At 50.0% G+C, this 115,343-nt stretch carries 114 protein-coding genes and 2 pseudogenes (2 of these 116 running past the window's edge); 31 read left to right on the top strand and 85 right to left on the bottom strand.

All coding sequences use genetic code 11. The features are described 5' to 3' along the window. The 7 genes from MKX50_RS08590 to MKX50_RS08560 form a co-directional block, all read right to left on the bottom strand. Positions 1 to 708: the 5' portion of a methyl-accepting chemotaxis protein gene (locus tag MKX50_RS08590; RefSeq protein ID WP_213588960.1), read on the bottom strand. The gene continues 486 nt to the left of window position 1, outside the view; only the first 708 of its 1,194 coding nucleotides appear in the window; the start codon lies at positions 706 to 708; its stop codon lies off the left edge, out of view. A 165-nt stretch (positions 709 to 873) separates the two neighbouring features. Further along, entirely contained in the window at positions 874 to 1,557 is a 684-nt protein-coding gene (locus MKX50_RS08585; protein WP_213588961.1) for a Crp/Fnr family transcriptional regulator, read from the bottom strand. After that, the gene (locus MKX50_RS08580; protein WP_339159156.1) at positions 1,554 to 3,419 is read right to left on the bottom strand and encodes a cation-translocating P-type ATPase; all 1,866 of its coding nucleotides are present in this window, start codon (positions 3,417 to 3,419) and stop codon (positions 1,554 to 1,556) included. The genes MKX50_RS08585 and MKX50_RS08580 overlap by 4 nt, the downstream gene beginning before the upstream one ends. A 33-nt stretch (positions 3,420 to 3,452) precedes the next feature. After that, complete coding sequence (locus MKX50_RS08575) at positions 3,453 to 3,668, bottom strand: heavy metal-associated domain-containing protein (protein WP_155609220.1); 216 nt, start codon at positions 3,666 to 3,668, stop codon at positions 3,453 to 3,455. 169 nt (positions 3,669 to 3,837) lie between these two features. Then, positions 3,838 to 4,575 (bottom strand): response regulator transcription factor, encoded by a 738-nt coding sequence (locus MKX50_RS08570; RefSeq protein ID WP_155609221.1) that lies wholly within the window; start codon positions 4,573 to 4,575, stop codon positions 3,838 to 3,840. A gap of 176 nt (positions 4,576 to 4,751) precedes the next feature. Continuing rightward, a complete protein-coding gene (locus tag MKX50_RS08565) occupies positions 4,752 to 6,548 on the bottom strand; it encodes an ATP-binding protein (RefSeq protein ID WP_339159153.1) in 1,797 nt (598 codons plus the stop codon). A 3-nt stretch (positions 6,549 to 6,551) separates the two neighbouring features. Continuing rightward, the gene (locus MKX50_RS08560) at positions 6,552 to 8,093 is read right to left on the bottom strand and encodes a fumarate hydratase (protein ID WP_213588964.1); all 1,542 of its coding nucleotides are present in this window, start codon (positions 8,091 to 8,093) and stop codon (positions 6,552 to 6,554) included. A 165-nt stretch (positions 8,094 to 8,258) separates the two neighbouring features. On the opposite strand from MKX50_RS08560, the gene yfbR reads away from it, so the two are divergent. Next, positions 8,259 to 8,873: a 5'-deoxynucleotidase gene (gene yfbR / locus MKX50_RS08555; RefSeq protein WP_213588965.1), complete on the top strand. Its 615-nt coding sequence runs from the start codon at positions 8,259 to 8,261 to the stop codon at positions 8,871 to 8,873. A gap of 109 nt (positions 8,874 to 8,982) precedes the next feature. Here the strand turns inward: yfbR and MKX50_RS08550 are convergent, their stop codons facing one another. Together MKX50_RS08550 and MKX50_RS08545 are read right to left on the bottom strand one after the other, a co-directional pair. Continuing rightward, positions 8,983 to 9,852, bottom strand: a complete 870-nt coding sequence (locus tag MKX50_RS08550) for an SDR family oxidoreductase (protein WP_155609225.1) — start codon at positions 9,850 to 9,852, stop codon at positions 8,983 to 8,985. 159 nt (positions 9,853 to 10,011) lie between these two features. Then, a complete protein-coding gene (locus MKX50_RS08545) occupies positions 10,012 to 10,890 on the bottom strand; it encodes a glycosyltransferase (RefSeq protein WP_155609226.1) in 879 nt (292 codons plus the stop codon). Between the two features lie 170 nt (positions 10,891 to 11,060). On the opposite strand from MKX50_RS08545, the gene MKX50_RS08540 reads away from it, so the two are divergent. Further along, positions 11,061 to 11,408 carry a helix-turn-helix transcriptional regulator gene (locus MKX50_RS08540; protein ID WP_155609227.1) on the top strand — a complete coding sequence of 116 codons (348 nt, stop codon included), beginning with the start codon at positions 11,061 to 11,063 and terminating at the stop codon, positions 11,406 to 11,408. Positions 11,409 to 11,493: 85 nt separating this feature from the next. Here MKX50_RS08540 and MKX50_RS08535 read toward each other — a convergent pair whose 3' ends face one another. The 4 genes from MKX50_RS08535 to citZ all read right to left on the bottom strand — a co-directional run bounded on the left by MKX50_RS08535 (position 11,494) and on the right by citZ (position 15,546). Beyond that, entirely contained in the window at positions 11,494 to 11,919 is a 426-nt protein-coding gene (locus MKX50_RS08535) for a hypothetical protein (RefSeq protein WP_155609228.1), read from the bottom strand. Between the two features lie 170 nt (positions 11,920 to 12,089). Further along, positions 12,090 to 13,031 (bottom strand): malate dehydrogenase, encoded by a 942-nt coding sequence (mdh, locus tag MKX50_RS08530; RefSeq protein ID WP_213588967.1) that lies wholly within the window; start codon positions 13,029 to 13,031, stop codon positions 12,090 to 12,092. A 20-nt stretch (positions 13,032 to 13,051) separates the two neighbouring features. Further along, positions 13,052 to 14,347 carry an NADP-dependent isocitrate dehydrogenase gene (gene icd, locus MKX50_RS08525; RefSeq protein ID WP_155609230.1) on the bottom strand — a complete coding sequence of 432 codons (1,296 nt, stop codon included), beginning with the start codon at positions 14,345 to 14,347 and terminating at the stop codon, positions 13,052 to 13,054. An 86-nt stretch (positions 14,348 to 14,433) separates the two neighbouring features. Beyond that, positions 14,434 to 15,546, bottom strand: coding sequence for a citrate synthase (gene citZ / locus MKX50_RS08520; RefSeq protein ID WP_155609231.1), 1,113 nt, complete (start codon positions 15,544 to 15,546; stop codon positions 14,434 to 14,436). 335 nt (positions 15,547 to 15,881) lie between these two features. On the opposite strand from citZ, the gene ytvI reads away from it, so the two are divergent. Next, entirely contained in the window at positions 15,882 to 17,000 is a 1,119-nt protein-coding gene (ytvI, locus tag MKX50_RS08515; protein WP_213588968.1) for a sporulation integral membrane protein YtvI, read from the top strand. A gap of 62 nt (positions 17,001 to 17,062) precedes the next feature. On the opposite strand, the gene MKX50_RS08510 is transcribed toward ytvI, so the two are convergent. From MKX50_RS08510 to MKX50_RS08475, 8 genes are all read right to left on the bottom strand, one after another. Then, a complete protein-coding gene (locus MKX50_RS08510; protein ID WP_155609232.1) occupies positions 17,063 to 17,455 on the bottom strand; it encodes an FxsA family protein in 393 nt (130 codons plus the stop codon). Between the two features lie 80 nt (positions 17,456 to 17,535). Further along, the gene (locus MKX50_RS08505; RefSeq protein ID WP_155609233.1) at positions 17,536 to 17,955 is read right to left on the bottom strand and encodes a thioesterase family protein; all 420 of its coding nucleotides are present in this window, start codon (positions 17,953 to 17,955) and stop codon (positions 17,536 to 17,538) included. Between the two features lie 111 nt (positions 17,956 to 18,066). Beyond that, the gene (gene pyk, locus MKX50_RS08500) at positions 18,067 to 19,488 is read right to left on the bottom strand and encodes a pyruvate kinase (protein ID WP_155609234.1); all 1,422 of its coding nucleotides are present in this window, start codon (positions 19,486 to 19,488) and stop codon (positions 18,067 to 18,069) included. A gap of 122 nt (positions 19,489 to 19,610) precedes the next feature. Beyond that, a complete protein-coding gene (locus tag MKX50_RS08495; RefSeq protein WP_213588969.1) occupies positions 19,611 to 20,708 on the bottom strand; it encodes an acetyl-CoA carboxylase carboxyltransferase subunit alpha in 1,098 nt (365 codons plus the stop codon). Then, positions 20,709 to 21,602: an acetyl-CoA carboxylase, carboxyltransferase subunit beta gene (gene accD / locus MKX50_RS08490; RefSeq protein WP_339159148.1), complete on the bottom strand. Its 894-nt coding sequence runs from the start codon at positions 21,600 to 21,602 to the stop codon at positions 20,709 to 20,711. It abuts the gene before it with no gap. Between the two features lie 85 nt (positions 21,603 to 21,687). Then, entirely contained in the window at positions 21,688 to 21,876 is a 189-nt protein-coding gene (locus tag MKX50_RS08485; RefSeq protein ID WP_110933485.1) for a glutamate decarboxylase, read from the bottom strand. 135 nt (positions 21,877 to 22,011) lie between these two features. Then, on the bottom strand, positions 22,012 to 22,503 hold the full coding sequence (locus tag MKX50_RS08480) for a phosphatidylglycerophosphatase A (protein WP_155609235.1): 492 nt from the start codon (positions 22,501 to 22,503) through the stop codon (positions 22,012 to 22,014). 633 nt (positions 22,504 to 23,136) lie between these two features. Beyond that, positions 23,137 to 26,898 (bottom strand): DNA polymerase III subunit alpha, encoded by a 3,762-nt coding sequence (locus tag MKX50_RS08475; RefSeq protein ID WP_155609236.1) that lies wholly within the window; start codon positions 26,896 to 26,898, stop codon positions 23,137 to 23,139. Between the two features lie 201 nt (positions 26,899 to 27,099). Here MKX50_RS08475 and MKX50_RS08470 point away from each other — a divergent pair, with 201 nt between their 5' ends. From MKX50_RS08470 to MKX50_RS08460, 3 genes are all read left to right on the top strand, one after another. Beyond that, entirely contained in the window at positions 27,100 to 27,429 is a 330-nt protein-coding gene (locus tag MKX50_RS08470) for a YtrH family sporulation protein (protein ID WP_155609237.1), read from the top strand. Then, a complete protein-coding gene (locus tag MKX50_RS08465; protein ID WP_155609238.1) occupies positions 27,426 to 27,923 on the top strand; it encodes a hypothetical protein in 498 nt (165 codons plus the stop codon). The genes MKX50_RS08470 and MKX50_RS08465 overlap by 4 nt, the downstream gene beginning before the upstream one ends. A 91-nt stretch (positions 27,924 to 28,014) precedes the next feature. Beyond that, positions 28,015 to 28,326 carry a YtpI family protein gene (locus tag MKX50_RS08460; protein ID WP_155609239.1) on the top strand — a complete coding sequence of 104 codons (312 nt, stop codon included), beginning with the start codon at positions 28,015 to 28,017 and terminating at the stop codon, positions 28,324 to 28,326. 143 nt (positions 28,327 to 28,469) lie between these two features. On the opposite strand, the gene MKX50_RS08455 is transcribed toward MKX50_RS08460, so the two are convergent. The 4 genes from MKX50_RS08455 to MKX50_RS08440 form a co-directional block, all read right to left on the bottom strand. Beyond that, positions 28,470 to 29,807 carry a DRTGG domain-containing protein gene (locus MKX50_RS08455; protein WP_155609240.1) on the bottom strand — a complete coding sequence of 446 codons (1,338 nt, stop codon included), beginning with the start codon at positions 29,805 to 29,807 and terminating at the stop codon, positions 28,470 to 28,472. Between the two features lie 141 nt (positions 29,808 to 29,948). Further along, complete coding sequence (locus tag MKX50_RS08450) at positions 29,949 to 30,266, bottom strand: hypothetical protein (RefSeq protein WP_339159144.1); 318 nt, start codon at positions 30,264 to 30,266, stop codon at positions 29,949 to 29,951. A gap of 117 nt (positions 30,267 to 30,383) precedes the next feature. Next, a complete protein-coding gene (locus MKX50_RS08445) occupies positions 30,384 to 30,731 on the bottom strand; it encodes a YlbF family regulator (RefSeq protein ID WP_155609242.1) in 348 nt (115 codons plus the stop codon). 30 nt (positions 30,732 to 30,761) lie between these two features. Continuing rightward, complete coding sequence (locus MKX50_RS08440) at positions 30,762 to 31,928, bottom strand: DUF445 family protein (RefSeq protein WP_155609243.1); 1,167 nt, start codon at positions 31,926 to 31,928, stop codon at positions 30,762 to 30,764. 179 nt (positions 31,929 to 32,107) lie between these two features. Here MKX50_RS08440 and MKX50_RS08435 point away from each other — a divergent pair, with 179 nt between their 5' ends. The 5 genes from MKX50_RS08435 to MKX50_RS08415 all read left to right on the top strand — a co-directional run bounded on the left by MKX50_RS08435 (position 32,108) and on the right by MKX50_RS08415 (position 38,337). Continuing rightward, complete coding sequence (locus MKX50_RS08435; protein WP_213588971.1) at positions 32,108 to 33,475, top strand: YheC/YheD family protein; 1,368 nt, start codon at positions 32,108 to 32,110, stop codon at positions 33,473 to 33,475. A 15-nt stretch (positions 33,476 to 33,490) separates the two neighbouring features. After that, positions 33,491 to 34,612: a YheC/YheD family protein gene (locus MKX50_RS08430; RefSeq protein WP_213588972.1), complete on the top strand. Its 1,122-nt coding sequence runs from the start codon at positions 33,491 to 33,493 to the stop codon at positions 34,610 to 34,612. Between the two features lie 75 nt (positions 34,613 to 34,687). Beyond that, positions 34,688 to 36,061 (top strand): YheC/YheD family protein, encoded by a 1,374-nt coding sequence (locus tag MKX50_RS08425; RefSeq protein WP_213588973.1) that lies wholly within the window; start codon positions 34,688 to 34,690, stop codon positions 36,059 to 36,061. Continuing rightward, a complete protein-coding gene (locus MKX50_RS08420) occupies positions 36,061 to 37,185 on the top strand; it encodes a YheC/YheD family protein (protein WP_213588974.1) in 1,125 nt (374 codons plus the stop codon). The genes MKX50_RS08425 and MKX50_RS08420 overlap by 1 nt, the downstream gene beginning before the upstream one ends. A 36-nt stretch (positions 37,186 to 37,221) precedes the next feature. Then, positions 37,222 to 38,337, top strand: coding sequence for a YheC/YheD family protein (locus MKX50_RS08415; protein WP_244996326.1), 1,116 nt, complete (start codon positions 37,222 to 37,224; stop codon positions 38,335 to 38,337). 19 nt (positions 38,338 to 38,356) lie between these two features. On the opposite strand, the gene MKX50_RS08410 is transcribed toward MKX50_RS08415, so the two are convergent. Then, entirely contained in the window at positions 38,357 to 39,073 is a 717-nt protein-coding gene (locus MKX50_RS08410) for an HAD family hydrolase (protein ID WP_213588976.1), read from the bottom strand. A gap of 156 nt (positions 39,074 to 39,229) precedes the next feature. On the opposite strand from MKX50_RS08410, the gene MKX50_RS08405 reads away from it, so the two are divergent. The 4 genes from MKX50_RS08405 to MKX50_RS08390 all read left to right on the top strand — a co-directional run bounded on the left by MKX50_RS08405 (position 39,230) and on the right by MKX50_RS08390 (position 42,892). Continuing rightward, complete coding sequence (locus tag MKX50_RS08405; protein WP_213588977.1) at positions 39,230 to 39,505, top strand: hypothetical protein; 276 nt, start codon at positions 39,230 to 39,232, stop codon at positions 39,503 to 39,505. A 48-nt stretch (positions 39,506 to 39,553) separates the two neighbouring features. Continuing rightward, on the top strand, positions 39,554 to 40,210 hold the full coding sequence (locus MKX50_RS08400) for a class F sortase (RefSeq protein ID WP_339159141.1): 657 nt from the start codon (positions 39,554 to 39,556) through the stop codon (positions 40,208 to 40,210). Next, on the top strand, positions 40,191 to 41,318 hold the full coding sequence (locus MKX50_RS08395) for an amidase domain-containing protein (protein WP_339159140.1): 1,128 nt from the start codon (positions 40,191 to 40,193) through the stop codon (positions 41,316 to 41,318). The genes MKX50_RS08400 and MKX50_RS08395 overlap by 20 nt, the downstream gene beginning before the upstream one ends. An 83-nt stretch (positions 41,319 to 41,401) precedes the next feature. Then, positions 41,402 to 42,892 (top strand): oligosaccharide flippase family protein, encoded by a 1,491-nt coding sequence (locus MKX50_RS08390; protein WP_213588979.1) that lies wholly within the window; start codon positions 41,402 to 41,404, stop codon positions 42,890 to 42,892. On the opposite strand, the gene MKX50_RS08385 is transcribed toward MKX50_RS08390, so the two are convergent. The 17 genes from MKX50_RS08385 to MKX50_RS08305 all read right to left on the bottom strand — a co-directional run bounded on the left by MKX50_RS08385 (position 42,881) and on the right by MKX50_RS08305 (position 55,777). Further along, entirely contained in the window at positions 42,881 to 43,477 is a 597-nt protein-coding gene (locus tag MKX50_RS08385) for an SCO family protein (protein ID WP_213588980.1), read from the bottom strand. The two genes, MKX50_RS08390 and MKX50_RS08385, sit on opposite strands and share 12 nt — an antisense overlap. Next, on the bottom strand, positions 43,474 to 43,848 hold the full coding sequence (locus MKX50_RS08380) for a cytochrome c (protein WP_213588981.1): 375 nt from the start codon (positions 43,846 to 43,848) through the stop codon (positions 43,474 to 43,476). Before MKX50_RS08380 ends, MKX50_RS08385 begins: the two co-directional genes overlap by 4 nt. A 23-nt stretch (positions 43,849 to 43,871) precedes the next feature. Continuing rightward, positions 43,872 to 44,333 carry a FixH family protein gene (locus MKX50_RS08375; protein WP_213588982.1) on the bottom strand — a complete coding sequence of 154 codons (462 nt, stop codon included), beginning with the start codon at positions 44,331 to 44,333 and terminating at the stop codon, positions 43,872 to 43,874. A gap of 29 nt (positions 44,334 to 44,362) precedes the next feature. Further along, positions 44,363 to 44,659: a hypothetical protein gene (locus tag MKX50_RS08370; RefSeq protein WP_213588983.1), complete on the bottom strand. Its 297-nt coding sequence runs from the start codon at positions 44,657 to 44,659 to the stop codon at positions 44,363 to 44,365. A gap of 301 nt (positions 44,660 to 44,960) precedes the next feature. Continuing rightward, positions 44,961 to 45,365: a hypothetical protein gene (locus MKX50_RS08365; protein ID WP_339159137.1), complete on the bottom strand. Its 405-nt coding sequence runs from the start codon at positions 45,363 to 45,365 to the stop codon at positions 44,961 to 44,963. Positions 45,366 to 45,514: 149 nt separating this feature from the next. Next, positions 45,515 to 46,348: a histidine kinase gene (locus MKX50_RS08360; protein ID WP_213588985.1), complete on the bottom strand. Its 834-nt coding sequence runs from the start codon at positions 46,346 to 46,348 to the stop codon at positions 45,515 to 45,517. 17 nt (positions 46,349 to 46,365) lie between these two features. Beyond that, on the bottom strand, positions 46,366 to 46,893 hold the full coding sequence (locus tag MKX50_RS08355; RefSeq protein WP_339159135.1) for a redoxin domain-containing protein: 528 nt from the start codon (positions 46,891 to 46,893) through the stop codon (positions 46,366 to 46,368). A 26-nt stretch (positions 46,894 to 46,919) separates the two neighbouring features. Next, positions 46,920 to 47,660: an ABC transporter ATP-binding protein gene (locus MKX50_RS08350; RefSeq protein ID WP_213588987.1), complete on the bottom strand. Its 741-nt coding sequence runs from the start codon at positions 47,658 to 47,660 to the stop codon at positions 46,920 to 46,922. Then, positions 47,653 to 48,474, bottom strand: a complete 822-nt coding sequence (locus MKX50_RS08345) for an ABC transporter permease (RefSeq protein ID WP_213588988.1) — start codon at positions 48,472 to 48,474, stop codon at positions 47,653 to 47,655. The genes MKX50_RS08350 and MKX50_RS08345 overlap by 8 nt, the downstream gene beginning before the upstream one ends. 17 nt (positions 48,475 to 48,491) lie before the next feature. Then, positions 48,492 to 49,079, bottom strand: a complete 588-nt coding sequence (locus MKX50_RS08340) for a nitrous oxide reductase accessory protein NosL (RefSeq protein WP_213588989.1) — start codon at positions 49,077 to 49,079, stop codon at positions 48,492 to 48,494. Continuing rightward, positions 49,076 to 50,482, bottom strand: coding sequence for a NosD domain-containing protein (locus MKX50_RS08335; protein ID WP_213588990.1), 1,407 nt, complete (start codon positions 50,480 to 50,482; stop codon positions 49,076 to 49,078). Before MKX50_RS08335 ends, MKX50_RS08340 begins: the two co-directional genes overlap by 4 nt. A 229-nt stretch (positions 50,483 to 50,711) precedes the next feature. Then, a complete protein-coding gene (locus MKX50_RS08330) occupies positions 50,712 to 51,008 on the bottom strand; it encodes a hypothetical protein (RefSeq protein WP_339159133.1) in 297 nt (98 codons plus the stop codon). A gap of 38 nt (positions 51,009 to 51,046) precedes the next feature. Next, positions 51,047 to 51,763, bottom strand: a complete 717-nt coding sequence (locus MKX50_RS08325; RefSeq protein ID WP_213588992.1) for a GntR family transcriptional regulator — start codon at positions 51,761 to 51,763, stop codon at positions 51,047 to 51,049. A 9-nt stretch (positions 51,764 to 51,772) separates the two neighbouring features. Then, the gene (locus MKX50_RS08320) at positions 51,773 to 52,789 is read right to left on the bottom strand and encodes a sugar kinase (RefSeq protein WP_213588993.1); all 1,017 of its coding nucleotides are present in this window, start codon (positions 52,787 to 52,789) and stop codon (positions 51,773 to 51,775) included. Next, entirely contained in the window at positions 52,782 to 53,537 is a 756-nt protein-coding gene (locus MKX50_RS08315) for a KDGP aldolase family protein (RefSeq protein ID WP_213588994.1), read from the bottom strand. The genes MKX50_RS08320 and MKX50_RS08315 overlap by 8 nt, the downstream gene beginning before the upstream one ends. Before the next feature lies 1 nt (position 53,538). Further along, positions 53,539 to 54,642, bottom strand: a complete 1,104-nt coding sequence (locus MKX50_RS08310; protein WP_213588995.1) for a DgaE family pyridoxal phosphate-dependent ammonia lyase — start codon at positions 54,640 to 54,642, stop codon at positions 53,539 to 53,541. Further along, positions 54,608 to 55,777, bottom strand: a complete 1,170-nt coding sequence (locus MKX50_RS08305) for an amidohydrolase/deacetylase family metallohydrolase (protein WP_213588996.1) — start codon at positions 55,775 to 55,777, stop codon at positions 54,608 to 54,610. The genes MKX50_RS08310 and MKX50_RS08305 overlap by 35 nt, the downstream gene beginning before the upstream one ends. Positions 55,778 to 56,366: 589 nt before the next feature. On the opposite strand from MKX50_RS08305, the gene MKX50_RS08300 reads away from it, so the two are divergent. After that, positions 56,367 to 57,191, top strand: coding sequence for a CAP domain-containing protein (locus MKX50_RS08300; protein ID WP_339159130.1), 825 nt, complete (start codon positions 56,367 to 56,369; stop codon positions 57,189 to 57,191). A gap of 84 nt (positions 57,192 to 57,275) precedes the next feature. After that, positions 57,276 to 57,374 (top strand): nitric oxide synthase oxygenase, encoded by a 99-nt coding sequence (locus MKX50_RS08295; RefSeq protein WP_306422040.1) that lies wholly within the window; start codon positions 57,276 to 57,278, stop codon positions 57,372 to 57,374. 105 nt (positions 57,375 to 57,479) lie between these two features. Here MKX50_RS08295 and MKX50_RS08290 read toward each other — a convergent pair whose 3' ends face one another. The 3 genes from MKX50_RS08290 to MKX50_RS08280 form a co-directional block, all read right to left on the bottom strand. Then, positions 57,480 to 57,806, bottom strand: coding sequence for an antibiotic biosynthesis monooxygenase (locus MKX50_RS08290; protein ID WP_213588998.1), 327 nt, complete (start codon positions 57,804 to 57,806; stop codon positions 57,480 to 57,482). Positions 57,807 to 57,896: 90 nt separating this feature from the next. Beyond that, positions 57,897 to 58,610, bottom strand: a complete 714-nt coding sequence (locus tag MKX50_RS08285) for a PadR family transcriptional regulator (RefSeq protein WP_213588999.1) — start codon at positions 58,608 to 58,610, stop codon at positions 57,897 to 57,899. Between the two features lie 183 nt (positions 58,611 to 58,793). Further along, a complete protein-coding gene (locus tag MKX50_RS08280) occupies positions 58,794 to 59,975 on the bottom strand; it encodes an MFS transporter (RefSeq protein ID WP_339159128.1) in 1,182 nt (393 codons plus the stop codon). 287 nt (positions 59,976 to 60,262) lie between these two features. Between MKX50_RS08280 and MKX50_RS08275 the strand changes: the two genes are divergently transcribed. Continuing rightward, positions 60,263 to 61,054, top strand: coding sequence for a HipA family kinase (locus tag MKX50_RS08275; protein WP_213589001.1), 792 nt, complete (start codon positions 60,263 to 60,265; stop codon positions 61,052 to 61,054). Then, positions 61,051 to 61,647, top strand: a complete 597-nt coding sequence (locus MKX50_RS08270; RefSeq protein ID WP_339159126.1) for a serine/threonine protein kinase — start codon at positions 61,051 to 61,053, stop codon at positions 61,645 to 61,647. The genes MKX50_RS08275 and MKX50_RS08270 overlap by 4 nt, the downstream gene beginning before the upstream one ends. A gap of 46 nt (positions 61,648 to 61,693) precedes the next feature. On the opposite strand, the gene MKX50_RS08265 is transcribed toward MKX50_RS08270, so the two are convergent. The 8 genes and pseudogenes from MKX50_RS08265 to MKX50_RS08230 form a co-directional block, all read right to left on the bottom strand. Next, positions 61,694 to 63,487: a copper amine oxidase N-terminal domain-containing protein gene (locus tag MKX50_RS08265; protein ID WP_339159124.1), complete on the bottom strand. Its 1,794-nt coding sequence runs from the start codon at positions 63,485 to 63,487 to the stop codon at positions 61,694 to 61,696. A gap of 25 nt (positions 63,488 to 63,512) precedes the next feature. After that, positions 63,513 to 63,920 carry a DUF2304 domain-containing protein gene (locus tag MKX50_RS08260; protein WP_213589004.1) on the bottom strand — a complete coding sequence of 136 codons (408 nt, stop codon included), beginning with the start codon at positions 63,918 to 63,920 and terminating at the stop codon, positions 63,513 to 63,515. Further along, positions 63,910 to 64,662, bottom strand: a complete 753-nt coding sequence (locus tag MKX50_RS08255; protein ID WP_213589005.1) for a glycosyltransferase family 2 protein — start codon at positions 64,660 to 64,662, stop codon at positions 63,910 to 63,912. Before MKX50_RS08255 ends, MKX50_RS08260 begins: the two co-directional genes overlap by 11 nt. Continuing rightward, positions 64,628 to 65,917 (bottom strand): glycosyltransferase family 39 protein, encoded by a 1,290-nt coding sequence (locus tag MKX50_RS08250; protein WP_213589006.1) that lies wholly within the window; start codon positions 65,915 to 65,917, stop codon positions 64,628 to 64,630. The genes MKX50_RS08255 and MKX50_RS08250 overlap by 35 nt, the downstream gene beginning before the upstream one ends. A 192-nt stretch (positions 65,918 to 66,109) precedes the next feature. After that, complete coding sequence (locus tag MKX50_RS08245; protein WP_213589007.1) at positions 66,110 to 67,336, bottom strand: HAMP domain-containing sensor histidine kinase; 1,227 nt, start codon at positions 67,334 to 67,336, stop codon at positions 66,110 to 66,112. A gap of 1 nt (position 67,337) precedes the next feature. Further along, complete coding sequence (locus MKX50_RS08240; RefSeq protein ID WP_213589008.1) at positions 67,338 to 68,048, bottom strand: response regulator transcription factor; 711 nt, start codon at positions 68,046 to 68,048, stop codon at positions 67,338 to 67,340. A 387-nt stretch (positions 68,049 to 68,435) separates the two neighbouring features. Next, positions 68,436 to 68,627, bottom strand: coding sequence for a hypothetical protein (locus MKX50_RS08235; RefSeq protein ID WP_339159122.1), 192 nt, complete (start codon positions 68,625 to 68,627; stop codon positions 68,436 to 68,438). Between the two features lie 33 nt (positions 68,628 to 68,660). After that, positions 68,661 to 69,047: pseudogene (locus tag MKX50_RS08230) on the bottom strand (manganese catalase family protein); the annotation flags it as partial. A 584-nt stretch (positions 69,048 to 69,631) separates the two neighbouring features. Between MKX50_RS08230 and MKX50_RS08225 the strand changes: the two are divergent. Together MKX50_RS08225 and MKX50_RS08220 are read left to right on the top strand one after the other, a co-directional pair. Next, positions 69,632 to 70,462, top strand: a complete 831-nt coding sequence (locus MKX50_RS08225) for a hypothetical protein (RefSeq protein WP_213589010.1) — start codon at positions 69,632 to 69,634, stop codon at positions 70,460 to 70,462. Positions 70,463 to 71,300: 838 nt separating this feature from the next. After that, positions 71,301 to 72,325 (top strand): annotated as a pseudogene (locus MKX50_RS08220) (IS3 family transposase); the annotation flags it as partial. Between the two features lie 146 nt (positions 72,326 to 72,471). Here the strand turns inward: MKX50_RS08220 and MKX50_RS08215 are convergent. The 9 genes from MKX50_RS08215 to MKX50_RS08175 all read right to left on the bottom strand — a co-directional run bounded on the left by MKX50_RS08215 (position 72,472) and on the right by MKX50_RS08175 (position 80,211). Then, positions 72,472 to 72,687 (bottom strand): hypothetical protein, encoded by a 216-nt coding sequence (locus MKX50_RS08215; protein ID WP_213589011.1) that lies wholly within the window; start codon positions 72,685 to 72,687, stop codon positions 72,472 to 72,474. A 34-nt stretch (positions 72,688 to 72,721) separates the two neighbouring features. Continuing rightward, positions 72,722 to 73,291, bottom strand: a complete 570-nt coding sequence (locus MKX50_RS08210; protein WP_213589484.1) for a manganese catalase family protein — start codon at positions 73,289 to 73,291, stop codon at positions 72,722 to 72,724. Positions 73,292 to 73,343: 52 nt separating this feature from the next. Then, the gene (locus MKX50_RS08205; protein ID WP_213589012.1) at positions 73,344 to 73,613 is read right to left on the bottom strand and encodes a spore coat protein CotJB; all 270 of its coding nucleotides are present in this window, start codon (positions 73,611 to 73,613) and stop codon (positions 73,344 to 73,346) included. Between the two features lie 4 nt (positions 73,614 to 73,617). Then, positions 73,618 to 73,848 (bottom strand): spore coat associated protein CotJA, encoded by a 231-nt coding sequence (locus MKX50_RS08200; protein WP_213589013.1) that lies wholly within the window; start codon positions 73,846 to 73,848, stop codon positions 73,618 to 73,620. Positions 73,849 to 74,031: 183 nt separating this feature from the next. Further along, positions 74,032 to 75,438: a hemolysin family protein gene (locus tag MKX50_RS08195; protein ID WP_213589014.1), complete on the bottom strand. Its 1,407-nt coding sequence runs from the start codon at positions 75,436 to 75,438 to the stop codon at positions 74,032 to 74,034. 18 nt (positions 75,439 to 75,456) lie between these two features. Continuing rightward, the gene (gene yfkAB, locus MKX50_RS08190) at positions 75,457 to 76,593 is read right to left on the bottom strand and encodes a radical SAM/CxCxxxxC motif protein YfkAB (RefSeq protein WP_339159119.1); all 1,137 of its coding nucleotides are present in this window, start codon (positions 76,591 to 76,593) and stop codon (positions 75,457 to 75,459) included. 110 nt (positions 76,594 to 76,703) lie between these two features. Then, the gene (locus tag MKX50_RS08185) at positions 76,704 to 77,798 is read right to left on the bottom strand and encodes an HD-GYP domain-containing protein (RefSeq protein WP_213589016.1); all 1,095 of its coding nucleotides are present in this window, start codon (positions 77,796 to 77,798) and stop codon (positions 76,704 to 76,706) included. Between the two features lie 95 nt (positions 77,799 to 77,893). Then, positions 77,894 to 78,724, bottom strand: a complete 831-nt coding sequence (locus MKX50_RS08180; protein WP_213589017.1) for an undecaprenyl-diphosphate phosphatase — start codon at positions 78,722 to 78,724, stop codon at positions 77,894 to 77,896. 41 nt (positions 78,725 to 78,765) lie between these two features. Continuing rightward, a complete protein-coding gene (locus MKX50_RS08175) occupies positions 78,766 to 80,211 on the bottom strand; it encodes a bifunctional UDP-sugar hydrolase/5'-nucleotidase (protein ID WP_213589018.1) in 1,446 nt (481 codons plus the stop codon). 144 nt (positions 80,212 to 80,355) lie between these two features. On the opposite strand from MKX50_RS08175, the gene MKX50_RS08170 reads away from it, so the two are divergent. Together MKX50_RS08170 and MKX50_RS08165 are read left to right on the top strand one after the other, a co-directional pair. Further along, the gene (locus MKX50_RS08170; protein WP_213589019.1) at positions 80,356 to 81,096 is read left to right on the top strand and encodes a molybdenum cofactor biosynthesis protein MoaE; all 741 of its coding nucleotides are present in this window, start codon (positions 80,356 to 80,358) and stop codon (positions 81,094 to 81,096) included. An 86-nt stretch (positions 81,097 to 81,182) separates the two neighbouring features. Continuing rightward, positions 81,183 to 82,229, top strand: coding sequence for an HD-GYP domain-containing protein (locus tag MKX50_RS08165; RefSeq protein WP_339159118.1), 1,047 nt, complete (start codon positions 81,183 to 81,185; stop codon positions 82,227 to 82,229). A gap of 68 nt (positions 82,230 to 82,297) precedes the next feature. Here MKX50_RS08165 and MKX50_RS08160 read toward each other — a convergent pair whose 3' ends face one another. The 18 genes from MKX50_RS08160 to MKX50_RS08075 all read right to left on the bottom strand — a co-directional run bounded on the left by MKX50_RS08160 (position 82,298) and on the right by MKX50_RS08075 (position 100,943). Then, a complete protein-coding gene (locus MKX50_RS08160) occupies positions 82,298 to 82,792 on the bottom strand; it encodes a spore coat protein (protein ID WP_213589486.1) in 495 nt (164 codons plus the stop codon). 173 nt (positions 82,793 to 82,965) lie between these two features. Then, positions 82,966 to 84,363 (bottom strand): Fe-S cluster assembly protein SufB, encoded by a 1,398-nt coding sequence (gene sufB, locus MKX50_RS08155; RefSeq protein ID WP_055108885.1) that lies wholly within the window; start codon positions 84,361 to 84,363, stop codon positions 82,966 to 82,968. A gap of 21 nt (positions 84,364 to 84,384) precedes the next feature. Next, a complete protein-coding gene (gene sufU / locus MKX50_RS08150) occupies positions 84,385 to 84,804 on the bottom strand; it encodes a Fe-S cluster assembly sulfur transfer protein SufU (RefSeq protein ID WP_055108886.1) in 420 nt (139 codons plus the stop codon). Beyond that, the gene (locus MKX50_RS08145; protein ID WP_339159115.1) at positions 84,804 to 86,018 is read right to left on the bottom strand and encodes a cysteine desulfurase; all 1,215 of its coding nucleotides are present in this window, start codon (positions 86,016 to 86,018) and stop codon (positions 84,804 to 84,806) included. Before MKX50_RS08145 ends, sufU begins: the two co-directional genes overlap by 1 nt. Continuing rightward, complete coding sequence (gene sufD / locus MKX50_RS08140; protein ID WP_339159113.1) at positions 86,015 to 87,316, bottom strand: Fe-S cluster assembly protein SufD; 1,302 nt, start codon at positions 87,314 to 87,316, stop codon at positions 86,015 to 86,017. Before sufD ends, MKX50_RS08145 begins: the two co-directional genes overlap by 4 nt. A gap of 24 nt (positions 87,317 to 87,340) precedes the next feature. Next, the gene (gene sufC, locus MKX50_RS08135) at positions 87,341 to 88,123 is read right to left on the bottom strand and encodes a Fe-S cluster assembly ATPase SufC (RefSeq protein WP_155609288.1); all 783 of its coding nucleotides are present in this window, start codon (positions 88,121 to 88,123) and stop codon (positions 87,341 to 87,343) included. Between the two features lie 346 nt (positions 88,124 to 88,469). Next, entirely contained in the window at positions 88,470 to 89,726 is a 1,257-nt protein-coding gene (locus tag MKX50_RS08130) for an MFS transporter (RefSeq protein WP_213589023.1), read from the bottom strand. A gap of 13 nt (positions 89,727 to 89,739) precedes the next feature. Further along, the gene (locus MKX50_RS08125) at positions 89,740 to 90,930 is read right to left on the bottom strand and encodes an ATP-grasp domain-containing protein (protein ID WP_339159110.1); all 1,191 of its coding nucleotides are present in this window, start codon (positions 90,928 to 90,930) and stop codon (positions 89,740 to 89,742) included. 24 nt (positions 90,931 to 90,954) lie between these two features. Next, positions 90,955 to 91,623, bottom strand: a complete 669-nt coding sequence (locus tag MKX50_RS08120) for an RraA family protein (protein ID WP_213589025.1) — start codon at positions 91,621 to 91,623, stop codon at positions 90,955 to 90,957. Positions 91,624 to 91,675: 52 nt separating this feature from the next. Then, positions 91,676 to 93,115 (bottom strand): circularly permuted type 2 ATP-grasp protein, encoded by a 1,440-nt coding sequence (locus tag MKX50_RS08115; RefSeq protein WP_339159108.1) that lies wholly within the window; start codon positions 93,113 to 93,115, stop codon positions 91,676 to 91,678. Further along, on the bottom strand, positions 93,096 to 94,046 hold the full coding sequence (ilvE, locus tag MKX50_RS08110; protein WP_339159107.1) for a branched-chain-amino-acid transaminase: 951 nt from the start codon (positions 94,044 to 94,046) through the stop codon (positions 93,096 to 93,098). The genes MKX50_RS08115 and ilvE overlap by 20 nt, the downstream gene beginning before the upstream one ends. Then, positions 94,043 to 95,074: a C45 family peptidase gene (locus tag MKX50_RS08105; protein WP_339160051.1), complete on the bottom strand. Its 1,032-nt coding sequence runs from the start codon at positions 95,072 to 95,074 to the stop codon at positions 94,043 to 94,045. The genes ilvE and MKX50_RS08105 overlap by 4 nt, the downstream gene beginning before the upstream one ends. A 32-nt stretch (positions 95,075 to 95,106) precedes the next feature. Continuing rightward, a complete protein-coding gene (locus MKX50_RS08100) occupies positions 95,107 to 96,126 on the bottom strand; it encodes a hypothetical protein (protein ID WP_213589029.1) in 1,020 nt (339 codons plus the stop codon). A 93-nt stretch (positions 96,127 to 96,219) separates the two neighbouring features. Then, positions 96,220 to 96,960 carry an iron-containing redox enzyme family protein gene (locus tag MKX50_RS08095; protein WP_213589030.1) on the bottom strand — a complete coding sequence of 247 codons (741 nt, stop codon included), beginning with the start codon at positions 96,958 to 96,960 and terminating at the stop codon, positions 96,220 to 96,222. 56 nt (positions 96,961 to 97,016) lie between these two features. Beyond that, positions 97,017 to 97,889, bottom strand: a complete 873-nt coding sequence (locus MKX50_RS08090; RefSeq protein WP_339159104.1) for a RimK family alpha-L-glutamate ligase — start codon at positions 97,887 to 97,889, stop codon at positions 97,017 to 97,019. After that, entirely contained in the window at positions 97,861 to 99,198 is a 1,338-nt protein-coding gene (locus MKX50_RS08085) for a hypothetical protein (protein ID WP_339159102.1), read from the bottom strand. The genes MKX50_RS08090 and MKX50_RS08085 overlap by 29 nt, the downstream gene beginning before the upstream one ends. Before the next feature lie 229 nt (positions 99,199 to 99,427). Continuing rightward, complete coding sequence (locus MKX50_RS08080) at positions 99,428 to 100,270, bottom strand: PhzF family phenazine biosynthesis protein (RefSeq protein ID WP_339159100.1); 843 nt, start codon at positions 100,268 to 100,270, stop codon at positions 99,428 to 99,430. 199 nt (positions 100,271 to 100,469) lie between these two features. Next, positions 100,470 to 100,943, bottom strand: coding sequence for a Dps family protein (locus tag MKX50_RS08075; RefSeq protein WP_213589034.1), 474 nt, complete (start codon positions 100,941 to 100,943; stop codon positions 100,470 to 100,472). Positions 100,944 to 101,229: 286 nt separating this feature from the next. On the opposite strand from MKX50_RS08075, the gene mtnK reads away from it, so the two are divergent. The 3 genes from mtnK to MKX50_RS08060 all read left to right on the top strand — a co-directional run bounded on the left by mtnK (position 101,230) and on the right by MKX50_RS08060 (position 104,403). Beyond that, entirely contained in the window at positions 101,230 to 102,453 is a 1,224-nt protein-coding gene (gene mtnK, locus MKX50_RS08070) for an S-methyl-5-thioribose kinase (RefSeq protein WP_213589035.1), read from the top strand. Continuing rightward, complete coding sequence (gene mtnA, locus MKX50_RS08065; protein ID WP_339159098.1) at positions 102,450 to 103,559, top strand: S-methyl-5-thioribose-1-phosphate isomerase; 1,110 nt, start codon at positions 102,450 to 102,452, stop codon at positions 103,557 to 103,559. The genes mtnK and mtnA overlap by 4 nt, the downstream gene beginning before the upstream one ends. Positions 103,560 to 103,812: 253 nt before the next feature. Beyond that, positions 103,813 to 104,403: a hypothetical protein gene (locus MKX50_RS08060; protein WP_213589037.1), complete on the top strand. Its 591-nt coding sequence runs from the start codon at positions 103,813 to 103,815 to the stop codon at positions 104,401 to 104,403. An 84-nt stretch (positions 104,404 to 104,487) separates the two neighbouring features. Here the strand turns inward: MKX50_RS08060 and MKX50_RS08055 are convergent, their stop codons facing one another. Beyond that, positions 104,488 to 104,877, bottom strand: coding sequence for a DUF423 domain-containing protein (locus tag MKX50_RS08055; protein WP_213589038.1), 390 nt, complete (start codon positions 104,875 to 104,877; stop codon positions 104,488 to 104,490). A gap of 180 nt (positions 104,878 to 105,057) precedes the next feature. On the opposite strand from MKX50_RS08055, the gene MKX50_RS08050 reads away from it, so the two are divergent. The 3 genes from MKX50_RS08050 to MKX50_RS08040 all read left to right on the top strand — a co-directional run bounded on the left by MKX50_RS08050 (position 105,058) and on the right by MKX50_RS08040 (position 107,347). Then, positions 105,058 to 105,465 carry a hypothetical protein gene (locus MKX50_RS08050; protein ID WP_213589039.1) on the top strand — a complete coding sequence of 136 codons (408 nt, stop codon included), beginning with the start codon at positions 105,058 to 105,060 and terminating at the stop codon, positions 105,463 to 105,465. A gap of 131 nt (positions 105,466 to 105,596) precedes the next feature. Continuing rightward, on the top strand, positions 105,597 to 106,466 hold the full coding sequence (locus MKX50_RS08045) for a DegV family protein (protein WP_213589040.1): 870 nt from the start codon (positions 105,597 to 105,599) through the stop codon (positions 106,464 to 106,466). Positions 106,467 to 106,492: 26 nt separating this feature from the next. Continuing rightward, positions 106,493 to 107,347: a DegV family protein gene (locus MKX50_RS08040; RefSeq protein WP_213589041.1), complete on the top strand. Its 855-nt coding sequence runs from the start codon at positions 106,493 to 106,495 to the stop codon at positions 107,345 to 107,347. Positions 107,348 to 107,397: 50 nt separating this feature from the next. Here MKX50_RS08040 and MKX50_RS08035 read toward each other — a convergent pair whose 3' ends face one another. Continuing rightward, entirely contained in the window at positions 107,398 to 111,030 is a 3,633-nt protein-coding gene (locus tag MKX50_RS08035) for a PAS domain S-box protein (RefSeq protein ID WP_339159096.1), read from the bottom strand. Positions 111,031 to 111,250: 220 nt separating this feature from the next. On the opposite strand from MKX50_RS08035, the gene yhbH reads away from it, so the two are divergent. Beyond that, complete coding sequence (yhbH, locus tag MKX50_RS08030) at positions 111,251 to 112,414, top strand: sporulation protein YhbH (RefSeq protein ID WP_213589043.1); 1,164 nt, start codon at positions 111,251 to 111,253, stop codon at positions 112,412 to 112,414. After that, complete coding sequence (locus MKX50_RS08025) at positions 112,411 to 113,844, top strand: SpoVR family protein (RefSeq protein ID WP_280530397.1); 1,434 nt, start codon at positions 112,411 to 112,413, stop codon at positions 113,842 to 113,844. Before yhbH ends, MKX50_RS08025 begins: the two co-directional genes overlap by 4 nt. A 56-nt stretch (positions 113,845 to 113,900) precedes the next feature. Here MKX50_RS08025 and MKX50_RS08020 read toward each other — a convergent pair whose 3' ends face one another. Both MKX50_RS08020 and MKX50_RS08015 read right to left on the bottom strand, forming a co-directional pair. Then, the gene (locus MKX50_RS08020; RefSeq protein WP_213589044.1) at positions 113,901 to 114,920 is read right to left on the bottom strand and encodes a globin-coupled sensor protein; all 1,020 of its coding nucleotides are present in this window, start codon (positions 114,918 to 114,920) and stop codon (positions 113,901 to 113,903) included. Between the two features lie 208 nt (positions 114,921 to 115,128). Continuing rightward, positions 115,129 to 115,343 carry the 3' end of a PrkA family serine protein kinase gene (locus MKX50_RS08015; protein ID WP_213589045.1) on the bottom strand. Its footprint extends 1,681 nt past the window's final position, so the window shows 215 of its 1,896 coding nt (coding positions 1,682-1,896); its start codon lies beyond the right edge, outside the window — the gene reads right to left on this strand; its stop codon occupies positions 115,129 to 115,131.

Genomic DNA, 115,343 nt, shown 5'->3' with positions numbered 1-115,343 from the left:
GAACGAAGCCTGCACCGCCTCAAGTTCGGTTCGCCCAGCCGCTGCCAATCCGCTCATCTCCTCGGTTTGCCTTAGACTGCGCTCTGAGGTGGCGGACACTTCTTTAACAGATCGGTCGATTTCCAGCACTTTCGCATGACTTTCCCTGACGATTTTCTCGCGGATTTGATCCGCTTCACGCTGCAGTTCCCTCGACATCAGCATCAGATCCTGGACGGTCATCACACCTTTGAATTCGCCTTGCTCCGTTAAGATCAAGCTGTCATAGAATACTGCCGACTCCCGATTCAATGCTGCATCGATCAGTTCCCGGGGCGAAGTGGTAATCTCGGTGATCAGGGGCGATTTCTCCGCAAACATCAAAGCCGGCCTTTCGTAGAACAAATCAGCAGCAAAACGCCCTGCCAATCGACGATAGAAAGTGTCCCTCATAAGTAGTCCCAGCGGCCTGTTCGCATAATCGCACACAATGATGCATGGGAGTTTCGCATCGGCCTGGAATCGCTTGAGAACACTCAGGCACGATTCTTCAGGGCCTGTCGTCGGAACGAACCGGCAGTAAGCTTCCGTCCTCACCGTACTGCCCTGTTCACCCAAGTCCTCAGACGGCATTTCTTCCTTGCCTATTTTATCTTGCCTTGCAAAGACTTTAACAGCACTACGGGAAGACAACGAGACATCCCGCTCAACGACGGCCTGATTAACCACTCACACCACTCCTGACCCATACTTTCTCTTCTTTTGCTTATGTCTCTTATGTCTCTCTCTGACTGCATCATAGAAGAATTTTGTTAAGGGAGTGTTAACGGTACTTTGGACCTATGTTAAATGTTTTACAAAACAGCAAATTTAAATCAAGCCATATAGAAGCTGTCACCGCATTAGCGCGGCTAGCCGCTCCAGGTCTGCTATGATAATCTTCCGATGCCCCTTAAGCTGAATTAACTGATCCTCCTGAAAGGATGAGAGCTTCCGGCTTAATGTTTCCTGACTCATGCCCAATTGCGAAGCGAGATCGCCCTTGGTCATTTTTAGCAGCACTTCATGCTTATCATCAGCCATTTCCAGTAAAGCCTGAGCCAGACGCTGCTCCACAGAATGGAGATTAATTTCTTTAATTAATTGCTCGGCCTGCTGCAGCCGCCTGCTCAGCTCTTCCATAATTTTAATAGCAACGGACGGATAAGCTGTTACCAGTTCCTTCAGTTTATCGCCTTGAATCATACACAGAGTGGAAGCCTTAACCGCTTCCGCATAATCCGACCTGGGCACAGAATGAAATAAAGACAACTCCCCCATAAATTGCCCGGGCTCCAATATGCGAATAACCTGTTCTCTTCCAGCGGGGCTAAGCCGAACGATTTTGACCTGCCCGCTGTGGATGATGAACAGCCTATCCCCCGGATCCCCAGCCGAATAGATCATTTCGCCTTTATCATAAAATTTCGCCGTCGTGATAGCGGCAATTCCCCTAAGTTCCTCCCCAGACAAGCCGTTGAAAATGGGGACCTTCTCTACGCAATAACCGACATCCGATAGCTGGCAATGACAACTCATTTAATCTCCTCCAAGCTTGTATTGAAACCTCTTAATCTAATAGCATTGAGAACGACCAGCAGTACGGACACTTCATGAATAAGCATGCCATATGACAAATTCACCGATTTAACAAGCACTCCCCCCAGCAAGAGAATAGCTACCAGAATAGCGAAAGAGATATTCTGCTTCATATTCCTTACCGTAGCCCGGCTCAGATCCAGCCCATAAGCTAACCCGCTGACATTCCCCGACAGGAGTACCACGTCCCCAGTTTCCATAGCTATATCACTTCCCGTCCCTCCTATGGCGATGCCTAAATCAGCAGCAGCCAATGCCGGTGCATCATTAACCCCGTCTCCCACCATTGCTACGCTTCCATATTTGTTCTGCAGTTCCTTCAGGATTCGGACTTTATCCTGAGGCAATAATTCACTATAGGTTTCGTCGATGCCCAATTGGTCTGAAATCGCCTTGGCTGCTCTTGGATTATCTCCGGTCAGCATGACTACACGTTGAATTCCTGAAGATTTTAAGCGTTGGATAACCTGCTTAGCCTCCTTTCGAACCGGATCTGCGATGGAGATCATCCCTAACACCCTTTGTTCATGTCCGATAATTACCGTAGTTTGTCCCAATAACTCCTCCTCGGCCAAATCAGATTCACAGACATCGAGCTGAATATTTCGGGATGCAAGCAGCTTTCGGTTCCCTACAAGAACCAATTTATCCTCAAAAATAAACGATATGCCTTGTCCAGGAATATAGCTAACTTCTGTCGGCTTTTCATCGAACCTGCCAAGTTCCTTATCGGCATAACTGAGAATCGCCCTGGCAAGCGGATGCTCGGAGTAGGCTTCTCCCACAGCCACTATTTTCAAAAGTTCCTCCTTTGGCATACCGTAGGTTAGAATCCGCGTAACCTCAGGCTTGCCTCTGGTCAATGTCCCTGTCTTATCGAAGGCAACCATTTTAACCGAGCTGAACTTCTCTAACATCTCTCCGCCCTTAAAAAGCACGCCCTGCCTGGCCCCATTGCCGATACCGGCTACGATGGATACGGGTGCTGAAATAACCAGTGCACCGGGGCAAGCGATCACGAGAAGCGTTAAAGCCATGACGATATCACGGGTCACCGCAAATAATACAACCGCTAGCAAGATGACGAGCGGAGTATAATATCGGGAAAACTTCTCCAGGAACTTTTGCGTACGGGCTTTTTTATCCTGGGCTTCCTCAACTAACTCCAATATTTTGGCAAATGTCGTGTCTTCTCCTACTTTATCGGCTCGAATCAGAAGATAGCCGGACTCGATGATTGTCCCCGAGTACACGGTATCACTGGCGGCCTTGTGGACTGAAAGCGATTCCCCCGTGATTGCTGACTGATTAATGTAAGCCGAGCCCTCTACAATCGTACCATCTATGGAAATTTTCTCGCCAGGCTTCACGATGACCAATTCTCCCGGGAGCACCTCCTCCGGGTTTATAGTAACTTCCTTACCGGACCTGCGGACGGTTGCTGTATCAGGAGCCAATTTAAGCAGAGCCTGGATCGCGGATTTTGTTCTTTCGATAGTTCTCGATTCTAAATAGTTGCCGATCATAAACAAATAGGTTACGGCTGCTGCTTCCCAATATTCCCCGATGAACCATGCCCCAATGACGGCTATAGTCACCAGGGCGTCGATGCCGACAATCCAGTACCTTATAGCCCTGACTGCATTCACGAAAATGGGAATCCCGGCAATGAGCGTTGAGGCTGCCATCACCATTATGGTTAACCAAGTATATCCTAATGTTTTATTCAATATAAAAGATACCGTTACAAGGATACTTGCCCCAATTATGCGGTGGTTCTGTTTCAATTTGTGCGGTTGCATGACTAACCCCCCTTTTATGAATTAATGTCCTATCTACTTTTCCCCGATGACCTGATATCCTAGCTTTTCGATCAGGTTCTTGATTTCTTGTGATCCTACTTCCTTTTCCTCGAAAGATACGCGTACCCGCGAGCTATTGAACAGTACCTCCGCCGATCGAATCCCTTTTGTTTTCATGAGCATTTTTTCAATTTTAGCAATACAGCTTGGACAGGAGAACGTCTTCAGTTGATATAGTTTCGTCGTCATTCCTATAACCTCCAACTTGGATGGATTAATCTGATTGGCTTCATTATAATTTAGGCGCACCATCAACGCTTTGACCAAGATCAAAAAAAGCACCGTATTCGGTGCTTTCCATAAAAAAAAGACCCCTGATTGATCAGAAGTCACTCTAGCTTTATTTTTTGCCTGTTATTCACTCCGAAATGATTGAAGCCTTTTTCTTGTTCACGACGAGCTTATAACCAACCCCGCGAATAGAATCAATATACACCGATCCGGGATCCAGCTCTAGTTTCTTGCGAAGAGAGCTGACGTGCACATCCACGGTTCTTTGCCCGCCGATATAATCAAATCCCCATACTGCATTCATCAAGTCGTCCCGCGTCATGACTACCCCGGGCTTTCGTGCCAAATACAGCAGCACTTCGAATTCCTTCGGCCGCAGCGTAATCGGCTCGCTCCCTAAAGTTACCTCATATTTCTCCGGGTAAATGACGAGATCGCCTAGCGTAATTTGCGAACTTGTCTCTTGGGGCTGCGGTCTATTCTCCGGCTCTTCAACACCCGAGGATCTTCTTAGCACGGCCGTTACTCGGGCAAGCAGCTCGGCTACGCCGAACGGCTTGGTAATATAATCGTCTGCACCCGATTTCAAGCCTTGAACTACATCTTCCTCCGCATTTTTTGCCGTTAGCATAATAACGGGTGTCTTCACGCCCTCATTTCGAAGCCGGGACATGATCTCAAACCCGTTCATGCCCGGCAGCATCAAATCCAGCAATATTAAATTGAAATCGTTCTTCAATGCCGTGTCCAACCCAGACTGTCCATGCTCTTCAACCACAACTTCATAGCCTTCGCGTGACAAGTTATAAGACAGAAGCCGCGAGAGCGTTGGCTCATCTTCAATTACTAACAGCCGTTGCGTCATAGTACCCCCCATTTTCTTGTCCGGCATAATGGATGTCGACGAAATCATGACAAGCCCAGCATATCATGGCATTGTTAACGTAGTGTAAAATTTTCAGGAAATTTCACATTGGTTTTAAATAATTAATAGCCGCTTTTCATTCTCTGCATACTTCATTCCTTCTGTTAACCAAACCATTATTCTACGGGATGCATCAGCGGCAGTTCCAGAATGAACGATGTCCCTTCACCCACTTTGCTTTCTACCCGGATCGTCCCTCGATGCAAATCCACCAAATGCTTGACGATCGACAGTCCGAGCCCCGTACCGCCCGACCCGCGGGAACGGGCTTTGTCCACTCTATAGAAACGCTCAAAAATGCGCGGCAAATCCTTCTTCGGAATGCCGATCCCTGTATCGTTGACCGTAAAGCGAATTGCCTCATGCTCCCCGCCCTCGTTCAACACTTCAGCAGCAATTCTCACTCTTCCGCCTTCAAGGGTATAACTAATTGCGTTAGAAATGAGATTGAGGAATATCTGCCGCAGCCGATCCTCGTCTCCCTCGATAAATAGATGCTCCGGAACCTCCTGCAAAAGTACGATCGATTTCTTCTTCGCCGCCGGAAGCAGCACCTCGACGACGCTGTCAAGCAATTCCTTCAGATGAATCGGAGCGTATTCTAGAGGAGCGCGCTTGGATTCGATCTTCGACAGTTCCAAAATGTCTCCAATCAGGCGATTCAATCGGTCTGCTTCATCGTAAATGATTTGCAGGAAGGAGCGCATCGTCTCCGTATCCTTGACTCCACCGGCAAGCAGGGTCTCGGCGAAGCCTTTTACGGCTGCAATCGGCGTTTTGAGCTCGTGGGATACATTAGCAACGAATTCACTGCGCATTCTTTCCAGCCTGCGAATATCGGTCACATCCTGAAGCAGGAACAGCATACCCCGATAGCTTTCATCATCTTCACTCATCGGTACGCCATCGAAATGAAGCATTCTCTCCTCCGGATCGTACACGCTGCGTTCCTCCTGCAAATACTCCTTGCGCTGTATGCCCTCCTCCATGAATTTCATGAATTCATAATTCCGCTTCAGGACGGTGAAGGGCTTGCCTAAGAGCTGATCCGCTCTCATATGCAGAATCCGCTCTGCCTCTCGGTTCACCAAGGCGATCTGGCCTCCAGCATCCACCATCACGATTCCCCCGGTCATGTTCGCAAGTACGCTCTGCATCAAATCCTCGTTGTCCCTGATCCACTTGAGCTGTTGCTGCAGGCTATCCGCCATGCCGTTAATCGCAAAACCCAGCTGGCCGATCTCGTCCTTGCGCTCCAGTTTGACTCGGGCGTCATAATCCAGGCGGGATATTCGGTTGGCTACACGCGTAATATGCTCCAGCGGCTTCGTCAGCCCACCGGCGATCCGGTAGCTGAGCAGCCCAGCCGCCAGGAACAGGATGACGAGGCCTCCGGCCATCCAGGTCCAGCCTCGATTCATTCCTTCGTCAATGGCCTTCAGGCTCATCGATAGACGAATATATCCATCGAAGCCTTCGTCCGAGTATACCTTATGAGCGACATAGAGCATGTCTTCATGAAGCGTCTCGCTGTACCGGATTACGCTTCCGAATTCCCCTTGGGAAGCGGAGACGATTTCCTCACGGTTCAGGTGATTGTCCATGTCAGCGGCATTTTTCTCCGAATCTCCAACAACCTGGCCATCCAAGGCGATGAAGGTAACCCTGGAATTGATGCGCTGCTCCAGCTCCTTCGCTTCCCGGGTATAATATTCCATCATCAGCGGACTATTATCAAGCGGGCGAAATGGGAAGGTATACTCGAGCAGACTGATTTCCCGGACCAGATTCTCCTCCAGGGCACGAATATGCGAATCCTTGAATACCCGAACCATGGATAGCCCGGCGGCAAGCATGGAAATACCGATCAAGCTCATCAAAATAAGCGTCAGTCGTGTTCGAAACGTCTTCATGCCTTATTTAAATACTGGCTCTTTGAAAGCCGCCAGCTTCTCTAGCGAAGACTTCTCGACATCCGCATGCAGGCTCTCTCCATGCGAATCCATCGTAACGATCGCCGCAAAGCCATCGACCTCCAGATGCCACATCGCCTCAGGGATGCCAAACTCCATGTAATCCACCCCGTTGACCTTCTTAATGCACTCGGCGTAATACTGCGCCGCGCCGCCAATGGCATTCAGATAAACGCCGCCATGCTCTTTCAGCGCCGCAAGCGTCTTCTGGCCCATGCCGCCCTTGCCGATTACCGCGCGAATGCCGAATTTCTTAATAATATCGCCTTGATAAGGCTCCTCGCGGATGCTTGTGGTCGGCCCGGCAGCCTTTACATGCCAGCCTTCCTCGTCCTTAAGCATAACTGGTCCGCAGTGATAGATAACGGCGCCGTTCAAATCGACTGGAGCATCATGATCCATTAAATATTTATGAAGGGCGTCGCGGCCCGTGTGGATTTCGCCTTTGATAACGACGACATCTCCAACCCGCAGGCTGCGAATCTGCTCCTCCGTAATCGGGGTTTGCAGAACAACCTCCCGGCTAGCCTGCGGAGCTGCATCCGCTTTCACTGAAGCGGCCGGTTCGTTATCCATCGCTACCTCGGATCCCCGCTCGTACAGCCAGTTCTTGATTTCGCCGTTAGCGGGATCTATGGCAACCCCTTGTCGGCGGAAAGCCCAGCAGTTATACGCTACCGATACAAAGAAGCTTGCCGGCAGGCGGTTTGCAGCTCCGACTTTACAGCCAAGCAGCGTCACTTCGCCGCCGAAGCCCATCGTTCCAATCCCCAGCTTGTTCGCATTGTCCATAATATATTCTTCCAGTTGTCTAAGCTCATTTACCGGATTCACATCATCCGCAGAACGGAACAGCTGCTGCTTTGCCAGCTCATACCCTGTCGTCCGGTCACCGCCGATGCCGACGCCTATAAATCCGGCGCTGCAGCCTTGGCCCTGGGCTTGATACACCGCATGCAGGATACACTTGCGAATGCCGTCCAAATCCCGCCCAGCGCGCCCGAGTCCTTCAAGCTCGGCCGGAAGGCTGTACTGGATATTCTTGTTCTCGCACCCGCCGCCTTTGAGTATTAGACGAATATCTATGAAATCCTCTTCCCACTGCTCAAAATGGATCACAGGCGTTCCCGCTCCGAGATTGTCCCCGCTGTTCTCCCCGGTTAACGAATCAACCGAATTAGGCCGCAGCTTGCCTTCCTTGGTCGCGCGCTTGATCGCGGTGAGGATTCCCTTCTTCATTTCAATTTGATTTACGCCTACAGGAGTATGAATGATAAAGGTAGGCATCCCCGTATCCTGGCAAATTGGTGATATTTGATCCTCTGCCATTTTGATATTTGTCGTGATCGTGGAAAGGGCCAGCCCTGCTCTCGTATCCCGATTTTCCGCCAGTGCCCCACGTTTTACAGCCCGGCGCACATCTCCTGGCAAATTCGTTGAAGTCTCCACAATGAGTTCATAAATGCTCTGTTCAAACTGCAGCATAATCCAAGATCCCCTCTCTTGTCTTCGTGTGACTAATGGACATAAAATTGCCGTGAATCTTACTGTTGGATTAACCTGTTCTTTAGTCTTATAATAACATAAACATAGTGACTCGTTGACATATTCTGTTCAAATTTGCCGGTCAAGAAGAGAGGTATCTCACTGATGAACGATCATTTTCATTTTTCTGCCTACATGTACCGCCTGCGCTCTATCAAACGCTGGAGCCTTATGCGCAGCACGGCCACCGAGAATGTTGCCGAGCATTCCTTCCATGTCGCTTTGCTGACCCACCTCCTCTGCGAAATAGGCAACAGCCTGTACGGGCGCAGTCTGAATTCGGATCGCGCGGCGACGCTTGCCCTGTTCCATGATGCAACAGAGGTATTCACCGGCGACATCCCAACCCCCGTAAAGCATCATAACCCTCGCTTGCTTTCAAGCTTTCGAGAGATGGAGGAAATAGCCGCCGAACGTCTTCTCTCCATGGTCCCTCCAGAGCTAAAGCCGACGTATGGAGCATTGTTATCTCCGAATCACCATGCTAACCGGAAGACCGGAGATGACGAGCTACTCAAATATGTCAAAGCTGCCGACAGCCTGGATGCGTACTTGAAATGTGCCTGGGAGCTTACATCGGGCAATCGAGAATTTGCTGTAGCTAAGGAGCAGCTGCTGGATAAACTTCAACGGCTGAGCCTGCCGGAGATCGATTATTTCCTTGAGCATTTGGCGCCAAGCTTTGACATGACGCTTGACGAACTGTCCGAGCAAAGCTGAGTTATCTGTAAAAAAATAAATCGCTCTAAGGATCGGGCTACCCCTCTCCTTAAGAGCGATTATCCATGGGTTGCTTATAAGACGAACCCGTGCCGCTGTATAAGGCCAATTATCCGTTCACGATCTCTCCGCCGTTGATATGCAATACCTGCCCGCTAATGTAGGATGAATCATCCGAGCCTAAGAACACGTAGGCTGGAGCCAGTTCTTCCGGCTGGCCAGGGCGCTGCATCGGTGTATTCGCTCCGAATTGGGCCACTTGTTCCTTATCAAATGTGGATGGTATGAGAGGCGTCCAGATCGGACCGGGTGCAACCGCGTTAACACGGATTCCTTTCTTGCCGACGATGTTCATGGACAGGGCCCGCGTGAAGCTGACGATCGCCCCTTTAGTTGCGGAATAATCAATCAGCTGCGGATTCCCGCGATAGGCTGTTACGGAGGCCGTATTGATGATCGCACTGCCTTTCTTTAGATGAGCCATCGCTGCCTTCGTCACAAAGAACATCGCAAAAATATTCGTCCGGAATGTTCTCTCGAGCTGCTCGGCCGTTATGTCCGTAATGTCCTCCTGCGGATGCTGCTCGGCAGCATTGTTGATCAGGATATCGAGACCGCCCAGTTCGTTGACCGTTTGCTCTACTGCCTGTTTGGCGAACGATTCGTCTCCTAAATCCCCGGAAATAAGCAGGCATTTCCTGCCCTCCTGCTCGACCTCCTGCTTCGTCAGCTTCGCATCCTCATTTTCGTTCAAATATACGATAGCTACGTCGGCGCCCTCTTTGGCATATGCTAAAGCTACGGCTCTTCCGATTCCGCTGTCTCCCCCCGTAATTAGCGCAACTTTGCCCTGGAGCTTGCCCGCTGCTTTATAGTTCCCTTCGTATTTCGGGCGCGGATTCATTTCTTCTTCGATTCCGGGCCGCTGGTTCTGATGCTGCGGAGGCATGGTTTGCTTGGTTTGTCCGCTTCCTGACATGCTGCATTCTCCTTCCTCGCTTGTGTATTTCATTCCCTTCCCTTGTTAGAATAACCTTTGGCAGACGGCTTATGCCGGTATCTGCAAATACGTGCAGCTCAAGGTCGGGTCAATTGGAAATTACCACAACGAGCAAAGGCTTAAACAAGTTGGCTGCATTTACAGCGTAATGTCAAAGCGGTTCGCGAACCAAAGCGGATCATGCTGGCGAAGCCCTAAATACTTCTCCCTTGCTTCTTCAAGTCCTTCCCGGTCAGGAGCTCCAGGCTGCTCCCCATCACAGGCTATAACAAGCTCCCGTATCTTGGCAACGGTCTCCTTCTCGAAATGGATTCGTGTAAAGGCAATGAGATCGCTGCCCCAGTAAGCAAGCCGATGATCCGGCGGATAATTATGCCTAAAAACAATCGTCAGGGTTATATGAGGAACGTAATAACATACCCGTCCAGATAACCAGGTCCTCAGGGAAAACTCAGCAGTCTCAATTTCCTTCGTATAGAATCCGTCCGCAAGCCCCCCCAATTCCTCTAGTGTCTGGCGTCTTATGGCAAAGCAATCCCAAGACAGCCAAGGAATGTCGCCTTCCTCTGTAACGGCCGGATAACTGTAAATCGAAGCGCATAATCCCCCCGGTGGACTGCTGCATTGCGGGATATTTACCGGACGACCCTGTGATGTAAACGAAGGCGTTGAACAATCCGCCCTGCCTTGCTGAATCGGCTCCAGCAGAGCCTCCATCCATCCATCCTCGAAATAAAGCCTCGGACTGCAAAAAATCAAATATTCCCCCAGAGCGTGGGAAGCGCCCAGCTGCCGGGAAGAAATTCCGCGCTGCGCCTTCAATTTGCGAAGCGGCATATCGAATTTGAAGTGCATCAGGAAATCACAACAACCGTCCACGGAACCCTCGTCCACGATAATAATTTCGTAACGGGGAGCGACACGGGATACCTTCATGGACTCCAGTGTTGTCTGTAAATCAATTCCTTCGTTCTGCACCGAAATAATGACGGATACAAGAATAGGTTGAGCAGACATGGTTTCTCTCCTTATAAATGGCAATAATAGAATATTGAATGGAAATATAGAAAAAATTAATCATTGATTACATATTAACCCATTTAATGCTTGGAGTAAATACAAACAAAACTAATAGTATATTATCTTTACCTCTCATACTCACTATGGTTAATTACAGGAGGGGTGTTATGGATTATAGATCATTGGGCAAAAGGCTGCGCCAAGAACGTCATAAGATGCATTTGACCCAGGAAAAGCTTGCCGAGAAGATAGAAGTTTCCGATGCGTACATAGGTCAAATTGAACGAGGCGAAAGGAGCTTATCGTTAGAAACTCTGGTCAAACTAGCGAATCAATTAGGTGTAACCGTCGACTACTTGCTTCACGATTCCATCGAAATCAATGACGACCATTTCCTGAACCAAATCAATCAGATTATGATTCACCGCTCGCCGAAGGAGAAACAGTTAGCTTTGGACACCATCAAGATGATTTTTACTCACTTGGACGATATGCAAAATGACAGCAACCTCTAAAATTCCCCAATACTAATTATTTCGCCACTGCATGAAAAAAACCTCCGCTTTTCGAAATTCGAAAGCGGAGGTTTTTATAGTTCATTCAAATAATCGTCGAAAATACCATCAGGAAGGAAATGAGGATAACGCTGACCGACAGCAGTACGCTTAGTGTGCGAAGCTTGCCGGCTTGGGCCGTAATATTCTTATTTTCGCGAATGCTTCCAATCGCCAGCTTCAGTGGTTTGGCCATAACTCCGCCAAGCGCGCCGATTGCAAGAAACAGGAGGACCACCACAATCATCCATGGTACGGAATAGCCGCCTTGACCGACCAAATATCCCCCGGTCAACAACTGAATCACAAGTCCGAACTGAGCAAAGCGATTTAAAGAATTAACCGCCGAGAGGGTTCCCTCTTGGGCCGCCAGCGAAAGCTTGCCGATAGCTCCGAATACAAACGGCAAAACCAAATAAAAGCCTAGCGCCAGTGCCCCGATAATGTGAAGAAACAGCATAACTTGAAACATACTTAAACCGCCTTCCATTCGTCAATTAGATTGATTACTATATAAAACCTATTATAGCCGTCTATAAAAAGAAGAACAACGTTTATAGTCTCCTTCTCTTCATTTACAGAAAAACAAACCTGCTCCGAAGAGAGGTTTGCTTTTTGATACCCGTCAGCGGGTAATATACTTCAGCCTTGAACGATCTTGATGACATTGCGTACCGAGTCTGCGGATTTATCCAGCGCAGCCTTCTCATCGGCCGTCAGCTCCAGCTCGAAAATTCTCTCGATGCCATTGCCGCCTAGGATGACGGGGACGCCCATGAACAATTGATCGTAGCCATATTCGCCTTCCAGCAAAGCGATAACCGGAAGGACACGTTTCTTGTCCTTCAGGATCGCTTCCGTCATTTGGACAAGCGAAGCTGCGGGTGCATAATAAGCACTGCCGCTGCCGAGCAGGTTAACGATTTCCCCGCCGCCTACGCGGGTCCGCTGAACAATCGCCTCGATGCGCTCTTTGGAAAGCAGCGTATCGATTGGAATGCCTCCAACACTGGAATACCGCACAAGCGGCACCATGTCGTCGCCATGGCCGCCAAGCACGAAGCCGCGGACATCCTCGACGGATACGTTAAGCTCCTGCGCGATAAACGTGCAATAGCGGGCCGTGTCAAGTACGCCGGATTGGCCGATGACGCGGTTCTTAGGGAATCCTAGTGCTTGATAAGCGGCATAAGTCATAGCATCGACCGGGTTGCTCAAAATGATGACAGTCGAGTCCGGGCAATACTTCTTCACGTTCTCGCACACCGTGCGAACGATACCTGCATTTGTGCTTACAAGGTCATCCCTGCTCATTCCCGGCTTGCGGGCGATTCCCGCCGTAATGATCACGATGTCGGAATTCGCGGCATCCTCATAGGAAGAAGTGCCTGTGATGCTGCTGTCGAAGCCCTGCACCGGGCTTGCTTCCAGCATATCGAGCGCCTTCCCCTTTGTTGGATTCTCCAATTGAGGAATATCCAGCAGAACGATATCGCCGAGTTCTTTCTGTGCCAGCATCAGCGCAGTCGTTGCGCCGGTAAATCCGGCGCCGACGACTGTGATTTTCTTACGATGAATGGCCACGATAGTCAAGACCTCCTACATTACATGTTTTTGATGACTTGATCTGCAAACTCAGAGCATTTCACTTCTGTTGCGCCTTCCATCAAACGTGCAAAATCATAGGTAACGGTCTTATTATTAATCGATGCTTCAAGCCCTTTGTAGATGAGGTCAGCTGCTTCCTGCCAGCCCAAATGCTCGAGGAGCATGACGCCAGACAAGATAACAGAACCAGGGTTAACCACGTCCAGATCCGCATATTTTGGAGCCGTACCATGGGTAGCTTCAAAAATCGCGTGTCCTGTCACATAGTTGATGTTCGCGCCTGGCGCAATACCAATGCCGCCTACTTGAGCTGCGAGGGCATCGGACAGATAGTCGCCGTTCAGGTTCAGCGTCGCAATGACGTCGAAATCTGTCGGACGAGTCAAGACCTGCTGCAAAGCGATGTCCGCGATGGCGTCCTTGATAATGATCTTGCCGCTGTCCTGAGCATCCTTCTGCGCCTTGTTGGCAGCTTCCGTGCCGGACTCTTCTTTAATCCGGTCATATTGAGCCCAAGTGAACACCTTATCGCCGAATTCCTCTTCCGCTACTTCATAGCCCCAGTTCTTGAAGGCGCCTTCCGTAAATTTCATGATGTTGCCTTTATGAACTAGGGTTACGCTCTTGCGGCCATGCTTGATCGCATATTCAACCGCAGCGCGAACGAGGCGCTTGGAGCCTTCAGCCGATACCGGCTTGATCCCGATACCGGACGTTTCCGGGAAGCGGATTTTGTTAACGCCCATTTCCTTTTGCAGGAACGCAAGCACCTTCTTCACTTCTTCAGAACCTTCTTTATATTCGATGCCCGCGTAGATGTCTTCTGTGTTCTCACGGAAGATAACCATATCTACCAGTTCAGGATGCTTGACCGGAGACGGCACACCGTCGAAGTAACGTACAGGACGCAGACATACATACAAGTCAAGCTCCTGGCGCAATGCTACGTTCAGGGAACGGATTCCGCCGCCGATTGGCGTCGTAAGCGGGCCTTTGATGGCTACAATATACTCGCGGATCGCCGTCAGCGTATCGGCTGGCAGCCACTCTCCGTATGTATTGTAGGCTTTCTCGCCAGCAAAAACTTCATACCAGGCAATTTTCTTCTCGCCGCCGTATGCTTTCTCAACTGCGGAGTCCAGCACACGCTTGGAAGCTCTCCAGATATCGCGGCCTGTGCCGTCGCCCTCGATGAACGGAATGATCGGATTGTTAGGAACCTGCAGTTTGCCGTCCTGAATTTCAATTTTTTGCCCTTCTGTAGGCAGAGCAAACTTTTCTAATTTCAACATGTTGATGGTTTCCTCCTCAAGTGAATTAGTAATACTTGTCCGGTCTCCATTCTATCATAGATTGAAGACCGGATGCTTCATTCAATTTACCTCATATCGATCGGAATATAACGTTGATTCGTCGGGCCAACATAATCAGCGCGCGGACGAATGATCCGATTGTCATCGAGCTGCTCCAAAATATGAGCCGTCCAGCCCGAGAGGCGGCTGATTGCAAAGATCGGCGTAAAGAGGTCGCTAGGGATGCCAAGCAGCGTGTATACGGACGCCGAATAGAAGTCTACGTTCGGCTTCAATCCCTTTTGTCCGGTAACAAGCTCTTCGACCTTCACGGAAATATCATACAGCGTAGAATCGCCCTTCAGAACGCTAAGCTCGCGGGACATCTTCTGCAGATGCTTGGCGCGCGGATCCCCGTTTTTATAAACGCGGTGGCCGAAGCCCATAATTTTCTCCCGGTTGTTCAGCTTATTCTGAATATATCCTTCCGCCTTATCCAGCGTTCCGATTTCGCTAAGCATGTTCATTACGGCTTCGTTAGCGCCTCCATGCAAAGGCCCTTTCAACGTCCCAATAGCCGAGGTAATCCCGGAATAAATATCAGACAGCGTAGCAATGGTTACGCGTGCCGAGAACGTCGAAGCATTCAGCTCATGATCGGCATGCAGGACAAGAGCCTGGTCCAAGGCGCGAACCGCAACCTCATCCGGTTTCTCGCCGGACAGCATATAAAGGAAATTGTAAGCAAGAGATACATCCTTTAATGGCGCAATCGGCTCCTTGCCGTCGCGGATGCGCGCATAAGCGGCGATCAGCGTCGGCAGCTGGGCTTGCAGCTTGATCGCCTTCAGCTGATTGCTCTCCCGGGAGATATCATTTGCATTCTCATCATACAAAGCAAGAGCCGACACGCCGGTCCGCAGCACGGCCATTGTATTGGCATCCTTTGGATAAAGCTTCATTTGCTCCAGTACCGCTTGAGGTACTGCTGCGTATTCGCTGAGCTGCTGCTGCAGGGTCAACAATTGGGATTTCGTAGGCAATTTGCCGTACCAAAGTAAATAAGCGGTCTCTTCGTAACTTGCACGTTCTGCCAGTTCGTCGATATTGATCCCGCGGTAAGCGAGGACGCCGTCATGAATGGAGCTAATCGAGGATGTAGCTGCGACAATACCTTCGAGGCCTTTAGTAGCTGTCATAGTGTATCTCTCCTTTGTAACGAATTATGATAAAACTAGCGGATGAAAACATTTACATTTTAAAAGATTAAAATTTTCAAAATATGGCCGGAGGACGCCATTTATGATACAGCACTACTCTAAAATGCCTCCTAAATCATCATACTGGATTTACGGAAGCAAGGGAACAATCTGAGAGAAACACGTTTATCAAAATGTTTTATTACAGTGATAAAAGTTTTTTTGTAAACGATTACAGATTGCAATGACATTGATCACAAGGAGTGAAATTTTACAGACATACTCATACTCGTCCATACGCATTAATAGATTTATCTTAGGAAGGAGGAGAACGTGTGAACAACGTATTTGTCAAACGCGTGCTGCGGGGCGCCTGGGTGTGCTCATTGCTTGTGGCCCTGCTGCTGCTTGCTTACTGGCTGATTCCTCTGCTGTACCCCTTCCTGATCGCCTGGTTTGTTGCCTATATGATGAATCCATTTGTTTCATGGCTTGATCGGCATTTCCGCCTTCCTCGCTGGTTATCCGTCATCCTGGCGCTGCTGGTCTATTTCGGGAGCGCAATCATCGTCTTCTCTGCCGCAGTAACCCGGCTCGTCAAAGAATTAATCCATGTTACAGAGTCTCTGGACCTAAGCATCGAGAAATGGAAAAACGCCTTCTTGGAGTGGAGCCAGAACGAAAAGCTTCAAAACATTCTTAACGAGATCAACCGCTTTATCGCAAGCCATCCCGGTTATTCCAACACCCTGCATAAGAACTTTGATTCCACAGCCGTGAACATCAGCAGCGCCATTTCCCGTGCGGTAGCAAGCCTATTAAACGGTGTCGTCAATTTACTGACCTCCCTTCCCAGCCTTGGCATTATCGTGCTCGTTATTTTGCTTGCCGCGTTCTTTATGAGCAAAAACTGGAATCAAAATTTGCAGCTGCTCACCCGTTTCATCCCGGAGCCTTTTCAGCAAACAGCCCGGGAGATTTGGAACGACCTGCAAAAAGCCTTATTCGGTTACCTGCAGACTCAGTTTATTATGATTTCAATTACAGCTGTAATCGTATTGATCGGACTATTGATTCTAGGGGTCGAGTCGGCCTTTACCTACGCCCTTTTAATCGGTTTCGTAGACCTTCTGCCCTATCTTGGCGTCGGGACAATCATGATCCCCTGGCTCGTTTATGCTTACGTAAGCGGCGACCTGTCGCTTGGCATTGGATTGTCAATTCTGTACGGCCTGCTTCTCGTCTCGCGCCAGCTTATCGAGCCCAAGGTGCTAGCCACTAGCGTAGGGCTTGAACCATTGCCCGTATTAATCGCCACGTTTGCCGGATTGAAATTATTCGGCGTGCTTGGCTTGATTATCGGCCCTGTATCTCTGGTCATCATCGGAGCAATCATTCGTGCAGGAGTGGTTCGTGACCTCCGAAATTATATCGTCAGCGGGCGGCTCCGCTAAAATTTAAATATCTCCTCATTAACAGAAAGAGCCGGACTCTCGGGAGTCCGGCTGCGTACGGTTTAACGGCGAAAAAATGTAATTTTTCCTTCCTTGATCTTCTTTCCGATCCATTTCATGAGCAGCAGGCGATAAAGCGGTCTGGTCAACGGAAATACCATGGTAAAACCGATGAGATCCGTAATAAAGCCCGGGGCAAGCAGCATGATGCCTCCGGCGAACACGCAAATGCCATCCAGCATCATTCGGCCGGGAACCTGTCCTCCGGTCATTTGCGCCTTTGCGTCAGCCATGACCTTACGTCCTTCGAACTGCATCATCAATCCCCCGATGATCGAGGTAGCTAGGGTAAGAAATATCGTTTTGCCAACTCCGAGCCGCTCACCCACTTCGACGTAAGCCCAAAACTCAGCGACAAACGCCAGAGCAATAATGACAGCGATCCATTTGCGCATGTAAAAACTCCTTTACAATAAAACATCCGGTGGGATGAGAATAGTCAATAAGAGTATTTTACCGCTTCATGCCCGCTTTTTCAAAGTTTGCTTGCCCGGTCAAATGCCGCATACCATTCTGGAAATACCTTTTTAAAGGCTACCGGCTTGAAATCCTCACGTCTCACGACATAATGCGAAGACTTTCCTTCAACGCACAACGTCCCTTCCCCGTTGAAGAGCTCGTAGCCGTAAACCGTCTTGACGCCCCCGTTATCCAAAATCCGGGTCTGAAGGATGACCTCATCTCCATACGTAATGCCCTTATGATATTTCACATTCATCTCGTGAACCGGAGAAATATAGCCTGCCCGCTCCATATCGATATATTTGAATCCCAGATCCTCGCACAGCTTGGTTCGCCCAAGCTCAAACCATCCCAAATAATGGGCGTGATAAATAATGCCCATCATATCGAATTCAAAATATTTCGGAACAATCACCTGCTCGCTGACATACATATGCCTTCTCCTCCTTCTGGTCAGGAAACAAAAAGCAATGGTATCCGGTGTAACTCCGGATGCCCATTGCCTTTGTCCATTTATCCTTAATCGTATATAAGCTATCGCAAACTATTTGCGAACTTGGCCGATTTTAACCAGGTTCGTGGAACCGGAACGTCCTAGCGGTACTCCTGCCGTAATTACGACAAGATCGCCTTCTTTGACTACTCCGCTGTCCAGTCCGCCCTTCATTGCATTATCGAACATCTCATCCGTGGAAGAAGCCACGTCGCCTTTAACAGGCGTCACTCCCCAGTTCAAAGCGAGACGGCGCATGGTGTTGTCCTGTGTCGTCACCGCGATGATCGGAGCTTTCGGACGATATTTGGACACCATACGGGCCGTATAACCGGTTTCCGTCGAAGTGATGATCGCCTTGGCGTTCAACTCAAGCGCAGAGTTGGCAACAGCCTGGCTGATCGCTTCTGTAACCGTGGTTTGCTGCGCATTGCTCTGTTTAATGAAAATTTCGCGATACTCCAGCGCAGATTCCGCTTTCTCCGCGATGCGGGACATCGTCAAGACAGACTCAACCGGGTATTTACCTGCCGCAGTCTCGCCAGACAGCATGATTGCATCGGTACCGTCGAAAATAGCATTCGCAACGTCACTAGCTTCCGCGCGTGTCGGTCTTGGGTTGCGCTGCATGGAATCCAGCATTTGCGTGGCTGTAATAACCGGCTTGCCTACCCGGTTACATTTCTCGATCATTTTCTTCTGAGCAAGAGGTACGTCCTCCGCTGGAATTTCAACCCCAAGGTCTCCGCGGGCAACCATCAAGCCGTCCGAAACCTCCAAAATTTCATCCAAATTGTCGATCCCTTGCTGGTTCTCAATTTTGGAGATGATTTGAATGTGGGATGCATTGTGACGCTCAAGCAATTGACGGATCTCAAGAACGTCGCTAGCTTTACGTACGAAGGATGCGGCAATGAAATCGATGCCCTGTTCAATCCCGAATAGAATATCGTTAGCGTCTTTCTCTGTGATGCCCGGAAGGGAAATGTCAACTCCAGGAACGTTAACGCCTTTCTTGCTCTTGATCGGACCGCCGTTGATTACGCGGCACTTGATTTCCGTACCTTGGATATCAACTACGGTTAGGCCAATCAATCCGTCATCGATTAGAATGGTCGAACCAACTTCCACGTCATGCGGAAGATTTTGATAAGTGATCGAGATGCGGTCCTTGTCACCGAGGATCTCCTCTGTCGTCAAGGTAATGAACTCATCCTGAACAAGCTCAATCGGTTCTTCCTTCAGTTTGCCGGTGCGGATTTCCGGACCTTTCGTATCTAGCAGTATGGCGACTGATTTCCCCAGCTCTTCGCTCGCTTGGCGAATCACTTTAATCCGATTGCCATGCTCCTCAAAATCTCCATGGGAGAAGTTCAGGCGAGCGACATTCATTCCGGCCATGATCAATTTCTTGGTGTTCTCTAACGATTCGCTTGAAGGACCGATAGTACATACGATTTTTGTTTTGCGCATTTGGGTTTCCTCCGTTTTGTTTTGTTCTCTCTATATCGTCTTTTCCAACATCTAAATTTACTACAGTTTTCCCATTTTGTATAGGAAGTTTGTCATATCGTCAAGATCTGAAGCATTTTATACTACTCCTTACCCACTGTTGCAGCGTCTGCTACGGCGCTCTTTTCTGCGTCTTTTTCGCTTTCAGCTGCAGATTCGGGGGCGGTGTCGCCTGCGTGTGGACGGTCATCCGCTGCAGAATCTGCCGTAGGCTTGTCGGATTTGCGCGCCTCGGCAAAACGGCCGATCTTACGGAATTTACGGTACCGGTCCTCCAGAAGCTCGTCCGCATTCAACACAGACAATTCCTCAAGCTGGCGCACGAGAGCATTCTTGATCGATTCCGCCGTAGACTCGTAATCCCGATGGGCTCCCCCGCGGGGCTCCGGCACGATTTCTTCAATGACCTCCATCGACAGCAGGTCCTGTGCCGTAATTTTCATCGCTTCTGCGGCCTGATCCGCTTTGGAGGCGTCTTTCCACAAGATGGAGGCTGCTCCGTTCGGAGAAATAACGGAGTAGATCGCGTTCTCCAGCATGACGACCCGGTTTCCGACGCCCAACGCCAGAGCGCCTCCGCTGCCGCCTTCGCCAATGACTACGCATACAACGGGCACGCGCAGCATCGCCATATCGCGAAGATTGCGGGCAATCGCTTCGGATTGGCCACGCTCCTCAGCAGTAATGCCAGGGTAAGCTCCCTTCGTATCGATGAACGTAATGATCGGGCGTTTGAACTTGTCCGCCTGCTGCATTAATCGCAGCGCCTTGCGGAACCCTTCCGGATGCGGACTCCCGAAGAAACGGGCTATGTTATCCTTCGTGTCCTTGCCCCGCTGCTGCCCGATGACCGTTACCGGCATACCGTTCAATTTGGCCAGTCCGCCAACAATGGCCAGATCATCGCCAAATACGCGGTCACCATGCAATTCGATGAAATCGGTAAAGATGAGATTTATCAAATCAAGCGACGTAGGGCGCTGATGATGACGCGCCAAATGCATCTTCTGGGAAGGTGAAATATTGCTGTAAATCTCGTCCTCAAGCTGCTTGTAGCGTTCCTCCAGTCTGGCGATTTCTTCTGTGAAATCAATTCCCTTCTCATTTCCAAACTGCTCAAGCTCCTGAATCTTCTCGCGAAGCTTCACCAGGGACGTTTCAAAAGGCAATTCTCCAGCCACTTAAACTCCTCCCTTCACGCCGTGCAGGTCAAGCAGTTTGCATAGCGTCGCTTTGATCTCTTTGCGATGGACGACCATGTCCAGCTGCCCATGCTGCAAATTAAATTCCGCAGTTTGGAAATCGTCCGGCAGCTTCTGGCGAATCGTCTGCTCAATGACGATCCGGCCTGCAAAGCCAAAGACCGCTCCCGGCTCAGCGATAATAATATCTCCAAGCATGGCAAAACTAGCCGATACGCCCCCTGTGGTCGGGTCCGTAATGACCGAAATGTAAAGTCCGCCTTGTTCATTCAGCCGCGCCAGAGCCGTGCTGGTCTTGGCCATTTGCATCAGGCTCAGAATACTCTCCTGCATGCGGGCGCCGCCCGATGTGGAGAAAATAATAAGCGGAAGCCGTTTCTCTATAGCAGCCTCAATCGCCCGGGTAATCTTCTCCCCGACGACGGAGCCCATGCTCCCCGTAAAGAAATCGAAGCTCATGACGGCTACGACCGCAGGCAAGCCTCCGATCGTTCCTTGTCCGGTGACCACCGCCTCGCGGAGGCCCGATTTCAGCGTCTGCTGCTCCAGCTTCGTGGCATAGCCCGGGAACTCCAAAGGATCCACGGAAATCAGGTCAGCATCATATTCAACGAAGCTGCCCTCATCCAGTGTAATGCGAATCCGGTCAAGCGCATTCAGCCGCATGTGGTAACCGCATGAAGGACACACCTTCAAGTTCTTTTCCAGCTCTTTGCTGTACTGAATACTCCCGCACTTGCCGCATTTATTCATCAGGCCTTCCGGAATTTCGCGCTTGGGCCTTTCCTCCGGCTGTACACTGTCTTCATTCCCTAAACTTCCTGAAGGAATGGTCGCGTATTTTCTTTTTTTATGGAACAAATCTTTAAACACAACTACACCTCTTCAGCCGTTAATTTATTAGGCCGCACCTACAGTCAAGGATACATCGCTTTACTGATTTGCCCTCACCTTGTACTCAAGGATGCAAAATGGAATTCAGCACTTCTTGAACCTCTTCGAGCTCACCCGAAGGAACCAAAATTTCAAACTGCTGTTTCGATAAATTGACAGGACGTGTTTGGACGAGAAAGCCTTCTTCCGTAAGCCTCGATTTAATCATATCCGCAATTTTGGCGGTAGGCGCAATATACATTACAGTCCACATGTCCTTACCAAAGCCCCCTAACCTTTCGTTTTGAGCCCGTATAATAGAGTAATGATAACATAATTTTCAAAAATCCCGCAACAAAGGGGCAAAAGCTAATTTACAATGAACAAGTGGACTATGCTAAAAGGAGCTTCAAGGCGCGGAATAATCATTCGCCGAATCGCTCTTATGGGCGATCCGCGCCGACGCCGCAGCCGCCAGCCCTGCAACCAAGTCATCAAGAAAAACGTGAATCCTTTCCCCTTTTTTGTTATTCAGCTGGCCTATAATTTTGGGCTTAACCTTGTCCAGGTAGCCAAAGCTCGTCAGCCCGATCATGCCGAACACGCTGGTAATGCCCAGCGCCATCGTCTCATCGACGCCATAGAGCGGCTCATCGGCCTCCATGATCGCCTGCAGCGGCTCCGGCAAAAGCTTTTTCTCCGCCAGTTCATCCAGCGCAATCCCTGTATATAAGGTATATTGAACTTCCCGTTTCTGCAAGACGGCCTTCACGCTGTCCAGGCATTTATCCATCGTCAGATCGGCATGATAAACCGCCTGCAGCGAATATACGATCTCAGCAATATCCTCCAAAGCAACCCCTCTGCGGTGCAGCTGGGCCTTGGCAATTTCATACGACATCCGTCATTCCTCCCGCATTTCCCAATGTTCGCGTACTTATGTCTCCGTCTGTCTTTCGCCATCTTCCCAACAACTTTCGAACCTCCCGCCGGCTCCGCATCTATCATTGCTAGAAGATGACCTGAGATTGATAAATAGCGGATGGAGTTCAGCCAAAGATGATAGGGGACAACACAGATGCTGTGTTCATAAGTGTATGCAGGGACTGCTCAGAATGTTCGTAAAAACTGTCGTAAAAATATGTTAATAGAGCGCAGGCAGGAGAATTGCAGCCCGCCATGCACCGCCGTAATTTAATATCTGGCTGAGTTAAAGCGGGTCATCCGTAAATAAAAATTAAAAAGAGCCTTATCCTGAAATACAGAATAAGGCTCTTAACATAATGCTCTTCCAACTTTAATTCAAAACGATTCTCCCCACTTCCCTGTCCACTGCGGCCTATAAGGCTCCAGAAGGTGCTTCTGGCAGCTTCAGTCAGGACTCGGGCATAAAACTACTCCTTATGAAGAGGCGGGACGTTTGAAGCGTCTGTGCGGTTCTGACAGGCACTGGCTAACAGACGGTTGCAGGTCAAGCATCCTATCAGAAGATAATAGATTCCGATCGACGGAAGGCCCCGTACGGCAAGCGCTGCTACTTGATTCTGACCGTTCCGGGGCCGAGCATGTGCTCCATCTCCTGAAACAGCTCAGGCGATGGCTTGATGCTGTAGCGCTCGCTCAGCGCAAGCAGCTTCCCGGTGCTCTCATAATAGAGCACCGTGGCCACGGGCCCTGAATGAAGCTGAAGCAGCGCCTTCAGCTTCTCCAGCAGGCGGGCGTTCTCCGCCGCCGCCGAAATCTTGATGAAGACGCGCTGCCCCGGCGTCTTCGCATCGCGGGCGCCTCCGGCCGCAGCCCCCGGGGCCTCGCTGCGCTGCGCTGCAGCCGTGCGGGACGACGCCGCCAATGCGGCGTCAGACCCGCGCCGGGCTGCAGGCTGCGGCTGCGCGTTGGCCCCGCCCGCGCCGCGGGGTGCCCCCCCGCGGCTGCGCCGAAGCTGCGCCAGGCTCGCGGCGCTAAGCGGCGCGAGCTCGTCGGCTAGCAGCTTGAAGCCTTCGTCCTGCTGCTGGACGGTGGCACGCAGCGCCAGCAGGGCGCCTTTGGCGACCAATTCCCCGCTGCGCCGCCACACCTCGGGAAAGAGCACGACCTCGCAGCGCTCGACCTGATCCTCCAGCTCCATGAAGGCCATCGCCTTGCCCTGCTTGGTCGTGATCGCCTTCACTGATACGACCATGCCGGCGACAATTATCCTGCTGCCGTCAGGACTCTCCGCAAGATCCATCAGCCGGTCGATTCCTTCGCCGTCAAGCAGCTCGTCATAATCGTCAAGCGGATGGCCGGACAAATACAAGCCTAACAGCTCCCGCTCCAGGTCCAGCTGCTGTCCCGCGCTAAACGGAGGAATGTCGGGGTATTCAATGTTCCAATTTGGCGTCTCCACAAAATCAAACAGCTGAATTTGTAAATCCTCCCGCTCCTTCCGCCATTTCAGCGCCGCTTCCACCGTCTCGTCCAGCATGGCGAGCAGTTGGGCCCGGTGACCCGGCAGCGAATCGAAAGCGCCGCCCTGGATCAAGGACTCAATCACGCGCTTGTTGCAGGTGCGAAGATCGACCCGCCGGCAAAAATCGAGCAGGCTGTCGAAAGGCCGCACCTGGCGCTCCCGCAAAATACTCTCCATCGCCTGAGTCCCGACATTTTTGATCGCCGCCAGGCCAAAGCGGATCACTCCCTGCACACCTTCTTCGGCAGCAGGAGCGGACGTTTCTGCAGCCCCAGATTCCTCCAGATCATAAGCAGCGGCCGTTTCCGCGGCCTTCAAAGGCTTGTCTGCCGGCGCACCCGCCAGAGCCGTTTGCCGCCGTACGGCCTCCCCGTCAGCGGCTGCGGCGGCTAACCGCGGCGTAAATAAAATACCGCTCTCATTTACGTCTGGAGGAAGCACCGTGATTCCCATCCGGCGGCATTCGATAATGTACTCGGCCACCTTGCGGTGGCTGCCCATGACTGCTGTCAGCATCGATGCCATGAAATAAACCGGATAATGCGCCTTCAAATATGCCGTCTGGAAGGCCAGAACCCCGTAGGCTGCAGCATGCGCGCGAGGAAATCCATAGTCAGCGAAACGTACGATCATGTCGTAGACCGCATTCGCATCCTCTGCCTGGTATCCCTGGGACAGGCTTCCCGACACAAAATGGCCCCGCTCTTCATCCAGCACCTCGCGTTTCTTCTTCGAGACGGCCCGGCGCAGCAAATCAGCTTCGCCGAGTGAAAAACCGGCCATCTTCGAAGCGATCTGCATAATTTGCTCCTGATAAACGATAATGCCATACGTGTCCTTCAAAATCGGGACCAGGTCGGAATGCGGATATTCCACGGCGGTCTGCCCGTGCTTGCCTGCGATAAATTTCGGAATGAACTCCATCGGACCCGGCCGATACAAGGCGAGAACAGAAATGATATCCTCGAATGTGGAGGGCTTCAAATCCTTGAGCACCCGCCTCATCCCCGCAGACTCCAGCTGGAACACGCCCGTCGTCTCTCCCCGGCCGAGCATTTCATACGTCTGCGGGTCGTCATCGGAAACCCGGCGAAAATCGGGCACCTCTCCTTCCTGCTCGCGGATCCAGTTCATACAGCGCTCGATAATCGACAGCGTCCGTAATCCCAGGAAATCCATCTTGAGCAGCCCGATCGCTTCCAGATGCTCCATGGAGTACTGGGTAAGCGGCGTTCCTTCGCCTCCAGCCTGCAGCGGCACCGTATCCGTCAGCGGATCCCGAGAGATGACGACGCCGGCAGCATGAGTGGAAGCGTGGCGCGGCATTCCCTCCACCTTCCGAGCCATGTCCAGCAGGCCCTGAATGCGCTGCTGCGACTCATAGAGTCCCTTCAGCTCAGAGCTCTCCCGGATCGCACGCTCGATCGTCATGCCAAGGCTGCCGGGAATCAGCTTCGCAACTTTATCTACTTCGCCGAATGGGATGTTCAGCGCGCGGCCGACGTCCCGCACCGCAGCCCGCGCGGCCATCGTGCCGAACGTAATAATCTGCGCCACATGCTCGGCGCCGTATTTGTCTGCCACATAAGCGATAACTTCGTCCCTCCGCTCATCGCTGAAATCGATATCGATATCCGGCATCGTCACCCTTTCAGGATTAAGAAACCGCTCGAACAGAAGATTGTATTTGATTGGATCGACATCGGTAATTTTCAGTACGTATGCCACAAGACTGCCCGCCGAGGACCCGCGCCCTGGACCGGTGGCGATGCCCTGCCTGTGGGCATAGGCGATAAAGTCCCAGACGATCAGGAAGTAGTCCGAGAAGCCCATGCTGCCGATAACGCTTAATTCATAATGCAGCCGCTGATGAAGCTGTTCTCTCGTATGCTCCTGCCGCCACATGTCAAGATGGCCGTATCTCTCCTCAAGCCCTTGCCCGCATAGGGAGGCCAAATAAGCTTCAGAGGTCATCCCGTCCGGTATCGGCTGGTAGGCCGGCAGAATATGCCGCCCGAACTGGAGCTCCAGATTGCACTTGTCGGCAATGGCTTTCGTATTGGCGACCGCCTCGGCGACATACGGGAACAGCGCCGCCATCTCGGCGCCGCTTTTGAGATACAGCTGATCTGTCGGGATTTGCAGCCGCTCTTCATCCTGTATCGTCTTGCCCGTACCGATGCAGATCAGCACATCCTGTACCTCGGCATCCTCCTGATTCAAGTAGTGCACATCGTTGGTTGCCACCAATTGCACATTCAGCTCCTCGGCGAGCTTAATCAGCTCAGGGAGCACTTTCTTCTGCTCCGGAATCCCGTGATCCTGAAGCTCGATATAGAAATCCTCGCCAAATACCGCCTGATAGCGCTGTGCGGCCTTTCGCGCCTCATTGTACCTGCCGTGCAGCAGATGGTGCGGCACCTCCCCGCCAAGACAGGCGCTTAGGCAGACAAGTCCCTCGCTGTGCCGCTCCAGCGCCTCCCAATCGATCCGCGGCTTGTAATGAAAGCCCTCCAGATGACCAATTGAGGACAATTTCATCAGATTCCGGTAGCCCGTCTCATTTTTGGCCAGCAGAATTAAATGGTGGATCGGCTGTTCCTTCCGCGTGCCCCGTTCCTTGCGCGATCCGGCCGTAAAATACACCTCGCAGCCTATGATTGGCTTAATGCCGTTTGCCTTGCAATATTTATAAAAAGGAACCGCCCCGTACATGACTCCGTGATCGGTCAGCGCCAGCGCCTTCATCCCGAAGCTTGCCGCTTTCGCTACCAAATCCTGAAGTCTGGCGGCGCCATCCAGCAGACTGTACTCGCTATGCACGTGCAAATGAACAAATTCGTTCATGCGTCTCCTTCCTTTCCAAGTCAATCCCTATGATTAACAAATCAAGTTAAACATCCTGATTCAGATCAAGTTTAAACAACCTCTCAAAATATTTTATCATATCGGGCTGAAAAGCGCCCATACAATGGTAAAGAGGACAAGCGAAGCAAGGCCGTGTGGCCCTTCGGAATGAGTTCGCCGATAGAAAGGAGAGTTTGAAGCATGAGCACGTTTCTGACCAAAGCGGTAATGGACTTCTTTATCGCCTTCGGTATCGTGCTGGGAGGGGCGTTGGTTGGGGGGATTGGTGCCGTCATATCCCTGCAGCCGCCAACCCAGACGATGCTGGATGTGGCGGATCGGATCAAAATCTGGGCACTGGCTGCCGCGGTAGGAGGGACGATCGATCCGATGCGTGTCATCGAAAGCAATTTCTTTGACGGGAACTTATCGCCGGCGATCAAGCAAATACTATACCTGTTATTTGCATTCCTTGGCGCGCATATGGGATCGGAGCTTGTCCGGTGGGTATGCGGAGGCAGTCGGGGATGAGTCCGTTTCGTCGGCCGACGATGGAGGATTTCCGAAGGTTTATGCAATTGACGGCGGTTTTCATCCTAGGCATGGTTACGGGAAGCGTCGTGTATAATGTCATTTACCAGACGAGCTACAACACGCTCTGGATCCAGAACAAAGACCTGCAAATCCAGCTGTACCAAGCGGAAGAAGATAACAAGACGCTGAAAAAATACAACAAGCGGGCGACGGTCATTAAAGAAGTCAAAATCCGTGTCGAAGATCGCGACCCTCCGCTTGATTCGCTTGCTGTCAAGGAGGTCGTACAGCAGCTGCATGAAGAGCTTGACGTCCTGCGCGGCCGAAGCATTTTCGAAATCGACTCGGACGGTAAGATGGCGCGGACCCTGCTTGACCGCAAAATATACGCTGTTCGCGACAAAGAGTACAGCATTCAGATCAAAACGATGCTTGTCAGCGAAGGTGTGCTGCAGGTGTGGATAGACATGCGGCCGTATATCAGGGGCTGACTTTTTGTCCGTATGCGATTACAATAATATTGCGTAGTTTGCGCAATCATTTCAAAGCCACTTGCAAATAAAAAGGAGCTGTTTCCGTTCCATGATCGAAAGTATTCAATACGTGCTGTATGCCGGACTATTGATTTCATGCGTGTTCTCCGTCTTCTTCAGCATCAAGTCCCGACGTTCCATAGATGGCAAGATTCGCGGCCTGTCAGCCGCTAAAATGAATATCAGCATGGGCTTCATGCTTATCATTCTTGCGTTGATCCAAATGTTTATTTTCAGCGGTTCATCGATCCGCGTCGTGATCGGAGCCATTTTCATGGTATTGGGCGCTTTTAATATATTCGCCGGCATCCGCAATCACGGGCTCTGGTCGCGTTATAACGCTGAATCCAACCAATCCTAACAGACCTATGCTTTTTCCGTACCAAAAAAAAGGACAATCCTGCGCTTAACCAAGCATGTCAGGCATTGTCCTTTGCCGTTATCCAGAAACTCTTCAGTTTTCAAGCAGGCTGTCGTTAAATTCGCCGCCGGACCATATGCAAATCAGGCATGGTCGATCGACTGCAAAGCCATGACTGCCTTGGAGACCAGCAAGTCCTGGTGGGTGATAACGATTTCCAGCTTGCAGGCCCGGCGGCTTGTCTCCAGAACGACCGGCGTAATGACGACCGCATTCTCAATCTGCACAGGCCGGACAAAATAGGTCGTCAGATGATCCACGACATAATCCCCGCCGCCCGCATCCTTGGCGGCAATCAGGCCGGCCTGAGTCATGATCGAGGTCAGCACGCCATGGGAGATCGTCCCGATATCCGTCGACATTTGCGGTGTGATGATGCCGTGAAAGAACAGCCGCCCCTCCTCGTCCCGCTCCTCGACGAAGCCATTCCACATCAAATGCTCAAACGTCTCGCCGAGCTGCGGCTCATTGCGGGCATCCCGCATCGCCTGCAGCACCTCCTTGCGGGTAACGGAGGACACGAGCTTCCGGTTGCGGTCGATGACGGGCAGGAAATCGATCCCCTCCCATACCATGATCTGCGCCGCCGAAGCCAGCGAGGTTTGCAGCCCCACTGTAATCGGATGGCGGACCATGCATTTCTCGATATAGTGGTCTCCGCCCCCAATGTCCTCGACATTTTTGCGGCTGACGATGCCGATGACCCGGTTCCACTCATCGACGACCGGAAAATGCTGCATGCCCGTTTCGAGGGACAGCTGGTCAAAATCCGAAATATTGCTGTTCACCTTCAGCATATTAGGCCTTGGCTTAGCTGCAACGATGTCCTCGACCAGCATAATCTTCTTCTTGATCAGCCGGTCGAACAACGCCCGGTTGATCATTGAAGCGACGGTAAACGTATCATGCCTTGATGAAATGATCGGCAGGCTCAGCCTGTCAGCGAGCGCCTTCACTTCACGGCTCGTCCCGAATCCCCCGGTAATGAGCACGCCTGAGCCCTGCTCCAGCGCCAAGGAATGCGCATCTTCCCGGTTCCCGACGATCAGGAGGCTCCCGGCGTCGATGTACCGGGCCATGGCGTCGATCTTCATCGCGCCGATCACGTATTTGTGCAGCGTCTTATCCAGGCCTTCCCCGCCCCCTAGCACATGCCCTTCGACGATGTCTACGACATCCCCGAAGGTCAGCTGATCGGAAATGTTGCGCGGCTTCTTCTCGACCCGAACCGTGCCAATCCGCTCTTTCGTAATGACGATGCCGAGATTCTCCGCTTCCTTAACCGCGCGGTATGCCGTTCCCTCGCTGACGCCCATGCTTCGCGCCAACTTGCGGACTGAAATTTTCGTACCGATCTTCAGCCCTTCGATATACTGTAGCAGTTGTTCGTGCTTTGTAATGCTCTCTTCATGCCCTTGCAACTGTTACACCTCCCGTTCAAATCTGTACCAATCTGTATCTATTATACACAATTGTACCACAAAAAAACCACACCCCGCTGCCGGCATTTGCGGCAATGAAGTGCGGTTCTTACGTCATTTTCAAACTTGCTGCTTGCTGCTCTATCCCTGCTTGCTCTCCGCCGGCCATTCCTTTTTCTGCAGCTTGTTTTGCCATTCGCGCAGTTTGGCGCGGCGAACGGCTTCGAGGGACCGCTGCTTCTCCTCGTTCACGCCCAGCAGAAAATGCAGGTGCGCGCCAACAACCATAAAGGCAAAGGCCGCCCAAGCGATGCCAAAAATCGATATCCAGCCTGCGCCTGGACCAAATGAGATCAGCGGAAGAGCATATACAAGCATCCCTAGGGCTAAAATCAAATAGATGGCGTGCTTCCATTTGGTCCGCTTTTTTTCCTTCTTGATTAGTTGCAGTGTTCTCATTGTTTTCATCATCCGCAGCTCCTTCATCCGAATCTATAAACAAATCTATATTTCTAGTCTATGAAGGAGATGCGGCTAATATGAGACTTGGCCAAAAAATAGTATTGCGTTGCCAGATTAAGAAAGCTCCGAACCGTACAGGTGCTGCAGACTGTCCGTAATGATTTTGTTTACATCCTGAATGATGACGCTAAGACGGCGCTCGGCATCGAACAGGCGGCGAATGTTCAAATTCAAGCTCAACACCTCGAACAGTTTTTCCATTTGCTCCATTTCCTCGGGAGATGGCATATCCCCGCTCATCATCCGCTGTTGTACTTCATTTTGCTTCTGGCGAAAATCATCCAGCATCCGTTTGCTTTCCGGGTCAGCGTCCACCAGCTTCATCGCCGAAGTGATATCGGACACCTCCTGGCTTTCTTTAAGCGCCTTTGCCAGATCATGTGCTTTGTCATAAATGTTCATTGTTATATCCTCCTAAAATGTAATAAATCATTAACGCCCAACCCACAGCAGCAACAAGGACTGGATCAGCCCAATCATGCCGCCTAGCAGTACACCGAGCCAGGTAATGGCTCTAAATTCCTTGCCGGAGACGCTGAGTATTACCTCCTCCAGCCGTTCAACAGGAAACTTCTGAACCTGTTCCTTCACGAGCTGCGGCAGCCGGACCGCCTTCATCGCTGGCGGTATGACGCGAGCGATCAGGCGCAGCATGCGGTTCGCAAGGCTGGGTACCGCGGCTGCAGCTTGACCGTACCACGGCTCAAGCAGTGAAGCTAGCTTTACGCCCTCAGCCTTGGCCATCCATGCCTCCAGCGGAAGCTCGTCCAGCTTCTCCCCGATCCAGGCTTCTGGCTCGCTCCCCGCCAAAGAGCGCAGCACCTCGCCGACCGGCTTCTCGCCGTAAATTTCCATGCGCGCTCGGATCGCGGAAGCGACCTTTGCGCGGGCTTCTTCGCCCTGCAAAGCGCGGACAAGGGTAGGCGTAAGCTTCTGGACCAGCTTCTCCTCATCCAAAAAGATCGCGGCCATCGTACCGAGAAATCCGCCTGCATTGTCCGCAAGTCCGGCGGCCATTTTGGCGAGCAGCCGCTGCCCTTGCGAGGAGAGCAGCTCCTCCGCTACGGCATCTAGAATCACATCGGCTGCCGCTTCGCTCCACACTTGACGATTATCCTCTGACCAGCCTGGGACCAAGCTTTTTAGCGGCTTCTGTTCCCAGCCGTATTTATGCCATGCATGCCGGAAACCGTACTGAAGAATTGCCGTGAGGGCTGAGGCTGATCTGCCTTTAACGGCTTCCCACTCCTCTTCCGACCAGATTCGCAAGGCTGCTTCCTTTACCGTCAGACTGCTGCTAACCCAGCGGTTTAATAATTGGCCCATTTTCTCCTCTGCCTGAAGACGAAACTCCGGCCGCATTACCATATCCTGCAGCCCTTCCGCCGTAACGAGATAATCGGAGACCACATTGCCTAAAGACTCTGCAATGTCTTCCCTTCGCTTTGGAATTAGCCCCGGTGTAAACGGGACGCGCCATTTGCCGATCATAACCGGGCTTCTCGGATGAAAAAGCATTTTTATTGCAAAATGATTCGTGACTCCGCCAACAAACGCAGCTATGGCGACGCTAACTACAATGTATAACCAGTCTGCCAACCTTCAAATCCTCCCTGTATGTCCCTTAAAAATATGTCCGATATGCATCTTGAACTGTGCAAAGTTATTTCAAGGATAGGTTAATCACCAAGGATTCTATGTCCTCATATGATGCATTACATGTATTTACGAAGACGCATCCAAGACATCAAGCCTAAGCTTGGAAGGAGATCCGCTTCATGCACTCCAAAAAAATTAAGGTACAGATCATGAAACCGGGTTTGCTGGAGGATGACTGTCTCGTGCTCGGAGAGCTGCTGATTAAGCAGCTGAAAATTCCGACCAATCAGCCGCTTCAGCTATCCTTCGGTTCATTCCGGCACAATGTCAAAGTCATTCCCTTATCCCGGTTAGACGGGATCCGGATCAGCCAAGGACTTGCCAAAAGCATGGCTCTTCCAGCGAGGTCGACGCTTCGGATCTTTTATCGCCCCCAATCCTCCACCATTCAGCTTGGTCCGATTATCGGTGTCCTAATCAGCCAGGATTACCCTGATGTAACAGAAAGGCCTTTTGGCCCCATCACCCAGTTCTGCCGGGAACTCGCTAATGCTTGTCAACGACAAGGTGTCTTTGTTTATTTCTTTACCCCGTCCCATATCGGAAGCAGCAGCTCGAAGGTGACGGGATGGCTTTATGCAGATGGCTGGAAGAAAACCGAGCTTCCGGCCGCAAACGTGTTCTATAATCGCCTGACATCGCGCAAATTGGAGAATAAACCTAGCGTACAGCATTTCATGAAAGAAGTAAAATCCCTCTACGGCAGCCATTACTTCAATGAAAAATTCCTGGATAAAACCGAGGTTTTCGATGCGCTTGGCAAGGCTCCTTCATTGGCGGGATATATGCCAGAATCACACTTGTTCCGCAATTACGCCATGCTGAAATCGATGTGCAGCAGGCACCCTATCGTGTTCCTCAAGCCAATCAAAGGGAGCCTCGGCAAAGGGATTATCCGCATATCCCGGCTGGACGGCGGCGCATATCAGACGCTGACCGCTCAAGTCGGCGGCACCCAGAAGCACAATTACGCCAGTCTTTCCAAGTTGTTCACGGCCCTATCCGGGAAAATGAAATCGACGCGGTACCAGATCCAGCAAGGACTACACCTGATACTTATGGACCGGCGGCCAGTGGATTTCAGAGCATTAGTACAGAAGAACAGGTTCGGCAAATGGAGCGTTACCTCCGTTGTCGCCCGGATTGCGAATGATCAGCATTTCGTATCCAATCTGGCGCGAGGCGGCTCGCTCTGCACGCTGAAGAATGCGATATCGCGCAGCACACTCCCCCCGGCAGCCAAGAAGAGGTTAAATGTCAGGCTCAAGAAGGCGGCTCTCGACATCGCGCTTGGCATTGACCAACAAATTCCGGCTCATTTTGGAGAACTCGGCATTGATCTCGCAGTCGACCAGCATGGCCGCATTTGGCTGCTTGAAGTGAATTCCAAACCTTCAAAAAACGATAATACGCCGCTTGGCGGGAGCAAAATACGCCCTTCCGTCAAGCAAGTGATCGAATATTCGCGCTTCTTGTCCGGCTTCTAAGCAAGGAGGAATCCGATGAATCCCTCTTCACAAGGCATTATAGGCATCATGGTTAGCGAATGCGCAGGCCCCCTTCCTTTTGCTGAAGCGGCATTTTGCCGTCAATTATGTCATATCGGCCGCCGGCAGAAAATGACGATATATGTTTTTTGTCCGGGGTGGGTTACCCCGGGCAGCAGGAGCATCCCTGGATATACGTTTGAGAACGGCAAATGGATACGGAAGCCGTTTCCGGCTCCTGATATCATTTACGATCGCTGCATTTCCCACGACAAAAGACAGCAGCGGCGCAAGCAGCGATGTTTGGCGTCCCTTTCCGAGCAGCAGCCCTTTGTTTATCTAGCACGCGCTCTTACCGGCAAATGGTCCGTCTACCAGGCACTCAAACAACATCGCTTCATAGCCCCCTACCTTCCCGATACGGTTCGATACGAAAGCCCTGAACATTTGAACCGGTGGCTGCTCGCACAGGAAGGTGGAGCCTTCCTGAAGCCGCAAAACGGTACGCACGGAAAGCGGACATTGTATGTCCAAAATATCAAGGGGAGTTTAGGAGACGGGCTAATAATCACAGGCAGAAGCGGCAGTAATCAATTGTTCCGCAAAAAATTCCGCTCCAAGGAAGATGGACTGGATTGGATACACCGGTTCATCGCGAACAGGGCATACCTGCTGCAGCCCTACCTGCGGCTGAACAATAGCAGGGATGAACCTTTCGATGTCAGAGTACTTATGCAAAAAAATGAAAATGGCATGTGGAGCATGACAGGTATGGCAGTACGAGCCGGACGCAAGCACTCCCTCACCTCTAATCTGCATGGCGGCGGAACTGCGCATAAAGCCGTTCCTTACCTGATCAAAGAGTTCGGCGAACACCGCGGCATTCAGACCGTACGAATTATTCAGCGTCTTGCAGAAGCCATTCCTGAGCATTTGGAATCCCATTTTGGCCGGCTCGCAGAGCTCGGAATCGACTTTGGCGTTGAACCGGGCGGGCATGTATGGATTCTCGAGGTCAATTCCAAGCCGGGCAGATCATCCTTCTTCCGCATCGGCGATATGCAAGGCGCCCGAAAATCCGTGGAAAACCCGATACAGTATGCACGATACTTGTTGCTTCGCAAAACTCTAGCCTAGCCTGATGCAGTATTATGCTTTGAGTCTGGCATTGGAAGCTGTTTTGCTTCGCAAAACGATTAGGAGGATAAATTCATGAGTTTGACTTACTGCAATGTCCATTTCACGCAGCAGCCCCAAAGGGTCGTCTACGTGTCGGGATCATTAATGAAGAACCTGAAATTATCAGGGAAGAAGTCCGTTCATCTCAGACTGGGCCAAGACCGCATTCCTGCAACAGTCAAACCGATTAACAAACCAGGCAACCATATCTACCTTGCATCGAGCGTTCGTAAAGGAATCAAAATTCCGAAATCAGGAGCCATATACCTTCGCAGCAATCAAGATGGCGAGGTACATCTGGGCCCGCTAATCGGCGTGTTATCAGACGGCCCCGCAGGTTCCGCCCAAAATCGGTTCGGTTCCAGAACAACCTTCATCAAGCAGCTTCTGAAGCTGGGAAGCAAACAGTCCTATATATTTGCTTTTACCCCGCGGGATATCAACTGGGAACAGGAAACCGTCAACGGCTATTTTTTGAACGAATCCGGGCATTTTTACCGCAAAACAGTTCCGCTGCCGGATGTCGTCTATAACCGCCTGCCCAGCCGACGGGCCGAGACGACATCGTCCATCGGCCTGCTTCGGGAGCGGTTCATTCGCAAGAAAATTCCGTTCTTCAACTGGAGCTTCTTTAACAAATCGGATATATATAAGCTGCTGGAACGAGATCCCATGGTCAACCGTTACGTACCGGAATCCATTATGAACCCTACACCCGAGCAAATTAAAGATTTGCTTGACCGCCACTCCCTCATTTATTACAAACCGAATAACGGAAGCCTGGGAAATGGCATTTATAGACTTTCCTATATCCCAAAAAACGGTTATTATGCCCGTTACCGTCTGCGGGGGAAAAATGCGCTGCTGCGATTCAGCTCCTTCGGCAGCCTGATGCGCACCCTCCAAGCAAGGCATGGCCGGTCGCTCCGCAGCTACGTAGCGCAGCAGGGTATCCGACTAATCGAAATTGACGGCTGTCCCATCGACTTCCGGTTTCATATGCATAAGAACGGCAGGAACAACTGGGTTGTTGTCGGCATCGGAGCCAAGAAAGCAGGAAAAGGCAGCGTAACAACCCATCTTAAGAACGGAGGTTCGCTGCTGACTCCCGAACAGGCGCTTGGCCGCGCCTTCGGCTCAAGAGCCGATGAAGTGCTGCGTCATGCCAAGAACGTCGCCATTACGCTGGCCCAAGCCATAGAGTATCACCACCAGCATTTGATTGGTGAAATCGGCTTCGATATCGGAATAGACAAGGACGAGAAAATATGGATGTTCGAGGCTAATGCCAAGCCGGGAAGATCTATATTCCAGCATCCATCTCTAAGAGCCGAGGGAAAAGCATCCGTTGAGCATATTTTGGAGCACTGCCTTTATCTTAGTAAATTCCGCAGGAGGGAAGGCTAATGATCCAGCACATCGCTGAAAAAAAACCCGTGGTTGCCGTTCTGACCGTAGAAGACCCGGAATCCCTTTTTCGCGGAAATAAAGCCAACTTCAGAGATATAATAAATACCGGCAAGGATCTGGACTTTCCCGTCTACGTCGTGACTACAAAGGATTTGAAGCTGTCAGCCAAACGGATCCGGGGGTACTATTACAACTCCGAGAGTAAAACCTGGTCGAAGCAGTGGTTTCCTCTTCCCGATGTCGTCTATAATCGGATTCCACACCGGGAAGACGAGCAAAAACGTAATGTCCGCAAAAAAATCGATGAATGCATCCAGCATCGAACGATTCATATCTACAACCCCTATTTTTTCAATAAACGCAAGCTGTTCGAATGGCTGAAGCGGAACCGCTCTACTAAAGCGTTTGTTCCAAATACCAGGAGACTTCTTAGTCCCCGAACGCTTGAGGCCATGCTCCTAATCTACGGGCGCCTCTATTTAAAGCCGGAATCCGGCAAGGCCGGCAAAGGAATCATGCTCCTGCAATATGAGGAGGAGCATGAAAAACCTTTTCGTTTAACGATCCAGGGCCAAAGATACAGAAATATCGTTTACCGGACCGACAAGCTAGACCTGCTCTGGAGACGAATAAGAAGAGAAATGAGAAAAGCTCCATATATTATGCAGGAAGCCATCAAACTCACCACATACCGGGACCGCAATTTTGACCTGCGCATACTCGTGCAAAAAACAGGTAAAGGCGCATGGATGGTCACTGGCGTTGGCGCACGGCTCGCTGGCCTTAAAAGAATTACTACCCATGTGCCTCAAGGCGGCAGCATCGAATCGCCCGAAAAGCTGTTAACCCCTACTTTCGGCAGCGAGATGACCAACGTCATCATTAATCGCCTGAGATCCAACGCCGTGCTCATCGCCAAGCAAATTGAAAAAGCATCAGGGCATATGCTTGGTGAAATGTCGATGGATCTCGGCATTGATACTGGAGGAAACATGTGGTTCTTTGAGGCGAACAGCAAACCGATGAAATTCGATGAACCGCAAATCCGCAAAAAATCGCTCGAACGAATTTTTCAATACAGTCAGCATTTGGCCAGTCAACCCAAGAACCCATCCGCTTAAGCCGGAATATTGTGAACCGACTACCGTATAAAGAAGGTGAACGTATTGTCGCAACCTGTTCTTGGCATATTGACGCTGTATATGAATGATAAGAAGCAGCTGGAGGAACGACATATATACCAGAAAATGATCGTTGAAGGCCAAAAGATGGGTCTGGATGTCTTCGTATTCACTCCGATGGATGTCCATCATGAGAAGAAACTCATTCATTCCCTGCAATTTGATCTAAAATCAAAGAAATGGTCGCGCAAATGGCGCAGCTTTCCGAATCTTATCTTCGACCGGGGGCGCATTCAGAAAAACAAGCGATTCGAGCAGTTGGTCAAATTTCGCAATCGCTATAACAGCAGCTTCACATTCCTGAACCGGCCGATTCGCGATAAATGGGCGATTTACCAACTTCTGTCCAGCAAACCAAGATTCAGGCCCCATTTACCGGAAACCGCCATATTTCAGAATATGAGCGACGTATATCGATTCATGCGGAATTATTCGTGTGTTTATGTTAAGCCCATGCAGGGCACCGGTGGAAGGGGAATACTGCGGGTCGACCGATTGGGGAAGGAGCTTTACCTGATCCAGGGCCGAACGCTCGCCAGAAAAATTATCCCGGCGCAAAAAATGCATAAGGCGAGGCTGGCTCCATATTTAATCCGCTGGAAAGCGAAAAAAAACTATCTCGTTCAGCAGGGGATTGAAATTAAACTACCAAACGGCCGGGTACATGATTTCCGCATGCTCGTTCAGAAGAACGGGGCCGGAAAATGGGCGGTGACCGGATGTGCCGGAAGGGTCGGCCCTCCGAGAAGCGTGACCTCCAATCTGCACGGCGGCGGGCATGCCGTGCCTATGAACACGCTGCTGAAGCTTGCCTCCCATAGCGAGGAGAAGCGCGTAGAAATACGCCGTACAGCCGAGAAACTGAGCATCGATGTCGCAGCAACGCTTGAGGCGAATTACGGCGCGCTCTGCGAGCTGGCTCTCGATCTTGCGATCGATCCCAGCGGAAAAGTCTATTTGCTGGAGGTCAATCCCAAGCCCGCCCGAGAGGTGTTCAACCAGTCCGGCGATCCCGAAGCATACCGGGCAGCCATTGCAAGACCGCTTGAATACGCCATGTGGCTGCACAAACAAAAAGCCGCTTCTTCCTGACCGGAAGAGCGGCTTGCTTCTAGAATTGGGCGGATCGCTTCGCTTCGGGCGCTTCCTCTGCCTGGTCGTACAGGGCGATCAGTTCGGAGAACGAGGAGATCAGCCGATCGGCGCCATTTAACTCTTGTCCTTGGCCAAACCCGGCATACGCACAGCCGATGACGGTCTGGCCGTTCTCCTTGCCCGCTTCCACGTCAGAAGATCGGTCCCCGATCATCCAGGCGCTGCTTACGCCATGATTATCGAGCAGAAGCCTGACCAAATCGACTTTGGTCGCCGTCTGATGCTCGCCTGCGCTGTAGATTCCCTCAAACAGCGAGAAGATGCCATGTGCATTCGCTACTTCTTTTACATAGTGCTCCAGCCCATTGCTGGCTACAAAGAGCCTGATTCCGCGCTGGTGAAGCTGCTTCAGCGTTTCGGCTACTTGCGGATACAGCTCTGTAACATATTCCTTCAGACCGATCAGCTCCAGCTCCAGCAGCAATTCGTCCGCACGCCGGTGCACGATTTCATCGTGGTCCGGCAGCACCCTTTTCCAAATGTCATCCAGCAGCATGCCTAATCCGCCAAGTATTCTTTCCTCGGGGGGCGTCTCCCCTTCATACAAGTTCTCTGCGCGAAGCTGATCAAACAAGCGATGATATACAGGGATCAGAAGCGTCTCCGTTTTGAACAGCGTACCATCCATATCAAAGATCATGGCTTCGGGTTTCGTAAGTCGAGTGGTTTCCATGTCAGCGTTCCTTCCTGTCGTTGTGTTAGCCCCATGATATTCGAAAGAGCAAACCTTGTAAACCCCGTTTATCTATAAGTTTCCTGCTTAGAAAAAACGTACAGCGGATATCCTATCTGTGGGGAAAAATAAAATAAAACTCAAGGAGGAAACACTGTGAAGAAATTGTCTGCTGCCCTATTATCGGCGTGTTTGCTATTCTCTTTAGCTTCTGCTGTAAGCGCGGCTCCGGCCAATCAGCACGAGCAGAAGGGAATGCACACCAAGTCTACGCATAAAACGCATAAGACTCATAAAACTCACAAAACGAAAGCCAAGTCAACTCACCACAAAGGCATTAAAGCCAAAAGCATCAAAACCAAGGGCATTAAAACTAAGGCTACCAAAATGCCGAAGACTGGTTTTGGCGGAGCTAGCGAGCAAACAGAATAAGAAGGAGGATGAAAGAGGGCTCGCTCCCTCTTTCTCTCTTATACAATCATGATGAAACGATTAGTTATTCTGTTTACCATTGTTTTAGCCGTCAGTTGCGCAGGTTGCGGTCCTGCCAAGCAGGCGAAGGAGAACATCAAGCCACAGCCGCATTCCCAATCCCTGCCCTCCCCGCCGTCCCCCCCAATGGTGAATGACACAGAAATGCAGCCGGCGAAGAACATGCGCAGGCCGCTACCCAAACCGTTTATGCCAACAGAGCTCATAATTCCTGCCATTAAGGTAAAGGCTAGTGTTGAGCCGGTGGGGGTGCTTGAGGACGGGCAAATGGATGTTCCGAAACATACGGATATCGTCGGCGTCCTGCATCCGGGCGTACTTGCAGGGGAACCTGGAAATATGGTGATGGACGGCCATGTCGATAGCTATACCGGCCCGGCTATTTTTTTTAATTTGAAAAAGTTAAAGCCAGGCGATTCAATCATTGTACGAGATCATGCCAAACAGAAATTGACCTATATTGTGGAGGCCGTTGAATCCTACCCTACATCGGAAGCACCCGTCGAGCGGGTTTTCGGGGATACGACAGAGCACAGGTTGAATCTGGTGACATGCAGTGGAAAATACAGCAGAAAAAAAAAGGAGCATGAGCAAAGACTGATCGTTTTTGCCAAGCTGGACGGTGATGATGAACTTGACCAATAAATTTGTAGCAGCCATCCTTATCCTCTGCCTGACCTTACTTTCCTGCAAAGCGGAGGTTTATGCCGCTTCGGGCGATCAAGAGGAACAAGAGGTACGCGCCTTTTTGGATAAGCTGTACAAGCAGAGAGCTGATATTCTTGTCAGCCGGGAGACGGATGGATTAAAAGAACTTTATCTTCATGACAACAAAGTGAGCAAGCACGCTCTCCACAATGAAGTTAACCGAACGAATTATCTTAACGAATGGGCGATCAAGAGGGCCATCAAGCTCGTTAAGGCCAATAGCGAAATACGAATCGTGCGTCTGAGAACCTCAAAGGATACAGCAAAAATATCCCTGGTTCATTCCTTGAAGGTGGATTACACCTATACCAACAAAAATGTGCCCGTTCAGTCGTTCGGAATCGGAACTGAACATTATCTTACATTAAAGAAGCTGGATGACGACTGGAAGGTCCATAAGGAATGGTATCTGGACCCTCTGGACGAGAATCCGAACAAAATTGCGGTGACGGATGATGGAACCTCCCCTTCTGTCAATTATCGGCAGCAGCCCGTGGACGGCAAAAAATACCGCCGGGCCCGTGCCGTGGAGTATGCGAATAAATATGCGGGAACAGCCTGGGGCGCCGGCAATAATCACAGGTATAACCGCAAATATGCCGATTACTCCGGCAAGGGCGGCGATTGTACCAATTTCGCATCACAGGCTGTTGGCGACGAAAAGGAAGGCGGAGGGCTGCCGATGACCGGATCATGGCGATATTTTGCCAAGAAGGGCGGAAGCGAAGCGTGGATCCGGACGGATTCCTTCTATAATTTCCTGATATATTCCGGATACGGAAAACTGCTTGCCAGGGGACATTTCCGGGATATTATCGCTCCTTCGGCCAAATATCCGGATGGAGCAATTTCACATATTCAGCCAGGCGATTTGATCGGATATATCATTAGCGGCAGCGATGTGGATCACTTCTCCATCGTGGTAGGATTCGACGATTACGGCTATCCTCTCGTCAATTCGCATTCGGCCGACCGTTATCGCGTTCCCTTTGACCTGGGGTGGGATCAGTATACCAAATACTTACTGGTACACATTAGAGACTAATGTATATGCGGGCTTGTCAGCATAACTGCAGTTTAACGTCATACAATGGAAATTGAAGATATCGACGCTAAACTGGAGGACTTATGAAACTATCCCGCCTGTTAAAGCAATCCGCGATAAGAGCCGGGGCAATGGCCGTCGTGAAATTGATCGGCCTTATCGGGCGCGTCGTCTTGACGAGACTCGTAGGTGCTGAAGGTATCGGATTGTACCAAATCGCTTATTCCTTATATGGGCTGCTGCTTATGATTTCCGGAGGATTGCCAACTGCCCTGGCCATTATTACCGCAAAAAAGCCATGGTTCGGTTGGCATTTTTTTAAGTGGGTCTCCCTCTTTCTTGTTCTATTCGGGGGGATTTTGAGCATGATCGTCTTTTGGAATTCCCCCGCGCTTTCTGGCATGCTGGGGAATCCGGATCTGCAATATGCTTTGCAGAACCTGGCGCCGGCTATTTTCGCGGCTCCATTATTGGGCTTGTTAAGGGGATATTTGCAGGGGCTGGAGCGGTTCAACATCATTGCCTTGTCTGAATTGACAGAGCAGGGAAGCCGAATTCTTTTCATGCTCATCATCGTCGGCTGCCTATTGCCCCAAGGCATACATATTGCAGTTGGCGGAGGGGTGCTAGCTGCATTTATCGGCGTCCTCGTCTCTTACACGCTGCTGACACTATATGTGTCTACTGATCAGCGAAAGAACCCGGTAGCATCGGTATCTGTCCACCAGCTGCCGTTCGTCTGGCTATTCAAAGCATCCTTCATTATTTCGCTGACGCGTCTTCTCATTCCCGTCTCCGATTTCATCGATGCGCTTCTGATCCCGGGCCGGCTGATGGTTGCCGGCTACGACACCTCCCGCGCAACCGCCATGTACGGTGTAATTACCGGGATGGCTGCCATCATGGCCTATACGCCTACGCTTGTCACCCAGGCTCTAAGCCATACCGTTACCATGCGTTTGGCCAGCTACTCCCAACAGAAACTCTGGACCGACTTCCGCAGGCTGCTCTCCTTATCCCTGGAGGCAGCCTGGCTGTGGGGATTAACCGCGGCTATATACATATATGTATACGCTCCTGAGCTGGCGACGTTTATTTTCAATACTTCCGAGGCCGCAGAGCCCATTCGTTATTTAGCCCTTCTTCCCGTCATCGTCGGCTTTCGCGAACTATCCACGAGCATTTTATGGTCGCAGGACATCAAGAAAATAACCTTCTTTGGTTTGTTTGCCGGAATAAGCTGCTCCATCGTCATCCAATATGTGCTTATAGCGATCCCTGGCTGGGGTTATATCGGGGCAGCGATCGGCATTCTGGCCATGGAGATGATTTCTGCACTCGTTAATTTATACGCCTTAAAGTTCAAGCTGGCCCGTATGGTCCGGCTGCTCCCCGCCCTCTTCGCAGACACATTGATATTAGTCGGTTCCATGTTCCTGGTCCAATTGATCTCAAAGCACTGGGGGAGCGGCTCTGACAGCTTATCCGGCTTCATGCTGCAAACCGTGCTGTTCTTCTCGGCTGCCGGCGCCTTCTTATTCATTCGGTTTAAAGGAAAATTATCAGCGGGATAACGCTTTGATATTTTTAATAATTTGGCTGTAAGGCGGATCCTGCCCGTCGTATTTCGTCACGATGGTTCCCGAAGCATCCACAAGATAAAAGGAAATGCCGTGAATGACCTGATCCCCAATGGCATCCTTCTGGATGGCGGTCTTAAAGCTCTGTTGACCAAAGGCCTGAATGTCCTCAAACGAATAGCCAGTCAAAGCATGCCAGTTGCTCAGATCATCCGTAAACTTGCTGATGTAAGTCTTCAAGGCTTCCGGCGTGTCCTTCTCGGGATCAACGGAAAAAGATACGAGATCCGCTTTAAGACCGGCTGATTTAATCTCGCTTTGCAGCTTCGCCATGTTCGCAGTAAGGGTCGGACATACAGTAGAGCAATTCGTAAACATGAAATGGGCGACCCAAACCTTGCCCTTTAAATCGTCCAGACCTACCTGGCCGCCGTCCTGGTTGGTGAACTCGAACGATCCCACTGGTATGCTGAGATCATTCGGCTTGCCCCCTCCCCAGGAAAAAGCAAGCAACCCGGCTGCAGCAACAACAAGCAAGGCAATAATTCCGATATCAATGATCCGTTTCGTATGCTTCATTGGTCCGCCCCTTCATCAGAAGCCGTATGGTTGGCAAGCCAAGCAGCCAATGCATGGATTTCCTCGGTCTTCAGCCTTTTCTCGAAAGGCGGCATCCCCGGCCTTCCCGAACTGATCGCCTCGAAAATTTCTTCCTCGCTCAGTTTGGAGCCGATTTCCTGCAGGCTTGGCCCTACCTTTCCGCTAAGGTCAACGGCGTGGCAGCTGGCACAGCTCTGTTTGTAGATTAACGTCGGCTTGGCATCGGCCTTATTTCCGGCTGGCGAGGAGGCTGAACCGCTATCCGTCGAAGCAGATTGACCGCAAGCGGTTACAGCCAGTAAAACGAATGCCATTACAAGCAGCAGCAACGGTCTTTTTCCCGTTCTCATTCGCGTTCTCTCCTTATCGATATTTAGTCCATATGAGAGCTCTTATCGTAGAGCGAATCCTTCGCTTGTTCGATTTCATCTTCCGTCACCTCGCCGACAATAAGCTGCTTCCGCGGCATATTATGCATATCCCGAGCCGTCACGTGGGCGATGACATTGTAAACCCCATCCTGCTCAAAGGTTTTGTCAATACTGTAGACTCCATTTCCAGCGTGCGTGCCCTCCAGCATTTCGTGCGTATCGCTACCGCTAAACCACACTTCGAAAGTTACGGATTTGGCATCGGTCACTTCTTCGCCGCCTTGAGTAACCTTGGCTTGAATTTTAGCCGGCTCCCCAGAATTCAGCTTCTCAGGCTCACTTTGGATCTGTACATCAATAATTTCGGGAATCCCGTCCGGCATTCCTGTCTGGCTGCCCGCAGAGGAGCATCCTGCGAGAATAACGATCATAAGCACGAGACATGCGGTCGTCCATCTTTTCATATTGTTCTGAACCCCTTCTTACATAATCATTACCAATTCCATGGTCCTTTTATGATGCCGAGACTGCTAAGTAAAGCATCCATCACACTCATCTTCTTGCTCATTAGCGAATCCGTCGTACATTGAGCATCTGCATCATATTGCAGCTCTCTGGCCCTGTTAAGTGTAGACTCTGCTATATTGTTCGTTACCTGGGCAACGTCGAAGCAAGGCGGCGATACGTATACATGCAGAGTATGATCCAGAATCATTCGCGTCTGCCCTGATGGCTTGGCGTTGATCGGGATAAAGAACAGGCTTAACAAGATCAGCGCAATTAAAGTCAAGGCAATGCTTGTCTTTTTTATAGCTATTCCCTCCCTTACAGGCAGTATATCTCATAATTATGAGGCTGAAATGATAATTTGGGGCAAATTATGCCTTCGATTTGTTAACATTTTGTGAATTATCCGATTTCACGCACCCGCTAGTACAAGGTATATAACAAATATCATTGTAGCGGCTGGCATCTGAAAAATAAAGCAAGGATCAGCCGGCATGCCAGTATGATCCTTGCTGCTTATAGATGAATCTTTGGGCGTTTTTCTAATATTAGAAATGCCCAATGGTCTCCTTTAACCACTATGGTTAGTCAGCCAAGAGTGAAGCAAAATACTGCATATTACTAACATAAAAATCTCCTGTACCTACTGCAGCATTGCTCAGCATTCCCTGTACGCTCTCCCGAAACGCCTTGATGGACGAATAGTCCGCCTGTTCAAACCGGTTATCCCGTTTTAGATTTTGCAAATACTCCAAAACTTGAGCATTGGTTTCCTTATACTTCTCTATCCATTCCGTATGGCTTGGCACCTTCTTAGCGAACTTAACCAGTTCATCCAGGCCGTGATTGCCAGAGTCAATTTCATCAATGAATCTCTGATATGCCGCAGGATCCGCCTGCTTATCTGGGGCAGCGATGTATTTAGCCTGAGATAACCCCATCTCGATCAGTACCTCATGCTCAACGTCACTCTCTAAGGAACCAACCACGCGATCATGTTAGACTGAATGACGCTATACACCGCTTTTTTAACCTTGTCATCTTTTCCGCTTAAGACTTGCTCCAGGGCTTACATTGATGTCAGCGGTACCATAATTGTACAAATATCGGACAGACAGCGATTTATATGAATTGTGGATTATAGATTCTGAAGCTCGACGACCGTATAGCCTTTCTCTGATGAAATTCGGAAGCCCCAGTTCATTTCTTTCGCTCTTTCCTGCATGATGAGCAGGCCGTAGCTGTCCCCCAATTGATCCGGATCACTCTTAAAGCCTATGCCGTTATCCTGGATCACCACGCTCCATCCTGGCCGGTTCGCAGCCGGTTCTCCCTTGATCCAGCCCTTTGAGGCCTGGGCGTGCTTCTGGATATTCACAACTGCTTCCCGGATGCTGGCTAGAAGCTCTACCTTTTCTTTGGGAGTCAGCAGCTCATCTGGAATGCTCCACTCGACCTCGATGGGAACCAGCACTTCCTCGGCAACCTGCTTGACCTTTTCGCTTAAAGTTTCCCTTCGGAGAGTCAGAGTCTCCGGCGTAGCCGCATACCTAAGGTTTGCAATCGCTTGGCGTACGTACCGGTTCACCTCACGCACCGTCTTGCGGATTTGGAAGACTTCCTCGTCGTATTTGGCCTGATCTGAGTCAAATTCTAGGCGATCGACCTTTACAGATAACAAGAATACGGACTGGGCAATGCCGTCATGCAGTTCCTTGGCCAGTTGCTCTCTCGCTTCCAGCGCCACTTTGACGGCCCGTTCCGCCTGAAGCTCCTGCTGGATTTTCTCCAGCATATGAAACAGCCTGTTCAGAAATGTCACGCTCACAAAGTACACCAGAACTGGAGTCAGCCAATTGCCCAAATCCATCGAGATATAGGGAAGCAGGAATTGATGGCGGACATACTCCCAAATTCCCACAGTGATCGTCGGAATGAATAGAATCATCCATTTGATTTGTTTGTAAGTCACGGAACATACCCACTCCTTTAATCACCTGCTGCGGACTGAATATAGGTTTGAAGCTGTTCACGGCTTGAAATTTCGCCAACAATGGACTGGTGAAGATTGCCGTTCTTGTCAATAATGTAGGTGACCGGCAGACCAATGATTCCGTATAAACCGGACACTTTGCCGGTAACGTCTATCATGACCGGAAACTCAAAATGGTGCGCAGCCAAAAACTCATTGACCGTGGCTTTGGATTCACCGGCATTGACGAATAAGGTTGCCACATCCGAGCGGTTCGATTGATATACCTCATTAATCAGCGGCATCTCTTTTACGCAGGGCTCACACCAGGAGGCCCAGAAATTAAGCACAACCACTTTGCCTTTATAATCAGCCAATGATACCTTGTCCCCGTGCGTGTTCGTTACTTCAAAGTCGGGAGCGCGCTCCCCGAGGGCCAGCCTTGACTTTTGCGGTCTAGCCTCGTCCTTATCGGGCGATACGATGATCCACACGATCGCTCCTATCGCAAACAAACCCAACAATAGGGTAATTACGGAGCTCATACGCCATCCTTTTCTATCCGTTTGACTCATTTTGACTCACCTGCTACAGAAGTTATTCCCAAGCTTTGCTGAAACGCTGCGTGCAGCGGGTAAGCGCCGTATTGCTGGCGAAAATGCTCCACCGTGCCCTCCCCGTAATTTCGGCCGCTGTTCAAGAAAACCACATAATCCGCAACCTCCTCGGCAATTTCCAGCTGGTGCGTGGAAAAAAGCACGGTATGGCCTTCACTTCGGATCATTTGCAACAACCGGACGAATTCATTCATCCAGTACGGATCAAGCCCGTTCGTCGGCTCATCCATAATGAGCAGCGGCGGCTTGCCCAGCATCGCCTGGGCGAACAGGACGCGCTGCCGCATGCCTTTGGAGAAGGTATGCACCTGGTTGCCTCGTTTGTCCTCCAGGCCCACGATCTCCAGCACTTCATCAACCCGGCTCTCCGGAACTTTACGAAGGGCGGCCCAGAAGGACAGCGCCTCCGCTGCCGTCAGGCCGGGCGTAAACTGAAAATCATCCGGCATATAGCCGATCTGCTGCGAAAATTGCTTCCTGTCCTTTTTCCACTGATGCTTATTTACTGTAATTTCACCAGCCGTCGGCTGCATAATTCCGGCTATCATCCGCAGAACCGTGCTTTTGCCCGCGCCGTTTCCGCCGCACAGGCCAACGATGCTGCCCCTCTCGATACGCAGGTTGATATTCTCTACAAGCTTCTGCTTCTTGATCACTTTGTCGACGCCGACAACTTGTACAATTGAATCAGCCACGAGATCTTCCCCTTTCCCAAATCCAATATATCCCCGCAATGGAAATGCCAATCCACGCCAGACATACCGTTAAAAACAGGAGGCTGCCGCCGGGCTGATGAATCCAGGTTACCCACTCGTAGTACTCCGGGCCGAGTACGGAACCGCCGCCCAGCTTGATGACGACAAACAGGCGCACCAGTTCAGCAGGGTTGAGAAACGTCAAAGCGATCAGCACTGGCTTGATCCAGAGATATGGCAGTAGTCCAAGCACGGAAATCAGTATTGTTGTCCAGCCGATGACGGTAAAAAACCAGATCATGACAGAGAAGGTTAACGCCTGCCAGCGATTTTTGGAGAGAGAGCCAATCAGCAGGGCAAGCGCCAGGAAGAGCAGGACCAGACCGCAGGAGAATGCCAGGAACAGCAAGTAAGTCGTCAACTCAAAAGCTTTGCCCGCTGCGACGGAAATGATGCCCATCAAGCCATAGCCGAATGAGACGATCGTCAGCAGAACGACGGACAACCCTACATATTTGCCAATAATGAAAGGCATGGTGCCAAGCGGATACGTCGACAGCAGCTGCCAGCTCCCCTCCTCCTTCTCCCCCGTCAGGGAGAACGAGCCGAGAAACAGCGTCATCAGCGGCAGCAAATACAGTATCAGGCTGAGCATCGAGCCGGTGATTGCAGAATAGCCGCTGACAGCGTTCTGGGAATTGACGAGCAGCAGGCTTACGCTGAATACGGAAAATAAAATGAGAAAAGAATAGGCCCACGGATTGCGGAGCCCAATTTTGATTTCTCTTTTTGCCACATGAAGCATATCGGTCATCGTTCTAACCTCATCTTCTATGGATGACTGCTGTCGTCATGGCTGTCGCTGTGCTCTTGTCCATGCCCGACGCTATGGTCATCCGTGTGCTCGTCGCTGCGGCTTTGATCATGCCCGTGTGCCTCGCCGTGATCATGATGCATCATGTCTTGACTCTGCTGCCATGTATGGTTGGCCAGCTCATTCGCGCTCAGTACTTGTCCCACGCCTTGCTCTTTAACAAAGGCTTCCGCAGCGGATTTATCTTTGAAGCTGACAATTCCATAGGCCATTGGCGTGCGGATCGAAGCATCATACACATAGGTCGCTTTGCTGAACTCGACCCATTCCTTGTCGTTATAGTCGCGGACATAGTCCATGCCGATATTGTCCGTACCGTTCTCCTGCTTCCAAGTATTCATGCAGCCCAGATCGTCGAATTTCAAGCTTTTGCCGTCCTTCGTTACGATTTGCGTGGCGAAGGCGTCGTCTTTTACCTGCATATTGCACACTGCGCACACATCGACATCTTCATTGATTGCCTGCGCGGCATATTTGTTCTGGCCGCAACCGACAAGTAAAATAAATGCAAGCATAATTACTATGGCTAATGACCATTTTTTCATGATTTGGATACCCCCGAATATAGTATTGTTATAACCGCTGTTGCCAGCAGCATCGAAGCGATAATCATAATTAATGTTTGATCTGAAATGACCGGATCCGAAATGGCCACAATATCTTCCGCTTGCACCGGCAGCATAGCCGATGCCAGCTTCATTTGCGGCGCACGGTCCGTCGTCCAGCGTTCCTGGTGATCGCTGTACATGCCGCTCAGAAACGTCATGCCCGGCGATTGAAAGAACAGCTGAAAAGCGGGCGTCTTTGCGATCAGCGCTTGATAGAAAGGATTGATTTTGTACGGGATATCACTAATACCGTCATTATCCATATCCAGGACAGTCGCTGAATCCCAATAATTTCCTAACAGTTCATTGTCTCTGCTGTCGGTCGCTTCCGCTTCGATGACATTGGCCACGAAATCGTTGGCCTGTATTTGGTTGCCCTCGGCCTGTTTGAATTGAATCCCGATGAAGTTTCGAATGATCGCATTTTCGATCACTTGATTATCCTTGGACAATTCGATATATAATCCGACCCGGTTGCCTTCGACGAGATTTCGCTCAATGACCGAATTTTGCACGTCGAACAATAAAATGCCTTGCGAATTCACGTTCTGGCTTTGCTTTGCGAAGGAATTATCCGCTACGTAGGCGTCTCTAACGCCCATGATCATAGCCCCAGTTACGTTGAATTCCCCCCGGTTGTTAACGATCTGCGTATCCGTCACATACATGCAATGGATGCCGTAACGCGAGCTGTACAGCCGATTGTTTTCGATTTTCTGCCTATTGCTGTTCTCCAGGTAGATACCGTCCCTCATACCGGCAATCGTATTCTGCTTGATCCGATTGTCATGCGAATTGTACAGATCGATGCCGTTTCCCTTCCGGCCCATTTTCACATCGGCTTCGTTCTCTGTGCGCAGCCAGGAGATTTCGTTGCTCTGAAGCAGAGCATGGTTCGCATCACGGAGCATGATGCCGAAGCCGGCGGTTTTGATTCTGAGCTCCTCAAGAACAGCCTGATCGGCGTGAACTGCTACGGCCGCAGTTTCTTCGCCGGCGTTCTCCTGCAGAATATTGACTCCCCGTACGATAACTCCGGGCGCCTCAATCCGAATCGCCGCCTCCGAAGTGCTATTGTAGAGGATCGCCGTCTTGCCGCCTTCGATCGTCAGCCTCTTGGATATGACGACAGGGCCTGTATATTTCTCTTCGTTCAGCACGACGGTATCTCCGGGCCTTGCTTCATCCACCAGTTGCTGCAGGGATGGCACCGGTTGCTCGAAGGTTTCATCCTTCGCCGAAGACTCCGCCAATATAGGAGAAGCTGTGCCGGCAAATGCTAGATTCAGCAGGAGCAGCCCCGCAAATACGAGAAATAGCGCAACTCCTTTACTCCTCATAAGCTTAACTTCTATTGCCCCCTTTTTTCCTTGGAAAACGTATAAAACTACTTGATTAAAATGATAATCTATTACATTTCTCACTAATATAGCCCATTAGAGTCGCTTTTAGCCGATTTTCGCTTCTTTTTATGTCATTTTTATGACAATCTAATATTTCTCCATATGCTGCAGACACAGAAAAAAGCAGCTCTGCTTGAGAGCTGCTCCTGCCTTCGGAAATATCAAACTATCTTTTGCCCTTCTTCCCACGATAATCCGTGGGACAAAAAACATCCTTAGTTTGAACCGTATATTGATGATGAGGAACCGGGACGCAATGATGTTTGTTGATGATTTGAATCGGATGAATCACCGGGACGATTTGGGGATGGAAATAATCGTTCACTACATACTGCGGAGGATCGATAATCGCCTCTCCCGGAGGACAGCAATGTCCTCCCTTATGATGGTGCGCGTACAATCCCATAATGTCTTCTCCTTTCAAATAATATCCACTAACATCATATGCGGAGACATTCATCATGATTGGACAGCTGCCTTCCTACTTGGTATCGCACCAAATTACACATCATAATTAACGATATAATTTTGCAGCTCTGTATTGTAATATCCGATGCTGTATTCTCTGATCTTGCCGTGCTCGTCATAAGAATAGCGGGATCGCTTGAGCAGCGGCTTAGCATTGCCCCCAAGCTGCAGAATTTCTTCCGCCTCCGGCGGCGGAACGGCAACCGAAAACTCGTCGCGCAGACGGTCTAACGAAATATTGTGCTCCTCCAGCAGCTCGTACAAGGACCGGGCATTTAAATCGGCAAGCTCCAGCTCGCCCACAGTCATGTTCAAATAATGGGTATAGTAAATATAAGGCCTGTCATCAAGAAAGTACACCCGCTCGAGCCTTAAGCAGTGTTCACCGAATAAGCGGCTCAGCTCGGCATCCGCCTCTGTCTGAACCGTCCCGGCCCGAAGCCACTGCTTTTGAATGCGATGCCCTTCCTCCACTAAAATCTCCGTGAAATGCTTCCATTTCGACAGCTTGGAGGCTGCTTTGTTGCGAATCACTTTGGTTCCTTTTCCGCTGCCTCTTTCAAGGTAGCCTTCCTGGACAAGCTCCTGAATCGCACCCCGCACGGTAATTTTACTCACGGAAAATTCCTGCTCTAATTGCGGCTCCGAGGGGATATTCTGCCCCAAGGGGTAAACGCCGTGCAGGATCCGATCCTTCAAAATATCCCTAATTTGCAAATACAGCGGTTTATCCTTTCTGGACAAGCTCACTTATTTCCACTACCTTTCTACATCGCCAGCGGACCGTGTCATCGCCCGCAGTATTTCCTCTTCCGTTGACATAGGGGTATCGCCCGATACCGTGTGCGCCAGCATGCCTGCCGCCGCCGCGAACGCAACCGTCTTCTCTGGCAGGAAGCCCGCCAGTTCGCCATGAATAATCCCGCTCGCAAAGGCATCCCCAGCTCCTATTCTATCATAGACGGAAAACGTCAGCATATCTGAAAAAGCGAAGCGCTGATTTTTGTATAAAAAACCCCGTAAGGAATGTGAATTATCGCCATGGATGGAGCGATGAGTTCCCGCGATGACCGGGATTTGATATTGCGCGGCAACGAGCGGGATCAGCTCCTTAAGCTGCTCTTCACGCTGCTCCTGCTGCGTGCTCATGCCCAGCGTGTTCATCACGTCTTGCTCATTCATCATTACGATGTCCGCCAAACGCAGCATTTCCTCATAATGCGGCTTCGCTTTGGCATATCCGCTTTCGCCCCACAGGGACGGCCGGTAATTGCAATCGAAAATAACGAGGCCTCCCTGCTGCTTCACCGCACGAGCCAATGCTTTCATATGCTGCCTGACGCTATCATTCATCGCGAGAGTAATGCCGCAAAAGTGAATTGCGTCAATTCCCCGGGTAATATTATCATAATCGTAAACATCCTCAGGAGCCGTATTAAAGCTGCTGTCCAAGCGATTGCTGTAGGTGACGCGGCTGGGCCTGGCCCCGAAGCCGTTCTCGAGGAAATACATGCCGATATAATTTCCGCCTTCTAGAATGGAAGACGTAGAAACTCCCAGCTTGCGCAAATAGGCTCTCGCCGCATCGCCCAACGGATTGGCAGGCAAGCGGGAGATCAGGCTCCCCGCGTGTCCGAATCTCGCCAGCGCCGAAACGACGTTTACGCCGGTACCGGAAAATGTATAGTGCAGCGTGTTGCCCTGCGACAGCAAATCATGCCCCGGCACCTGCAGACGCATCATAACCTCGCCAAAGGCGGCTATCCGCTTAGGCATACTGATCAGCCAGCCTTTTCATAATCGCGAGCAAATCGCGTACATCCTGGACATTGGTTTTTCCCGACCCCTGGTCAATGATCGAGGAATATACGTGAGGGATCACCTGCTGAACCCCTGCTTCAAACGCGATCCGCAGAATAGCCTCGAAATTATTCATATCGATGCCCCCCGTCGGTTCGAGAGCAAAGCCTTCCGCAGCACAGCCCCTGGCGACGGCACGAAATTCATCTTCACGGTTCAGCCCCGCCATCGGGAAATATTTCAGGGCATTGCCGCCCATATCGCGGACGAGAGAAATCGCTGAGCGAACCGGGACGATAGCTGGCTCGCTGCCTGCCGCACTGATCGGCCCAGTAGAAATATTCACGTATCCCGCCTGGCCCGTTGGCGACACTAGACTGTTGATCCAGCTATCCTTCTCTCTGAGATTGGCCCGGGTAGCCCCGACGGCGGGAAATACCTGATTGATATGGCTGCCGGGATAATGCCTGGCGATTTCCGCCACCATTGCCGCTTGACGATTATCGCCAGCGCCGAGCCCGATCGATACCGCTTCATCGATTTCCCGGCCGTATTGCTCCATGGCCGCTACAGCCTCATGGATCGTTGTATAGTCCTTGGATAGGACGCCGACCAGCACGTATCCTTCCGCAGCCTCGAATATTTCCTTGGCATTCTCCACGTCCTTGGCCAGCACATTTAATGCGACTCTGCCTTTGTAAAAGCGTTTGGCGATCTGTGACATATTAACGCCCCCCTGTTAATTCACGTATTTTAGCCTCGATAACGGTAATGTCATCTCCAAGCAGCGGCCGAGGGTCGATATCGAAATATCCTTGGCGAACACCGTAGTCCCGTGTATATATAGCAATCTCGCCGTTCTGCAGCCGTTCCGCGACTTCTTTGGCGGTAATGCCTGTCTGCTGAGCATCGATCTGAATGCGGCCGCGGTAAATCGCCCGCCCCGCCTCATCCTGCACAACCGACACCTGAACCCCGGCGATATCATTTAATGGCATTAATGCTTCCAGCAGCGCCTTTTCCTGCTCGCTCTTATCTTCCTTCACCATGTATTCATCCAGAGCCTGCAGCAATCCGAAAGACGTCTCCTTGCCTACTTTCATGCTGCGGCCAATCCCATGCCCTTGAACTTTGACCCACTCGATGAAGGTTCTTTTTCCAGCAACGATGCCTGACGTTGGGCCCTCAATAGCTTTGGAGCCGCTGTAAATCGCTAGATCGGAATACTTCACATATTTCTGAAGATCCTCCTCTGCTGCCGCATCCACGATAAGCGGAACTCCGCAGCGCTGAGCAACGTCCCAGGCTTCTTCCACCGAAATCATATTTTTTTGCACGGCATGATGTGATTTGACATAAAGAATAGCTGCGGTCTTATCGGAAATCGCATCCTCGATATGCTCGGCCCGCCCTTCATTGGCATAGCCTACCTCCAGCAGCCTGCCGCCGCCTAAATACACCATCGTCTCTACGGGAGCCCCGTACTGTACATTATGTCCTTTCAAAATGATGATCTCATTCTTGGGATTGATCTCCTGATGCAGGCGCTCGCTGCGCCGGCGATTGCCTTGGGTCACTATAGCTGCTACCGAGAGAGCAATCCCGCTGGATGCCGAGTTAACGATCACCGCCGCTTCCGACCCGAGAATCCGGGCGATATAATCCCCTGCTTTATCAACCAGATCGGCGATCTCGACATAGCTTTGCCCGCCCTGCTTCATCGCCTCCATGACCGTATCGCTCGGCGCGGATACGCCCAGGATGCTCATCCGTCCGCTGGCATTAATGACCCGCTTAAGCCCGTACTTCGCATTTAATGTATTCCCCACCTGTAACCACTCCTTTTGCTTTAATAAGTCGGTTCGCCACTCTTCGCTCTCCTTCGGAATCTACCAGCTCCACCCGTTCGTCATCTAATGTAAACAACGTCAAGTTGGCGGCATCTCCTACCTGAATCCGGCCCAGCTCCGGCTTGCCCAGCCAGTCAGCAGCACGGCTTGTAACCGCATCGATTGTCTCTCCCAGCGAGTAACCCAAGCTGAGAAACTTGGTCAGCACGTTAGCCATGCTGTAGACCGGACCGTTCAACCGGTTGCCCCGGTAAATGTCAGTGCTGATCGTATGCAGCCCAACACCGTGCCGCTTGGCCGCTTCAGCCATTCGAAAGGAAAAGCTTGCCGTCCCATGGCCAACATCCAAATGAACGCCCCTCGCTAACGCATCGGTCAATACTCGCAGCGGATGGCCTTCCGCATCAAATAAATTGTTCGTCTTCCCATGAAGATAGTGCGTAATGATATCTTTTCGCTGCAAAAGAGGAATTACCTCTTGAATATCCGGAGGTCCTGAACCGATATGCACCATAAGCGGCAGTCCCGTGTCGCCGGATAGTTCCCGGGCGAGGCGAAGCGGCTTCAGGCCGCTATCACCGACCACGCTCCTGCTGATCCGCGCTTTGAGTCCGACAATGAATTCTTCGTATGCCAAGATTGCCAGCTTGGCCTGCTCCTTATCAATCCACTTCAGCCGGGACAATTCGTCAATTCTAGACAGCCCGATCCGGGAAATGTTCAAAAAAGCATACATCTTCGTCTTGGCCCGCTTGCTGTCGGCGATCAGGTCGGCAATCCGATCCGCGCCGCAGCTGCCGGCATCGACAATTGTTGTCACTCCCTGCTTTACGCCGATCTCATCGATTTCATCCCCATAGGGATCAAGTTCGGGAAAGGCATGGACATGCATATCGATCCAACCGCTCGACACGTATGTGCCCGAGATGTTATTCAGCGGCTGCCCGCTTCCTTTTCCGGCGGCGGTAATTTCGGCGATTTTGCCATCCTCGATAACAATGTCGATTTTCTCGCCGTTCACCCTTTTTACCTCGCGAAGCACGAATCTATCTCTTGAAGGTTGTGCTCTACCGCGAGCAGCTATTCGATCGGTCAAAACTATCACCCATTCCATTTAAAACATTATAATGTTTAAGGTAACATGCTTATGCCAGAAAGTAAATATAACGTTATAATGTTTATTTCAACAGATTCATCAGGACCAGGTCTGACAAATCATTATCTGCTGCTAGACTACGATATTTTTCAAAAAATAATTAACCTAACGGACAGGACAGGAGAGACCCTATTTCCTCATTATTGCCGATTTTTCGTGCTAACGGACACAGAAGCAGCTATTACCCAAAAACCTAACTGCAATTAAGCATATTAGCTAGAATAGCGGAACGAGAGTCCGTTAGCACTACATTTCGCCTCTTTTTCCGAAAATAACGGAACCACGGTCCGTTCGCTTAGCAGTAAACTTCCCAATGCTCCTATTAGAAGCAGCTATTTTCTATGAATCTACTCCATCTCTAGCTGCAATTCCTCCATCAGCTAACCTACTAATATGCTTATGTTTCTATCCATAACTTACCTCCCCCTTTTTGCCTGAATGCATGTTAGAATGGGGTTGCACAAAATTACAAAATTGTAACTATTGTCGGATCAGTCTATCTATCATGTTTTCAAAACTAATAGAATGATTTGGAGGAATCAACGTTATGAAGAATAAGCACTTTAAAACATTGGTAACCACAAGCATGGCTACGGCCGTACTCGCTGCAGGACTTGTTCTGCCGCAAGGAGCAAAAGCAGAAGCCGCTTCAACTCCTAGCGTAGATTGCAATCAACAATTTCAACAAATCTTGTCAAAATGGAACTGGAATGGCTCTTTGGACGATCTGAAATGGGTGATTCCTAATTGGCCAACTGTAGGAACAGAGCAGCCGCAGAAGGAAACACCAGCTGTACCAGCACCATCCGTGCCTAATCAAAAACCGGCCACGCCTTCCGCACCTGTTCAAAAACCAACAGCACCGAGCACAAAACCGACGACGCCAAGCCAGAAGCCTTCAACCGGTTCTGATGCTAATGCCGGCAATGGAACGACAACTCAACCTACCGCGCCAACAGCGCCTAGCAAGGACAACAATGCGAACGCTGGTCAATCGGACGCCTCTTCTTTTGCCGCACAAGTCGTTGATCTGGTCAACCAGGAACGCGCCAAAGCAGGCCTCAAGCCGCTGACGACGCAAGCCGATTTGACTAAAGTAGCTGCCGCAAAAGCAGCCGATATGCGTCAAAACGGATATTTTGACCACCAGTCGCCAACTTATGGTTCTCCGTTCGATATGATGAAGCAGTTTGGAGTTTCCTATAGTTATGCTGGTGAAAATATCGCCAAAGGCCAACGCACGCCTGCTGAAGTCATGAATGCCTGGATGAACAGCGAGGGCCATCGCCAAAATATTATGAACCCTAACTTTACGGCCATCGGCGTCGCTTATGACAACGGCTACTGGGTTCAAGAATTCATCGGAAAATAAGAGATATTTACTTATATTCATCCCTAACCTTGGTGCCAGACTAGGCATCAAGGTTTTTTCTTGTTACCGACACAATGAATCTTCTTGAACAACGAGCGCTCATTTGAAACGCAGAAAAGTAAACATGTACGTTCCATAACGGGTGACTGGAAATGGCTTATCCCTCCAGTATCCCCAGCGTGAACGGAAATTTATCATTCAAAATATGACCATTTAAGGTGAAAACAGCAAGCAGGCATTCAAATCCCTTGTAAATCAAGAGATTTGAATGCCTTTTTACGAATCAGCTTATTCTTGTTTCAAGCCTTCCTTCACGGCTTTCACTTCATACATATTGACGGTCGTGCTTATAATGTAGTCCGGCGCCGGTTTGCCTTTATTCTGCCGATGCCCTTGAATGTGAACATCGCTTTTCTCCCAGTTTTTCCAGTCCTCAACCGATCTCCAGCGGATCATAACAACGACCTCTTCGTGTTCTTGTTTCTTTCGGTTAACCATAACGGTTTTGTCGATAAAGCCCTCCATCGTATCTACCGGGCTATCTTTGGTAAACCGTTCAATGACGAGATCCACCTTATCTTTTTGCACAACGATCGTTCTTGTTTGAATTAACATGACATTTCCTCCTCTTTATGATTCTATTTTAAAAAATGAAGGCCTTGCGAATGACAATACAACGCTTCATAATAACACAGGATCAGCTCCTTATTCACCGTCCCGTTCATCGACCGTAAACGGGCCATTTGGGGATGGAGGCGGCACATTTCCGTCCTGGTTAGAGCCCTGGGAGGCTGCCAGATTTTCTGATAAGCTGACCCTCAGCTTGGACATGATTTCTTGAAACTCCTGCGCTTGCTTGGAGCCGGGATCCACCTTTGCTGCTTCCGACGCCCTAGCCATCAAATGAACAACCTCGGACCAGTCCTTCATCAGACCACGCAGTAGATGCTTGCCATGCCCTCTGCCATGGGGCCGATGCCATCCAGCATGCTCCCACGGGTTCTCCGGCCGTTCCGCCTGTTCCTCTCTTTGTTCGCGAAGATAGGCTAGTCCTTCATCCGTGATATGGTACAGTTTCTTGCCGTCCTTCTCGGTCGAGCCTATAAGCTGCATATCTTCAAGCCACTGCAAATTCGGATACACAGAGCCCGGGCTTGGCGAGTACAGGCCGCCCGTTTTCTCTTCCATCGTTTTAATCAACTGGTATCCGTGCATCGGTTCCGACGCCAGCAGCTCAAGGAGAGCAAACTTGAACTTCCCCCGTTCAAAAAAACGTTTGCCTTCTCCCCGTCCCCCAAAGCCTCCTCGTCCGCCACCGTGGCGATGCCTTATAAATATATCCTGGTAAACCCCTTCCTTGGGATGTCCTCTGCGCTCGGGCTGATTAGCCCGCCAAGCACCGTAATCGTGAATCCTCATCCTACGTTCACCTCTCAATACGATATATCGTTATATTATAGCGATATATCGTATTGGTCAATAGTTTTTTTGAAAAATAATCACATATTCTGGAAAGCAAAAGAACCGGATGCTTTGGCGATCCAAAGCCTCCGGTTGGCTGAGCTTACGCGTATGCAGTGGTACAGTTACAACAACGCTGGGTCAATTCGGTTCAGACGGAAGAGCGGCGTCTTTCTGCGAGCGCAGCCCCTTATTTTTCAACAAATGTTTTACAAAGAAAATGAACAGCAGCAGGGAGAATGCGACCGAAGCCGCGCTAACCGTAAACAATACCTGGTAGCTGGTATGCTGGGAGACCCAGCCTAGCACGATTGCGCCCAGCCCGATGCCAAGGTCGGTAGCCGTCAATAACGACGCATTGGCCCCGCCTCTCCGTTCCGGATGGGCCAGACGAATCGTTGCCGCTTGAAGTGTGGGCTGCGCAGAGCCAAAACCGATACCGTACAGAACAGCGGAGACAAGCATGCCGAATAGCCCGGTTGAGAAGCTGAGGACGATCAATGCCAGCATCGTAATTAGAAGAGACGGGATAATGACAAATGCTTCGCCATATCGGTCCGATAGTTTTCCCGCGATAGGACGAAATAAAAACAGCGTTGCCGCATACACCAGAAAGAATGTGCCGGAGTTAACGTTGACTGAGCTGGCAAGCAGCGGAACAAAGGTCGTGATGCCCCCATAAGCAATCGTCAGGAAAAAGACGGCAGCCGTGACAGGGAAAACGGATTTCTCGAAAAGCTCGATCCCTGCAATTCTCTTATGGGGCTGATACGGGATTTTGGCGCCAAATGTAAGGAGCAGCGCTACGACGGAGAAAACCGCGGCGGATAGAAACAAAGCGCTGTATGAGAGATGTTGTATAAACCAGATGCCGAAGATTGGACCGACCGCCATTGCCAGAGTCGTAGCCGTACCAAACCATCCCATGCCTTCCCCGCGGCGTGTAGAAGGTATCATATCCGTAGCAGCCGTAAAGAGGGCCGTTGTAGATACGGCCCAACTCATCCCATGCGCGATGCGGATCCATATTAAAACGGCAATGCCGCCGACCCAGTCGTACATATATATCGCCAAGGCAAAGAGAATCAATCCCCAAACAATAAAAGGACGCCTGCCGAACCGATCAAGCAGCACACCGACAACAGGGCGAAAAATGACGGCGGACAACATAAACGCCCCTGTCACCATGCCGACCTGCGCTTCATTGCCGCCCAATTCTTTGATGAACAGCGGCAGTGTTGGAAGCAGCAAATAAAATCCAGTGAACAGCAGCAGCGTTCCTGCCGTCATAAGAATAAACGACTTTGTCCAAAGGCGCTCCACGCTTCATCCCTCCCTAGTAAAGGCTATTCAGCCGGTACTCTCAGCATTCTCTCTTTTTAAATACGGTCTGCCATCTCTTGCAATTTTGATATCGAGACGGTCCAACGTCTTTTCATCTCGTTCATCCTCGTTTGGAGCTGATTCCGCTTGAATTGCGAGTGACTCATGGAATTAACCCGATGCGCTCCTCAAAAATCTTAAAATCAACGAATCTACTAGTTCATTGGAACAATCTTTAATCGTATTTCAGAATAAGCTAATTGTAATAAATGAGAGGGGTGATAATTATGCTACAAGTCACCCAGTATATTCAACCTTTACCAGGTTGGAGCGCGCCCCATCTAGTGCTTTGCAGTGACGGAAACCATTATGTGATTAAATTGTTATCCAATCCTCAGGGAATCAGGGTTCTAGTCAACGAATTAATCTGCAGTCAATTAGCAAAAAGGATGAACCTCCCTATTCCTGACGGCAAGGTCATTTTCATACCTGAAGGAGTAACTGGCTGCCCTCCCGCACAAACAGGTCCGCATTTCGGCAGCCTGTTCATCCCCCATGGCATACTTCATCCGAGCGACCTTGACCTTGCTAGATGCACAAATATCAGTCAGGCCGCTGATATGATTTTATTTGATTACTGGCTTGATAATAATGATCGGCATATTTGGACGCAGGATAAGCAAAATTTAATCATTGCAGGAGGGCCTGAGCCGAAGTTATGGATGATCGATCAAGCCAATGTGTTTAACGGACCCCATTGGAACGCTGAAACTCTACTAAATAAAATGAACAATTACAAGGCTTATTGGGGAACGCTTTATCAACGCTTCGTCCCTTTTATTGATGGTACCCACCCTTTTCGCGAATCGCTAGCCAAGCTGCATTCCTTGACAAGGAACGATTTGTTTCATGCGGCCAGCAATATTCCAGTTGAGTGGGGCGTATCCGAACAGGATGTAATTACCTTGGTAAACTATATGGAACATCGGCGAAATGCTATGAATTCCTTAATTCAAACCATAATATATAATTTCCCTGTCTGGTATAAACATTACAAATATCATGGGGGGACAATATGAATAACTTTAATAGGATTACTGTTTTTCCAGGTACTCATATGCCAGGTGTCCCATATCAAATCGGTTATCATAACCCGACCGAGCTTCCTTATATTGGTGCAGGTGCTCAAGGAGCAGTATTTCGAATTTCTGCCCACCAATGCGTTAAAATTTTTGTGAATGAATCAGATGCGGAGACTGAAGCCAAGGCACTTCTTGCGGCTGCTTCCGCTTCTTTTATTCCGCTGGTCTACGAAGTCGGCAGGAATTACATCGTGATGGAATATTTCAGCGGGCCTGGGTTAAAAGCATTTCTCTCCAGCAGAGTAGACTTTCCAGACTTTATTGCTGAACAGTTAGTATTGATAATCAAGGAGATGAAGCGGGTAGGGTTCACTCGTGTCGATACCGCATTACGGCACGTCTATGTAACTCCTGAAAATACACTAAAGGTCATCGATCATGTGAATTCATATCGAACAGTACAGCCCTATCCTCAACGTATGCTGAAAAGCCTATTCAACATCGGCCGCCTGCAGCCTTTTCTCGCTTATGTTAGTCACCACCATCCAGAGCTTTATTTCGAATGGAGTCAAGCGCAAATCATCCCCTAAGATGGTTATTGGTTAAAATAAGAGATTTTAGCTCATTCGAATTCTATCAATTCCTCGCCTCAGGCAGCGGCAAGAACAGAAATGTAAACGGCAAATTGCTGCCTGCGGCCGGGGTAATCCACAGCTCTACTTTTTCTTCTTGGTCACCCGTCCGATAGAGGACACTGGTGCTGTCCTTCGTAGATCCAATATGCTTAATATGAATGACATCGTTATTCACTCTCGCCGCACCGGAATAAAGGCCACCGCGCGGGTTGAAGGTGATCAGCGTATTAGGCGCGACACGATTCAGAACGATATAATAGAGCACTCCGTAATTGCCGGAGTTCGTGGCTTCGGTGAGCTTGATACCGTCGATGCCTTTTTGAAAAGGATCGGTGGTATTGTCGGTTAGCGGCAGCCGCTCCGGCTTCGTACCTACCAGCCCGTTATACTCAAATACGCGGGCTGAATCCTGGAAAGTACCCCGAATGATCGATTCCTTCGGATCAAGGTAAGGGAGTGCAGAAATCATCTCCAAGGGATCGTGGTTTGCCTTGACGATCAGCACGGTATATTGAATAGGGCCATCGCTCACAAGATCGGCATTTAGGGTGACAACATCCCCGTTTGGCACGGCGGCTGCGCTGAGCTCCGTAAATATCAATTTCTTCTCTCCCGGCACCAATGTCATGCTCCTGCTGGCACTGCCGCTAATCATCGATTCGAAATATCTTGCTGCAGCCAACCTTCCCGCCACTTCGGGGTGAATGCTTGGGCCGGCGAAGCCCAGACCGCCTATTTCGACACTCGCGGGAGCTTCGCCTTTGTTCTCGGCAACGACATAAAATTTTGCCTTTTCACCCAGGTCGTTTTTATGATGGATCATAAATAGCGTAGTTCCTTCGATCGTGTCTTGATATAGGATGCCCTCATAATTTACAGTCTCGGGGCCGCTAGCCCGAAATAAGGTATACGGCTCTGTCCGATAGGTATAGGGTAAGGCATCAAAGGACAGCACGGAGCCTCCCGCAATTTCAAAATTACTGCCCACAGGCGTAAATAAACGATTAAACTCTTCTTTCGTATAGAGCAGCTCTGAAGTAATCTCAATCTGCTGCTTGTAAGTAGAGGACAAGCCATGCTTGTCGGTCACTTGCAGAGTCACCTCGACGATGCCCGGCTGGAAAAAGGCAGGCTCATTATTGTCCCATTTGCGCTCCACGATAGCATCCTCATCATCTGTGCTCTGATCGTCATAGCGAATGAATTCCCCTATGCGATATTTATGTTTATCCGTTGCAAACAAGGCAACCGGAGGTTCATTGCGCTCTGGCTCAGGTTCTGGATCAGTTGCAGTACCGGCGGGTAGCTCCAGGATTGCTTGGCTTCCCTCCAGTGTAATCTTGAGGCCGTAAGCTGCGGATAAGGATCGCAGCGGAAGCATGAGAACCCCTTCATCCATATATGGCGTGCCATTCATTGGATATGATGCGCCGTTTAGAATATACGTATTTCGATTTGCTTTGAATCTTGATTCAGTTGCTTCGCCGCCGCTGACCAGCACCTCATTCGTATTTGCGTCATACTCAACTTTGTAGCCCAAGCGTTCCGTTATCGAACGCAAACTGACGTAAGTTATGCCTTGCTTCACTGTTGCTTCGCGAATGGCGGTATATTCTAAGCCGTTTTGCTCCATTTTGCGGCTATTTAGATATAAGACCAGTTGATTCGTGACTCCATTCAGTTGCACTTGCTTGTCCTGCACCTCGTACGGGGACTCCGCGTACACAGGCATAACGAATGCCGCTTGCGAGGCGGCAAGGCTTACAGCTAGAATTGCTTTCTTGATCTTCATCATGATCCTAAAAACTCCTTTTCAATGTTCATTCATTCGCCCGCTGACCTTCGGTTCCCTCCTCCTCCTCCTTCTCAGACTGCCCGTTCTGCTTCATCAAGGCATGGATTTTACGCTCATGCAGGGCAAGGGTCTGGATCAATTCCACATTGCGCTGGGCAAGTGAGGATACGGCCATCGTAAGGTGAAGCAGAATAAATAAAATCCCTACCACACTAAGCAAATAGAGCAGCGATGGGGCATACTCAATGCGGATCCGCCTGGCCACATCGTCCAAGATGGATGGAAATAAGGTCAGAACCATCATCATGACGCTAAGTGTCAGCCAGAGCAGTGCGTACTGCTCCTTCAGCTTTTGATTGCGGATGAGATAAAGAATCGTTGCGGCGAAACTGAGGCTGATGAAGAAGCTGAACAAATAGATATCAGGTTTCATGACTCATCTCCCACATTTTCTTTTTCCTTGTCTTCATCATGAGAATGGCTAAAATCACCTTGCACATATAATAAATGGATTGGAGAGGCGAGATGCTGGACACGCCGCCTTGCCGCTCTTTCATCACTACAGGAATTTCTTGAAAGGACAGCTGGCAGTTATCGAGCATCACGAGAGCCTCAACCTCTGGATAATCTGTAGGATACTGCTGTGCAAACAAAGCAATTGCCCTGCGGTTGCATAAACGGTAGCCCGAGGTAGGGTCGGTAATTCGTTTCCCGGTCAATTGTGTAACCAGACCCCCAAGCAGATCAATGCCGAGCTTTCTAGCGAACGTGGACTGGAAGCCCTCTTTTTCGATAAAACGGGAGCCTACAACCATATCTGCACCTGTCTTGCGCATGCAGCAGAGCAGCTTGGCAAGATCAGCGGGATCATGCTGGCCATCGCCGTCAATCTGGACGGCATAATCGTAACCGTACTCTGCAGCATACCGATAACCGGTCTGTACGGCGCCGCCGATGCCCAGGTTGCTGCAGAGGTGGAGAACCGCTGCTCCCGCATTCTCTGCGAGAAGTCCCGTATCATCCGTTGAGCCGTCATTGACCACCAGAATATCTGCATAGGGTGCATATTTCTGCAGTGAAGCGATCACTTGTTCAATGCCTTCCTCCTCGTTGTAGGCAGGTACAATGGCGAGAATCTTGTCATGATTGAGTTGATGATGGCGTTGATGAAACATCGTTTACACTCCTTTCAGCAGCTAAGACCGTTTGCTTGGCAGGCAGCCATTTGCGAATCATAGCGACGCCAACGATGCTGTCCATAATGATCATGAACGGCATGACCGTATAGTTGTACCGGTATTCCGGCACGAAAACGAGCCTGACCAGCGACATTGTCACAAGGATAATCGCAAGAATTGCGGCAGGCTGTCTCCACTTTCTCGCAAATACGAAAAGCGAGGCGAGAGCGGAGAAGACAAGCCCGCGATGCAGCCAGTTCAGCCAGCTCCATGGCACAATTGGAATCACCGGATATAGCGGCTCGTGACCGCTGCCAAAGTACATTTTGGAGTACGTATGTTTCAGCTTGCCGTACGTATACCATTTGGCGAATTCCCAGGTATGCTCCGTAAAGCCGATCTTCAAGCGTTCCTTGGCAATTTCCATTTGCGTCTTCCCTCGGCGGTCGACCAATCCGTCATCATAGTTTTTGTCGGGGTAGGTTCCTGCTTGAAAAGGATTTACCTGAGTGGAAGCCACCACGACTTCATTCAGCGTAATCATATTCCGTACTACCCACGGAGACAGCACCGCGGCCGTCCCGATCACGGTAAATAAAAACAGCTTTAAGGTCGTACGTGTTTCCTTTTGCCAAAAATAATGAAATACATAGATCGGTAACAGGAGGATCAGAAACTCAGGCCGGGTCAGCACGAGCATTCCCATGGCGGCTCCGCCCAGTAAAGCAGAGGCAGGTGTCTTCCTTTCGAATACAAGGAGCTGCAGATAGACGTAGGCCGCGAAGAATAATGTCGCCAAGGTCTCGGTGAGAATGCTCGCATTGCTCCATACAAACGGCGGATATACGGCTCCAATCAATAAGGCCACGATGCCGGCGGTCCGTCCACCAAGCCTTTTTGCAATAGCATAGATCAGCCATAACGTCAGGAGACTCATCACCACCTGCGTGTACCGGATTGCCGGAAAAGGATCCTGGCGCTCATAATCGGCCAGCTTGTAGACCGCAGCCATGAATAAAGGGTATCCTGGCGTAACCTGGGCGTTGGGCTCCGTATCTTTATAGGCATAAACCCCTGTCTCCAGAAGCTGCCTCACCATTTCGTCGTAATAAATGGAATCATGGGATACCTTGTGGTGGACAGAGGTGAGAAAATCTATTCTCAGAAAGGCAGCCAAGGCGAAAATAAGTATCACGAGTACAATGGCGAGCCTCGGTTTAGACGGATGACAACGAATTGCTCTATTCAGCATGGTCTTACTCCTTTCATGTCAGGCGGTCTTGATGTGTGGATTACACATCTATAACCGTATAATAGACTTCTTAATAAATGGCTTCGGATTGCTTAACAAATCCTTAAATAAAACAGTGCAACTGCTTATGTTTCTGGGGGTACAAACAACAAAAAAACCTTTCACAATCGTGAAAGGCTGTAGACGGCGTATTTATTGGGTTGTAGGGAGGATCGTTTCAAAGCAGGTTTGCCGTTCGCTGCTGCTCGCGGATATGGTGCCGCCATGAACCTCGATGATGCTTTTGGTAATGGCAAGCCCGAGTCCCGTACCTCCCCCTGTCTGTTTGGATCTGGATTTATCGGCCCGATAAAATCGGTCAAAGATAAACGGCAAATCGCGTTCAGGGATCGGATCGCCATAATTCACGACCTGAATGATGGCCTTGTCTTCTCGTTCCTGAATGTATATATCGATACGTTTGCCGGCACTGCCATATCGAATCGCGTTAGAAATTAAGTTCTCATAAGCTCGAACGAGATGATCTCCATCGGCTTTAATGATGACAGGATGATCAGGCGCATGGACACGGCAGGATACGCCTGCGCTCTCCAGGTTAGGCACAAATTCCTCGGCAAGCTGCCGAAAAAAATCATTCATGTCGATCTGCTTCAGATCCAGCGGCATATCGTTATTAATCCGCGTATATTCAAATAGATCATCGATGAGTTTTTTTAACGTCACGGACTTTTCATAGGCAATGCCAATATAATAGCGAAGCTCGACCTCATCGAAATAGCGGTCTTTTTCGATCAGCTCCAAAAATCCCAGAATTGAAGTGAGCGGTGTTCTCAGGTCGTGTGACACCCCGGTGATCAAGTCATTTTTCGTCTTCTCCGCTTTCCGTTCCTCCTGTATGGAATGGTGCAATTGCGCGCTCATTTCATTTATGCTCTTTGCAATCTCACCCAAGTCATGATCAGGCTTGACCGGAATATCGTACTGAAAATGTCCTTTGGCAATTTCCTGAAGCCCATGGTTGATTTCCCGCAAATAATCGTTCAGCTCTTCGGCGACGCGATTTGCCCGGGAAGCAATCAGGCCAAGTTCGTGAGGAGATTGCACCGGCACGGGTGTATGGAACTTGCCATTCTCCATGAGCTGCAGGGTATCTGCAATTTCGCTGGCGTATCGAACCAAGGGTCTGCTTAACATGTAATAGAAAAATAAATATAGAGCAGCTCCAGACACGACCATGACAGGCATGGAGCCAATATGGTTAATCACCCATACGAGCGCCGCATTGATCTTATTGAATTGCAAAATGTAATTCGCAAGCAAGTTGCCTAGAAGCAAAACTAGGGCGGTTAGCAGACTGCTTACAATGTGGATCAGCAAAAATCTCCATCGGATGGAATTGAACAGCTTCATACGGGTCATGTTACAACTCCTTTGACGACTTCATTTTATAACCGATGCCCCACACGGTCTTTATAAATTGTGGATTTTGCTTATCCTTTTCGATTTTTTCACGAATTTTCCGAATATGAACCATTATCGTGTTTTTAGAATCCATAAACGGTTCGTTCCATACCTCCTGATAGATCTTGTCCATGCTGAGCACGATCCCCTGATTTAGAGCGAGCATTTCCAGAATGGCAAATTCGCGGGGCGTCAGCTTCACTTCCTGATCGTCCACGGTTACGGTATGGGTCGCGGTATTGATCACCAGTTCATCAATGACGATTTCGTGTTCGCTCTTTTTCGATTCCTGGCGGTTCAAATGCTTATATCTGCGGAGCTGAGATTTGACGCGGGCAATCAGCACCAACGGATTGAACGGCTTGGTCACGTAATCGTCCGCTCCGATGCTGAGACCTGTAATCTTATCAATATCCTGGCTTTTTGCGGACAGCATAATGATCGGCGTGTTCCTTTGCTCTCTGATCTTCATGCAGGCCTCTATGCCATCCATCTCAGGCATCATAATATCTAGAATGATAAGATCTATATCATGAATTTGCAGAATGCGAAGAGCCTCCAAACCGTTGGAAGCTTTGTAAAGGGTATATCCCTCATTCTTTAGATAAATCTCCATCAATTCAATAATTTCCTTCTCATCATCAACGAGTAGAATCGACTCTCTGGACATGATCGGCACCCCTGCTTTGTTCTGTGTCATTGTTACAACTTAACCATGTTGTAAATATACCATACCCCGGGAGATCCCTGCCCAGTATCTCCAGCAGGTGACCTTATTATAATCGTCAGATCTTAAGATAGATGAACGCAAATGCTTAAGTTTTTCTTAATTTTTTGGATCAGAGTTTCATCCCTCCCCTGTCCCAGATCCGCTAATTGAATGTTTGACATAAGAAACACCTGTTATCTATAAAAAAGGATAACAGGTGTTTCTTCCGTTCTATTAATAAAATCCATTTACCCAGTAGACTTAGTATAATTAATCTGAATTGTTTATCAAAATGAAATAGTTTTTAACGAAGGGTTAGAAGACGGAAAGTCACGGGTACAGTGGAATTTAGACACCACTAGCAGCGTCAATTTTTTCCTGAGGAGCATTGAAACAGCGTTTGCACACTTTCACAACCTGCTCGGGGCCGCTTTTTCTCGAATACAGCAATTTGATGCGCGTGCTCCTGCATACCGGGCAGGTGCCGCGGCCTCTGGAGGGTAGCGTCCACAACGCTTTTCCGCGTTTGGATTTGGACATCGTATACCTCCTTTTTTATCATATTAGGGGCCTTTAAAAATTCGTTTTCTTGCCCCGATCATCCTTCAAAATCTCCACCGCTTCTCGGAACCGCAAGGAGTGGATAATCTCCCGCTCCCGCAGAAACTTCAGACCGTCCTGCAGGTCGACGTCATCGGTCATATCGATAAGCCACTGGTATGTAGCCCGCGCCTTCTCCTCTGCCGCGATGTCCTCGTACAGGTCTGCAATCGGATCACCCTTGGCCTGAATATAAGCGGCCGTCCAAGGCACGCCGGAAGCATTCTCATAGAACAGCGCGCTGTCGTGCGCAACATAATGCGGAGCCAATCCGGCTGCGTCGAGCTCTTCTACAGTCGCATCCTTCGTCAGCTTGTATACCATCGTAGCGATCATTTCGAGGTGGGCGAATTCTTCTGTACATTGAGGTTATCATTCATATTATTGAATCCTATTTATGCACACAACTATCCGATCGGCCACTTCCAGGTAATGCGGACAATCGAATGACTGAGGACATGGTTGAAGGAACGGTACTTGGAATCGAAGTTTAAGACTATATTACCACAGGTTTGACGGTGACTTCCTAAATTAAAGACGCATAGTTTAACAAGCAAATTACCGATTTAAGCATGATAAATTTTAGTTGTGAATATCAAAAATCAAATCATAAGTCTTCTAACAATTTCATAACACCATATTGTTTTTTGAGTAAAAATATCATTTATGGTAATATTTAATCAAATCATTATAGGAGGGATTATTATTACTATCATTTGGCAGAATGTTGTAGTACAACTTTTAGTGATATTTGCTTTAATAGCACTAGTAATATTTATTGTTAAAAAAAGGAAAAGGAAATGAAATTTAATTCCAAGCAGTTATTTTATTCTTTGAATTTACCTACTTAACTTTTCCATACAAGACAGATATCTGTTGAAAAATTCCAATTTATATTATAATATGGTAATTGAAGGAAAATAATATAATTGGAGGAAATTATTTTGAAAAAAACTTTAAGCATCTTCGTAGCAATTTTATCTTTATCACTAGTGCTGTCCTCGTCTATTTTCGCAAGTCCATCTCCTCGAGCTCAAATTAACGAGGAGGAAATAAGAATATTACATGAACAAACTTATGACCTTGTTATGCAAGGTAAGGAAGATTTAGTTGACTCACAGCCTTTAGTAAAAAAATACAAGGAAATTTTTGAACAAAATCCTGAACTCTATGTGGAATATCTCAGTACTCTGGACATATATAACAGCATCGAACTTAACAAACAAGTGACTGATGAGTCAAGTTTTACTTACACTGCTAAAGGTAATAGAGTAATAAAAATGCCCGATGGAAGCTTTATTGTGGAACATCAATCATTAAAAAATAATGAGGGAATTGAGATTAAGCCAGAAACTAATACTGGTGGTGGTGTTAGTTTATTTGCGGTACTTCAAGACACAGGTTGGCAATCATATTCTGCATCTACTGGACATAATTTCACAAACGATGCGAGACATGATTTTTGGGGAGTATGGAAGACTCAGGAACTTCACTTAGTCACTAAAGGTAAGGTTCAAAATACTTATATTGAAATTACTAGTACAAGTACTGTTGGAACAAGCGCATGGTTCCCAGGTAAAGTTGCCTCACAATCATCAAGTATCGTCACAAACAACGCAAGGAATGTGGAAAGTACAGGCGATTACAATATAACAGGTGTAATTCAAGAAATAACATATAGTAAACAAATCAAGATAACAACAAAAATCAGATTAGATAGTGCAAGCGGTGGAAATGTCTCTTACAGCATTAGAAGCATTGTAGAGGGTCCATAGTTTTATTATCAAGAGGTATTTACCAAGATTTATTGCAGGGAAAGGACTTAACTAATAATGGATAATACTCCATTTAGTGGGTATTAAGAAACACTTAGGCTGCAAACTGGCGCCGGTAGAATACCGGCGCCAGTTTAATTTATTTCTGTTACGACCGTCGTCGATTATAAACTCGTATATATTTCTCGATTCAGATCTGTTCCTCATTCAAGTCTCAGCCAAAGAGGAAGATGCGAGAAGAAGCTTCCCATGGAAGCGTTCCTTAGACAATTGTTCCGACGAGACATGCTGATTTGGTCGCCAATCTTTGGCAGCATATCATGGTAGGCATGGGACGTTTAATAGGATCCTAGTCGCTCGAATCATCATGTTTATGCGGCGCTTCCGGCGGACACTAGCCTACGGGCCAAGCTTTTGTATGAGACGTGGCACCTTCTTGTTATTCACCCATATGCCATGTTCCTGCCATAAGAACAGTAGAAATTGTCGGTACCGATATCTGCCTTCGTAACACCTTTTTAGCATCTCATTCTCCCAGTTTAGTTGCTGCACATATAATCCTTGATTCAAATATTCCCTTTTCGCTGACCCAGCAATCAAAATCACCTTGTCCTCGATGTTTTCGCTTCATTCGGCTCTTGTATTTAGTATCCAAGTTGTCCTCCTTCTTTAGTTCCTCTAAATAAGTTTTAACTTTTGACCCTTACCTACGATAAAAAAGGGCTCCCTAGAATTCATCGGTTGGAACTGACCCCATAACGTGAGACAAATTAAAACACCTTCAAGAGAATGCAGCCATGTCGTAAGATATGGAGACAATCTTGGAGGTACTTTTGCGTTGGTAACAAGAGTTAGCTATACGGTAGAAGTAAAGATGAAAGCCATTGAAATGAGATTGGCTGGCATTCCAGTGAAAGAAGACTTAGAGCAACTAAACATACGTAATAAGACACAAGTGGAGACCTGAATGAGATAGCACGATAAAGGGTCTGAACATACATCAAAGTTGGAAAAGTTAAACGCGGGGTTTTTGAAGCAACAGTTAGATCTGCTAAAAAAGTATAAGGAAATGGAAGGAGCTCTCCAAAGGAATCAGTGTAGCCCAAGCATATACATCGATCAGACTTCCCCGCGCCACTTAGCGGAAGGCCAAGTATGGGAACGCACACGAGAATCACATGGTGGAGAAAACTCGTGAACTCTGTATACAACATAAATTTCGTTATGGATCCCGGAAGATCACCGCCCTACTTCGGAGGGGGTATACGATTAACCACAAATGTGTGCAGCAGATTATGCAATGCGAGGGCTGCAATGACATGTAAAATAAAGAAATCAAACCTACAGGGCAGCCAGCTTACATAGCGGAATTTTTTTAAAAACGCCAATTTGAGGCCGACGCCCCTATTAAAAAAATTATTATAGATATTACTTATTTGTCGTTTGACGGAAAAACGTTATTCCTATCGATTATCCTGGACTTGTGTAACGGGGAGATTGTGGCATACACTATAGCTGACAAGCAAGACACTGGTTTTGTACTGGATAAGCTCAATCAGTTGCCATCTCTACCAGGTATGATGCTTCACAGCTATCAAGGTAATGTTTACAATCCCAGGTATATCAAGAAGCCATTAAGGGAAGAGGCATTGCTATGAGCTTGTCCCGCAAGGATACACCCGCTGATAACGCCCCCATCGAATCGTTTAATCCCACATTAAAGTCTGAAACGTTCTCTATCTCGAAGGCTTAACCTTTACGACGACGGCAATCATCGAGCGACCGTTCGAGACCACATTACTTACTATAACTCAATCAATTCGCATTCAAACAAAACTAAACAACCAGTCACCGGTTTCATTTCCTGCAACTGGCTGTCTTAAACTTGAAAGGTGTTTGATCCCTGTCTTCAAACGTGGGGCAGTCCCGTCAAACCAAGTTTTTTTCAATGTCTATTCCAAGAGATCACTTCAATTTACATGGGTTCTTTATTTTCTTGCTGAATACACTCATAATTGTACCGACCTTACGCCAAGCGCTCCGGCGGCAGCGTCGATTTTTTCCTGAGGAGCTTGGAAACAGCGCTTGCACACTTTCAAAATCCGCTCGGGGCCGCTTTTTCTCGAATACAGCAATTTGATGCGCGTGCTCCTGCATACCGGGCAGGTACCGCGGCCTCTGGAGGGAAGCGTCCACAACGCTTTTCCGCGTTTGGATTTGGACATCGTATATCCCCTTTTTTATCATATTAGGGCGCCATTAAAAAATTGTTTTCTTGCCCCGATCATCCTTCAAAATCTCCACCGCTTCACGGAACCGCAAGGAGTGGATAATCTCCCGCTCCCGCAGGAATTTGAGACCGTCCTGAAGATCGACATCATCGGTCATATCGATAAGCCACTGGTATGTAGCCCGCGCCTTCTCCTCTGCCGCGATGTCCTCGTACAAATCCGCAATGGGATCGCCCTTGGCTTGAATATAAGCGGCCGTCCAAGGCACGCCTGAAGCATTCTCATAGAACAGCGCGCTGTCGTGCGCGACGTAATGCGGAGCCAATCCCGCAGCATCCAGCTCTTCTACTGTCGCATCCTTCGTCAGCTTATATACCATGGTGGCAATCATTTCCAAGTGGGCAAGTTCCTCGGTTCCAATATCATTGAGCAAACCAATAACTTTGTCGGGGATTGTGTATCTCTGGTTCAAATAACGCAGCGCAGCCGCCAACTCTCCATCGGCTCCGCCGTATTGCTCAAGCAGCAGCCTAGCCATCCGAGGATCACATTTTCCTACCCGTACGGGATACTGGAGCTTTTTCTCATAGACCCACATATTTTGCATTTCCCTCCTTAATCAATTTCAGCAGACGGCCGCGGGGCAGGCATTACACCTGCCAAGGCCACGGTACCTTCGACCATTCCCATGGAAATTTCGAATAAGAATGGCCGAAGTTCATCAGGGGACCATAGAGCTGCTGAAAATGGTTGGCAAGCTGAGTGCGTTCCTGGACAAGCTGATTGTATTGCTGAATCGAAGCTAAATCGTCGGGGTGTGTATCGAGGAAGAGGTTTAATTCGACAAGCACGAAATCGAGCGCCTGCAGCTTTTCGAGCATCTCATAAAATTGCGGGTCCAAATCGCCTTTGTGTGACATTATCTCACCTTCCTTTTCCCCACTTGGATTCATAGGGACTGTAGAGTGCAGGCCACAACGTTCCGTGCCTTAATGCGTCCTCCGGACTGAACTGGGGAAGATTCAGCGGTTGAAAGTGCATAAACAGCTGCGGCGGCGTACTGTACGTCTTGCACAATATCGGCGGACAGGGGTCAAAAGGGCCGACAAAGGGGGCCCAGGCTACCTCTTGGGGATGACTTAACGAATGATTCAATGATCGTTCCTCCTTCTGTCATTAATTGTTCGGCTTTCTAGGGAGACAAGACACCGCTCCCGATCCTCACCATTAACATATGACGTTCGCCCAGAATATGAACCACCAATCGCAGCAATACAGCAAAAAAACAAAAAAAACTCCTATCAAAGCGATTCCCTCGCCTTGATAGGAGTTTTTATTTTAAACACCGGGCTCGTATTCTTGGGATTTCTCCTTCGATTCTGCATCCGTACTGTCGGCAGCTGATTCCTGCGTCCCGTCCTGATCTTCGAGCTGCTTGATATTCACCCGCATGATGCGAAGCGGTTCGGCTTCGGCCACCTCAAAGAGCAAATTCTCGATCCGAATAACTTTCCCCACAGTAGGTGCTCCGTCCAACTCTTTAAAAAGCCATCCCCCAATGGAATCTACTTTATCATGTACGATCGTGACCCCTGTCAAATCATTTACATCTTCGATGAGCATCCGGCCGTCAACAGAAAAGGTGCCGTCGCTGAGCTTCTCCACTTCAGGGCGATCTATGTCGAACTCATCGTAAAGATCGCCGACGATTTCCTCCATAATTCGCTCCGCTGTGAGCAATCCAGCCGTGCCCCCATATTCATCTACCACGACGGTCAGTTGGGAATGCTTCTTCTGCATAAGGCGCAGGACATGGCTGACTTCCATGGATTCAGGCACATTCAGGATCGGCCGCACGATGGCAGCAATATTCTTAGAGCTGCCTCCGTCGGGCAGGAACAGATCGGCCAGATGAACAAATCCGATAATCTGATCCTTGTCCTCTACGGCAACCGGATATCGGGAATGCTTCGTTTCCTCCACGATCCTCATATTTTCTTCCCAAGTGAGATTCGTGTACAAGCAGTCCATATCGGTTCTCGGCAGCATGACCTCCCGCGCCAGCAAGTCCGAGAAATCAAACAGATTGTCCATCAGCTTCATCTCGTCTTGGTCGATGACACCGCTCTTCGCGCTCTGATCCATCAGGATGCGGATTTCCTCCTCCGAATGGGCAGCTTCGCCCTCGCCCGCCGGCTCGATGCCGATCAGCCTGAGCAAACCGTTCGCCGCCGAATTCAACAGCCAGATGACTGGCAGGAATACTCGATAGAAGAATAGGAGCGGAGCAGAAAGCCATAACGAAGTCGACTCCGATTTCTGGATCGCCAGCGATTTCGGAGCGAGCTCCCCGATAACGATATGCAAAAAAGTGATGATCGCAAACCCTACCGCAACCGAAACGGTAGCAATCAGCGTCGCATCCGTTACACCGATTTTATGCATCAATGGTTCGATCAGCAGTTCGGATATGGCCGGCTCACCGACCCAGCCCAGCCCAAGTGAGGCCAACGTAATTCCCAATTGTGTGGCTGATAGATAGGCATCCAGTTTTTTATTTACTTTGAGCGCATAGGTTGCACGCTTGTTGCCTTCGCTGACGAGTTGGGTCAGCCTGGACTGACGCACCTTAACGAGCGAAAACTCCGCTGCAACGAAAAACCCATTCAAAAGCACTAAAATAATGACTAGAAACAAATTGAATATCAGCTTGCCAATCTCAAACTCCGTATGTCCATCGGGCATAGGTACAGCGCCTCTTTTCTAAAATGTGATTGCTTTGCGGGATTTGAAGTCGGTGTCCTTATAATACATGTCTGCAACGAGCAGGTTTGGACCGCAGCAGCTGGCCGCCTCGCAATAACAATTTACTTTCTGATTGAGCGGATGTTCGTTCAGCCATTTGGCAAAAATAACATCCAACCGTTCCTCATGCACGCTGCCGAAAGAAGGGATGTCTGCAAAATCCGTTACGAACACTTCCCCGGTAAACATATTCACGTTCACCCGGTTTCTGCCGTCCGGATCATTCCGTACCGTGACCATCGGTTCCTCGCGCAGCCGCTTCAGCAAAGCGGCATCGGCCTCGCTGTTATTGCAGGCATAAAATGGGAGGGTCCCAAACAACATCCATATCTCTTTATTACGCTCATCGAGCAAGGAATGAATCGCTTGGCGCATTTCATCGAGCGATAACACCGGCAGTCCTTTGGCGAAATTGGATGCATACATCGGATGAACCTCATGCCGGCGGCAGCCCATTTCCGTAATCAGCTTATGAATTGCCGGCAGCCTGTCGTGAGTGCGGTAATTGATCATCGATTCGGCCGATATGTACATCCCCGCCTCGCTCAATTTTCGCGAATTCTCCATCATCGTGTGATACAGCTTGTAGGCGACTTCCTTCTTCACAGGATGCCCGCTATTGGCGAAGCCTATCTCATAGAAATCCTGTTCATTCGTATAGTTGAACGAGATATGCATCACATCCAGATAGGGAATCAGTTTCTCATACCGCTCATAATCCAGGGTCAGGTTGGAATTGATCTGCGAACGGATCCCGCGCTCCTTCGCATATTTCAAAATCGGCAAAATCTTCTCGTCCACCATTTGCTTGCGGAAGGTCGGCTCACCTCCGGTAATACTGATCGTCCGCAAATGCTCCACTTCATCCAGACGCCGCAGCATCAGATCCAGCGGTATTTGCTCTGGCTCTTTCAGCACCAGGCTGTCCCCGACGGCACAGTGCTCGCAGCGCATGTTGCACAGGTTCGTAACCGTCATTTCCACGCTGGTCAGCACATGGCGTCCGAACTCCCGCAGGGAAACGATCGGATCCCAGGGATCATCCTTTGGATTCACCGGTGCTGTCATCGCAGAGTTATACTTAAGTATTTTCATTATTGGCCCACCTTATTTCTTTTATTAACCTAAAAAAGAAAAGAGTGCTCTATTCCGGCACATCTTCCCTCGAAAGACCTTATTACGCCTAAAGATTCCACCTCAATATGTTAACCAATTTGATTCATTCCGTCTACTTCCGTAATCACCACGGATAATTGCTGCGACAAATCCACATCGTAAGGCACCTTCAGATCCTCCCCGTCCGGGTCGGTCAATACGCGAACGACGGGGCGCTGCGGGAAGATGCCGTGAATTTTGGCGACGATGCCTTTTTCTCCCGTGCTGAGCCTCACCGCCATGCCTAGCGGATAGATGGCGACACGGTCGCGAAATACCTCCAGCTTGGATTTCTCGTACAAATGGCCGCAGCCTGTATATAACACTTCAAGCGCCTGATGAGGCAGCATCGCAGAGCGATACACCCGGTGTGTTGTCATAGCATCGTATGAGTCCGTAATGGCGATCCAGCGGGCAAACTCACTGATTTCCTCTCCCTTGAGTCCCCGGGGGTAGCCGCTCCCGTTCAAACGCTCATGATGCTGGTAAGCGCAGTGCGCGGAAACTAACGGAATGCCCGGCTCATCCTTAAGCATTTTAAACCCGAACTCGGCATGCTGCTTGACCTGCTCGTACTCCGCATCCGTCAGCTTGCCTGCCTTGGTCAGCAGCTGTAGCGGGAGCTTCGTTTTTCCAATATCATGCAGCAGGGCGCCAAGGCCAAGGAACGTCAGATCGCTCTTGGAATATCCGTGGATTTGCCCTAACAGAATCGTATAAATGCAAACATTGAGAGAATGCCGGTACAAATAATGATCCATGCTGTTGACATTCATCATCATAATCATGGCGTCTTCCCTAGCGCTAAGATCATCCATAATTTCCTCAACGAGGCCGGAGAACGTCTTGCCCAGATAAGGATAGACCAAGCCTTTAACCGCTGGACCCGTCATTTTCCGGAAGTTCGTTCGAATCTCCTTCAGCGCCCTGCGCCGTGTCTCCTCCTCGATCATCTCGACGGGAACGACGTCCTCTGTTCGCGGATCGGCCACATACACGAAATTCAGGCCATGACGGCGCAGACGCCGGATGACGGCCTCGGTAAGCTCTGCATTTTCGGATAAAAGAATGATGCCGTCCTCGTTATATATTTTCTTCCCCAATTTCATCCCGGGCTGGAGTGAGTTGATTGGTATTAATCGCATGATAAATCCACTTCCGTCTCTATGGTTAGGTTAGTAATGTATGTCATTGCGAAAAGCGGCTTTATAATGTGATATGACTGGCTTGTCGCCCGAAACTATCGCATGATGAAAGTCCAAAATAAAGCAGCAAGAAGGAAACGATAATAAGCGAAATGCCTGAGCTGAATTTTCTGAATGGATTTTAAGAAGGCCATCACCACGATATAAGCCACAATAAACGAAACGATAAAACCGACAGCAAATAATCCTATAGTATCTATAGTAAAATATCGGTAGGAATCCAGCATTTCATAACCCGAAACGGCAAACATGATCGGTATCGCGATCAGGAAAGAGAAGTCAGCGGAAGCCTTATAGCTTGCCCCGCTAAACATGCCGCCCGCGATGGTCGAACCGGAACGGGAGAAACCTGGCCACAAGACGGATATGCATTGATACAGTCCGATCATTAGCGCCTGCCTATGGGTAAGCTGGTCCATATCCTTGGCAGTTACCTGGGCCTTGTTCTTGAAGAACCATTCGGCTGCGATCATAAATATACCGCCGGCGAGCAGCGCCCAGAGGACGGTCTGGGGACTGAACAGACTTTTGATGAAATCCCTGAAGAAGAAACCGACGGCAAGAGCCGGTGCAATGCCCAAAATGACATGCAGGAGATCAAGACGTCTTGGAGGTATTTGGTTCCGAAATACAGGTACAGGTTCCTTGCTCAACCCTAGCAAACGAATAATCCGTTCCCGGTATACCCATGAAATAGCCAAAATTGCGCCCAGCTGAATCACAATCATGAAAGTTTTCATCTCGGGAGTAGAGTCGTCATAACCCAACAGCTTCGCTGTCAATATCATGTGGCCTGTCGAAGATACCGGGATAAATTCAGTCAAACCCTCTACAATCCCCAAAATAACCGCGACAATAAAATTCATGGCCTCCTCCTCTTCATCAAGCGGCCAGGCCGCTTTTCAATTCAGCCCACGGTTCGGCTCTTCCAGCGGCGATAGAAGCAGCTCTCAACGGCGCCTGCCGTCTGAAGCTCCATCCGCAGCAGATCCCTTAAGAACTCCGGCAGCAGAAATTCCTGCTCGCTGCCCTGCTTCAGACATTCATAGCCGATGCCAAACGTAAACATGTCAAGCGTGCCCACCGAATAAATGCCTTCTGGAACAATCGGAACGCCCTGTACACTCGCTTCGATGACTTTATGAAATGGATCGCCTTCCGGATCATAGATGATTTCCATGCCATCAACACAGATGCCGCCGAGCTGCTTGCCGCGAAAGCCAAACCCGAAGATCGCCTTGTCCGTAAAATCAGCTAGCAGCGATTCCTCCAGGCTGTACAATATATGCTTGCCCAGCAAATTCATGCGGCAAGGATTGATGGGCGAGGGACAGCGCTCATGAAGCATGCCTTCGCTAATTTCTCCGGCAGGCAGTCCTGTGAGCAGTTGGCCGCTATTGATGATCGACAAGTCGCTTCCCGTAAATCGCCTTACCGCCTGCGCCAGCAAATTGCCAAACGGAGATTCGGCATCGTAACGGATTGGCAATTCCTCTTCGATTACCGCTACCGTTCGAGCCATCCGCTCTACAGCCCGGTGCTTATGTATTTCCAGCGCTTTAGCTACCATTGGATCTTCCGGTCCGCTCTCGGCAGGCAGGCAGATGGCAGAGATGACCTTCGCTGCCCCGGTAAGTTCGTCCCGTCCAATTGTAATTTGCCCGAGATGCCGCCCGAATTTCCCGGCCGCCGCAATCGCCGTCTGCCTGATCCACAGCGGCTCTTCCAGCAGATGATGGGTATGCCCGCCAAGAATCAGGTCAATCCCGGGAACCTGCTCTGCAAGCTGGCGATCGAAGGACAGGCCTAGATGCGACATCACTACGACGAGATCAGCTTCGCTGCGCAATTCATTGACCGATTTCGCTATTGAATCTAGCGGATCGAGCACAGTCAAGCCGAGCAGCTTGTAAAACTCGGCATAGGCTGCCGTTGCGCCGACCAAACCGATTTTGAAGCCTCCCCGCTCAAGCACAGTTTGCTTCTTCATCCATACAGGCGGTTTCCCGGTCCCGGTTTCCAGCATGTTCGCACAGACAACCTCGCATGCCAATCCTGCGTAAGCCTGCCCCAGTTGTTCCGGTGTAAAGGTCAGTCCCTCGTTATTGCCTATCGTGATGGCGTCATACCTCATCAGGTTCAGAACATCCACATTGGCTTGTCCCATCGTGCCTTCTGTCTCGGGAGCGGCCCGGTCCATATGATCGCCGATATCCAGCAGCAGCAGGGCCCCATTTTCCTGCTCGCGAAAGCCGTTCACCATCGAGGCAATCCGCTTCATGGCACCGAAATGGCTGTGCAAATCGTTGGTATACAGTATCGTTAAAATATCCTGGTTCGTATCCGGCAGCATGATTGTCCCCCCTCGGTCTCTGCCTGTTCAGCCGTTCTGGTAAAACGATTAGATGTAAAATATTATATACCTCAAATTTAATCATTGTCTCCCTAAATATGATATATTATAGGGGTTTATTAAGTATTACGAGGTGAGATAGAAATGATGCTGACAATTTTTCTATTCGCGGGGCTGGCTGACCGTATCGGCGCTTCGCAAATTGAAATCACATATCCTCAGAACGCCATAACGGCTGACCGGTTAAAACAGGAAATCGCCAAGCAATATCCGGATGCTGCGTCTTTGGTAAGCCTGTCTTTTCTGGCCGTCAATCAAGAATATGCGGCAGGCGGGCTCCTCATTACCGAGCAGGACGAAATTGCTCTCATCCCTCCCGTGTCCGGAGGCCTAGAAGATCAGGAGCAGGACTTCCTCGATCCCGAAGACCAAATGTACGAGATTAGTTCGCAGCCCCTCTCGGTCAGCGCAGTGACCCAAAAAGTTAACACGGCTAACCATGGCGCATCGCTAGTCTTTGTCGGAACGACGCGGGAAATGACCGGCGACCAGCGGACGATCCATCTGGAATACGAAGCCTATATTCCTATGGCCCTGTCCAAAATGAAGCAGATCGGCGAAGAAATCGCTGCAAAGTGGCCAGGCACCCTTTGCGCCATCAGCCATCGGATCGGTAAAGTCGATATCGCCGAAATCAGCGTCATCATCGCTGTTTCCACGCCTCACCGCGATGATAGCTATGCTGCAAGCCGTTATGCCATCGAAAGACTGAAGCAGATCGTTCCTATTTGGAAGAAGGAAGTCTGGGAGGACGGTACAGAATGGAAAGGCCATGGACAGGGTCCATGGAATCCTGCAGCGCCAGGACAAATATCACAGCTATAGCATCCAAAGTCCTATAAATTCATTGCCAATCCAGTTATTCCCTGCTATCATTAAGAAAAACTGCGGATTATGAGGTGTCATCGTTCTTGAAATTACATGTGATCGAAATCAGCCCCGGCGACCGTCTTAAGCATGATATTTTCAATCAATTCGGCGTATTAATTCTGCATAAAGGAACAGAACTGACCAATGATGCGATCGTGAAGCTAATGCAGCATGGAATCGACTACATCGACATTGAACCTCGCACCATAGACATCGAACGTACTTCAAACAACGCCCACCAAGATCCCGTCATGAAAGTTGCACCGCTATTCAACGAAGCTGTTGATGGTTACGAAGACATTTTTCTGGAAGCGCTATCCAGCGGTACCTTCGATGAATCCAAAGTCGATGAGCTGCTGCAGCCCCTGGTAGATGAACTAGTCGGCCAGAAGGATGTCGTATCCCTCTTACTGCTGCTGAATAACGGTGATAATTATACATATAATCATTCCATGCAAGTCGGAATGCTATCTTATTATATCGCAACTTGGCTTGGTTATCCTAAAGAAAAGGCTTATCAAGTCGGCAAGGCCGGCTATTTGATCGATATCGGCAAATGCATGATTTCCCAAGACATTCTCGGCAAGCCCGGCAAGCTGACGCCGGAGGAATTTGATGAGGTCAAGCGTCATACATTGTATGGCTCCGAAATCATTCTGAATTCTACGGGAGACGAAATCTCTGCAATGGTTGCCCTGCAGCATCATGAACGGGAGGATGGAAGCGGATACCCTAAAGCGCTGCGCAAGGATGAGATTCATCCTTATGCCAAAATAGCCGCAGTAGCGGATGTCTATACGGCCATGACCTCCAACCGCGTCTACCAATCCAAGCAGGAGCTGCTTACTGTTTTGCGGGAATTAAATTCCCTTAGCTTTGGCAAATTGAGTCCTGAGCCGACCCAAGCCCTAATCAGTCACCTGCTACCGAACTTTATCGGCAAGAAAGTGCTGCTGAATTCAGGGGAAGTTGGTTCAATCGTAATGACGAACCAGACAGATTTCTTCCGCCCGCTCGTTCAGACAGACGACAGGTTCATAGACTTGTCCAAAGAACGGGAGCTGTCGATTACTGAGGTTTATATTTAGCTGTACATTTTCTGCCAAATTAAATCACCCTTCTGTATACTGTACAGAAGGGCTTTTTGTCTTTTCTTTTACAGAGCTAACACCCGGTTGGCATTGGCAACATCGTTCGCAAGCAGCTTCGGCAAATCATAGGCTGGATAATATCCTTTTTCAAGCATGAAATTAAATGTCTTCGCATGCAGTTGGATTGCGGCATTCAGTTGCTTCGTAAAGGTTTCTCTCAGCTGAGGTGTAGCTGTCTCCGTAATCGAAGCCGCATAAGTACGCACCGCTGTCTTGGCGAACCCGAGCAGCTGCCCCGCATAAAATGGCGTTAAATCCATGCCCGGATTTTTACCATGTCTCGTTCCCTGCGGCCATTGCGGCGCTTTCGGGTAAAATTGCAGCAGCTCCTTCAAATTGTGCTCAAGGCTCTTGATCGCTTCTAAGTATAGGGCTCTAAGCTGGGGGTTCGTAACGTCGTTCACCACCATCTTGAAATTCTCGAGCTGGTTCGTTTGAAACGCCGTTAATTCATGCAGCTCCATAGTCTCATGCCACGCTAAATGCGGGTGTTGATACATTTGGTTATTTTTAGACAATTCGAAATCCCTCCTAGGCGGTATGCTATAGCCTATTCAGCAGCCGCCCAAAGAGTGACGCCAACACAGGAGCAATCCTTGGACAAAAAAACACCGCGGGCTTATCACCCGCGATGTTTGTAAAGGTTATTCCATGTCAGATCAAAGATCTGCGATTAACCGATCGAGCCTTCCATCTCGAATTTGATCAATCTATTCATCTCAACCGCATATTCCATCGGCAGTTCCTTCGTGAACGGCTCGATGAAGCCCATAACGATCATTTGCGTTGCTTCGTCCTCGGTCAAGCCGCGGCTCATCAGATAGAAGAGCTGATCCTCGGATACCTTCGATACTGTTGCCTCATGCTCCAGAACGATGTTATCGTTCATAATTTCGTTATAAGGAATCGTATCGGAGGTCGACTCGTTATCCAAAATAAGCGTATCGCATTTGACGTTCGATTTGGCGCCCTCTGCCTGACGGCCAAAGGATGCCAGACCGCGGTAAGTTACTTTTCCGCCGTGCTTACTGATCGACTTGGAGACAATCGTGGACGTTGTGTCTGGAGCCAAATGGATCATCTTCGCGCCGGAATCCTGATGCTGGTTCTTGCCCGCTACAGCGATCGACAGCACGCTGCCTTTTGCGCCGCGGCCTTTCAATACGACTGCTGGGTATTTCATCGTCAGCTTCGAGCCGATATTGCCGTCAACCCATTCCATATTCGCATTCTCTTCAGCTACAGCCCGCTTGGTAACAAGGTTGTAGATGTTCGGAGCCCAGTTCTGAATCGTCGTGTAACGAACGCGCGCGTTCTTCTTACAGATGATTTCAACAACCGCGCTATGCAGAGAATTCGTGCTGTATACAGGAGCCGTACAACCCTCAACATAATGCACGAAGCTGTCTTCATCGGCAATGATCAGCGTTCTTTCGAACTGCCCCATGTTTTCGGAGTTAATCCGGAAATATGCCTGCAAAGGAATTTCACATTTAACGCCCTTAGGAACGTAAATAAAGCTTCCTCCCGACCACACCGCACTGTTCAATGCTGCAAACTTGTTATCCGTCGGCGGAACGATCGTACCGAAATACTCGCGGAAAATTTCCGGATGCTCACGCAGCGCTGTATCCGTATCGCTAAAGATAACGCCCTGCTCTTCCAATTCCTTCTGCATGCTGTGGTATACAACCTCAGATTCGTACTGGGCGGATACGCCGGCCAGGAACTTCTGTTCCGCTTCCGGAATGCCGAGCTTATCGAAGGTTTCTTTGATTTCTGCCGGAACCTCTTCCCATGTCTTTCCTTGCTTCTCCGACGGTCTTACGTAGTACTGGATATCGTCGAAATCAAGCTCATCCAGGTCGCCGCCCCAACGCGGCATCGGCATTTTCTCGAACTGCTCGAGCGATTTCAGGCGGAAATCAAGCATCCACTGCGGTTCGTTCTTAATTTTCGAAATTTCCTCAACGATTTCTCGAGTCAAGCCTTTGCCTGACTGGAAAATAGATTTATGCTCGTCGCGGAAACCATATTTGTATTCCCCTATATCGGGAGCCTTCTTAGCCATGGTGGATTACCTCCTTGTAATTTATGACTCTTGAATCCCTTTCTTCAATGCGTTCCAAGCGAGTGTCGCGCATTTGATCCGGGCAGGGAATTTATTGACCCCGGATAGAGCTTCGATATCTTCCAGTTCGTCAAATTGGACGTCCTCACCCTTCATCAGCGAAGAGAAACGGTCGGCCAGCTGGAGGGCATGCTCGAAGGTAAGGCCTTTAACGGCCTCCGTCATCATCGATGCCGATGACATGCTGATCGAGCAGCCTTCCCCCGTAAACCGCGCATCCTTTACGATCCCGTCCTCGACGATAAGCTGAAGAGATATGCGATCCCCGCATGTCGGATTGTTCAGATCCACGGTCAAGACGTCATTGTCAAACTTCCCGCGGTTGCGCGGGTTTTTATAATGATCCATAATAACGCGCCGATATAAGTCGTCAAGTTGCATTACTTGAAATACTCCTTTGCTTGGATTAAAGCGTCGGCCAAACGGTCGATGTCTTCTTCCGTGTTGTACAAGTAGAAGCTAGCTCTCGCCGTTGCACTCGCTTCAAGCCAGCGCATGAGCGGTTGGCAGCAATGATGTCCCGCCCGGATCGCAATCCCCGATGCATCAAGCACCGTGGCTACGTCATGAGGATGCACATCATCCAGATTGAACGTAATCAATCCGACTTCTCTTTCCCGCGGTCCGTAGATCGTTACGCCATCGATTTCTGACAGGCGCTGAATCGAGTATGCCGCGAGCTTCGTCTCATGGCGATGGATTTCATCCATCCCGATCTCCTCGAGGAAATCAATAGCTGCCGCCAATCCTACCGCCCCGGCAATAATCGGCGTGCCGCCTTCGAATTTATAAGGAAGCTCCTTCCAGGTGGACTCGAACATCCCTACATCATCGATCATTTCTCCGCCGTATTCGATCGGTTCCATGGCTTCAAGCAGACGCTTCTTACCATATAGTACCCCAATCCCCGTCGGAGCGCACATTTTATGACCGGAGAAAGCGTAGAAATCGCAGTCCAGGTCCTGGACATCGATCTTCATATGCGGCGTGCTCTGAGCTCCGTCAACGACCATGACGGCTCCATGGTGATGAGCGATTTCGGCGATCTGTTTTACGGGATTCACCACGCCCAGTACGTTCGAAACGTACGCCATAGCAACGATCTTGGTCTTAGGAGTTACAGTCTTCTCCACATCATCCAACAAGATGCTGCCGTCGGACTGGAGCGGGATATATTTCAAGACAGCCCCAGTCTTCAAAGCCAACTGCTGCCAAGGTATGAGATTGCTGTGATGCTCCATCGGCGTAATGACGATTTCATCGCCCTCGCCGAGCACGGAATGCCCGTAGGAGGAGGCGACGAGATTCAATGCCGTCGTCGTCCCCCGGGTAAAAATAATTTCTTCTCTATGCTGCGCATTGATAAAACGGGCTACCCTTTCGCGTGCGGATTCATAATCATCCGTTGCACGGCTGCCCAGCGTATGGACGCCGCGATGCACGTTGGCATTATCCCATTCATAATAATGCTTCAGCGCATCCAGCACCTTGCGGGGCTTCTGGGAGCTGGCGGCACTATCAAGATAGACGAGCGGATGCCCGTTGATCTCCTGATTCAGGATCGGGAACTGCTCTTTGATCAGCGCCGGGTTCATTGTCCTAGCTTCCTTTCAACCAGTGCTTGCAATTGCTGCTGCAGCTGCTCCAGCGGAATATCCGCAACGACAGGAGCAAGGAAACCGTAAATAATGAGGCGTTCTGCATCCTCTTTACGAATGCCGCGGGAAGTCAGGTAGTAAATATGCTCAGGATTCACTTGGCCTACAGAAGCCGCGTGACCCGCTGTAACATCGTCCTCATCGATGAGAAGGATAGGGTTTGCGTCTCCACGCGCTTTCGGGCTGAGCATAAGCACCTTCTCAGTTTGCTCGCCGTTCGCCTTCGTAGCGCCGTGCTCGATCTTAGTTACCCCGTTGATGATCGCCGTAGCCTGCTCACGCATAACCGCACGCGTAATCATTTGGCTGTCCGAGCTCTTTCCGAAATGAACGGCTTTCGTCGTATAGTTCATTTTCTGGGAGCCGGAACCGATGGCGATGACTTTGGCATCCGAGGATGACCCGTTGCCTTTCAGCACGGACAACGTATCGCTCATCGTATCGCCAGAGCTCATCTCGCCGATAATCCACTCGATCCGGCCGTCATTTTCGATTACAGCGCGGCGGTACGTCAAGTCCGTCGTCTTCTCGCTCAAATTATGCACGGACGCAAATTGAACCTTTGCCCCCGCTTGAACGAACACTTCAGCCACCCCGTTATGCACGATAGGGTCAGCGAGGTCGCCGGAGATATAGTTATCCACGTAGGTAACGCGGCTGTTGGCTTCAGCAACGATCAGCACGTGCGGCGCAAATACCGTCTTGCTGTCATCCACAAGATAGATGCTTTGCAGCGGAACCTCGATTTCTACGTTCTTCGGAACATAGAGGAAGATGCCGCCGCTCCACAGAGCGGAATGAAGCGACGTAAGCAGGTTCTCATCACTCTTCACGGCATTATGCAGATATTTCTGCACCAGGTCGCCATGCTCACGGGCTGCCGTTTCCAGGTCCGTAAAAATAACGCCCTTCGCAGCCAAATCTGCGGATAGTTTCGTAAATACGCTTGCCGAGTTCCGCTGAACGATCAAATTGCTCTGATCATTCAAATCGACCAGACCGGACACAATCTCAGGAATCTCCTGATCTGCATCGGGTTGCCCTTGGCGCAGTGTTCCGTAGTTTTGCAAATTCCAACGGTCGATTCTCGTCTTCTCCAGCTTCGGCAGTTCAAGCTCTGCCGCAAGCTTCAATGCATTCATGCGACTTTCCGTCAACCAAGCCGGTTCTCCGTTGCTCACGGAAGCGGTCTTCAATACATCCGGTTCTACCGGTAGAACGGTTTGTGTAGTCATCTTAGCTCCTCCTTCCTCCTTCCGTTAAACTTGCTCTCCCACTGTCTCGTCAACGATGCCAAGCTCTTCTTTGATCCAATCGTATCCGTCCTTCTCCAGGCGCTCTGCCAGCTCAGGGCCGCCGGATTTCACGATGCGCCCTTGCATCATGACATGGACGAAATCTGGCTTGATGTAATCCAGAAGACGCTGGTAGTGAGTGATGATCAAGAATCCGCGATCTTCGCTGCGCATGGAGTTTACACCCTCGGCAACAATGCGCAATGCGTCAATGTCAAGTCCGGAGTCGACCTCGTCAAGAATAACGATTTTCGGGTCAAGCAGCATCATTTGCAAAATTTCATTCCGCTTCTTCTCACCGCCGGAGAAGCCTTCATTCAAGTAACGGTGCGCAAATTCAGGATTCATTTCAAGCTCCTTCATTTTGCTCTCCATTTGACGAATAAATTTAATAAGGGATACCTCGTTGCCTTCACCACGGCGGGCGTTGATCGCGCTCCGCAGGAAGTCCGAGTTGGTCACACCGCTGATTTCACTCGGATATTGCATGGCAAGAAACAGGCCTGCGCGAGCACGCTCATCCACTTCCATTTCCAGCACATCTTCACCGTCAAGCAGCACCTTGCCGTCGGTAACTTCATATTTGGGATGACCCATCAGCGCGGAAGCGAGCGTACTTTTGCCCGTACCGTTCGGTCCCATGATGGCGTGGACTTCCCCACCCTTTATTTCAATGTCGATTCCCTTGAGAATCTCTTTGTCCTCGATTGTCGCTTTAAGTCCTTCAATAACGAAATGTGTAGCCATGTTTACTGCTCCCTCCATTAAGTCGTTAAAATCATAACGTATATTATAAAGGGACGCCTCCCTTTGCTCCCCTGCATTATAGCACAATAATTCTCACTTTAGAATTATTCTAAGTGATTCTCACTGATTCTCATTTTATTCTAACCTACTTCGGATGCTTAAGCAACGTGCCACGGCTGGATAGAAGGCTAATCTCCTGCCCAAATCCTCAGCCTGCCAAATTCAATACAGCATTCAAAATTCGACATAATCCCAACACAGTGATTCCTTTTCGATAAAAATGAAGACTAAAAAAACCTCTTACCACGGGCGCCTTAATTCTAGCCTGCCCGCAAGTAAGAGGTTCTTATTTATCATTCGAATATTTAAATTCAGCGGAGACTGACTGACTTTGTGCCTTGGCTTGATTTGCATCCTTGAAGCCATGCCAGGACAGCAGCGCGGCCGCTGCGCCGATTCCCGCCACCGCAAGATATATGGCCTGGTAGCTCAATACACTGGCGGATACGCCTATGAGGAGGCCAGCCAATAAAATCATGAGGGAGTTCATCATATTAACTACGCTTTGAATTCGCCCGCCGAACACGTCCTCCGTTTCCTCCATAATCTTGGTGTTGATCCAGCTTCGCGACATCACCACAAAAAAACCTACTAAAAATACGGCCGAAGCCGAAGCCGAAATATGATATGTATTCCCGAACCATCCCTGCGCGGCGGACAGCAGCAGCAAGGCGGCAAAAATTGTTTTGCGTCCCGTACCGATCTTTTTTGCAGATACCAGGAGTACCCCGGACAGCATCGCTCCTGCTGAGTACATGATGCTGACCAGGCTGAAGCTATCCGCGCCAAGATGAAGGATATCTTTGACATATGCCCCGATAAGAATATTATTGACCTGAACCACGAGTGAGGGAATCAAAATAAACAAAATAGCGGTTAACAGCACTCTGCGCTCCCGGATATACGTAACCGTTATGGAAAGATTCCTTCGGCCGGGGCGTTCACGCGAAGCATGCTGGTCATGCTGCTGCCCTTTCATGCAAATGACTAACACAGCGGACAACAAGAAGGCGCCTGCCCCGATAGCCAGCGTATTGGCCGCGTTCACAAGAGCAACGAGGATGCCGCCCAGTCCGGTGCCAATAATATTCCCCGCCTGGGATGTAGTTTCATGAAGGGAATTTGCCTTCATTAAATAAGGAGCTTCAATCATTCCTTGCATATACGCCCGGATGGCGGGCACAAAAAACGTGTTTCCGACCGATAGAAACAGCGTAATGGCATAAACGAACACATATCCCACAGCATCCTGTCCGATTAAATAGGATATAATCAACATCGGCACAGCCTGCAGCAGATTCATATAAAAACAGATCCTGCGCCGGTCGTAACGGTCCGCCCAGTTTCCGGCCAGCCCCACCAGAAAAATACCGGGCAGCGCCCGGATACAGAGCATGATTCCCACCGAAAGGGCTCCTCCCGACTGTTCGAGGAGCAGCCAAGGAATAGCAATTCCCTGAATTCCTATCCCCATGAAAAACATGGTATTCACTGCCAGGTAAATAACAAACGGTGCGGAGAACAACGGCTTATTCTGGCTCATACGTGCACACCCTTCATGCTTCAACCTGTATTCGATCTCTGAACCATTGATCCAGTTCCGTGATGCGCGCCTCAACCTCCCGTTCGTCAGCGCCTTCCACGACGAAGCTCGCCATATGGTCTACGCTCGAAACTGCTCCTCTCATTTGCTCGCCCTTCTGCAAAGCAGGTACATAACTGACTACCCATTCAAATGGCGTAGTTTCCGGAATCGAGCGAAGGATTCCCTGTCCCGGCGGAACGATCAGCCAACCTGCCGTGCGGCCGGTATTTCCGCTAGCAATTCCTATATCGGCGTCCAAACCGCATTGCAGACGAATCCACTCCCGGTTCAAATGGATGCCGAACGCCGCTTCATTGGCGTCCACTACGCGAGCGCCGCCCGTTCGGCTCGCAATCTCGCATAGCAGAATGCGATTGTCCTCCGTTAAGAAGTACTCCGCATGAAAAGCGATCACCGGAGCGGCAGGCAGCGCATGCAGCGTACGTTCCGCTTCGCGCCGCAGCCTTTGGATGCGGGAGGAATCCGAGTTCAATATGACGCTGCCAAGGCTCGTGCCCGAATGAAAGGAAAGACATCCGTTCATATATCGGGAGACACTGGAAAACAGTATTTCCCCCTGGTGCATTAATCCGTCGACATGATACATTTCGCCTTCAACAAAAGATTCGATCATCATTCCTTGCGGTACGCCCTTTTCCAGAAATGACCGGCAATCCCCGCTGTCCCGCAGTACGGCGGTATGGCGGGAGCCGCCCCCGTCAACCGGCTTGATAACCACCGGATATCCATATTGGCGAATAAATGCGGCAATGTCGGCAGGGGTCGTGATCTCCTGGTAATGAGCAACTTCAATGCCCGCCTTCCTGGCCCAGTCCTTCATGATCACCTTGTTGCGGTAGGCGAGGGCGCTTTCTGCATTTTGTCCGGGCAAACAGAAGTACTCGCGCAATTTGGCGGCACGGAGGAGGTCATATTCCGAGTGACATACGACAGCTTTTACAGGGTGCCGTTCGCTCAGCTCGATCAATTCCCATTCCATGAGTGCATCCTTGTCCAAGGCTTCTTTTTTGAATACAAAATCATATCCGTCCGCTTCGGGGATATCAAGCTGTGTAAACAGCGTCAGCTTCTCAGTGATTTCAGGAATCCAGCTTTTGAACGGAAATGATTTGCTCCGGTTCAGAAATACGATTTGTCTCATGGCGCAGCTCCCCCCGACCTAAAGTTAAACGTTGACACGCAGCGCGTACTGATTATAGCGATGCTTGATTCTCGCTTCTTTCATCGGCATGCCGTTTTGCAAATCAAGAAGAATCCGCTCCTCCATCGCTTCAATTTCCTTGACCCGGCGGTATGCCTGCTCCGCCACATCCTTAGGAATCACGATCACGCCAGAGTCATCCGCAGCTACAATATCGCCAGGGCAGACGACAGTACTGCTAATTGTTACCGGTACCTGCCTGGCTGCAAGTCTGACCCTGTTCTTCCCTGATTTCATATAGCTTCCGAGTGAAAATAACGGATAGCCCGTTTGCAGGATTGCTGTTGCATCCCGGCAGCAGCCGTCGATGACAGTTCCTCGCAGCCCCCTGATCTTCGCAGCATGCGTCAGCAGATCTCCCCACACAGTACAGTACTGCCTGCCGCCATTGGCAATCACAACGACATGCCCCTCCGGCACCTCGTCAATAAACTCGCCAGCCTGAGCCGTCTCTCCTTCCGGGACCGGTTCATACTGCAGCGTATACGCAGGTCCCGCAAGAGCCATGCCGGGGCCCAAAGCCTTCAGTCCCTCCAGCCCCCCGTTGATCCCGAAGGTGTCCAGGGCATCGGAAATACATGCCGTGGGTATTCCTTTGAAGGCTTCAGATCCCGGATAATGGGATGCACTCATCAACAATCCCTCCTAATGTTTATTTGCAGCCAAAATACTAGATTTATAACTATTAAGAGCACCGTTCGCCGGTATTTGTACAGTTGCCGCAGGAGGTGCAAGCTGTCTGCTCGCTCCCTCGCGATTCAGCAGCGCTGTTATCCACGGAGAAGATCGCCTGCTTGCTCCCTCCCTGAAAGACGTTCACCTTCAGCTCATCGCTCAATTTCGAGCCAAAGCCTTGAAATGATCCGCCAAACATGAACAGATCCGCGCTGAACTTTTTGCGGACCAGGGAGTGATCCGGGCCGGCAGGAACCGGGATTTCCGGTGCGGCTACCAGTTCCTGTACGATAAAAGGTTTGTTCCAGCATTGATCGATCAGTTCTTCCCATCGCTCCTGCGAGGTGGACAGACCAATGACGACCCCTTCACCTCTAATGTCATAGGCGGTCTTTAACACCAGCTTCTCCCGGCGAAGCTTGAATAGCTTGCGCATACCCTGCCCTTCATGATCTTCAGGGGACACGGCCGATAGCTTGCGTGCCCAGGGGATATGCTTATCGAGTATTTTGCATTCTTCATCCGTGAAATGCTTGCGGAAGGCTGGATCCGAAAGATAGGCCAAGCATAGCTTGCTCTCTGTAATGAAGCGGGCTTGAAAAGAATTGACATGGCAGACGGCCAGGTCGTCGCATGCCCATATCAGGTCGGACAGCGCTTCGGAATCGTCAAGAAGAGGGATAAAATCGGCGGTGTTTATTTTATTCCAGATGAGCTCTATGCGCTGATTTCCGGCATAAAGCTTGCCTTCCCGATAAGAAAGCTGCCGGGGATCCGTGACGACGGCTTCGACTCCTGATTTGCGGAGAAGTTCAACCATCTCTTTCACCTCTAGGCTGACCCGGTTTTCCAGCTGAAGGATCGCCATGCTGCGAAGCCTTGATCCGGGAGAGAACTCGGCAAAGACAGAGACTAATTCATTGATAAAAGCATCGGGCTTGTGGATACCTTCTTCGTATAGCGGAGGGATATTCTGCAAATAGGTGGAGAGTGACGGAATTTGCCTGAGCACCTTATTGACGCGCCCTGTAAAGATGACACCGGCCGGGCAATCCGTATTGTTTTCCAAAACCTTAAAGCTCTCATTACCCGGCACAAGATAGGTATCAAACCGGGAAATACGGATTTTACGCTGATATCCAGGATCTATCCGTACCAGGCGGGAAGCGGCTTCATCCAGCATAAAATACTGCCTGGTGGCCTGATCTTCTTCATAAAGGCGGATCACCTTCTCCAGTATGTCGATCAGCTGCTCGGCTTCTCTTCGGATCCATTCGCGGTCGGAGGAGGAAAGAATGACGACTCTCGGGTAAAGCTGAAACGGCTTGTTCCGGTACACATAACCATCGTTCTCCAGCCGGCCTTCCAGCTCCTTGATCTCCTCGTCCAGTCGATTCCCTGAGCTGGCAACCATCCGGCTATAATCCTGTTCATATAGGAAGCGCTGCATTTACGATCTCCTCCTTCGGATAAGTAACAATATCCTCCAAATTGGGTTCCAGGCCTTCTTCTTTGGCATATGCCGTATTGAAGTATTTATTCATCAGCAGCGCCGTGACCGGCCCGATACTCCCGCCGCCAAGCTCGTAGCGGTCAACACTAATTACAGGGAGAATCTCCGCCCCCGTACCGCAGAGGAAAGCTTCATCGGCCAAATAACACTCCGTGCGATCGAGCTCTCGCTCTTCGGCAGTAAGGCCCATTTCCTTGGCCCAGTTCAGAATATGCCTGCGGGTGATGCTTTCCAGTATGCCGGACGTGACGGAAGGGGTGATCAGCCTGCCGTTTTTTACGATAAAAAAAGCCGCTGTCGGAGCTTCCGCGATTTTGCCGTGCTGATTCAGCAGAAGAGTATTGTCATAGCCGTCCGATTTGGCTTGCAGCATCGCCAAGCGTCCGTTCTGGTAGTTGGCGATGCACTTGATCCTTGGCGGCATCATTTGGTCGGAAATACGCTGCCAGGAAGAGACCGATATATGAATGCCCCGATCAGAATGCGGCTTGCGCTGCTGCGGAAAAGCAGCCACGCTGAGCAGAACGGGCCCTCTCGCCTCCAATGAACCGTCTGCTTCCACGGAAGCGGCGACGCGGACATAACAGTCCTCCTGCAAATGATTAACGAGGATAATATTGCGGATATTCCCAATCACCCGGTCTTTATTCCAAGAATGTTCCATCCCCATAATTTTCATGGAATCCAAAAGACGGTCCACATGCTCGGATAAGGAAAATAAGTGCATTCGATGCCGGTCAGCATCCCAATAGCCGCGGATCCCTTCAAATACGGACGCTCCGTATTTCATCGCTGCCGATCCTACATGGATCGTCGCCTCTTCATAGGGAACGGCCCTATCATTTAATTGAATAAAACATTCCTTCATGCCATACAACTCCTTTCCAGCCGGTAGTCATGGAATGGCTCTGTGCAAGGATAGCCTTTGCAGGCCCTCAGCCTCCCTTCGGACGGCTCCATAATTACGGAAGCGACGGTGGCAACTTTGCGCGGGTCCCCGTCTTGATGAACACAGAGGCTTCCCGCGCCATTGTCGTGGTAGCCGAGCAGTTCCTCCATCTGCTTCACTGTAGGCCTTCCGCTGTAGTGCCGCAGCCTTTCATGGGTCCGTTCAAGACGGGGATATGTTGAGGTGCCGGGCTTAACCAGATCACAGTTTATGAAATCCTTATGCAAATAATGGTTGGTATGCACTAGAAGGTCATTTTCGATTAAACGCGCTTTATCCACGGTCATTTCTACATTGACCAGCCGAATGCCGTCCGTCATCAGCAAATTTCTGGAGGATGCTCGGCGAATTCGCCCGATTTCAAGCAAGCAGCGATCCAGCGTTCGCTGATGCAGCAGGTGGCGGATTAGCAAATACGGGGGGACACCGGCACGCCATCCTGAACTAAGCAACATATTCAGCCCAACGCCAAGTCCATAGCTGTTGATGCCCAAATATCCGATTAGTCCTACATGCGTATACATCAGCAAATCGGGAGCATTCTCAGGCGTGCGGACTTCCAGTATAATTCCCAAGTCCGTTAACTGGCCCGCCAAATCGATATTTTGCGCAATGACGGCACGGCCTTCTTGGTTAAAGCAGGCAAAGGCGGTGCATTCAAGCCCAGCAGCGATAATCTCACGCCGAAGCTGAAGCAGCATGCCCTCCCGGTAGCTGATTCCGGCCCCTTGCGCCAACCCTTTGATCTCCTCGGCGAGTTCGGGAGTGCAAGCTTCAATATGCGGAATGTAGCTGTCGGTCATGCTTAACGCTTCGTTCAGGGTTAATGGCTGGCGTCTGACGCTGTTGATCCGTGCGATATTATCACCCAAAAAATCTCTGATTTCTCGCCGGAACTCCTCCCCGTATTGCGCTCCCCGCTGGAGCGGCTGGCCGCTGACAACCATATGCTTCAAGAGGCTATTCACCTGGAATCACCTCACAGATGCTGCAGCTCCCGATTGTTTTTTTTGATTCGGGAAGCAATAAAAGCAATGTCCTCGCCGGTGATTTTATCCGGGGGGTATGTGCCGAGCCCATATGCAAGCTCCTTCCAGTACACGTTGTGCTGTAGAGATGCATCCATAATCAACTGTTTTAAATCCGTCGAGAAGTTCATCATGCCAAACAAAATATCTTTGGTCATCGGTGTCATATATTGTTCAGACAGAAGGATTTCTTCCTGTACAAATTCCGCGGTGTCCATCATTTCAATCAGCTTATAGCGGGCGGCTCCGAAGCAGCGCTCCATATAGGCGGCGAACACTTCTGTAGCCAGGTTCCCGCCGCTTCTCCCCATGCCGCGCAAGGAGCTGTCTACCCAATCCACGCCACACTCCAGCGCTGCTACCGTATTGGCCAGACCCATGGACAGGTTGTTGTGCGCATGGAAGCCAACCGGAATCGTCAACGTGGACTTCAGGACATCGGCAATCGATTTCACCTGATCTGGCACCAAGTGCCCATTGGAATCGGCAAAGTAGACGATGTCTGCCCCGGCTGCCTCCGCTTTCAGCGTCATTTGCTTTATTTCTTGGCTCGTAAAATAAGTGATCCGCACAAAATTCGCCGAGGTAGACAGCCCTATCCTTGTGCATTCCCGAATCGTATCCAGCCCCTCCTCTAAGAGATCCTGCCTCAGGCATACGCGCACGAGCGACACGCCCAGCGATTTCAGGGACTGAAGATCTTCGGCTTGAATGTTGTGCGGATGCAGCATGACGACCAGGTTGGCGAGCGGTGCAAACTCCTTTAATGCCGCTATATAATCATCATTCGTAGCTGCCGTCATGCCCAGTCCCGCCGTTCCCTTGGCCGGGCCGTTCCTGTAGCCGATCTCGATCCAGTCCACACCCGCCTTTTGCAGCCCGCTTACAATGTGTTTTGCAGCCTCTAACGAAAAATCAAAACCATTAACGTATCCGCCGTCTCGCAAGGTTACATCTATCAGCTGGGCCATAAAATCCTCCTTCGTATATGAGGGATTCCTTAGATAAATCAGTTAATAGGAAACCCTTATCGCAAGGACTTCCTATTAACTGTCTGGAACGGTCTATCCAAGAACGGGCTCTGCTTCCGCTTCAATTCCGGTTATTCGAAGGATCGCACTAAAATGCTTCATACGTACTTCAATCGATTTATACAGGGCTGCGATTGCCTTCTCCTGCAACTCCTCGGTTATTGCATATTTGCGGAGAATATTGTATCCGGCTTCCGCATGATCCTCCTCCACCTCCATATCATTGGAGCTGTGGATCGTAAAATACTGCACGCCTTCCTGGTTCAGGTTGTAAAAATGCTTCATCGCTTCATTCATCGTTCGTCCATCCCAAGTAACTGGCGGCTGCCCTTCCATATAGACGATCAATGCAGCTACAGCCTCTACCAAATGATGATCCGGCCCGCAAACCTTATTGTTCCATTCTATGACTGCCTCGGATTCGGGGAGAATATCGCAGTTTTCAATGTCCTCCCACGTCAGACCGAATTGCTCGCCAATTTTGAAGAACAGTTCAAGATGCCGCATCGTTCCAGTAAGCTGGCCGGTCTCCTCCTCATAAATGTTCTCGGCGAGCTCCTTGCGTACTTCGACATCTGGAGTTTTTGAATGAATAGCCGAAATATTGCGGGTCCAGAAGCTTTTGATATGATAGCGGTGCAACACAAAGTTTTTCAAAAGCTCCGGTGTTGCTTCCCCTTTCATAATAATCTGATAAAGCGGATGGGTAATTTTCTTGTTTTCCTCGACAATAGTTTTGAGCTTCTCCACAAACTGATCCGGACTTAGTACCACTCCAATCACTCCTTATCACGAAATTTTGAAATTTATGATGAACTACCATCCCGGACCTAGCGCCGAAATGATAAGTGCACCCTCTGTTCGATTAAATCAGCCACATGCCTGACAGTTTCCATATGCGGCCAAGTAATCGCGGGCGTGGTGTTCACTTCAATGACAACATAATCGTCATCGTCCACTTCCAGTAAATCGACACCTGCCACGGGTGCCTGAAATATGCGGGAGCACAGTTCGGCCAGCTCGATCATCCTCGGTGTAAGAGGACAAGGCTCCCAGGTTCCCCCGCTGGACAAATTCGTCAAAAAGCCCCCATCGACTGCATATCGAAAAAAAGCAAATTCTGCTATATAATCCACAACTCTGACACGGATATCCCTGCCCGGCTTGTCCAAGCACGCCTGGACGTATAGCGCCTTATGATCCCGCAGGTAATAAGGGGCCAGGTTTCTCAGACTGTTTATATCATCAACTCGCACCACCTGCTCGCCTTTTGCACCAATTACAGGTTTCAGTACGAGGGGAAATTCTAATATTTCCGCTGTTTCCTCCAATTGCTCACAAGAGCCGATAAACCGGGTAGGGATATGCGGAATTTGATGCACTGTAAGCAAAACCGAGTTCAGGAACTTATTTTGGCCGCTGCCGAGAACATCTGAGCCGTTAATTACCGGGATCCCGCATATTTCAAAAGCTTTCAGCAGCCACAGCCCGTACTCGCGCTGAGACAGCGATACCCAGCCCAGCACGCAAGCCAGGTTCAGCGTCCGGTCATTGAATTTAAAGCGGGTGCCTGACATATCCATGTCTACCGTAATTTCATAAGGTCTTGCGCAAATCGTATCAAGTCCCCTTCCATTTAAAGCAGCGGCCAGTTCGGTGACATCCGGCGTTTCTTCACGGCATAAAATCAGTATCGATTGCACGGGCATCCGTCCTTTCTCTCTCTTCGCTGTAAAAGACTGGACCTATCGCTGCTCCGTTCGCGTAATTGATTACGGAACTCTCCGTGATCTCTTTTGTCCGTAAAACATGCCCGATATGCCGGTTTCCAAACAGATAGCATCCCCATAAAATACTAGCCTGTTCCTGATAAACGGCACCTCCCGGCTTCGCTATAACAACGGGCCCGGTAGAAGGCGTAATCCTTTCCTGTACGACAGCCCTCGCTACCTGGGATGCCGAGGACAAATAGGAAGCAATACGGGTGCCCCACTCGGCTTCAGACGCCTCCCAGCCGCAGATGATGCCTGCCCCGCCGTATCCGTCTGCAGGTTTGATGAGCAATCGTTCCCTCTCGCGCAGAGCATAAGCTCTATTCCTAGTAGTTAGCAGTCTGGTTTCGGGTATATGCCGTCTGACCCATTCGGTGTCTTCCACTGAAAGGCCTGTCTGATATGCAGGATCGGACAGAAGGGCGAACAATGCCTTGCTGCCGGCAATCCTGCAGGAGAAACCCATCGGCATTTCTACAAGGCGATCCTCCAGCGCGTCAAGTATATGTTCAAACTCAGAGGGAGACCGCTGCAAATCCTCCAGATCGAATAGACGGTAAATGACATCTACCTTCTCGCCCCTGGCATAAAGTCCATCCTTCCGCCGCTCAAGCTCCTTCGGCGTGCATACCGTTACCCGTGTCTTGGTGATCTCATGAAACCGGTCGGCGATGTCGTTCAGCGTCGCCTGCATGGCGGGCATCGAAAAGTCGCTTTCGACAAAAGCCATCAGCGGATTTGTGTAATGCGAGAGAAACGACCTGACCACAAGCCAAGCCCATTCGCTTAGCGGCTCCAACCATTCAGCCTCCTGCTTGCGAACGGCCTCACGAACCGATGGCAGCTTAAGCAGGATTGAATGAAAGGAAGCTTCCAGCAGCCCGCCTACACTGCTTCCCAAGTTTAATTCCAGCATTTTGGGCTGACCTTGATCGTCATATATGTCACTGCGTACAAGTACATGCCGTCTGTCCAGGCGCGGACTGGCTTGAACCCAGCGCAGCACCGTATCCGAATAGCCTAGCCAGCGGGCTACCCGCACCATATCCCCGCCGAACAATCGCTCGATCGTTAACTCTATCAGGTCCAGCAGCTTCTCCGTCGCAGCGGCGTCCTGCTTCATCATTGCGGCGCTCCGGATTTGCGGCGATACGATGATTCTGGGCTTGGCGGCTAGAACTCGTCCTGCTTGGCTAAACATTTCGTCTAGTTCATGTGACGTTGGAAGAATCGTATTCATTAGTTTCCTCCGATCCATTTTTAGCCATATTATCTATTACTTGTATTTAATATATCATATTCCATTGTAAAATGTTGCTATTTTTTGAATTATTTAAAATCAAATTTATATATTTATATATAAAAATAGAGTTAAACAAAGAAAAACAGTGCTTTTGAAAGAATAAAGATTTCTCTTTCGAAAACACTGTTTTTATATATCGCTAACTATCACCTAGTAAGCCGTTATACTATAAATGCAGCACAGAGCCGCCAATTTCCACACTTTCGGCCGTGACCATGACGCGGATTTCGCTTTCGGCGCCAACATGCTTGCCCTGTACGAAAACATATTTTGACGGCCCTCCCTCCTGAAACAAAAGATCGCCAAGCGCCCCGGCCGCTACGCCAGTGGCAGCATCCTCCAGAATGCCAAACAACGGATTAAAGCCGCGGGCGTGGACATACAGAGCCCCCGCGTCCTTCGCCTCCTCTTTCGTTTGCTGAATGGCATATGCATATACTCCGTTTACACGGTGCCTCCGGCTCCATTCCTCGATTTCCTCGAACTTAGGAGCCATTGCATCCAGATGCGTTAAATGACAAAGAGGAACCAGCAATTTGGGAGAACCGATGCTGGCGGCACCAAAAGGCGCTTGCTCAGAAATATCGCCAGGTTCCACTCCAAGCATATGAGCTATTTCGATCAGGTCCGGTATCATATCCAGACGGCGGGCCCGTTCAGTCTTAAAATAATAATGGCCCTGGGGGGATTTTGTTATGACGATAGGCGTCCCCGACCCGGTAATGACTTGCAAACGATCAAGTTGGCATTGCTGTATCATATAGGCGGCGGCTGCCAGTGTCCCGTGTCCGCAAAACGTCATTTCCTTCTCAGTGGAGAAATATCGCAAGACAGCATCCCGCTCCTGAGCGCTGCCAAACTGCACGAACACCGTAACAGGCGCACCGGAACGCCTCGCTAATTCAAGCAGTTCTGCATCCGACCAGCCACCGTACTCGATAACGGCAGCCGCATTTCCCTGGCTGGCATCATCAGTGAATACCTTGTATGTATGAACATCCTGCGCCATATCGATCCGCCCTCTCCTTTCACGCTACAAACCATCGTAGTTCAATACTACCTTCTCTTCATAATCTGTCAACCTTATTTTTCAATTTTTAGATCATTATGGGCTATATATTCGCAGGGGGAAATGCCTGTTGGACGATCAAAACAAACAGGGCTGGATCGATTGGCGATCCAGCCCTGCTTTGTACTCCAGCGTGCAATTACCCTAAATACGTGCGAAGCATCCACATATGCTTCTCCAAATCACCTTTGAAGCCGGTCAGCAAATCAGCTGTCGCTTCATCGCCTTCTTTGTCGGCCAGTTCAATGCCTTCCTGGAACGACTCGGACAAGGTAGCGAAGTCCTCAACCAGCGCCTGAACCATGGCGCGTTCGTCTTCCTTGCCGGAAGCCTCTTGAATCGTGGCAATTTCCAGATACTCCTTCATTGTTGCAGCCGGGCTCCCTTTAATCGTCAGCAGGCGCTCGGCTATGGCGTCCATTTTTTCCGTAACGTCATTGTAGAGCTCCTCGAATTTGACATGCAGAGTGAAGAAGTTTTCCCCCTTCACATACCAATGGTAGTTGTGTATCTTAACATACAGCACGTTCAGGTTAGCGACCTGCTCGTTTAAAACCTGCTCCAAACTTGTTTTGCTCGCCTTGCTTGCAGACTTGGAATCAGCTTTAGCCATAATACAGTCCCTCATTTCTTTCGTGATTGTTTATATATTCACCCTAGAGCATGCAAATCATGCCTGAAGTGAATGAAAGTTACATACCAGGCTTCCAGGTACCATATAAGTATCATACCCGACCCTGGGTTAGGCGAAACAATTTAAATTACACCTCTTTGAAAAAAAGAATGATAATATCACACTTTTCCGATATACTAACTTTAAACTAATTTTAATGAAGTTTTCTATAATTAAAATAGAAACAATTTAAAAACATATTTTTATCATCTGGAGGTGCTTTACCATGTCCTCATACCGTCCCTTTTCCCTAGAAGATGCTACTGCCTATGCCAAGTCGATTCCTGGCTTTTTCGCGGCTGATGCCGCGCTGTCCTGCGAGGAAATCGGTGACGGCAACTTGAATCTGGTATTCAGAGTTGCCGACCCGCAGCAAAACAAGAGCCTGATTATAAAACAAGCCCTGCCTTATGCCAAGGTGGTTGGCGAATCATGGCCGCTCAGCCTTGATCGAGCCCGCATCGAACGCAATGCGCTGGAAATTCAGCACCGGCTCTGCCCGGATCTCGTTCCGGCGATTTATGGAGGCGATGACGAGCTGGCCATAACGGTTATGGAAGACTTGTCCGGCTATACGATTATGCGTCAAGGTCTGATCGCCGGAAACACCTATGACCGTTTTGCGGAGCATATCGGCCGATTTATCGCCACAACCCTGTTCTACACCTCCGACCTCGGCATGAATCAGCAGGAGAAGAAGCTTCAATCCGCAAGGTTCATCAATCCGGATTTATGCAAAATTACCGAGGACTTGATCTTCGAGGATCCATACAGAGATGCCGCAAATAACAGCTTTACCGAAGACATTCGGGCAGAAGCAGAGAAGCTGTGGCAGGATCATGCTCTGCACCTTGAAGTAGCCCTGCTCAGAGAGAAGTTTCTTACGCAGGGTCAAGCGCTGCTGCATGGCGATCTGCATACCGGCAGCATCTTCATAACGCCCGAATCAACCAAGGTCATTGACCCTGAATTCGCCTATTACGGTCCAATTGGCTTCGATATCGGCGCAGTCATCGCCAATCTATTGCTGAATTATGCAGCGCAGCCCGGCTGGAGCAGCAATGACGAAGTATTGCAGGAGCGCCGTTCTTGGCTTCTCACGACAATTGTCGGCGTGTGGAATCATTTCGAACTTAATTTCCGCAAGTTTTGGGATGCGGACGGCATAGATATCATGTCCAAGACACCTGGCTATCAGGATCTCTACATCGACCAAATCCGCAAGGACGCTATCGGATTTGCGGGCTGCAAGGTAATCCGCCGAATCGTCGGATTATCCCATGTGGCGGACATTGACACGATCGATGACGAGCTCTCCCGCCGTCAGGCCAAGGTAACAGCCTTGGAAATCGGAAAACGGCTAATCAAAGGCAGCAGATCAGCAGCTTCCATCGCCGAAGTGATCGAATGGGCTAAAGCAGCCGCAGCCAAGGAGGGCGCTAACGTATGACCACCGGACAACATAGCGGAATATTGAATTCCAGCCCGGCAGCCCGGCAAAGCCGAGAGCCGCTGCTTAGTCTCCGCTGGAAAGACGGCAAGCTCCTGATGCTTGACCAGCGGCTGCTTCCTGAAGAAATCGTGTTCTTGGAGCTGACAACGCCAGAGGAGGTATGGGACGGCATCCATGCCATGAAGGTGCGTGGAGCACCGGCGATCGGCATTGCAGCAGCCTATGGCGTAGTCTTAGGAGCAAATGCCTGCCAGGGAGACAGCGACAATTGGCTCGGGCATGTAACGGCAGTAGCTGAACATTTGGCCACCTCGCGGCCAACCGCAGTCAACCTGTTCTGGGCGCTTGACCGGATGAATGCGCGGGCAGCGCAGCTCGCAGCCGAACATGCCGATCAGGCCAAGCGCAATGAAGGGTTGCTGGCCGAGGCGATAGCGATCCACCGGGAAGATGAGGAAGTATGCCGGAAAATCGGAGAGCATGCGCTGCCGCTTTTTGCATCAGGAATGGGCGTCCTCACTCACTGCAATGCCGGAGGACTGGCGACTGCCAAATACGGTACAGCTCTTGCCCCTTTCTATCTCGCCCAGGAGCAGGGCATTGATCTGAAAATCTATGCCGACGAGACTAGGCCTGTTCTTCAAGGCGCTAGACTGACCGCATTCGAGCTGCAGCAGGCGGGAATCGATGTTACCCTGCTCTGCGACAACATGGCTGGACTCGTGATGTCTAAAGGCTGGATTGATGCCGTCATCGTCGGAACCGACAGAATCGCTGCCAACGGAGACGTTGCCAACAAAATCGGAACGTACAGCCTTGCCGTCCTGGCCAAGGCACACAATATTCCTTTCTATGTCGCATCACCGTTGTCAACGATTGACCTTGAAACGGAAAGCGGCCAGCTGATTCCGATTGAGGAACGGCCTGAGCACGAGGTGACGGAAGGATTCGGCAAACGCACAGCTCCATCTGGCATCAAAGTGTTTAATCCTTCATTTGACGTTACTCCGCATCATTTGATCACAGCGATCATAACAGAAAAGGGAGTCGTCAAACCGCCGTTTAAAGACAATTTAGCCGCCCTTTTTAAAAAGGCGGATTAAGGATTTTCATAGTTTTTCAGAAAACGCATGTTCTCTAGCGGGGAAAACCACTATTCATAGTGGTTTTTCTTGCCTTATCCGTAAACAGAACTCACTTCAGTTTTTTTATCTTTCTGATATTTTCATAAAAAAAGTTTCATTTTGATTCTTTAGGACTATTATTGTCCTGCGAGCGATGCTATGATTAATGGGTAATTTTTATTATCTTGTAACTAGGAGTGAACGAGACTTAACATGTCTATCTGGGGGAACTATGGACAATAATAACAATGATCATGAACAATTGGGATATTTATTCAATGTGGAAATCCTAGTGAAGAGTAAATCCAATGCCGTTGCACTCCAATCGCTGCTGCAGATCCTTAACGGCGGGGAAGAAATTATCGATTATCGGATCAATTCGGGGATAGAGCTTGGGGAAATCATCGAGTCCCTGCTCGCTGCCAAGAAGCAGTCCTTCATCTCCAAAACATACAAACGGCTTGGAACGAATACGCCAGACAAGCAAGGTGCGGCCGACAACAAGGCATCCGGCCAACTACCTGACAAGGCGAAGCCTGCCGAGAAATCAAAAGCTGCAGATAAACCAAAAATAGCACCGACCGCCAAAGACAGCTTCGCAGCCGTAGCTATGAGCGGGGATTTTGAAGATTGGATCCAGAAATATATTTCCGAGAATCGGCTGGTGCGCATATTGGTCAATCGCAATGGGGAACGGATGAGCATCCCCTGCCGGATACTGAATTTCCAGTCAGAGAACTATGCCATCAACGTATATCATGTGGACGAGAAACAAGTATATACGTTCATGCTCAGCGAAGTCATTGATTTCATGGAAACGTAGAATACAGGCCTTTTCTAAATTAAATGCCCAATCATAATGAATGCTGCGCCGTCCTGACGACGGCGCAGCATTTTGCATTCATGCCTATTTGCTGATTTGAGCACTGGATTGTTCCCAGGCGGACAACGCAAGCATAAGCCATCCTGCTATAAAAGATACCCCTCCAAGCGGAGTAATCGGACCAAGCCATTTCCATCCCGTCACCGCGAGCAAATAGAGACTGCCTGAAAATAAGATAATCCCGATCAGAAATAATCGCGCAGACCAGCGCAGCTTGCGGCTGTCGCCCCACAAACCGGCCGCCAGAGCAGCGAGGATCATTCCCAATCCATGAATCATATGATATTGGACCCCTGTCTTGTACGTATCCATCGAATCTGCAATGATCGGCTCCAGCACATGAGCGCCAAAGGCTCCGAGGGCTACTGCAAGTAACATGATGATCGCCCCGGTTCCGGCCATTCTTCGCTGCATATCCTTACCCCTCCCCACATAAAAATAAGCGATTCAGTACTCGCTTACCTATCATAACCCAGTCCGCTGCCCGATTGCCAGAACTGGGACGATCATGAATTTTTTTCTTGATTTTTGGCCGAATCTATGGAAGATTATACGTTAACATAACCAAATTTCTACAAAGGAGCTTGATTATTAATGAATTATCAACCCGGGGCACAACCTGGCCCTAATTATGAGCATGCGGCGGCGGCTCAGCCCCTGGCCCCTCTGAAGCATTCAGGGCTCGGCATCGCCTCATTCATTATGAGCATTCTTGCACTGCTCGGTTATTTCGCGGCTTTCTTTCTAATTATCGCGGCCATTGGCCAGGCTATTGATAATCCGGCTAACATCGAGGAGGCCTTGATGGATAGCTCGGCAGCGATTCTTGGCATCATTGCCATCTTCGGGGCAGGAATCATTAATTTAATCGCCCTCATTCTTGGTATCGTAGGACTCGTCCTCAAAAACCGCAAAAAAGTATTCGCCATCATCGGAACAGTGCTATCCTCACTATCTGTGGTGATGATCATCTTCTTTTATATCGTCGGTACTTTACAGTAGGTTTAAGTTATTACACAGCTTGCCCCCGCGGTAATCTATCCAAGTTATCGCGGGGGCAATTTATTGGAGATGTTAAACATGCAAGCTTTTTGTTAAAATAAAGCTGGACTATCTGAAATAAGGGGATACTTATGGCACAAGTTAAAATTTTTGCGGACAGCACGTCCGACCTGCCGGCGTCTTGGATCGATGAATACGGCATCGGCATTATTCCGCTATATGTCGTTTTTAATGACAAGACGTACCGCGACGGCATCGACATTACACCGGTCGGCATTTACGAAAGAGTCGCAGCCGCAGGGAATCTGCCGAAGACGACGGCTCCCTCTCCCAAAGACTTTATGGATGCGTTTGCTCCATATGTCGAGCAAGGGCAGGATATTGTCTATATCAGCATTTCCTCCAGCCTGTCATCAACGTATCAGAACGCGCTTATTGCCGCAGGCGAATTTCCTGAAGGACGGATCCATGTCGTTGACTCGCTTAATTTGTGCAGCGGGATTGGCCTGCTCGTGATGAAAGCGGTCAGGGCTGCCCAGCAGGGCCAGAGCGGTCCAGAAATTGTAGCTTTGCTTGAAAGATCCAGAACGTTGGTCAACACGGAGTTTGTCATCGATACGCTGGAGTACCTGTATAAAGGCGGCCGATGCTCGGGCATGCAGAACTTTATCGGCAGCCTGCTCCAGATTCGTCCCGTGCTGAGAGTCGTCGACGGGAGCATTATTCCAGCTTACAAAGTCCGCGGCAGAAAAGAGAAGGCTGTTCAGCAAATGCTCGATAACGCCCTTGCCAAAAAGGAGCAGATGGACGATGATTTAATTATCGTGGCCCATACCCTTGCCGAGGAAGAGGCTCGCCGGCTCGCCGCCATTCTCAGGGAACAGACCCCGGTGCGGGAAGTAGCGATTGCCGAAGCAGGCTGCGTCATTTCCAGCCACTGCGGTCCCCATACCGTGGCGATCATGTATATGCACAAGGGCTCCGAAGACCGGATCGGATAATCCGAAATTCATTTGGAGGGATCACTTTGCGAACCATTAGAATATTTGCGGACAGCACCTGCGATCTGCCTGCAGCATGGGTCCAAGAGTACGGGATCGGGATCGTTCCGCTGTATGTTACGTTTGACGACGAGATGTACAAGGACGGGCTTGACCTGACGACCCCCGAGCTATATAACAAAGTTGCGAAAAGCGGGCGCTTGCCGAAGACGGCGGCTCCATCTCCAGCCGACTTTATCCAGGCTTTCACTCCTGCGGTTCAGGAGGGCCAGCAAATTATATACATAAGCCTGTCGTCCGAATTATCTTCCACTTACCAGAACGCCTTAATTGCCGCCGCAGAGTTCGAAGAGGATCAGGTCACTGTATTCGACTCGCGCAACCTGTCGACCGGAATCGGTCTGCTTGTCATGAAGGCGGTGAAAGCCGCTGCCGAAGGGCGCAGCGTAGCTGAAATCATAGACCTGCTGGAGACAACAAGACCCCTGGTGGAAACGGAATTCGTCATCGACTCGCTGGACTACTTATATAAGGGCGGGCGATGCTCAGGCATGCAGAACCTTGTGGGAAGCCTGTTGAAAATCCGGCCGGTTATCAAGGTTATCGATGGTAAGATGACTCCTGTCTCCAAAATCCGCGGCAGCCGGGAGAAGGTGCTCGATCAGCTGCTGAACAATGCGCTGGCACAAGTCGATGACATGGATAACGACCTTATCTTCATTACTCATTCTTTGGCCGAGGATGACGCCATTCATCTGCAGCAAATATTAAAGTCGAAGACGAAAGCCCGGGAAGTGGCTATTTCGGATGCAGGCTGTGTTATTTCCAGCCACTGCGGCGCCAAGACGATTGGCATTTTATATACGAAATCGATACAATAACCCACGGCAAACAAGCCGGCGATCCATCATCCGATCGCCGGCTTGTTCCTCTATTCCTTTAATTCAGGACATGCTTTACCAAGCCTTCTGCTCCATTCCAGGAGCAGAAGGGCAACCTCGTGATCGCAAAGCGGCTTCTGCAAGAGGATCGTCATACCGCTGGCCAGACAACGCTCGCGCTGCTGCTCAATGACTTCGCTGCTGCTCATGCCTACGATGACCGGCATTTGATCCACCGGCAGCCACTGCCTGATCAGACGGGCCGCCTTGATCCCATCCATCACCGGCATTTCGATGTCCATAAATATGAGATCATAGGATCTTGAGGATAGAGCCTCCATAGCTTCAACGCCGTTATGGGCTACATCAGGCGCAAGCCCAAGCTTCTCAAGCATGTGGACGAAAATTTGGCAGTTCACCGGGTGATCTTCGACAACAAGCACCGAGAGAAGCTCTTCCTGCTTCAAGGGAAAGGCCGGTCGCTCCAAGCCCGCTTCACGCGCTGCAGCCGTTTCGTTCACAGCCACGGTGGCGGAGATTCCCTGTCCCGCTCCGTCTGGGCAGAAATTCGGCCCGGAGGACGATTGCTTCTCCGGACAGCCTGGCAGCTCCAGCTGCTGTCCCAGCGCAAGCCCTTCACAATCCGGCTCTACTTCCCGCTCTCCGCTGATGAGTGTAAAGCGAAAGGTCGAACCATCCCCTTCCTTGCTCTCCACAGTAATAGATCCGCCCATCAACTCGACCATTTTTTTGCAAATAGCCAATCCCAGCCCAGTTCCTCCGTATTTTCGGTTAATGGCGGGGTGAACCTGGGAGAAGGATTGAAACAATTTATGCCGCTGATCTTCCGGTATGCCGATCCCCGTATCGCTCACGCTGACTTCTAGCAGCACCGCAGGGGGCGTCAATGTCTCTTTCTTGATAATACTGATGCTTATTTCCCCCTGCTCCGTAAACTTCAATGCATTGCCGATCAAATTCACGAGAATTTGCCGCAGTCTTACGGGGTCGCTTACGATATGCTCGGGCACATCCGGAGCGATATGATAGGCAAGCTGAATTCCCTTCTTATCCGCACTGGGCAGAAACAGCTCGACAACATTCAATACGCAGGCGTTTAGATCAAACTGCTCATAGTCAAGCGCCATCTTTCCGGCTTCGATTTTGCTGAAATCGAGCACATCGTCCAGAATGGCCAATAACGCATGGCTGCTGCTGGAGATAATGTCGGCGTAATATCGCTGCTCCTCGTTAAGCTCCGTTTCCAGCAGCAGATCTGTCATGCCGATAACGCCGTTCATCGGAGTGCGGATTTCATGGCTCATCGTGGCAAGAAATTCTGATTTCGCAAGCGCCGTTCGTTCAGCCGATTCTTTCGCCCGTAAAATCTCCCTCTCCCCCGTAATGTCTTGAAAGACCACGACAGAACCCACGATCTGCCCTCTTTCAATCATCGGATTTACCGTATACTCCACCAGGAAGCTGGAGCCGTCTCTTCGCCAGAACACATCCTCTTTTACCGCCCGCGAAATACCGTCCTGCATGGTCTGAAAGATCGGGCACAGCTCTGCCGGATAATCCGACCCATCGCTGGTCGTATGATGAATCAAGGAGTGGTTGGACTTTCCGATAAAATCCTTCTGTTCATATCCAAGCATATCGGCTGCTGCTTTGTTGATAAAGACCGTCCTGCCGCTCTCATCGAGACCGTATATCCCTTCGGACACCGATCCCAAAATCAGCGAATGCAGATAGCTGAGCTTCTCGATCTGTTCCACATAACGCTTTCTTTCCGTAATGTCGCTGGCTAAACCATACACCCCGACAACACGCTTATCGACCATGATCGGCACGTTTGTCACAGCGATCGCTATATGGGTTCCGTCCTTGTGAATGACTGCGGTCTCATAGGTTTGCGGTTTCCCTTCCTTCGCCAGCTCGAAATGGTGAACAGTCTTGACCAGATCGGCCGGATCGATGAGATCATGGAAACACATCGTAGTAAGCTCTTCCCGGCTGTATCCCGTCAGCAGCTCAAAATTGAAATTCAGCGTGAGGTACCGCCCGTGCAGATCCATGGAATATACGCTGGCCGGACTGTATTCAAACAGCGATTTGTAACGCTGTTGACTTTCCTGCAGACGCCGCTCGCTTTCTTTACGCTCCGTTACGTCGCGGGAGATGACAATCATCTCGTCGATTTCGCCGGTAAGCTGGTCATACCTGTACCTCCCCGTGCTTTCAAACCAGATATAGCGGCCGTCTTTGCAGCGTATCCGGTAGGTGACTGTGTATACTTTGCGGGACTTCATCTGCGTCTCCAGGTATTCCTTCACCATCGGCACGTCCTCCGGATGGTAGAATTCATAAGCGCTGCGGCCTGTCATTTCCTCCGGCTCGTAGCCCAGCAGGCTTACCGAGGACTGCGAAGCGAATAAGTATACGGCTTCTTCATCCGCCGTATGACGGGAAATCAAGTCCATGGAATATTCGGATATCAGCCTGAACTGGCGCTCGCTCTCCCTAAGGGCCGCCTCGATCTTCTGGCGGTCGGTAATGTCCTGCACTACCCCGATTATTCGGGCAGGTGCGCCGCTTGAATCGCATTCTATCGTCGCTTGGGAACGAATCACCTGAAGCTCATCCGATTCAAGCATGATACGGTACGTAATTTCGTAAGGGACACCCTGCAATATATCGCTCATCGCCTGTTCATAAAGAGGAACATCCACGGGATGAAGCCGTTTGCGCAGCGCCTCATTCATTTCCGGCATGGTGCGGAACTTCTGCCGGAAGATTCGGTTGAATTCATTGGAGGTTGAGAATCGCCCGGTCAGCATGTCTAAATCCCACGAGCCTATGACGGCAAGCCTTTGGGCTTGCGCCAAAGTCTCTTCGCTTTTGCGCAGCTTGATTTCAGCCTCTTGCCGGGCCGTGACATCCCGCGCTATTGCAAGCGCTTTCGAAGGAGCGCCATGTTCATCGTAAATGATTCGTATTCTAGTTTCGACCCATACTTCCCCGCCGTTCTTATGCTGGACCAAATTAATTAATACGGAGCGGTCATTGTCCCAGCTGCCCTCCTCTTCTGCTGTTTTGCTTTCATTCTGTATTATAAGATGCCGAAGATTTTTTCCGATCAGCTCATGGGGCTCATAGCCTAGCAAATTCCGGATCGCCGGTGAGATCGACAGGCAATTGCCCTCCAGATCGGTAGAGGCTATGACATCCTCCGCATAGTTCGATACCAGCTCGTATAGCTGCCGCGACTGCTCCAGACTTTCCTGAACGGCCTTGACTTCCGTAATATCCTTCGAGATCAAAAATACCCCGACCACTTCATCTTCATGAACGATCGGAACATAAGTGATGCAGGCATCGCAAGTATGACCGTCCCTGTGCTTGAAGGAGGCTTGAAAGCTCCCGGACTTGCCTTTCAGTGCCTGCCTAAAGTATTCGTCCTTCTGCTTCCTTCCTTGCTCGCAAAGCAACCATCCGATCGGCTGCCGCAGAAATTGCCCAGACGGATAACCTGTAGCCCTTTCGGTGGCCGGATTGGCATCCACGTAATTCCCTTCCACATCAATGACACAAATGGCATCCGGGTGATTGACATACAAGGATTTGTACGTCCCCCCTTCTGATAGCAATTGACGAAGTAGTCCATTTTTATCGTTGATCACAGTGAGGGCTCCTTTTCTCACATTTTGTCGATATACCAATTTTAACAAATTGTATTAGAGGATGAACAGGGACCCAACACCTATCCCTCCCGCGAGTATGATTCACCTGCCGATTCAGGCAAACTAAACTTTCTCCCTCACATATCGTTCCCTCTCCTGAATATACTTTAGTTACATCCACTCTCACTGTTTCCAACCATTCTATTGGGAGGTGTTCATCATGTCACATGCACCTGGCCCGTACTCATTCATTGTTTCCAAAGAAGACTGGTCGCTTCACCGTAAAGGCTACCAGGATCAGCAGCGCCATCAGGAAAAGGTACGGGAAGTCATCAGACAGAATCTCCCCGATCTAGTTACCGAGGAGAGCATAATCATGTCCGACGGTAAAGGGATCGTCAAAATCCCGCTCCGCAACTTGGAGGAATACCGATTTATCCATAACTATCAAAAACATAAGCACGTTGGACAGGGTAACGGTGATAGCCAAGTAGGAGACATACTCGCTGAGGACAGTCCGAAGGATGGCGACAAAGGAGGCAAAGCGGGCGATAAAGCCGGGCAAGACGTTGTCGAAGCCGAAATCAGCATCGAGGATTTGGAGGAATTGCTCTTCGACGAGCTGGAGCTGCCGTTTATGGAGGAGAAGGACAAGGAGGAGCTGGATAGTGTCGCTGTCCGCTTCAACGATATCCGTAAAAAAGGGCTCATGTCCAATATTGATAAAAAACGCACCATTCTCGAGAACCTTAAGCGCAACGCTACCTCAGGGACACCCGGAATTCATGGCATTTCTCCGGACGATTTGCGTTACAAGACCTGGGAGGACGTCATCGTGCCCAGATCAAGCGCCGTCATCATCGCGATGATGGATACCTCGGGATCGATGGGAACGTTTGAGAAATACTGCGCCCGCAGCTTCTTCTTCTGGATGACCCGGTTTCTTAGACGGCAGTATGAGAAGGTCGAAATCGTATTTCTAGCCCATCATACCGAAGCAAAGGAAGTTACCGAAGAAGAATTTTTCACCCGGGGTGAAAGCGGAGGCACCATATGCTCATCTGTATACCAGAAGGCGCTGGAGATCATCGATTCCCGCTACCCTACTTCCAGCTACAATATTTATCCCTTCCACTTCTCCGACGGCGACAACCTTACCTCGGACAATGACCGCTGCCTCAAGCTCATCGGCGAGCTGCTGGAGCGCTGCAACATGTTCGGCTATGGGGAGGTCAATCAATATAACCGTGGAAGCACTTTGATGTCGGCCTATCGCCACATTAAGCAGGAGAAGTTCATGTACTACGTCATCAAAGATAAGGGCGAGGTCTACAGCGCGTTGAAGCGGTTTTTCCATCGCCGGGAAGGAGGCAAAGCCAGTTGAGCGAGGATATGAAGCAACTGGAACATGCGATTGCCGAAATCATGGAGATTGCGGACGGATTCGGACTCGACTACTATCCGATGCGCTACGAAATCTGCCCGGCGGATATCATCTACACCTTCGGCGCGTACGGCATGCCGACGCGGTTCAGCCACTGGAGCTTCGGCAAAATTTTCAACAAGATGAAGATGCAATACGACTTCGGCCTGAGCAAAATCTATGAGCTGGTCATCAATTCCAACCCCTGTTACGCATTCCTGTTGGAGGGAAATTCCCTGATCCAGAACAAGCTGATCGTGGCTCACGTGCTCGCTCATTGCGATTTCTTCAAGAATAATATGCGTTTCTCGGCGACGAACCGGGATATGGTGGAGAGCATGTCGGCGACTGCGGAGCGCATCAGCAAATATGAGCTCATACATGGCGCCCAGACGGTAGAATCGTTCATTGACGCCGTGCTCGCCATTCAGGAGCATGTCGATCCGCAGCTCATCCGCCCTTTCCGCTATGATAAACGGCAGCAGACGGAGGAGAAAATCCGCAGAGCCAAAGAAGCTGGCCAGCAGATGGAGCCTCAAGGCCCTTATGAGGATCTCTGGGGTCTCGAGGAGGGCGGCAGTGCCGGGAAGGCTGAAGGCAGCCAGGCCAACTTTCCGCCAGAGCCGGAGAAGGACGTCGTGTGGTTCATCCAGGAATACGCTGAATCATTAGAGGATTGGCAGCGGGACATCATGAGCATGCTTAGGGAAGAAATGCTGTACTTCTGGCCGCAAATGGAAACGAAAATCATGAATGAAGGCTGGGCCTCCTACTGGCATCAACGCATTCTGCGCGAGCTGAACCTGACCAGCGAGGAGACGGTAGAATACGCCAAGCTTAACGCCTCAGTCGTACAGCCGTCGAGGCACAGCTTGAACCCCTATTATTTGGGTCTGAAAATATTCGAAGATATCGAACGGCGCTGGGACCAGCCGACCGAGGAGGAGCGGCGGCGGTTTGGCCGCGAGGGCGGCAAAGGCCGCGAGAAAATTTTCGAGGTTCGCGAGCTGGATTCTGATTCCTCCTTTCTTCGCAGCTATTTGACCAAACAGCTCGTGCAGGACCTCGACTTGTATATTTTTGAGAAGCAGGGACCAGAATGGAAGATTACCGATAAGTCCTGGGAGAACGTCCGGGACCAGCTGGTGGAATCCAGAATCAACGGAGGTGCCCCTTACATCGTCGTCCAGGACGGTAATTTCAACCGGGCCGGCGAGCTCGTGCTCAAGCATCAATATGAGGGCATCGAGCTGGACCTGAAATACCTGGAACGGACGCTGCCGTACGTACAGCGGCTCTGGGGCCGCACGGTGCATCTGGAAACGGTTGTCGAAGGCAAGAAGGCAATATTCAGCTACGATGGCGAGAAGCATTACCGCAAGCTGATATGACACAAATGACCCGTCCCATTCAAGGGACGGGTCATCTCATGGCCATAAGCGGGAAATCAAGCCTCGGCCTGTTCCCCCTTCTGAAGCCGGGTTAAATCATCTGCTACCTTCTCGATCATTTGCACGAACATGGAGAGCTCGCCCGAGTTCATCGCCTGCTGCTTGGCGCTGATTGCCATTCCCTCGGATTCTTGCTGGATGTGGTCAAGCTTGCTCTTGATGCCCTCCACCAGGCCTTGAATATGCAGCAGCGTCTGCTTCGAGCTTTGAGCCAGCTTGCGGACCTCTCCGGCCACAACTTCAAACCCCCGGCCGTTCTCCCCGGCATGCGCTGCTTCAATCGCAGCGTTAAGCCCCAGCAAATGCGTACGGTCGGATATTTCGCGGATCGAAGAGCTCATTTCATCGATTTCCCCGATTTCTTGGTGAAGCTGCTCCACCAGCCCATGTGCGGTCTCTTGCGAAGCTGCCGTTGCCTCGGCTGCCGCAGCGATAATTCGTGAATTTTCGCTAAGCTCGGCGATCATTCCCGTAAGCTCCTGCGTTACTTCCGTTACCGCCTTAAGCAGGTTGTCCTTCTCGGCTGCGACGACCTCCAGCTTGTTCTTCTCCTGCTTCTCATAAGCTTCCAGCACAAGCTGGGAGTCCAGATTGAACATTTTGGACAAAGCGTGCGTTACAGCTGTCCAGCGCTCTCCTGCAAGCGGCTTCAAAAGCTCGATAGCCAAATCCAGATAGACCATATAGCTTCCCAGGTAATAATCCGTGGACAAGCCGATATGGGAATGGATCTTTCCGATGCGGATACGCTGGTCGATAAACGGCTCCGTCAATATTCCTTCAGCAAGGGACAGCCAGTATTGGCGCTGTGTCTGCTTTAACCGCTCAATCGTGCTGTGGCGATTAATCAGGTCTAGCAATTCCGGATCCCGCTGCAAATGCTCATAGAAACGAGTCACTATTTCTTCGACTACTTTTTCAAATATAGGTCTATAGTCCCTTAATAAGTCGAGATCACTTTCGGTTATGCCGATGAATGCAACCTGTTTAGCTCTTGCTGGAGAAAGATCAATCATGTTAAAATATACTCCTTCTAGTCAATGTTTTTTTATTTGTGACATTTCTAACAGCGACTTTTTTACTAGTATAACCCTCTACTCCCTGATAATGAAAGACCAATATTAAATAATTTAACAATAAAATACCCAGCACAAAAAACTCTGCTAGAATTGAGCCCATCCAATTCTAGCAGAGAGTTGCGAATTCATCAGCCTATTTGCTGAATCAACGGTTCAGCAGGCTGCCTACATAACGCAGCAGTTCATTCGCGCAAACCGGGCAATAGCCGTGCTCATCGATCAGCCGCTTACTGACCTCGTTGATCCGTTTGAGCTGATTTTCGTCCGGGGTTTTTGTGGACGTCGTAATTTTGACGATATCCTTCAGGTCAGCGAATAGCTTCTTCTCGATCGCTTCCCGCAACCGGTCATGATGATTGT

The organism is Paenibacillus sp. FSL W8-0186, from assembly GCF_037969765.1.
Lineage (GTDB): Bacteria > Bacillota > Bacilli > Paenibacillales > Paenibacillaceae > Fontibacillus > Fontibacillus woosongensis.
This window is presented reverse-complemented; position numbering and strand designations above follow the sequence as displayed.

What these genes read in the sequence shown, in the direction of transcription:
- MKX50_RS08435 (WP_213588971.1), top strand. Translation starts at nt 32,108, where the DNA reads ATGCACTCCAAAAAAATTAAGGTACAGATCATGAAACCGGGTTTGCTG.
- MKX50_RS08255 (WP_213589005.1), bottom strand. Translation starts at nt 64,662, where the DNA reads ATGTTTCATCAACGCCATCATCAACTCAATCATGACAAGATTCTCGCC.
- MKX50_RS08125 (WP_339159110.1), bottom strand. Translation starts at nt 90,930, where the DNA reads ATGAGACAAATCGTATTTCTGAACCGGAGCAAATCATTTCCGTTCAAA.
- MKX50_RS08385 (WP_213588980.1), bottom strand. Translation starts at nt 43,477, where the DNA reads ATGAAGCATACGAAACGGATCATTGATATCGGAATTATTGCCTTGCTT.
- MKX50_RS08175 (WP_213589018.1), bottom strand. Translation starts at nt 80,211, where the DNA reads ATGCTGCCGGATACGAACCAGGATATTTTAACGATACTGTATACCAAC.
- sufD (WP_339159113.1), bottom strand. Translation starts at nt 87,316, where the DNA reads ATGACTACACAAACCGTTCTACCGGTAGAACCGGATGTATTGAAGACC.
- MKX50_RS08085 (WP_339159102.1), bottom strand. Translation starts at nt 99,198, where the DNA reads ATGAATACGATTCTTCCAACGTCACATGAACTAGACGAAATGTTTAGC.
- MKX50_RS08390 (WP_213588979.1), top strand. Translation starts at nt 41,402, where the DNA reads ATGAAACTATCCCGCCTGTTAAAGCAATCCGCGATAAGAGCCGGGGCA.
- MKX50_RS08120 (WP_213589025.1), bottom strand. Translation starts at nt 91,623, where the DNA reads ATGAGTGCATCCCATTATCCGGGATCTGAAGCCTTCAAAGGAATACCC.
- pyk (WP_155609234.1), bottom strand. Translation starts at nt 19,488, where the DNA reads ATGCGCAAAACAAAAATCGTATGTACTATCGGTCCTTCAAGCGAATCG.
- mtnK (WP_213589035.1), top strand. Translation starts at nt 101,230, where the DNA reads ATGTCCTCATACCGTCCCTTTTCCCTAGAAGATGCTACTGCCTATGCC.
- MKX50_RS08395 (WP_339159140.1), top strand. Translation starts at nt 40,191, where the DNA reads ATGATGAACTTGACCAATAAATTTGTAGCAGCCATCCTTATCCTCTGC.
- MKX50_RS08215 (WP_213589011.1), bottom strand. Translation starts at nt 72,687, where the DNA reads ATGTCCAAATCCAAACGCGGAAAAGCGTTGTGGACGCTTCCCTCCAGA.
- MKX50_RS08580 (WP_339159156.1), bottom strand. Translation starts at nt 3,419, where the DNA reads ATGCAACCGCACAAATTGAAACAGAACCACCGCATAATTGGGGCAAGT.
- MKX50_RS08410 (WP_213588976.1), bottom strand. Translation starts at nt 39,073, where the DNA reads ATGGAAACCACTCGACTTACGAAACCCGAAGCCATGATCTTTGATATG.
- MKX50_RS08115 (WP_339159108.1), bottom strand. Translation starts at nt 93,115, where the DNA reads ATGCAGCGCTTCCTATATGAACAGGATTATAGCCGGATGGTTGCCAGC.
- MKX50_RS08145 (WP_339159115.1), bottom strand. Translation starts at nt 86,018, where the DNA reads ATGAACCCGGCGCTGATCAAAGAGCAGTTCCCGATCCTGAATCAGGAG.
- MKX50_RS08425 (WP_213588973.1), top strand. Translation starts at nt 34,688, where the DNA reads ATGAGTTTGACTTACTGCAATGTCCATTTCACGCAGCAGCCCCAAAGG.
- MKX50_RS08020 (WP_213589044.1), bottom strand. Translation starts at nt 114,920, where the DNA reads ATGATTGATCTTTCTCCAGCAAGAGCTAAACAGGTTGCATTCATCGGC.
- MKX50_RS08210 (WP_213589484.1), bottom strand. Translation starts at nt 73,291, where the DNA reads ATGTGGGTCTATGAGAAAAAGCTCCAGTATCCCGTACGGGTAGGAAAA.
- MKX50_RS08465 (WP_155609238.1), top strand. Translation starts at nt 27,426, where the DNA reads ATGAGTCCGTTTCGTCGGCCGACGATGGAGGATTTCCGAAGGTTTATG.
- MKX50_RS08375 (WP_213588982.1), bottom strand. Translation starts at nt 44,333, where the DNA reads ATGAAAAGATGGACGACCGCATGTCTCGTGCTTATGATCGTTATTCTC.
- MKX50_RS08510 (WP_155609232.1), bottom strand. Translation starts at nt 17,455, where the DNA reads ATGCGCAAATGGATCGCTGTCATTATTGCTCTGGCGTTTGTCGCTGAG.
- MKX50_RS08270 (WP_339159126.1), top strand. Translation starts at nt 61,051, where the DNA reads ATGAATAACTTTAATAGGATTACTGTTTTTCCAGGTACTCATATGCCA.
- sufB (WP_055108885.1), bottom strand. Translation starts at nt 84,363, where the DNA reads ATGGCTAAGAAGGCTCCCGATATAGGGGAATACAAATATGGTTTCCGC.
- MKX50_RS08505 (WP_155609233.1), bottom strand. Translation starts at nt 17,955, where the DNA reads ATGTATGTCAGCGAGCAGGTGATTGTTCCGAAATATTTTGAATTCGAT.
- MKX50_RS08560 (WP_213588964.1), bottom strand. Translation starts at nt 8,093, where the DNA reads ATGCTGCAGTTTGAACAGAGCATTTATGAACTCATTGTGGAGACTTCA.
- MKX50_RS08205 (WP_213589012.1), bottom strand. Translation starts at nt 73,613, where the DNA reads ATGTCACACAAAGGCGATTTGGACCCGCAATTTTATGAGATGCTCGAA.
- MKX50_RS08315 (WP_213588994.1), bottom strand. Translation starts at nt 53,537, where the DNA reads ATGTCACAGATCGCCAAACGCTTTTACAAAGGCAGAGTCGCATTAAAT.
- MKX50_RS08535 (WP_155609228.1), bottom strand. Translation starts at nt 11,919, where the DNA reads ATGTTTCAAGTTATGCTGTTTCTTCACATTATCGGGGCACTGGCGCTA.
- MKX50_RS08300 (WP_339159130.1), top strand. Translation starts at nt 56,367, where the DNA reads ATGAAGAATAAGCACTTTAAAACATTGGTAACCACAAGCATGGCTACG.
- MKX50_RS08265 (WP_339159124.1), bottom strand. Translation starts at nt 63,487, where the DNA reads ATGATGAAGATCAAGAAAGCAATTCTAGCTGTAAGCCTTGCCGCCTCG.
- MKX50_RS08185 (WP_213589016.1), bottom strand. Translation starts at nt 77,798, where the DNA reads ATGCGATTAATACCAATCAACTCACTCCAGCCCGGGATGAAATTGGGG.
- sufU (WP_055108886.1), bottom strand. Translation starts at nt 84,804, where the DNA reads ATGCAACTTGACGACTTATATCGGCGCGTTATTATGGATCATTATAAA.
- MKX50_RS08475 (WP_155609236.1), bottom strand. Translation starts at nt 26,898, where the DNA reads ATGAACGAATTTGTTCATTTGCACGTGCATAGCGAGTACAGTCTGCTG.
- MKX50_RS08575 (WP_155609220.1), bottom strand. Translation starts at nt 3,668, where the DNA reads ATGACGACGAAACTATATCAACTGAAGACGTTCTCCTGTCCAAGCTGT.
- mtnA (WP_339159098.1), top strand. Translation starts at nt 102,450, where the DNA reads ATGACCACCGGACAACATAGCGGAATATTGAATTCCAGCCCGGCAGCC.
- MKX50_RS08330 (WP_339159133.1), bottom strand. Translation starts at nt 51,008, where the DNA reads ATGATGAATGTCTCCGCATATGATGTTAGTGGATATTATTTGAAAGGA.
- MKX50_RS08235 (WP_339159122.1), bottom strand. Translation starts at nt 68,627, where the DNA reads ATGTCCAAATCCAAACGCGGAAAAGCGTTGTGGACGCTACCCTCCAGA.
- MKX50_RS08260 (WP_213589004.1), bottom strand. Translation starts at nt 63,920, where the DNA reads ATGAAACCTGATATCTATTTGTTCAGCTTCTTCATCAGCCTCAGTTTC.
- MKX50_RS08420 (WP_213588974.1), top strand. Translation starts at nt 36,061, where the DNA reads ATGATCCAGCACATCGCTGAAAAAAAACCCGTGGTTGCCGTTCTGACC.
- MKX50_RS08130 (WP_213589023.1), bottom strand. Translation starts at nt 89,726, where the DNA reads ATGAGCCAGAATAAGCCGTTGTTCTCCGCACCGTTTGTTATTTACCTG.
- yhbH (WP_213589043.1), top strand. Translation starts at nt 111,251, where the DNA reads ATGTCACATGCACCTGGCCCGTACTCATTCATTGTTTCCAAAGAAGAC.
- MKX50_RS08450 (WP_339159144.1), bottom strand. Translation starts at nt 30,266, where the DNA reads ATGAGAACACTGCAACTAATCAAGAAGGAAAAAAAGCGGACCAAATGG.
- MKX50_RS08105 (WP_339160051.1), bottom strand. Translation starts at nt 95,074, where the DNA reads ATGGTTGTCAGCGGCCAGCCGCTCCAGCGGGGAGCGCAATACGGGGAG.
- MKX50_RS08460 (WP_155609239.1), top strand. Translation starts at nt 28,015, where the DNA reads ATGATCGAAAGTATTCAATACGTGCTGTATGCCGGACTATTGATTTCA.
- MKX50_RS08430 (WP_213588972.1), top strand. Translation starts at nt 33,491, where the DNA reads ATGAATCCCTCTTCACAAGGCATTATAGGCATCATGGTTAGCGAATGC.
- MKX50_RS08060 (WP_213589037.1), top strand. Translation starts at nt 103,813, where the DNA reads ATGGACAATAATAACAATGATCATGAACAATTGGGATATTTATTCAAT.
- MKX50_RS08565 (WP_339159153.1), bottom strand. Translation starts at nt 6,548, where the DNA reads ATGAAGACGTTTCGAACACGACTGACGCTTATTTTGATGAGCTTGATC.
- ilvE (WP_339159107.1), bottom strand. Translation starts at nt 94,046, where the DNA reads ATGAAGGAATGTTTTATTCAATTAAATGATAGGGCCGTTCCCTATGAA.
- MKX50_RS08075 (WP_213589034.1), bottom strand. Translation starts at nt 100,943, where the DNA reads ATGGCTAAAGCTGATTCCAAGTCTGCAAGCAAGGCGAGCAAAACAAGT.
- MKX50_RS08170 (WP_213589019.1), top strand. Translation starts at nt 80,356, where the DNA reads ATGATGCTGACAATTTTTCTATTCGCGGGGCTGGCTGACCGTATCGGC.
- MKX50_RS08250 (WP_213589006.1), bottom strand. Translation starts at nt 65,917, where the DNA reads ATGCTGAATAGAGCAATTCGTTGTCATCCGTCTAAACCGAGGCTCGCC.
- MKX50_RS08400 (WP_339159141.1), top strand. Translation starts at nt 39,554, where the DNA reads ATGATGAAACGATTAGTTATTCTGTTTACCATTGTTTTAGCCGTCAGT.
- MKX50_RS08550 (WP_155609225.1), bottom strand. Translation starts at nt 9,852, where the DNA reads ATGTCAGGAAGCGGACAAACCAAGCAAACCATGCCTCCGCAGCATCAG.
- citZ (WP_155609231.1), bottom strand. Translation starts at nt 15,546, where the DNA reads ATGACAGCTACTAAAGGCCTCGAAGGTATTGTCGCAGCTACATCCTCG.
- MKX50_RS08160 (WP_213589486.1), bottom strand. Translation starts at nt 82,792, where the DNA reads ATGTATCAACACCCGCATTTAGCGTGGCATGAGACTATGGAGCTGCAT.
- MKX50_RS08180 (WP_213589017.1), bottom strand. Translation starts at nt 78,724, where the DNA reads ATGAATTTTATTGTCGCGGTTATTTTGGGGATTGTAGAGGGTTTGACT.
- MKX50_RS08320 (WP_213588993.1), bottom strand. Translation starts at nt 52,789, where the DNA reads ATGCCTAAGCGGATAGCCGCCTTTGGCGAGGTTATGATGCGTCTGCAG.
- MKX50_RS08240 (WP_213589008.1), bottom strand. Translation starts at nt 68,048, where the DNA reads ATGTCCAGAGAGTCGATTCTACTCGTTGATGATGAGAAGGAAATTATT.
- MKX50_RS08355 (WP_339159135.1), bottom strand. Translation starts at nt 46,893, where the DNA reads ATGAGCTCCGTAATTACCCTATTGTTGGGTTTGTTTGCGATAGGAGCG.
- MKX50_RS08275 (WP_213589001.1), top strand. Translation starts at nt 60,263, where the DNA reads ATGCTACAAGTCACCCAGTATATTCAACCTTTACCAGGTTGGAGCGCG.
- MKX50_RS08050 (WP_213589039.1), top strand. Translation starts at nt 105,058, where the DNA reads ATGAATTATCAACCCGGGGCACAACCTGGCCCTAATTATGAGCATGCG.
- MKX50_RS08290 (WP_213588998.1), bottom strand. Translation starts at nt 57,806, where the DNA reads ATGTTAATTCAAACAAGAACGATCGTTGTGCAAAAAGATAAGGTGGAT.
- MKX50_RS08585 (WP_213588961.1), bottom strand. Translation starts at nt 1,557, where the DNA reads ATGAGTTGTCATTGCCAGCTATCGGATGTCGGTTATTGCGTAGAGAAG.
- MKX50_RS08055 (WP_213589038.1), bottom strand. Translation starts at nt 104,877, where the DNA reads ATGCAGCGAAGAATGGCCGGAACCGGGGCGATCATCATGTTACTTGCA.
- MKX50_RS08445 (WP_155609242.1), bottom strand. Translation starts at nt 30,731, where the DNA reads ATGAACATTTATGACAAAGCACATGATCTGGCAAAGGCGCTTAAAGAA.
- MKX50_RS08545 (WP_155609226.1), bottom strand. Translation starts at nt 10,890, where the DNA reads ATGTCTGCTCAACCTATTCTTGTATCCGTCATTATTTCGGTGCAGAAC.
- yfkAB (WP_339159119.1), bottom strand. Translation starts at nt 76,593, where the DNA reads ATGAAAATACTTAAGTATAACTCTGCGATGACAGCACCGGTGAATCCA.
- icd (WP_155609230.1), bottom strand. Translation starts at nt 14,347, where the DNA reads ATGTTGAAATTAGAAAAGTTTGCTCTGCCTACAGAAGGGCAAAAAATT.
- MKX50_RS08045 (WP_213589040.1), top strand. Translation starts at nt 105,597, where the DNA reads ATGGCACAAGTTAAAATTTTTGCGGACAGCACGTCCGACCTGCCGGCG.
- MKX50_RS08485 (WP_110933485.1), bottom strand. Translation starts at nt 21,876, where the DNA reads ATGTGGACTGTAATGTATATTGCGCCTACCGCCAAAATTGCGGATATG.
- yfbR (WP_213588965.1), top strand. Translation starts at nt 8,259, where the DNA reads ATGAACGATCATTTTCATTTTTCTGCCTACATGTACCGCCTGCGCTCT.
- MKX50_RS08305 (WP_213588996.1), bottom strand. Translation starts at nt 55,777, where the DNA reads ATGGAATGGGTGATAGTTTTGACCGATCGAATAGCTGCTCGCGGTAGA.
- MKX50_RS08380 (WP_213588981.1), bottom strand. Translation starts at nt 43,848, where the DNA reads ATGAGAACGGGAAAAAGACCGTTGCTGCTGCTTGTAATGGCATTCGTT.
- MKX50_RS08340 (WP_213588989.1), bottom strand. Translation starts at nt 49,079, where the DNA reads ATGAAAAAATGGTCATTAGCCATAGTAATTATGCTTGCATTTATTTTA.
- MKX50_RS08100 (WP_213589029.1), bottom strand. Translation starts at nt 96,126, where the DNA reads ATGGCCCAGCTGATAGATGTAACCTTGCGAGACGGCGGATACGTTAAT.
- MKX50_RS08470 (WP_155609237.1), top strand. Translation starts at nt 27,100, where the DNA reads ATGAGCACGTTTCTGACCAAAGCGGTAATGGACTTCTTTATCGCCTTC.
- sufC (WP_155609288.1), bottom strand. Translation starts at nt 88,123, where the DNA reads ATGGCTACACATTTCGTTATTGAAGGACTTAAAGCGACAATCGAGGAC.
- MKX50_RS08480 (WP_155609235.1), bottom strand. Translation starts at nt 22,503, where the DNA reads ATGTCGTATGAAATTGCCAAGGCCCAGCTGCACCGCAGAGGGGTTGCT.
- MKX50_RS08335 (WP_213588990.1), bottom strand. Translation starts at nt 50,482, where the DNA reads ATGAGGAGTAAAGGAGTTGCGCTATTTCTCGTATTTGCGGGGCTGCTC.
- MKX50_RS08345 (WP_213588988.1), bottom strand. Translation starts at nt 48,474, where the DNA reads ATGACCGATATGCTTCATGTGGCAAAAAGAGAAATCAAAATTGGGCTC.
- MKX50_RS08080 (WP_339159100.1), bottom strand. Translation starts at nt 100,270, where the DNA reads ATGGCGCAGGATGTTCATACATACAAGGTATTCACTGATGATGCCAGC.
- MKX50_RS08570 (WP_155609221.1), bottom strand. Translation starts at nt 4,575, where the DNA reads ATGACGCAACGGCTGTTAGTAATTGAAGATGAGCCAACGCTCTCGCGG.
- MKX50_RS08245 (WP_213589007.1), bottom strand. Translation starts at nt 67,336, where the DNA reads ATGACCCGTATGAAGCTGTTCAATTCCATCCGATGGAGATTTTTGCTG.
- MKX50_RS08195 (WP_213589014.1), bottom strand. Translation starts at nt 75,438, where the DNA reads ATGCCCGATGGACATACGGAGTTTGAGATTGGCAAGCTGATATTCAAT.
- MKX50_RS08540 (WP_155609227.1), top strand. Translation starts at nt 11,061, where the DNA reads ATGGATTATAGATCATTGGGCAAAAGGCTGCGCCAAGAACGTCATAAG.
- MKX50_RS08285 (WP_213588999.1), bottom strand. Translation starts at nt 58,610, where the DNA reads ATGAGGATTCACGATTACGGTGCTTGGCGGGCTAATCAGCCCGAGCGC.